The organism is Sutcliffiella horikoshii, assembly GCF_002157855.1.
Taxonomy (GTDB): domain Bacteria; phylum Bacillota; class Bacilli; order Bacillales; family Bacillaceae_I; genus Sutcliffiella_A; species Sutcliffiella_A horikoshii_C.
Genome location: NZ_CP020880.1, coordinates 57,672 through 173,014 on the forward strand (window position 1 = coordinate 57,672; position 115,343 = coordinate 173,014).

119 protein-coding genes, 10 tRNA genes, 6 rRNA genes and 2 other annotated features (2 of these 137 cut by a window edge) are annotated in these 115,343 nt (G+C 43.3%); of the genes, 130 read left to right on the plus strand and 5 right to left on the minus strand.

What is annotated here, in order from left to right; all coding sequences use genetic code 11:
* The 14 genes from glmU to B4U37_RS00355 form a co-directional block, all read left to right on the plus strand.
* Nucleotides 1–841: the 3' portion of a bifunctional UDP-N-acetylglucosamine diphosphorylase/glucosamine-1-phosphate N-acetyltransferase GlmU gene (gene glmU, locus B4U37_RS00290; RefSeq protein ID WP_088016638.1), read on the plus strand. It extends 530 nt beyond the left edge of the window; 841 of the gene's 1,371 nt are visible here — the last part of the coding sequence; the start codon falls outside the window, past its left edge; it ends in the stop codon at nt 839–841.
* Between the two features lie 213 nt (nt 842–1,054).
* Nucleotides 1,055–2,005 (plus strand): ribose-phosphate diphosphokinase, encoded by a 951-nt coding sequence (locus tag B4U37_RS00295; RefSeq protein WP_010191388.1) that lies wholly within the window; start codon nt 1,055–1,057, stop codon nt 2,003–2,005.
* An 84-nt stretch (nt 2,006–2,089) separates the two neighbouring features.
* Complete coding sequence (locus B4U37_RS00300) at nt 2,090–2,728, plus strand: 50S ribosomal protein L25/general stress protein Ctc (RefSeq protein WP_088016639.1); 639 nt, start codon at nt 2,090–2,092, stop codon at nt 2,726–2,728.
* 553 nt (nt 2,729–3,281) lie between these two features.
* On the plus strand, nt 3,282–3,842 hold the full coding sequence (pth, locus tag B4U37_RS00305) for an aminoacyl-tRNA hydrolase (protein ID WP_088020068.1): 561 nt from the start codon (nt 3,282–3,284) through the stop codon (nt 3,840–3,842).
* A 131-nt stretch (nt 3,843–3,973) separates the two neighbouring features.
* Complete coding sequence (fin, locus tag B4U37_RS00310; protein WP_010191394.1) at nt 3,974–4,204, plus strand: anti-sigma-F factor Fin; 231 nt, start codon at nt 3,974–3,976, stop codon at nt 4,202–4,204.
* A gap of 111 nt (nt 4,205–4,315) precedes the next feature.
* A complete protein-coding gene (gene mfd, locus B4U37_RS00315; RefSeq protein WP_088016640.1) occupies nt 4,316–7,852 on the plus strand; it encodes a transcription-repair coupling factor in 3,537 nt (1,178 codons plus the stop codon).
* 204 nt (nt 7,853–8,056) lie between these two features.
* A complete protein-coding gene (spoVT, locus tag B4U37_RS00320) occupies nt 8,057–8,593 on the plus strand; it encodes a stage V sporulation protein T (RefSeq protein ID WP_010191397.1) in 537 nt (178 codons plus the stop codon).
* Nucleotides 8,594–8,709: 116 nt separating this feature from the next.
* Complete coding sequence (locus B4U37_RS00325) at nt 8,710–10,293, plus strand: putative polysaccharide biosynthesis protein (RefSeq protein WP_088016641.1); 1,584 nt, start codon at nt 8,710–8,712, stop codon at nt 10,291–10,293.
* A gap of 21 nt (nt 10,294–10,314) precedes the next feature.
* A complete protein-coding gene (gene yabN, locus B4U37_RS00330; protein WP_088016642.1) occupies nt 10,315–11,778 on the plus strand; it encodes a bifunctional methyltransferase/pyrophosphohydrolase YabN in 1,464 nt (487 codons plus the stop codon).
* 203 nt (nt 11,779–11,981) lie between these two features.
* Nucleotides 11,982–12,251 carry an RNA-binding S4 domain-containing protein gene (locus B4U37_RS00335; RefSeq protein ID WP_010191401.1) on the plus strand — a complete coding sequence of 90 codons (270 nt, stop codon included), beginning with the start codon at nt 11,982–11,984 and terminating at the stop codon, nt 12,249–12,251.
* A 78-nt stretch (nt 12,252–12,329) separates the two neighbouring features.
* A complete protein-coding gene (gene yabP, locus B4U37_RS00340) occupies nt 12,330–12,635 on the plus strand; it encodes a sporulation protein YabP (RefSeq protein WP_010191403.1) in 306 nt (101 codons plus the stop codon).
* Complete coding sequence (yabQ, locus tag B4U37_RS00345) at nt 12,632–13,270, plus strand: spore cortex biosynthesis protein YabQ (protein WP_088016643.1); 639 nt, start codon at nt 12,632–12,634, stop codon at nt 13,268–13,270. Before yabP ends, yabQ begins: the two co-directional genes overlap by 4 nt.
* Nucleotides 13,271–13,285: 15 nt before the next feature.
* Nucleotides 13,286–13,669, plus strand: a complete 384-nt coding sequence (locus B4U37_RS00350; protein ID WP_088016644.1) for an FtsB family cell division protein — start codon at nt 13,286–13,288, stop codon at nt 13,667–13,669.
* Between the two features lie 88 nt (nt 13,670–13,757).
* Nucleotides 13,758–14,219: a S1 domain-containing RNA-binding protein gene (locus B4U37_RS00355; RefSeq protein ID WP_088016645.1), complete on the plus strand. Its 462-nt coding sequence runs from the start codon at nt 13,758–13,760 to the stop codon at nt 14,217–14,219.
* Between the two features lie 546 nt (nt 14,220–14,765).
* Here B4U37_RS00355 and B4U37_RS00360 read toward each other — a convergent pair.
* A tRNA-Glu gene (locus B4U37_RS00360) sits at nt 14,766–14,837 on the minus strand.
* A 9-nt stretch (nt 14,838–14,846) separates the two neighbouring features.
* Nucleotides 14,847–14,923, minus strand: a tRNA-Met gene (locus tag B4U37_RS00365).
* Nucleotides 14,924–15,377: 454 nt separating this feature from the next.
* On the opposite strand from B4U37_RS00365, the gene spoIIE reads away from it, so the two are divergent.
* The 97 genes from spoIIE to B4U37_RS00860 all read left to right on the plus strand — a co-directional run bounded on the left by spoIIE (nt 15,378) and on the right by B4U37_RS00860 (nt 100,755).
* On the plus strand, nt 15,378–17,864 hold the full coding sequence (spoIIE, locus tag B4U37_RS00370; protein WP_088016646.1) for a stage II sporulation protein E: 2,487 nt from the start codon (nt 15,378–15,380) through the stop codon (nt 17,862–17,864).
* Nucleotides 17,865–18,329, plus strand: coding sequence for a hypothetical protein (locus B4U37_RS00375; RefSeq protein WP_088016647.1), 465 nt, complete (start codon nt 17,865–17,867; stop codon nt 18,327–18,329). It begins immediately after the preceding gene.
* Nucleotides 18,330–18,417: 88 nt separating this feature from the next.
* Nucleotides 18,418–19,155: a vWA domain-containing protein gene (locus B4U37_RS00380; protein ID WP_010191415.1), complete on the plus strand. Its 738-nt coding sequence runs from the start codon at nt 18,418–18,420 to the stop codon at nt 19,153–19,155.
* Nucleotides 19,121–20,158, plus strand: a complete 1,038-nt coding sequence (locus B4U37_RS00385) for a protein kinase domain-containing protein (RefSeq protein WP_088016648.1) — start codon at nt 19,121–19,123, stop codon at nt 20,156–20,158. Before B4U37_RS00380 ends, B4U37_RS00385 begins: the two co-directional genes overlap by 35 nt.
* Nucleotides 20,159–20,300: 142 nt before the next feature.
* Nucleotides 20,301–21,722 (plus strand): tRNA lysidine(34) synthetase TilS, encoded by a 1,422-nt coding sequence (tilS, locus tag B4U37_RS00390; protein ID WP_088016649.1) that lies wholly within the window; start codon nt 20,301–20,303, stop codon nt 21,720–21,722.
* Nucleotides 21,719–22,267 (plus strand): hypoxanthine phosphoribosyltransferase, encoded by a 549-nt coding sequence (gene hpt, locus B4U37_RS00395; protein ID WP_010191424.1) that lies wholly within the window; start codon nt 21,719–21,721, stop codon nt 22,265–22,267. The genes tilS and hpt overlap by 4 nt, the downstream gene beginning before the upstream one ends.
* A gap of 85 nt (nt 22,268–22,352) precedes the next feature.
* A complete protein-coding gene (ftsH, locus tag B4U37_RS00400) occupies nt 22,353–24,287 on the plus strand; it encodes an ATP-dependent zinc metalloprotease FtsH (protein WP_088016650.1) in 1,935 nt (644 codons plus the stop codon).
* Nucleotides 24,288–24,603: 316 nt separating this feature from the next.
* Nucleotides 24,604–25,377: a type III pantothenate kinase gene (locus B4U37_RS00405; protein WP_088016651.1), complete on the plus strand. Its 774-nt coding sequence runs from the start codon at nt 24,604–24,606 to the stop codon at nt 25,375–25,377.
* A gap of 22 nt (nt 25,378–25,399) precedes the next feature.
* Complete coding sequence (hslO, locus tag B4U37_RS00410; protein ID WP_088016652.1) at nt 25,400–26,281, plus strand: Hsp33 family molecular chaperone HslO; 882 nt, start codon at nt 25,400–25,402, stop codon at nt 26,279–26,281.
* A gap of 9 nt (nt 26,282–26,290) precedes the next feature.
* On the plus strand, nt 26,291–27,220 hold the full coding sequence (locus B4U37_RS00415; RefSeq protein WP_088016653.1) for a peptidyl-prolyl cis-trans isomerase: 930 nt from the start codon (nt 26,291–26,293) through the stop codon (nt 27,218–27,220).
* A gap of 94 nt (nt 27,221–27,314) precedes the next feature.
* Nucleotides 27,315–28,241 (plus strand): cysteine synthase A, encoded by a 927-nt coding sequence (gene cysK / locus B4U37_RS00420; protein WP_088016654.1) that lies wholly within the window; start codon nt 27,315–27,317, stop codon nt 28,239–28,241.
* A 116-nt stretch (nt 28,242–28,357) separates the two neighbouring features.
* Nucleotides 28,358–29,791 carry an anthranilate synthase component I family protein gene (locus B4U37_RS00425; RefSeq protein ID WP_088016655.1) on the plus strand — a complete coding sequence of 478 codons (1,434 nt, stop codon included), beginning with the start codon at nt 28,358–28,360 and terminating at the stop codon, nt 29,789–29,791.
* Nucleotides 29,788–30,369, plus strand: a complete 582-nt coding sequence (pabA, locus tag B4U37_RS00430) for an aminodeoxychorismate/anthranilate synthase component II (protein WP_088016656.1) — start codon at nt 29,788–29,790, stop codon at nt 30,367–30,369. The genes B4U37_RS00425 and pabA overlap by 4 nt, the downstream gene beginning before the upstream one ends.
* A 1-nt stretch (nt 30,370) precedes the next feature.
* Nucleotides 30,371–31,294 carry an aminodeoxychorismate lyase gene (gene pabC, locus B4U37_RS00435; RefSeq protein ID WP_088016657.1) on the plus strand — a complete coding sequence of 308 codons (924 nt, stop codon included), beginning with the start codon at nt 30,371–30,373 and terminating at the stop codon, nt 31,292–31,294.
* Nucleotides 31,245–32,099, plus strand: a complete 855-nt coding sequence (folP, locus tag B4U37_RS00440; protein WP_088016658.1) for a dihydropteroate synthase — start codon at nt 31,245–31,247, stop codon at nt 32,097–32,099. The genes pabC and folP overlap by 50 nt, the downstream gene beginning before the upstream one ends.
* Entirely contained in the window at nt 32,092–32,454 is a 363-nt protein-coding gene (gene folB / locus B4U37_RS00445; protein WP_088020070.1) for a dihydroneopterin aldolase, read from the plus strand. Before folP ends, folB begins: the two co-directional genes overlap by 8 nt.
* Nucleotides 32,451–32,972, plus strand: coding sequence for a 2-amino-4-hydroxy-6-hydroxymethyldihydropteridine diphosphokinase (gene folK / locus B4U37_RS00450; protein WP_088016659.1), 522 nt, complete (start codon nt 32,451–32,453; stop codon nt 32,970–32,972). The genes folB and folK overlap by 4 nt, the downstream gene beginning before the upstream one ends.
* Complete coding sequence (locus tag B4U37_RS00455) at nt 32,924–33,154, plus strand: helix-turn-helix domain-containing protein (protein ID WP_010191441.1); 231 nt, start codon at nt 32,924–32,926, stop codon at nt 33,152–33,154. The genes folK and B4U37_RS00455 overlap by 49 nt, the downstream gene beginning before the upstream one ends.
* Complete coding sequence (gene dusB / locus B4U37_RS00460; protein WP_088016660.1) at nt 33,154–34,155, plus strand: tRNA dihydrouridine synthase DusB; 1,002 nt, start codon at nt 33,154–33,156, stop codon at nt 34,153–34,155. The genes B4U37_RS00455 and dusB overlap by 1 nt, the downstream gene beginning before the upstream one ends.
* A 157-nt stretch (nt 34,156–34,312) precedes the next feature.
* Nucleotides 34,313–35,803: a lysine--tRNA ligase gene (lysS, locus tag B4U37_RS00465; RefSeq protein ID WP_010191443.1), complete on the plus strand. Its 1,491-nt coding sequence runs from the start codon at nt 34,313–34,315 to the stop codon at nt 35,801–35,803.
* 417 nt (nt 35,804–36,220) lie between these two features.
* A 16S ribosomal RNA gene (locus tag B4U37_RS00470) occupies nt 36,221–37,772 on the plus strand.
* A 225-nt stretch (nt 37,773–37,997) separates the two neighbouring features.
* A 23S ribosomal RNA gene (locus B4U37_RS00475) occupies nt 37,998–40,929 on the plus strand.
* An 87-nt stretch (nt 40,930–41,016) separates the two neighbouring features.
* Nucleotides 41,017–41,133: ribosomal RNA gene (gene rrf, locus B4U37_RS00480) — 5S ribosomal RNA — on the plus strand.
* The 16S, 23S and 5S rRNA genes sit together here, the layout of an rRNA operon.
* A 523-nt stretch (nt 41,134–41,656) precedes the next feature.
* Nucleotides 41,657–42,118: a CtsR family transcriptional regulator gene (locus tag B4U37_RS00495; RefSeq protein WP_010191446.1), complete on the plus strand. Its 462-nt coding sequence runs from the start codon at nt 41,657–41,659 to the stop codon at nt 42,116–42,118.
* A gap of 11 nt (nt 42,119–42,129) precedes the next feature.
* A complete protein-coding gene (mcsA, locus tag B4U37_RS00500; RefSeq protein ID WP_088016662.1) occupies nt 42,130–42,678 on the plus strand; it encodes a protein-arginine kinase activator protein McsA in 549 nt (182 codons plus the stop codon).
* Nucleotides 42,679–43,743: a protein-arginine kinase McsB gene (mcsB, locus tag B4U37_RS00505; RefSeq protein ID WP_088016663.1), complete on the plus strand. Its 1,065-nt coding sequence runs from the start codon at nt 42,679–42,681 to the stop codon at nt 43,741–43,743.
* 22 nt (nt 43,744–43,765) lie between these two features.
* Entirely contained in the window at nt 43,766–46,204 is a 2,439-nt protein-coding gene (clpC, locus tag B4U37_RS00510; RefSeq protein ID WP_088016664.1) for an ATP-dependent protease ATP-binding subunit ClpC, read from the plus strand.
* Nucleotides 46,205–46,402: 198 nt separating this feature from the next.
* Entirely contained in the window at nt 46,403–47,779 is a 1,377-nt protein-coding gene (radA, locus tag B4U37_RS00515) for a DNA repair protein RadA (protein WP_088016665.1), read from the plus strand.
* A gap of 2 nt (nt 47,780–47,781) precedes the next feature.
* Nucleotides 47,782–48,855, plus strand: a complete 1,074-nt coding sequence (disA, locus tag B4U37_RS00520) for a DNA integrity scanning diadenylate cyclase DisA (RefSeq protein WP_088016666.1) — start codon at nt 47,782–47,784, stop codon at nt 48,853–48,855.
* Between the two features lie 107 nt (nt 48,856–48,962).
* Nucleotides 48,963–50,054, plus strand: a complete 1,092-nt coding sequence (locus tag B4U37_RS00525; protein ID WP_088016667.1) for a PIN/TRAM domain-containing protein — start codon at nt 48,963–48,965, stop codon at nt 50,052–50,054.
* 91 nt (nt 50,055–50,145) lie between these two features.
* The gene (gene ispD / locus B4U37_RS00530) at nt 50,146–50,823 is read left to right on the plus strand and encodes a 2-C-methyl-D-erythritol 4-phosphate cytidylyltransferase (RefSeq protein WP_088016668.1); all 678 of its coding nucleotides are present in this window, start codon (nt 50,146–50,148) and stop codon (nt 50,821–50,823) included.
* Nucleotides 50,824–50,848: 25 nt separating this feature from the next.
* A complete protein-coding gene (gene ispF, locus B4U37_RS00535) occupies nt 50,849–51,325 on the plus strand; it encodes a 2-C-methyl-D-erythritol 2,4-cyclodiphosphate synthase (protein ID WP_088016669.1) in 477 nt (158 codons plus the stop codon).
* Nucleotides 51,326–51,655: 330 nt separating this feature from the next.
* The gene (gene gltX, locus B4U37_RS00540) at nt 51,656–53,107 is read left to right on the plus strand and encodes a glutamate--tRNA ligase (protein ID WP_213084096.1); all 1,452 of its coding nucleotides are present in this window, start codon (nt 51,656–51,658) and stop codon (nt 53,105–53,107) included.
* Between the two features lie 57 nt (nt 53,108–53,164).
* Nucleotides 53,165–53,405: a binding site (T-box leader), on the plus strand.
* A gap of 242 nt (nt 53,406–53,647) precedes the next feature.
* Complete coding sequence (gene cysE, locus B4U37_RS00545; RefSeq protein ID WP_088016671.1) at nt 53,648–54,313, plus strand: serine O-acetyltransferase; 666 nt, start codon at nt 53,648–53,650, stop codon at nt 54,311–54,313.
* Nucleotides 54,294–55,694, plus strand: coding sequence for a cysteine--tRNA ligase (gene cysS, locus B4U37_RS00550; protein WP_088016672.1), 1,401 nt, complete (start codon nt 54,294–54,296; stop codon nt 55,692–55,694). Before cysE ends, cysS begins: the two co-directional genes overlap by 20 nt.
* 8 nt (nt 55,695–55,702) lie before the next feature.
* Nucleotides 55,703–56,113: a Mini-ribonuclease 3 gene (locus B4U37_RS00555; protein WP_010191460.1), complete on the plus strand. Its 411-nt coding sequence runs from the start codon at nt 55,703–55,705 to the stop codon at nt 56,111–56,113.
* A gap of 2 nt (nt 56,114–56,115) precedes the next feature.
* On the plus strand, nt 56,116–56,865 hold the full coding sequence (gene rlmB, locus B4U37_RS00560; protein WP_088016673.1) for a 23S rRNA (guanosine(2251)-2'-O)-methyltransferase RlmB: 750 nt from the start codon (nt 56,116–56,118) through the stop codon (nt 56,863–56,865).
* 6 nt (nt 56,866–56,871) lie between these two features.
* The gene (locus tag B4U37_RS00565) at nt 56,872–57,381 is read left to right on the plus strand and encodes an NYN domain-containing protein (RefSeq protein WP_010191462.1); all 510 of its coding nucleotides are present in this window, start codon (nt 56,872–56,874) and stop codon (nt 57,379–57,381) included.
* A 113-nt stretch (nt 57,382–57,494) separates the two neighbouring features.
* Nucleotides 57,495–58,100 (plus strand): RNA polymerase sporulation sigma factor SigH, encoded by a 606-nt coding sequence (sigH, locus tag B4U37_RS00570; protein WP_087942026.1) that lies wholly within the window; start codon nt 57,495–57,497, stop codon nt 58,098–58,100.
* A gap of 112 nt (nt 58,101–58,212) precedes the next feature.
* Nucleotides 58,213–58,362, plus strand: a complete 150-nt coding sequence (rpmG, locus tag B4U37_RS00575) for a 50S ribosomal protein L33 (protein WP_088016674.1) — start codon at nt 58,213–58,215, stop codon at nt 58,360–58,362.
* Between the two features lie 29 nt (nt 58,363–58,391).
* Nucleotides 58,392–58,574, plus strand: coding sequence for a preprotein translocase subunit SecE (gene secE / locus B4U37_RS00580; protein WP_010191465.1), 183 nt, complete (start codon nt 58,392–58,394; stop codon nt 58,572–58,574).
* Nucleotides 58,575–58,983: 409 nt separating this feature from the next.
* Nucleotides 58,984–59,517: a transcription termination/antitermination protein NusG gene (gene nusG, locus B4U37_RS00585; RefSeq protein ID WP_010191466.1), complete on the plus strand. Its 534-nt coding sequence runs from the start codon at nt 58,984–58,986 to the stop codon at nt 59,515–59,517.
* 172 nt (nt 59,518–59,689) lie between these two features.
* The gene (rplK, locus tag B4U37_RS00590; RefSeq protein WP_148967032.1) at nt 59,690–60,115 is read left to right on the plus strand and encodes a 50S ribosomal protein L11; all 426 of its coding nucleotides are present in this window, start codon (nt 59,690–59,692) and stop codon (nt 60,113–60,115) included.
* A gap of 117 nt (nt 60,116–60,232) precedes the next feature.
* Nucleotides 60,233–60,937, plus strand: a complete 705-nt coding sequence (gene rplA / locus B4U37_RS00595; RefSeq protein ID WP_010191468.1) for a 50S ribosomal protein L1 — start codon at nt 60,233–60,235, stop codon at nt 60,935–60,937.
* A gap of 48 nt (nt 60,938–60,985) precedes the next feature.
* Nucleotides 60,986–61,131, plus strand: a sequence feature (ribosomal protein L10 leader region).
* Nucleotides 61,132–61,171: 40 nt separating this feature from the next.
* Nucleotides 61,172–61,672, plus strand: coding sequence for a 50S ribosomal protein L10 (rplJ, locus tag B4U37_RS00600; RefSeq protein ID WP_010191469.1), 501 nt, complete (start codon nt 61,172–61,174; stop codon nt 61,670–61,672).
* 64 nt (nt 61,673–61,736) lie between these two features.
* Nucleotides 61,737–62,096: a 50S ribosomal protein L7/L12 gene (rplL, locus tag B4U37_RS00605; RefSeq protein WP_088016676.1), complete on the plus strand. Its 360-nt coding sequence runs from the start codon at nt 61,737–61,739 to the stop codon at nt 62,094–62,096.
* Between the two features lie 167 nt (nt 62,097–62,263).
* Nucleotides 62,264–62,866, plus strand: coding sequence for a class I SAM-dependent methyltransferase (locus B4U37_RS00610; protein WP_088016677.1), 603 nt, complete (start codon nt 62,264–62,266; stop codon nt 62,864–62,866).
* Between the two features lie 289 nt (nt 62,867–63,155).
* Nucleotides 63,156–66,713 carry a DNA-directed RNA polymerase subunit beta gene (gene rpoB, locus B4U37_RS00615; protein ID WP_088016678.1) on the plus strand — a complete coding sequence of 1,186 codons (3,558 nt, stop codon included), beginning with the start codon at nt 63,156–63,158 and terminating at the stop codon, nt 66,711–66,713.
* Between the two features lie 66 nt (nt 66,714–66,779).
* A complete protein-coding gene (gene rpoC / locus B4U37_RS00620; protein ID WP_088016679.1) occupies nt 66,780–70,376 on the plus strand; it encodes a DNA-directed RNA polymerase subunit beta' in 3,597 nt (1,198 codons plus the stop codon).
* 127 nt (nt 70,377–70,503) lie between these two features.
* Nucleotides 70,504–70,752 (plus strand): 50S ribosomal protein L7ae-like protein, encoded by a 249-nt coding sequence (locus B4U37_RS00625; protein ID WP_010191478.1) that lies wholly within the window; start codon nt 70,504–70,506, stop codon nt 70,750–70,752.
* Nucleotides 70,753–70,854: 102 nt separating this feature from the next.
* Nucleotides 70,855–71,277: a 30S ribosomal protein S12 gene (gene rpsL / locus B4U37_RS00630; RefSeq protein ID WP_010191479.1), complete on the plus strand. Its 423-nt coding sequence runs from the start codon at nt 70,855–70,857 to the stop codon at nt 71,275–71,277.
* 49 nt (nt 71,278–71,326) lie between these two features.
* Entirely contained in the window at nt 71,327–71,797 is a 471-nt protein-coding gene (gene rpsG / locus B4U37_RS00635; protein ID WP_010191480.1) for a 30S ribosomal protein S7, read from the plus strand.
* 89 nt (nt 71,798–71,886) lie between these two features.
* Complete coding sequence (gene fusA / locus B4U37_RS00640; RefSeq protein WP_088016680.1) at nt 71,887–73,965, plus strand: elongation factor G; 2,079 nt, start codon at nt 71,887–71,889, stop codon at nt 73,963–73,965.
* Nucleotides 73,966–74,076: 111 nt separating this feature from the next.
* Nucleotides 74,077–75,267: an elongation factor Tu gene (gene tuf / locus B4U37_RS00645; protein ID WP_010191482.1), complete on the plus strand. Its 1,191-nt coding sequence runs from the start codon at nt 74,077–74,079 to the stop codon at nt 75,265–75,267.
* A gap of 827 nt (nt 75,268–76,094) precedes the next feature.
* Complete coding sequence (rpsJ, locus tag B4U37_RS00650; RefSeq protein WP_010191483.1) at nt 76,095–76,403, plus strand: 30S ribosomal protein S10; 309 nt, start codon at nt 76,095–76,097, stop codon at nt 76,401–76,403.
* Between the two features lie 37 nt (nt 76,404–76,440).
* Nucleotides 76,441–77,061, plus strand: a complete 621-nt coding sequence (rplC, locus tag B4U37_RS00655) for a 50S ribosomal protein L3 (protein WP_010191485.1) — start codon at nt 76,441–76,443, stop codon at nt 77,059–77,061.
* Between the two features lie 25 nt (nt 77,062–77,086).
* Nucleotides 77,087–77,710 (plus strand): 50S ribosomal protein L4, encoded by a 624-nt coding sequence (rplD, locus tag B4U37_RS00660; protein ID WP_088016681.1) that lies wholly within the window; start codon nt 77,087–77,089, stop codon nt 77,708–77,710.
* Nucleotides 77,710–77,997 (plus strand): 50S ribosomal protein L23, encoded by a 288-nt coding sequence (gene rplW / locus B4U37_RS00665; protein WP_010191491.1) that lies wholly within the window; start codon nt 77,710–77,712, stop codon nt 77,995–77,997. The genes rplD and rplW overlap by 1 nt, the downstream gene beginning before the upstream one ends.
* Nucleotides 77,998–78,036: 39 nt before the next feature.
* Nucleotides 78,037–78,867 (plus strand): 50S ribosomal protein L2, encoded by an 831-nt coding sequence (gene rplB / locus B4U37_RS00670; RefSeq protein ID WP_010191493.1) that lies wholly within the window; start codon nt 78,037–78,039, stop codon nt 78,865–78,867.
* Nucleotides 78,868–78,924: 57 nt separating this feature from the next.
* The gene (gene rpsS / locus B4U37_RS00675; RefSeq protein ID WP_088016682.1) at nt 78,925–79,203 is read left to right on the plus strand and encodes a 30S ribosomal protein S19; all 279 of its coding nucleotides are present in this window, start codon (nt 78,925–78,927) and stop codon (nt 79,201–79,203) included.
* Nucleotides 79,204–79,222: 19 nt separating this feature from the next.
* Nucleotides 79,223–79,564: a 50S ribosomal protein L22 gene (gene rplV / locus B4U37_RS00680; RefSeq protein ID WP_010191496.1), complete on the plus strand. Its 342-nt coding sequence runs from the start codon at nt 79,223–79,225 to the stop codon at nt 79,562–79,564.
* A gap of 3 nt (nt 79,565–79,567) precedes the next feature.
* The gene (rpsC, locus tag B4U37_RS00685) at nt 79,568–80,224 is read left to right on the plus strand and encodes a 30S ribosomal protein S3 (protein WP_088016683.1); all 657 of its coding nucleotides are present in this window, start codon (nt 79,568–79,570) and stop codon (nt 80,222–80,224) included.
* A gap of 2 nt (nt 80,225–80,226) precedes the next feature.
* Nucleotides 80,227–80,661 carry a 50S ribosomal protein L16 gene (rplP, locus tag B4U37_RS00690; RefSeq protein ID WP_010191498.1) on the plus strand — a complete coding sequence of 145 codons (435 nt, stop codon included), beginning with the start codon at nt 80,227–80,229 and terminating at the stop codon, nt 80,659–80,661.
* Entirely contained in the window at nt 80,651–80,851 is a 201-nt protein-coding gene (gene rpmC / locus B4U37_RS00695; RefSeq protein WP_010191499.1) for a 50S ribosomal protein L29, read from the plus strand. The genes rplP and rpmC overlap by 11 nt, the downstream gene beginning before the upstream one ends.
* 20 nt (nt 80,852–80,871) lie before the next feature.
* Nucleotides 80,872–81,135: a 30S ribosomal protein S17 gene (gene rpsQ, locus B4U37_RS00700; protein WP_010191500.1), complete on the plus strand. Its 264-nt coding sequence runs from the start codon at nt 80,872–80,874 to the stop codon at nt 81,133–81,135.
* A gap of 42 nt (nt 81,136–81,177) precedes the next feature.
* On the plus strand, nt 81,178–81,546 hold the full coding sequence (rplN, locus tag B4U37_RS00705) for a 50S ribosomal protein L14 (protein ID WP_010191501.1): 369 nt from the start codon (nt 81,178–81,180) through the stop codon (nt 81,544–81,546).
* 37 nt (nt 81,547–81,583) lie between these two features.
* Nucleotides 81,584–81,895 (plus strand): 50S ribosomal protein L24, encoded by a 312-nt coding sequence (rplX, locus tag B4U37_RS00710; protein ID WP_010191502.1) that lies wholly within the window; start codon nt 81,584–81,586, stop codon nt 81,893–81,895.
* A gap of 26 nt (nt 81,896–81,921) precedes the next feature.
* Complete coding sequence (gene rplE, locus B4U37_RS00715) at nt 81,922–82,461, plus strand: 50S ribosomal protein L5 (RefSeq protein ID WP_088016684.1); 540 nt, start codon at nt 81,922–81,924, stop codon at nt 82,459–82,461.
* A 30-nt stretch (nt 82,462–82,491) separates the two neighbouring features.
* A complete protein-coding gene (locus B4U37_RS00720; RefSeq protein WP_010191505.1) occupies nt 82,492–82,677 on the plus strand; it encodes a type Z 30S ribosomal protein S14 in 186 nt (61 codons plus the stop codon).
* Nucleotides 82,678–82,707: 30 nt separating this feature from the next.
* Nucleotides 82,708–83,106 (plus strand): 30S ribosomal protein S8, encoded by a 399-nt coding sequence (gene rpsH, locus B4U37_RS00725; protein ID WP_010191507.1) that lies wholly within the window; start codon nt 82,708–82,710, stop codon nt 83,104–83,106.
* A gap of 31 nt (nt 83,107–83,137) precedes the next feature.
* Nucleotides 83,138–83,674, plus strand: coding sequence for a 50S ribosomal protein L6 (rplF, locus tag B4U37_RS00730; RefSeq protein ID WP_010191508.1), 537 nt, complete (start codon nt 83,138–83,140; stop codon nt 83,672–83,674).
* Nucleotides 83,675–83,709: 35 nt separating this feature from the next.
* Nucleotides 83,710–84,069 carry a 50S ribosomal protein L18 gene (rplR, locus tag B4U37_RS00735; RefSeq protein WP_010191509.1) on the plus strand — a complete coding sequence of 120 codons (360 nt, stop codon included), beginning with the start codon at nt 83,710–83,712 and terminating at the stop codon, nt 84,067–84,069.
* A 20-nt stretch (nt 84,070–84,089) separates the two neighbouring features.
* Entirely contained in the window at nt 84,090–84,593 is a 504-nt protein-coding gene (gene rpsE, locus B4U37_RS00740; protein WP_010191510.1) for a 30S ribosomal protein S5, read from the plus strand.
* Between the two features lie 13 nt (nt 84,594–84,606).
* A complete protein-coding gene (gene rpmD / locus B4U37_RS00745) occupies nt 84,607–84,789 on the plus strand; it encodes a 50S ribosomal protein L30 (protein ID WP_010191511.1) in 183 nt (60 codons plus the stop codon).
* A gap of 34 nt (nt 84,790–84,823) precedes the next feature.
* Nucleotides 84,824–85,264: a 50S ribosomal protein L15 gene (rplO, locus tag B4U37_RS00750; protein ID WP_010191512.1), complete on the plus strand. Its 441-nt coding sequence runs from the start codon at nt 84,824–84,826 to the stop codon at nt 85,262–85,264.
* Nucleotides 85,264–86,559: a preprotein translocase subunit SecY gene (secY, locus tag B4U37_RS00755; protein ID WP_088016685.1), complete on the plus strand. Its 1,296-nt coding sequence runs from the start codon at nt 85,264–85,266 to the stop codon at nt 86,557–86,559. The genes rplO and secY overlap by 1 nt, the downstream gene beginning before the upstream one ends.
* 60 nt (nt 86,560–86,619) lie before the next feature.
* Nucleotides 86,620–87,270 carry an adenylate kinase gene (locus B4U37_RS00760; protein WP_010191514.1) on the plus strand — a complete coding sequence of 217 codons (651 nt, stop codon included), beginning with the start codon at nt 86,620–86,622 and terminating at the stop codon, nt 87,268–87,270.
* Complete coding sequence (gene map / locus B4U37_RS00765) at nt 87,270–88,016, plus strand: type I methionyl aminopeptidase (protein ID WP_010191515.1); 747 nt, start codon at nt 87,270–87,272, stop codon at nt 88,014–88,016. The genes B4U37_RS00760 and map overlap by 1 nt, the downstream gene beginning before the upstream one ends.
* Before the next feature lie 13 nt (nt 88,017–88,029).
* Nucleotides 88,030–88,344: a KOW domain-containing RNA-binding protein gene (locus tag B4U37_RS00770; RefSeq protein ID WP_010191516.1), complete on the plus strand. Its 315-nt coding sequence runs from the start codon at nt 88,030–88,032 to the stop codon at nt 88,342–88,344.
* Nucleotides 88,344–88,562 (plus strand): translation initiation factor IF-1, encoded by a 219-nt coding sequence (infA, locus tag B4U37_RS00775; RefSeq protein ID WP_010191517.1) that lies wholly within the window; start codon nt 88,344–88,346, stop codon nt 88,560–88,562. Before B4U37_RS00770 ends, infA begins: the two co-directional genes overlap by 1 nt.
* A gap of 41 nt (nt 88,563–88,603) precedes the next feature.
* A complete protein-coding gene (gene rpmJ, locus B4U37_RS00780; RefSeq protein ID WP_003156543.1) occupies nt 88,604–88,717 on the plus strand; it encodes a 50S ribosomal protein L36 in 114 nt (37 codons plus the stop codon).
* Between the two features lie 20 nt (nt 88,718–88,737).
* Nucleotides 88,738–89,103 (plus strand): 30S ribosomal protein S13, encoded by a 366-nt coding sequence (rpsM, locus tag B4U37_RS00785; protein WP_010191536.1) that lies wholly within the window; start codon nt 88,738–88,740, stop codon nt 89,101–89,103.
* 29 nt (nt 89,104–89,132) lie between these two features.
* Nucleotides 89,133–89,522: a 30S ribosomal protein S11 gene (gene rpsK, locus B4U37_RS00790; protein ID WP_010191537.1), complete on the plus strand. Its 390-nt coding sequence runs from the start codon at nt 89,133–89,135 to the stop codon at nt 89,520–89,522.
* A gap of 172 nt (nt 89,523–89,694) precedes the next feature.
* Entirely contained in the window at nt 89,695–90,639 is a 945-nt protein-coding gene (locus B4U37_RS00795) for a DNA-directed RNA polymerase subunit alpha (RefSeq protein ID WP_010191539.1), read from the plus strand.
* 75 nt (nt 90,640–90,714) lie between these two features.
* Nucleotides 90,715–91,077, plus strand: a complete 363-nt coding sequence (gene rplQ / locus B4U37_RS00800; RefSeq protein ID WP_010191541.1) for a 50S ribosomal protein L17 — start codon at nt 90,715–90,717, stop codon at nt 91,075–91,077.
* A 611-nt stretch (nt 91,078–91,688) separates the two neighbouring features.
* The gene (locus tag B4U37_RS00805; RefSeq protein ID WP_088016686.1) at nt 91,689–92,522 is read left to right on the plus strand and encodes an energy-coupling factor ABC transporter ATP-binding protein; all 834 of its coding nucleotides are present in this window, start codon (nt 91,689–91,691) and stop codon (nt 92,520–92,522) included.
* A complete protein-coding gene (locus tag B4U37_RS00810) occupies nt 92,498–93,373 on the plus strand; it encodes an energy-coupling factor ABC transporter ATP-binding protein (protein WP_088016687.1) in 876 nt (291 codons plus the stop codon). The genes B4U37_RS00805 and B4U37_RS00810 overlap by 25 nt, the downstream gene beginning before the upstream one ends.
* Nucleotides 93,357–94,160: an energy-coupling factor transporter transmembrane component T family protein gene (locus tag B4U37_RS00815; RefSeq protein ID WP_187443918.1), complete on the plus strand. Its 804-nt coding sequence runs from the start codon at nt 93,357–93,359 to the stop codon at nt 94,158–94,160. The genes B4U37_RS00810 and B4U37_RS00815 overlap by 17 nt, the downstream gene beginning before the upstream one ends.
* Before the next feature lie 14 nt (nt 94,161–94,174).
* The gene (gene truA / locus B4U37_RS00820; RefSeq protein WP_342746503.1) at nt 94,175–94,921 is read left to right on the plus strand and encodes a tRNA pseudouridine(38-40) synthase TruA; all 747 of its coding nucleotides are present in this window, start codon (nt 94,175–94,177) and stop codon (nt 94,919–94,921) included.
* A gap of 164 nt (nt 94,922–95,085) precedes the next feature.
* Complete coding sequence (gene rplM, locus B4U37_RS00825) at nt 95,086–95,523, plus strand: 50S ribosomal protein L13 (RefSeq protein WP_010191550.1); 438 nt, start codon at nt 95,086–95,088, stop codon at nt 95,521–95,523.
* Between the two features lie 20 nt (nt 95,524–95,543).
* Nucleotides 95,544–95,936: a 30S ribosomal protein S9 gene (rpsI, locus tag B4U37_RS00830; RefSeq protein WP_010191551.1), complete on the plus strand. Its 393-nt coding sequence runs from the start codon at nt 95,544–95,546 to the stop codon at nt 95,934–95,936.
* A gap of 676 nt (nt 95,937–96,612) precedes the next feature.
* Nucleotides 96,613–97,014, plus strand: coding sequence for a hypothetical protein (locus B4U37_RS00835; protein WP_088016690.1), 402 nt, complete (start codon nt 96,613–96,615; stop codon nt 97,012–97,014).
* A 14-nt stretch (nt 97,015–97,028) separates the two neighbouring features.
* Nucleotides 97,029–97,799: a hypothetical protein gene (locus B4U37_RS00840; RefSeq protein WP_088016691.1), complete on the plus strand. Its 771-nt coding sequence runs from the start codon at nt 97,029–97,031 to the stop codon at nt 97,797–97,799.
* Nucleotides 97,792–98,235, plus strand: coding sequence for a hypothetical protein (locus B4U37_RS00845; protein WP_088016692.1), 444 nt, complete (start codon nt 97,792–97,794; stop codon nt 98,233–98,235). Before B4U37_RS00840 ends, B4U37_RS00845 begins: the two co-directional genes overlap by 8 nt.
* 126 nt (nt 98,236–98,361) lie before the next feature.
* On the plus strand, nt 98,362–98,802 hold the full coding sequence (locus tag B4U37_RS00850; RefSeq protein WP_088016693.1) for a YbaK family protein: 441 nt from the start codon (nt 98,362–98,364) through the stop codon (nt 98,800–98,802).
* Nucleotides 98,803–98,864: 62 nt separating this feature from the next.
* Nucleotides 98,865–99,587: an N-acetylmuramoyl-L-alanine amidase CwlD gene (gene cwlD, locus B4U37_RS00855; RefSeq protein WP_088016694.1), complete on the plus strand. Its 723-nt coding sequence runs from the start codon at nt 98,865–98,867 to the stop codon at nt 99,585–99,587.
* A gap of 121 nt (nt 99,588–99,708) precedes the next feature.
* The gene (locus B4U37_RS00860; protein ID WP_088016695.1) at nt 99,709–100,755 is read left to right on the plus strand and encodes an Mrp/NBP35 family ATP-binding protein; all 1,047 of its coding nucleotides are present in this window, start codon (nt 99,709–99,711) and stop codon (nt 100,753–100,755) included.
* Nucleotides 100,756–100,799: 44 nt separating this feature from the next.
* Here the strand turns inward: B4U37_RS00860 and gerD are convergent, their stop codons facing one another.
* Nucleotides 100,800–101,429 carry a spore germination lipoprotein GerD gene (gene gerD, locus B4U37_RS00865; RefSeq protein WP_088016696.1) on the minus strand — a complete coding sequence of 210 codons (630 nt, stop codon included), beginning with the start codon at nt 101,427–101,429 and terminating at the stop codon, nt 100,800–100,802.
* Nucleotides 101,430–101,587: 158 nt separating this feature from the next.
* Here gerD and B4U37_RS00870 point away from each other — a divergent pair, with 158 nt between their 5' ends.
* Nucleotides 101,588–102,190 carry a KinB-signaling pathway activation protein gene (locus B4U37_RS00870; RefSeq protein ID WP_088016697.1) on the plus strand — a complete coding sequence of 201 codons (603 nt, stop codon included), beginning with the start codon at nt 101,588–101,590 and terminating at the stop codon, nt 102,188–102,190.
* 49 nt (nt 102,191–102,239) lie between these two features.
* Here B4U37_RS00870 and pdaB read toward each other — a convergent pair whose 3' ends face one another.
* On the minus strand, nt 102,240–103,004 hold the full coding sequence (gene pdaB / locus B4U37_RS00875) for a polysaccharide deacetylase family sporulation protein PdaB (protein WP_088016698.1): 765 nt from the start codon (nt 103,002–103,004) through the stop codon (nt 102,240–102,242).
* A 142-nt stretch (nt 103,005–103,146) separates the two neighbouring features.
* Here pdaB and B4U37_RS00880 point away from each other — a divergent pair, with 142 nt between their 5' ends.
* The 13 genes from B4U37_RS00880 to rocF all read left to right on the plus strand — a co-directional run bounded on the left by B4U37_RS00880 (nt 103,147) and on the right by rocF (nt 111,011).
* Complete coding sequence (locus B4U37_RS00880) at nt 103,147–103,383, plus strand: hypothetical protein (RefSeq protein WP_088020072.1); 237 nt, start codon at nt 103,147–103,149, stop codon at nt 103,381–103,383.
* Nucleotides 103,384–103,758: 375 nt separating this feature from the next.
* Nucleotides 103,759–105,310, plus strand: a 16S ribosomal RNA gene (locus tag B4U37_RS00885).
* A 225-nt stretch (nt 105,311–105,535) separates the two neighbouring features.
* Nucleotides 105,536–108,467: ribosomal RNA gene (locus B4U37_RS00890) — 23S ribosomal RNA — on the plus strand.
* Between the two features lie 123 nt (nt 108,468–108,590).
* A 5S ribosomal RNA gene (gene rrf / locus B4U37_RS00895) occupies nt 108,591–108,707 on the plus strand.
* A 9-nt stretch (nt 108,708–108,716) separates the two neighbouring features.
* Nucleotides 108,717–108,791, plus strand: a tRNA-Asn gene (locus B4U37_RS00900).
* Nucleotide 108,792: 1 nt separating this feature from the next.
* Nucleotides 108,793–108,866, plus strand: a tRNA-Thr gene (locus B4U37_RS00905).
* A gap of 13 nt (nt 108,867–108,879) precedes the next feature.
* A tRNA-Glu gene (locus tag B4U37_RS00910) sits at nt 108,880–108,954 on the plus strand.
* A gap of 130 nt (nt 108,955–109,084) precedes the next feature.
* Nucleotides 109,085–109,160: transfer RNA gene (locus tag B4U37_RS00915), tRNA-Val, on the plus strand.
* A gap of 8 nt (nt 109,161–109,168) precedes the next feature.
* Nucleotides 109,169–109,252, plus strand: a tRNA-Tyr gene (locus B4U37_RS00920).
* Between the two features lie 133 nt (nt 109,253–109,385).
* Nucleotides 109,386–109,460: transfer RNA gene (locus B4U37_RS00925), tRNA-Gln, on the plus strand.
* Nucleotides 109,461–109,462: 2 nt separating this feature from the next.
* Nucleotides 109,463–109,535: transfer RNA gene (locus B4U37_RS00930), tRNA-Lys, on the plus strand.
* 35 nt (nt 109,536–109,570) lie between these two features.
* Nucleotides 109,571–109,643: transfer RNA gene (locus B4U37_RS00935), tRNA-Ala, on the plus strand.
* Between the two features lie 465 nt (nt 109,644–110,108).
* Nucleotides 110,109–111,011 (plus strand): arginase, encoded by a 903-nt coding sequence (gene rocF, locus B4U37_RS00940; RefSeq protein WP_088016699.1) that lies wholly within the window; start codon nt 110,109–110,111, stop codon nt 111,009–111,011.
* Nucleotides 111,012–111,201: 190 nt separating this feature from the next.
* Here rocF and B4U37_RS00945 read toward each other — a convergent pair whose 3' ends face one another.
* Complete coding sequence (locus tag B4U37_RS00945; protein WP_083800917.1) at nt 111,202–111,405, minus strand: aspartyl-phosphate phosphatase Spo0E family protein; 204 nt, start codon at nt 111,403–111,405, stop codon at nt 111,202–111,204.
* Nucleotides 111,406–111,565: 160 nt separating this feature from the next.
* Here B4U37_RS00945 and sigW point away from each other — a divergent pair, with 160 nt between their 5' ends.
* The 5 genes from sigW to glmM all read left to right on the plus strand — a co-directional run.
* Complete coding sequence (gene sigW / locus B4U37_RS00950; RefSeq protein ID WP_060666092.1) at nt 111,566–112,129, plus strand: RNA polymerase sigma factor SigW; 564 nt, start codon at nt 111,566–111,568, stop codon at nt 112,127–112,129.
* Nucleotides 112,130–112,149: 20 nt separating this feature from the next.
* Nucleotides 112,150–112,779, plus strand: coding sequence for an anti-sigma factor family protein (locus B4U37_RS00955; RefSeq protein WP_088016700.1), 630 nt, complete (start codon nt 112,150–112,152; stop codon nt 112,777–112,779).
* Nucleotides 112,780–113,125: 346 nt separating this feature from the next.
* Nucleotides 113,126–113,947 carry a diadenylate cyclase CdaA gene (cdaA, locus tag B4U37_RS00960; RefSeq protein ID WP_088020074.1) on the plus strand — a complete coding sequence of 274 codons (822 nt, stop codon included), beginning with the start codon at nt 113,126–113,128 and terminating at the stop codon, nt 113,945–113,947.
* A complete protein-coding gene (locus B4U37_RS00965; RefSeq protein ID WP_088016701.1) occupies nt 113,940–115,190 on the plus strand; it encodes a CdaR family protein in 1,251 nt (416 codons plus the stop codon). Before cdaA ends, B4U37_RS00965 begins: the two co-directional genes overlap by 8 nt.
* A 20-nt stretch (nt 115,191–115,210) precedes the next feature.
* Nucleotides 115,211–115,343, plus strand: the beginning of a protein-coding gene (gene glmM / locus B4U37_RS00970; RefSeq protein WP_088016702.1) for a phosphoglucosamine mutase. The gene runs 1,214 nt beyond the window's last position; 133 of the gene's 1,347 nt are visible here — the first part of the coding sequence; it begins with the start codon at nt 115,211–115,213; its stop codon lies off the right edge, out of view.

Below are 115,343 nucleotides of genomic sequence, written 5' to 3' on the forward strand. Positions count from 1 at the left end.
CAATGAGGCACTTTTTACAGCGCTAAACAATGTTTCCAATGACAATGTGCAAGGAGAATATTACCTTCCAGATGTTATTGAAATATTGAAAGAACAAGGCGATATCGTTTCTGCCTACCAAACATTGGACTTTGATGAAACACTTGGAGTCAATGACAGAGTGGCACTTTCTCAGGCCGAAAAAACCATGAAGAAAAGAATTAATAAAAAACATATGATCAATGGAGTTAGCATCATTGATCCAGATAATACGTATATCTCAGCAGATGCAGAGATTGGCAGAGATACTGTCATCAACCCTGGCACCGTTATCTTGGGTGAGACGAAAATCGGGGAAGATTGCATCATCGGACCGAACTCCGAGATTAAAGACTGCCAAATCGGGGACCGTACAACCATCCGCCAATCTGTGGCACATGACAGCGAAATTGGAGTCGATGTAAATATCGGACCGTTTGCTCACGTGAGACCTGATTCCAAAATTGGAAATGAAGTAAAGCTCGGTAACTTTGTGGAAGTGAAAAAAGCGACATTTGGAAACGGAAGCAAGGCTTCTCATCTTAGCTATATTGGAGATGCGGAAGTTGGAGCGGATGTAAACCTTGGATGCGGGTCTATCACCGTCAACTATGATGGAAAAAAGAAATACTTAACCAAAATTGAAGATGGTGTGTTTGTAGGTTGCAACTCCAACTTGGTGGCACCTGTAACAATCGGCAAAAACGCCTATGTTGCAGCAGGCTCCACTATCACAGAAGATGTGCCAGGAGAAGCCCTCTCCATCGCACGCGCACGCCAAGTAAACAAAGAAAACTACGTAAACAAGCTTAACAATAAATAAATCGACTATTTTAGAGAGTTTTACAGCTGTTGATTGGAGCATAGGGCGAAGACTTCTGAGGGAGATAGCGGTAGCTTGAGACCCCCGAGCGTTGTGAGGAGGCTCAAGCAGCGCCCCTAGGAAAGCGAAGCTCGGTGCGGAAATCAACAGCGGTGTTTAACAAAGTCATTAAAAGAAGCCATTAAAAAAACCTAGCGGAGGGTTCAAGATATCATGCCAAAGTATGCAGATTCTAATCTAAAGATTTTTACGTTAAATTCCAACACAGCCTTAGCGGAAGAAATTGCTCAACATGTAGGTGTTCCAATCGGAAAATGTTCCGTTGCCCGTTTCAGTGATGGAGAAGTCCAAATAAACATCGAGGAAAGCATCCGTGGTTGTGACGTGTATGTTATCCAATCTACAAGCGCACCTGTAAACGAACATATCATGGAGACGCTTATCATGATTGACGCACTAAAACGTGCTTCTGCAAAAACGATTAACATTGTAATGCCATACTACGGTTATGGAAGACAAGACCGTAAAGCGCGAGCTCGTGAGCCGATCACGGCTAAACTAGTGGCAAACCTATTAGAAACTGCTGGAGCAGACCGCGTCATCACGCTTGATCTGCATGCACCGCAAATTCAAGGATTCTTTGATATCCTGATTGACCACTTAATGGGTGTTCCAATTCTGGCGGAATACTTCGATAGCAAGCAGCTAGAAGACCTTGTAATCGTATCCCCTGACCATGGTGGGGTAACAAGAGCAAGAAAGCTAGCAGATCGCTTGAAAGCGCCGATTGCGATCATCGACAAACGCAGACCTCGTCCAAATGTTGCAGAGGTTATGAACATTGTTGGTCATATCGAAGGAAGAACGGCAATCTTGATCGATGACATGATTGATACTGCGGGAACCATAACATTAGCGGCAAATGCCTTGATTGAAAATGGAGCAAAAGAAGTATATGCATGCTGTACACACCCAGTACTGTCAGGCCCTGCGATTGAACGTATTCAAAACTCTAAAATTAAAGAGTTGGTAATCACAAACACCATCTCTTTACCAGAAGAGAAGAAAATAGAAAAAATCACGCAATTGTCTGTTGCACAACTTATTGCTGAAGCAATTATTCGTGTGCATGAAGAGAAATCCGTTAGTACTTTATTTGATTAATCGTAAGAATCATGTTTAACCTTCCGTAAATTGGGGAAATTGAATGAGAGACAAGTATTTTATTTTCCCAGGAAGGTGATAAGAATGTCAGTATTACATGCAAATGAACGTACAGAATTCAAAGGATCTTCAAAAACCAAAATCCGTGAGGAAGGATTAATTCCAGCGGTTGTTTACGGGAATGATACAGAAAATAAATCTATTACTGTCAATAGTAAGGAATTTATTAAAACGATTCGTGAAACAGGACGAAACGGCATCATTTCGCTTGAAATCGGCTCAGATAAGCGCAAAGTAATGCTTTACGATTATCAGATTAACCCGTTGAAAAGCCTGGAATTCGTCCACTTGGACTTCCATGTGGTTGATTTTAAATCAGAGATTGATGTAGATGTTACGGTTCACGTTACAGGCGATGCAAAAGGTGTGAAAGATGGGGGAGTCTTGCAACAAGTTCTCCATGAAGTCTCCATCAAAGTACTTCCAAACAACGTACCGGATTCCATTGATGTGGATGTAACGGAACTAGACGTGAATGAAAATATCACAATCGGCGATTTAAAATCAGGTAAATACAGCTTCAATCATGAAGATGATGAAGTGGTTGCTTCCATCTTACCTCCACGACAAGAAGAGGAAATCGATCCTGGCGAAGAACAAGAACCAGGCGAGCCTGAACTTGTAGAAGGTAGAGAAAACAAGGAAAGCACAGAGGAGGCGTAACCTTTAAGGTTACGTCTTTTCTCTTGTTGCGGAGAAGATTTTCTAAACACTGTGGCATGAGGAGTTCAATTATGGAGGTTAGTAGCTAAGGAAATTAGATGATTAAAAATGCCCAAAGCCACAAGGAAAAAGAGTAAACGGTCAAATAGAGGGCTTCTATATGCCCGAAGGCACGAGGAAAAGCGGTAAACGGTCAAATAGAGGGCTTCTATACGCCCGAAGGCAAGAGTGAAAAGAGTAAACGGTCAAATAGAATGCTTCTATACGCCCGAAGGCAAGAGTGAAAAGAGTAAACGGTCAAATAGAGGGCTTCTATATGCCCGAAGGCGCGAAGAAAACGCGCAAACAGTCGTATAGCGCTCTTTAACCACCCAGTGGCTTCTAAACTCCAGTAATATAGAGTTGTTTTAATCGACTAGACCCCTTCTCATTTCCTTTTCACCCCATGTTCAAGTAAAATGAAAGATAGCGAATAGGTTTGTGGGAGGTATTCATGAAAAAATTTTTGCAATCCTTATTTGGTAAAGAGCAAGACGTTTCAGGAGGAAAAATAATGAAAATATTTGTGGGGCTTGGAAATCCAGGCCGTCAATATGAAGAAACAAGGCACAATATCGGATTTATGGTAATAGATGAATTAGCAGACAAATGGAACATCCCATTAACACAGTCCAAATTCAAAGGGGTTTTCGGACAAGGTACCATAAACGGCGAAAAAGTACTATTAGTGAAGCCTCTTACATATATGAATTTATCGGGGGAATGTGTTCGCCCGTTATTAGACTTCTATAAGCTAGATGTAGAGGATCTTGTGATAATATATGATGACTTAGACTTGCCTGCGGGAAAGCTGCGTCTTCGCCAAAAGGGTAGTGCCGGGGGGCATAATGGTATTAAGTCCTTGATACAGCACCTACAGACCCAGAATTTCAACCGTATTAGAATGGGAATTGACCGTCCGAAAAACGGACCTTCCATTTCAGATTATGTGCTTGGGAAATTTCACGCTGAAGAGCGTCCGGCAATCGATGACAGTATAAAAAAAGCGGCAGAAGCTTGTGAAGAAAACTTGTCAAAAGAATTCCTTCAAGTAATGAACACTTTTAATCAGTAATAGAATGTTAAGGTAGCTTTTCTGAGCTTCTTCAAACCCAACACACCTTGTATAACAATGTTTCCCACTGTTCATACTATTGGTAAAAGAGGCCATTTTCTAGGCCTTGCAGAAAAGTGGAGGGAAAAGGGATGGCTATCCATTATCATTGCAGACATTGCGGCTATAAAGTCGGCACCATCGATTCCAAATCGGTATTTTCAGAAGAACTGGGTTTTCATCAACTGTCGGATACAGAACGACATGAAATGATAGCATATCAACAAAATGGTGATGTACATGTTAAAACGATTTGTGAGGATTGCCAGGAAGCCCTTGACCGGAACCCTGACTGGCATGAACAAGAACGGTTCATACAATAGAGCAGATAAATTAGCTTTGGTGAGACACCAAAGCCTTTTTGCGTCTGAGAAGCTCAATGATAAAAAAGAAGAATATAAAACATTAATCATAGAGAGGGGAGGGTGTTTGTCATGAAGGGTTTTATTCCATATTTCAGTGAAAATGATGATTTCCAGTCGGTTTTGGTTGGCCTGCAAGAGGGGTTGCAAGAACAGTTGATTTCAGGAATTTCTAATTCGGCAAGATCCATGTTAATTGCGGCGTTGTATGAAGAAAGAAAGGCGCCAATCCTGCTCATCACCCATAATTTATTTCATGCCCAAAAGGTGTATGACGACTTGGCAAGCTTCCTGCCGGAGGATCAACTGTATCTTTACCCTGTAAACGATGTGTTGGCGGCAGAAATCGGAATCGCCAGTCCAGAACTTAAAGCACAGCGCGTAGAGGCCCTTAACCATTGGGCTACTAAAAATAATGGGATTATTATCGCACCCATCGCAGGGTTAAAAAGAATCCTCCCATCTAAAGAAAAATGGCAGCAAACGTTGTTGACCATTGAAGTGGATAAGACGTTGGAACTCGATAACTTAGCAGAACGTCTCGTCAGGTTCGGATATCAGCGCGTAGGAATGGTGGCAACGCCAGGAGATTTCAGTATTAGAGGCGGAATCATCGACATCTACCCTATCACAGAGGAATATGCCGTTCGGATTGAACTTTTTGATGACGAAGTGGAGTCGATCCGTTATTTTACGGTAGAAGATCAACGTTCTCAAAAACATATGGATACGGTAACCATTGGTCCAGCAACGGAGATGCTCCTTACAGATCAAGAGCTTGCGAATGGCCTGGAGGTTTTGGAAAAGGAACTGGCCAAAACGATTAAAAAGGTGAAAAATGATAAAGTAAAACAGTTGTTAACGGAAAATATCTCCTATGAACTAGAACAAATACGCAACGGACAAGTGTTTTCAGAGCTGTACAAATATCTTTCATTCTTTTACAGTTCACCAGCTAGTTTACTAGATTACATTCCTCGGGGCGGCTTAGTGATCATGGATGAAATCAGCAGAATCCATGAAACGGCAGAAAGTCTTGACAAAGAGGAAGCAGAGTGGCTTGTAGAGCTATTGGCAGAAGGAAAAGCGGTGCATGACCTGAAGTTTTCCCATTCTTTTGCCCAGATAGTACATAGCAAAAAGCAACCTTTTCTTTATCTATCCCTTTTCTTACGAGCAGTGCCGCATACTCATCCAGAAAACTTGATTAATATGTCTTCTAAGAGTATGCAGCATTTCCACGGGCAGATGCACCTGCTAAAATCGGAAATTGAGCGTTGGAGAAAAGCAAACTATGCGATTGTGGTCCTTGCTTCCAACCAAGAGCGGATGGAAAAGCTAGAGACAGTGTTTGCTGATTATGAAATGGATATTAGAAAGCTTTCCAAAGGGTCGGCCTTTGCCCATGGCGAGGTCCAACTTGTGGAGGGAGACCTGCAATCAGGTTTTGAATTACCGATGCAAAAGCTTGCGGTCATCACAGAGGAAGAGCTTTTTAAGAAGAAAGCAAAAAAGCCTAAAAACAGACAAAAGCTATCGAACGCAGAACGAATTAAAAATTACACCGAATTGAATGTTGGCGATTATGTGGTCCATATCAACCACGGAATCGGTAAATATTTAGGAATTGAAACACTAGATATTAATGGCCTTCATAAAGATTATATTCATATTAAATATCAAGGTTCTGATAAACTTTATGTCCCTGTTGAGCAAATAGATCAGGTGCAGAAATATGTAGGTTCTGAAGGAAAAGAACCGAAAGTTTATAAGCTTGGTGGCACCGACTGGAAAAAGGTCAAAAATAAAGTGGAGTCGTCTGTCCAAGACATTGCAGATGACCTGATCAAGCTATATGCCGAAAGAGAAGCGAGTGTCGGTCATGCCTTTTCACCAGATGGAGAAATGCAAAGAGAGTTTGAAGCAACCTTCCCTTATCAGGAGACAGAAGATCAGTTGCGATCCATCCATGAAATCAAATTGGATATGGAAAAAACTCGCCCGATGGATCGATTGCTGTGCGGAGATGTGGGCTATGGTAAAACGGAAGTTGCCATCAGGGCTGCTTTTAAGGCGATTACAGACGGCAAACAGGTAGCCATTTTGGTTCCAACCACTATTTTGGCACAACAGCATTATGAAACGATCAGGGAAAGATTCCAAGATTACCCTATTAATATAGGCCTGTTGAGCCGTTTCCGATCAAGAAAACAACAGACGGAAACGATGAAAGGGCTTGGAAATGGAACGGTGGATATTGTTGTTGGGACACACCGATTATTGTCCAAAGATATTAAATACAAAGACCTAGGCTTGTTAATTATTGATGAAGAACAGCGTTTTGGAGTTACCCATAAGGAAAAAATCAAACAGCTTAAAGCTAATATCGATGTGCTTACCCTGACTGCAACGCCAATTCCGCGGACCCTTCATATGTCGATGCTCGGGGTGCGTGACTTGTCTGTCATTGAGACACCGCCGGAAAACCGTTTCCCAGTGCAAACGTATGTGATGGAATATAACGGGAACCTGGTAAAGGAAGCGATTGAAAGAGAGCTGGCACGAGGCGGTCAAATTTATTTCTTATATAACAGGGTGGAAGATATCGAGCGAAAAGCGGATGAGATCTCCATGCTTGTTCCAGAGGCGCGTGTCACCTATGCACATGGAAAAATGACCGAAAACGAACTAGAGTCGGTGATGATTCAGTTTCTTGAAGGAGAAGCGGAAGTGCTTGTCAGTACGACCATCATTGAAACAGGTGTGGACATTCCAAATGTTAATACATTGATCGTCTTTGATGCAGATAGAATGGGATTGTCCCAGCTTTATCAGCTCAGAGGACGCGTAGGAAGGTCCAATCGTGTGGCATATGCCTATTTCACGTATCGAAAAGATAAAGTGCTCACAGAAGTGGCTGAGAAACGCCTGCAATCCATCAAGGAATTCACAGAGCTTGGTTCAGGATTCAAAATTGCCATGCGTGACCTTTCCATTCGCGGAGCTGGAAATCTGTTAGGTGCCCAGCAACACGGATTTATTGATTCAGTCGGATTTGATATGTATTCCCAGATGCTAAAAGAAGCAATCGAGCAGCGCCAAGGTCCGAAAGATGCCAAAAAGGCGCATGAAATCTCCATTGATGTGGAGCTTGATGCGTACATTCCTGAGTCCTATATCCCGGACAGTAAGCAAAAGATCGATATGTATAAGCGTTTCCGCGGATTAGAGTCTAAAGAGGATCTTTTGGAGCTTCAAGATGAAATGAAGGACCGTTTCGGTAACTACCCAAAAGAAGTCGATTATTTATTCCAAGTATCAGAGATGAGAGTCTATGGTCTAAAGGAAAAAGTGGATACCATCAAACAAACAAAACAAGAGTTGGTCATTCTTCTTTCAGAGGAAGCAAGCGCCATTATTGATGGCCAAAAGCTATTCTTATTAGGAAATGAGTTTGGTAGGATGGTGAGCCTCGGTATGGAAGGAAAGCACCTGAAGATTGTCATCCAGACGAAACGATCTGCGACAGAAGAGTGGATACAGGTGGCCATTTCCATGATAAAAGGACTAGAAAAAGTAAAAAAAGAAAGCGTGAATGCTTCCTCATAGGTTTGAGTTTGTGAAGAAACGTCTATATAAATACTGGGGGAATTTACTATCAGAAAAAAACTTTTCCAACATGTATATAACTCCCTGAGTGTAGGATACTAACTTCAACGAATGGTGAATTCTTCAAAAGCAGGACATATTGATCAATTCCACCAATTTAACTCATCTCTTTTTATCATCGGATGAAGGAGGCAACTTAAGACAATGAAAGCAACTGGTATTGTACGTCGTATTGATGACCTCGGTCGCGTTGTAATTCCTAAAGAAATAAGAAGAACCCTGCGTATTCGCGAGGGTGACCCGCTTGAGATTTTCGTCGATCGGGATGGAGAGGTAATCTTAAAGAAATACTCTCCAATTAGTGAACTTAGCGATTTCGCTAAGGAATATGCGGAAGCTCTCTATGATAGCCTGGGCCACCCGGTGTTAATCTGTGATCGCGATACGTTTATTGCTGTCGCTGGGAGCTCTAAAAAGGAATACTTGAACAAAAGCATCAGCGAAGTCGTGGAGAAATCCATGGAAGATCGCAATTCCGTGTTAAAAACGGATGAACAGCAGTTGGCAATTGTCGACGGGCACGTAGAACCACTTTCATCTTATACCATTGGACCTATCGTGGCGAACGGAGATCCGATTGGGGCAGTGGTGATCATGTCCAAAGATAAGTCGCTTGGAGAAGTGGAACAGAAAGCAGTGGAAACAGCTGCAGGCTTCCTTGCAAGACAGATGGAGCAATAATAATTAAGTGGAAGCAACGGGCATGCGTGTCTGTTGCTTCTTTTCTTATGTCTCTAAACCTTGCTAATATGCTATAATTATACAATTGTACGAATACCTTTAAGGCGGGCTTTTTTATGAATGATTTATCACCACACTCCTATCAAAAGGTCTTTAAAGGCGCTATGATACTGACGATTGCAGGGATTATTATTAAAATCCTCAGTGCAGCATATCGCGTTCCTTTTCAAAACATCGTAGGAGATATCGGCTTTTATATTTATCAGCAGGTATATCCCTTTTATGGGGTGGCTATCATTTTATCTACATATGGCTTTCCGGTTGTCATTTCTAAAATCATCGCAGAACACCCGGAGAGCACAAGGGAGCAAGCGGCACGGAAAATACGCTGGGTGTCCTTTGGTTTCTTGACACTTGTGGGTTTGAGCTTTTTCCTGTTGCTTTACTTTGGTGCGACCCACTTGGCAGCTTTTATGGGAGATTTGGAACTCTCCATATTAATTAAAATTGTTGCGTTCTCTTTTTTGGTGTTGCCTTTGGTCTCTGTCTGGAGAGGAAGCTTTCAGGGACTTGGGGAAATGACACCGACAGCCGTTTCGCAAGTCAGTGAACAGGTAATTAGAGTAGGGACGATCTTGGTGCTATCCTATCTGCTTATGAACGGAGGATTTTCCCTCTATGAAGTAGGTGCAGGTGCCATATTCGGTTCAGTCATTGGGGGATTTGCAGCCGTACTTGCTCTGTTGTTCTTTTATCAAAAGAGGAAAAGGAAGCAAAAGCATACGGATGTACCTTCAAATATGCTTCCGTCTTCGAAGTCTATTGTAAAGGTTTTGATGCTTCAAGGCTTTACCATTTGCATCAGTTCGTTGTTGCTGGTCCTTTTTCAGATGGTGGACGCGTTCACTATTTACGCGGGGTTATTGGAAGCAGGAATCAACGAACAACAAGCTAAAGAGCTTAAAGGGGTCTATGACAGGGGACAACCGCTTATTCAACTTGGAACGGTGGTGGCAACGGCATTCTCGCTATCTCTTGTCCCATACATAATTCTCTCTAAGGGGAAGGACGTGAAAGAAAAGATAAGTCTCTCCATCCGTGTAAGTATTGTGGTGGGAGCAGGAGCAGCTGTGGGTCTGGCCTGGCTGATCAAACCGGTGAATATGATGCTTTTTTCCAATGAAAACGGCTACCACGTTCTAATGGTCCTTGGTTTGTCGATTCTCTTTTGCAGCATTTCCCTGACAGCAGCTGCTATTTTGCAGGGGCTTGGCAACCCTTATCTTCCGGCTCTTTTCGTAGGTATCGGGATCGGCTTTAAATATTTGCTGAATGTCTTATTGATTCCCGACCATTCGACATTGGGAGCGGCGATCGCTACATTGTTGGCGTTCAGTTCAGTCGCCATCATGATGATCCTGGCGTTAAAAAAGAAGACAGGCACTTCTATTTTTGAGAGAATGCCAACCGTCCCCTTGCTTGTAAGCATCGCGATGATGTCTGCCGTTTTGACAGTCTATCTGCTTCTGACAGATTCACTCATAGGCGATAGCCGTACGATGGCCACCTTCCAAAGCATAGTGGGAGTGATAATCGGAGGACTCACCTACCTATTAATTTTAATAAAAAATCACTTTTTTACAAAAGAAGAACTTATGCTTCTCCCACTAGGAAAGAAATTGGTGAAGCTTTTAAAATAATAATAAAGTTGGTGTCCATTTATGAATATGATAAAGGTTCTGGGGCTTGGTGCAGGGGATCTTGAACAGCTTCCCATGGGAGTGTACAAGCAATTAATGAAGGCGGAACATCTTTACCTTCGAACGAAAGAGCATCCTGTTATTGAGGAGCTTGAACGGGAAGGGCTCACCTACGAGTCGTTTGATGCCATCTATGAACAGGAAGGTACATTCGGCACAGTATATGAAAGAATTGCAGAAGAACTGATCAATCTTAGTGCAGATAAGGAAATTGTGTATGCTGTTCCTGGACATCCGCTTGTTGCGGAAAAAACCGTGCAAATCTTGCTTGAAAAAGAAAAAGAAGGCAGTATTACTCTCGACATCAAAGGCGGACAAAGCTTCCTTGACCCGATGTTTACAGCAGTAGGGCTTGATCCGATTGACGGCTTTCAATTTCATGATGCAACCGCGCTTGTAAAAGAAGCGATTGAACCGACCCAGGCGATGATTTTCTGCCAGGTATATGATGCTTTCATTGCTTCAGAAGTGAAACTCACCTTGATGGAGGTCTTGCCTGATGACTATCCCGTGACGATTGTAACGGCAGCGGGATCTTCCTTAGAACAGATTACAGAGGTACCGTTATATGAACTTGATAGGGTGGCAGAAATCAATAACCTGACAAGCGTCTATGTCCCGGCAGTGAAAGAGGAGGAGGTACTCTATAAACAATTCTCTTCTTTTAGAAAAACCATTGCGACTTTAAGAGGTCCTGATGGCTGCCCGTGGGATCAGAAGCAAACGCATGAATCTTTGAAAAAATATTTAATTGAAGAAGCATATGAATTGCTCGATGCCATTGATGAGGAAGACACAGATGGGATCATTGAGGAACTTGGGGACGTTCTTTTACAAGTACTGCTACATGCCCAAATTGGCGAGGATGAAGGGTATTTTAGCATAGAAGATGTAATAGAAGGAGTCAATGAGAAGATGATCCGCAGACATCCTCATGTATTTGCCCACACTTCTGTTGAGGATGCAGACGATGTTATCACCAATTGGGAAGCAATCAAAGCAGAGGAAAAGGGAGAAAGGGCCGAGCAGTCCATTCTAGATTCCGTTGCAAAAGGGCTTCCTAATCTTACGAAAGCATTCCAATATCAGAAAAAAGCCGGAAAAGTTGGGTTCGATTGGGATGATGTTGCACCACTGTGGGATAAAGTAAACGAGGAAATCGCTGAGTTGCAGGAAGAATTGGCAAAGGATTCAAGTTCTGACCTTGTGGCCGCAGAATTCGGAGACGTACTTTTTGCCCTCGTCAACATTGCAAGATACTATAAAATAGATCCAGAAGAAGCGGTGGCCCAAACCAACCGGAAATTTTATCGCAGGTTTACTTTTATTGAAAAGAAGGTAAAGGAATTAGGGCACTCCTTCGAGAATCTATCATTAGAACAATTAGATGCTATCTGGGAAGAAGCAAAAAAGAACGGGTTATAAATTGATGAAGATTCTCGGTTCCTATGCAGATATCCTAGCTGGTGATTGAAGCACATGGCGAAGACTCCTGCGGGAGGTAGCACTTCGCGGAGACCCCGCAGGCTTGCCGAGGAGGCTCCGCAAGTGCCCCGTGGAAAGCGAAGCCTAGTGCGGAAATCACCAGCGGTGTTTAACAGACATTTAATAATAGGGGGAGTTAGAAAATGCGTTTAGATAAATTTTTGAAAGTATCAAGAATCATTAAGCGTCGTACACTTGCTAAAGAAGTGGCAGAACAAGGACGTATCTATATCAACAACGTACAAGCGAAAGCCAGCAGCAATGTAAAAGCGGGAGATGAATTGAAGATTCACTTTGGCCAAAAAATCGTTACTGCTTCCATCGACAACATTCAGGAGAATGCGAAAAAAGAAGACGCAGCCATGATGTACACGATTGTAAAAGAAGAAAGAGTGGAACAAACCGAAGAGTAACGGACAGGCTTGTTCTAAAAATATATCCCTCTCATATACATGTACTATCTTCAAGTACTAGATGGGTGAGGGATGAATATGAACCAATACTATGATCCGAATCAAGGAAACAAGCAGACTGTCCAAGAGCAAGACATCGTGATGAGAAGCCGCAGAATGTTGGATATCACAGGTGTAAAGCAAGTGGAAAGTTTTGATAACGAAGAGTTTCTGCTCGAAACCGTCATGGGATTTCTCTCTGTCAGGGGTCAAAACCTTCAGATGAAAAACCTAGATGTAGAAAGTGGCGTCGTTTCCATCAAAGGTAAGATCATGGAAATCATTTATTTAGATGATCAACAGGCGGAGAAAGCTAAAGGGTTCTTTAGTAAGTTGTTCAAATGACACTTACCACCCAACTTTATACAATGCTTGCCATGATTGGGATGGGGGCATGGCTTGGAGCGGCCATCGATACGTATGGACGTTTTCTGAAACGGGAAAAAAGAGCCAAATGGGTCGTGTTCATTCACGACATCCTGTTTTGGCTCTTGCAAGCCCTTATAGGTTTTTATGTTTTACTAAGGGTCAATGAAGGGGAAATCCGTTTTTATATTCTCATTGCACTCGTATGCGGCTTTGCAGCTTATCAAAGCTTATTCCGGTATTTTTATTTAAGCCTGCTAGAATCCATCATACAACTTGTCATCAATTTGTATCGTTTCTTGGAAAAGATGGTAAGAATGCTGATAGTGAAGCCCATTCAACTATTAGTACAAGCACTTATCGTATTATTATTAGGTATTTGGAAGTTCCTTTACTCAACAGTCCGTTTTCTGCTTTTGGTCATTTGGCGGATTGTTAAAATTTGTTCATTACCATTCAGGTGGATCCTTATGCTAGTATGGAAGTTGGTCCCGAACGTTGTCAAAAAATATTTACACATTGTTTTCAAAAAACTTGAAGGATTTTTCACACTAGTAAAGAATAGGAAACATAGTATAATAAATAGAGTAAAGAACTTTTGGAAAAAGCGCTAGGAGAGGAATGATAAGATGAGCGCGGCAAAAGATGAAAAGGTAGCAAAAATCCATTCCGATTATTCCAAACAAAAACAGGACCAGCAATTGAAACAACAAAAAAGACGCCGTGGACTTTATCGCCGTTTATCATTATTCTTTTGTTTAGCATTAGTCTTTGGAATACTAATGGGAAAAACACTCTTCGACCAACGAGCTATTCTTCAAGAAAAAGAAGATAGAAAAGAAGTAGTCGCACAAGAGCTGGCAAAACTGAAAAAAGAACAACAGCGTTTAGAAGAGGAAATTGTAAAACTGAACGATGATGATTATATTGCGAAGATCGCACGTAGAGATTATTTCATGTCAGAAGAGGATGAAATCATCTTCAATATGCCTGACGATTCGTCGTCAGATTAGTCGTCATATTGACACCTCAATTTTGCTCTAGGTATAATGGTAGGTAAAGTGATTTATTTTTATGATTTTAAGGAGGAGCATTTTTTTTATGTCAATCGAAGTAGGCAGCAAGTTACAGGGTAAGGTAACAGGTATAACTAATTTTGGCGCGTTCGTTGAGTTGCCAGGAGGAACTACTGGTCTTGTTCACATCAGTGAAGTTGCAGACAACTATGTGAAGGATATTAACGACCATCTTAAAGTTGGTGACGAAGTACAGGTGAAAGTAATCAACGTGGAGAAGGATGGCAAAATTGGTCTATCCATTAAAAAGGCAAGCGACACGTATCGTGAGCCACAACCACGCTCTGCTGCACCATCACAACGTCCGAACAACAATCAACAACGCTCAAATCAACGTCCACCACGAGGAAGAAGAGAAGAATTCAAACCAAAGGAAAACTTCGAACAGAAGATGGCTAGATTCTTGAAAGATAGCGAAGATCGTTTATCTACCCTGAAGCGTAGCACGGAATCAAAACGTGGAGGTCGTGGAGCAAGTAGAAAGTAACTTGCTGCTGAAAATCTCATATATAAAACGTAATGTTTGAGCACGCCCTGGATTATTGAGGGGCGTGTTTTTTTGGGTTTGGTAGGGGGGAGTTCTAGGACGGGTTGATTTCCGGTCCAGGCGCTTCGCTTTCCTGCGGGCGGTCCGGGAGCCTCCTCGGCTTCGCCTGTGGGGTATTCCCTGTCCCTTCCTCCCGCGGGAGTCTTCGCGCCTTCCACTACAATCAACTAAGGTTATTCATTCAGCAAGGGGGAAATTTACCTTAGGGTACTATAATGGATAAATCTCTTTTATGATGGATATATCGGCTTTACAATGGATATATCATTTTTGCAATGGATATATTGGCTTTACAATGGATATATTCCATTTACGATAGATAAACGAATATTCTCGCTAAATATGAATAGTTGGAACAGTTAATATGGATGGATCGACCCCGAAATAAAAAGAAAGTTACCCAAAACCACTTTTAGAAAGTGCCCAAACACAAAAAAGCTGCCACAGTATCAGGTATTCCCTGAAGCTGTGGCAGCTTTTATTTTATGACCCATACGGGATTCGAACCCGTGTTACCGCCGTGAAAGGGCGGTGTCTTAACCGCTTGACCAATGGGCCTTATAAAGTTGGTAGCGGCGGAGGGAGTCGAACCCACGACCTCACGGGTATGAACCGTACGCTCTAGCCAGCTGAGCTACACCGCCAAATTTATAAGTGTTTCATTAGATTCACTGGCGACCAGTGTTAATGGTCTGTGTCCCTTCCTCTGCAAGTAAAGCCAGGAAGTGAATCCGTCGGGACAACTCGAAGCAAATTCGGTGAAGTGTCGCTCGTCGCTACACCGCCAAATTTATAAATAATGCAGGAGAAATTAGTAATCTCTCACAAGACACAAGAATTATCATACTAACTTATCATTCATATGTCAATACGTTTTAAAAATGTAAGAATAATTAGAACATTATCCTAGCAATTACCTAGAGAAGTTACAAAAACTGATGAGAGTGAATAGCAAATGCGATGATTTCATGACAGCTTTTCCCTCTTTTCCTTGTAATACGTCGAACACTTCTTAGGTTCTGGACGGTTCTTTTGACAAATCTTTTCCTTTTGAGCTTGTATAATGACCCCAATAGATAAAATATGGGAGTGGATATCATGCAGGGACTAGAAAGAGATTTGGGGGAACCGGTTTCCAATCTTCAGTTTGGGAAAATCAGAAAAACATTTATGAAGTCGATCCATACGACGAAAACGAAACTTACGTCCATTCTATTTCACCAAGGATTTCTTTTAGTCTTTATCGGGTTCTTACTCGGACGAGCTTTAATCCTTAATGAAATCACACCGTTTGCATTACCATTTTTTGCAGCTGTGTATTTTTTGAAAAAGAAACGGGCGGGACTCACATTAATTGCCTTAATGGTCGGATCGGCCACTATCTCGGCACTGACCGCCGCCTATGTGCTTGGTGGGATGATATTATTTGTTCTCCTTTTCAAATGGGCACAGGCATTAAAGATAGAGCCTCTTAAGGCAATGCCGTTTCTAGTCTTCCTCTCAGCCTTTCTATCCAAGACAACGATGATTTATTTTACAACAGGAATTGTGACGTATGATTGGCTGATGATTGGAGTAGAGGCGGGGCTTGGATTTATCCTCACACTCATCTTTTTCCAAAGCCTGCCGCTCATCACCATGAGGAAAAAGAGACAGGCATTTAAAACAGAGGAAATTATTTGTCTCATTATTTTGTTCGCTTCGGTTTTGACAGGGACTATCGGCTGGACAGCCTATGATCTATCTGTTGAACATATATTATCTCGATATCTTGTACTAATCTTTGCTTTTGTCGCTGGAGCCACCATTGGTTCGACGGTTGGCGTGGTGACAGGTCTCATTCTAAGCTTAGCAACTGTATCCAACCTATATCAGATGAGTTTGCTGGCTTTTGCCGGTCTGTTAGGAGGGCTGTTACGGGAAGGAAACAAGCTTGGTGTATCGGTGGGACTGCTTCTAGGCACATTACTAATCGGCATTTATGGGGAGGGGATGACGCTGCTTGTTCCTACCATCATGGAGTCGATGGTAGCTGTTGCGCTCTTTCTGCTAACCCCGCAACGGGCTATTGCGAACCTGGCTAAATCCATTCCCGGAACAGCCGAACATACAGCAGAGCAACAGCAATACATGCGGAAGATCCGTGATGTGACTGCGAATAGGGTGGAACAATTTTCACACGTTTTCCAAGCGCTATCCAACAGTTTTTCAAAATTTCAATTTGAACATCCAAATTCGGAAAAAGAAGTGGATCTCTTTTTGAGTAATGTTACAGAGAAGACGTGTCAAAATTGCTTTAAAAAGGAGCAGTGCTGGACACAGAATTTCCAGAAAACCTATGATTATATGACTCACTTAATGGAGGATACAGAGGAAGGAACCATCAGTCTCAATGTCAAACTGCAAAAGGAGTGGGATCGTCATTGCGTCAAAGCAGAGAAAGTAAAAACCGTAATCAAAAACGAGCTGGCCCAGTTCCACGCGAGTGAGAAGCTGAAAAAACAATTAATGGAGAGTAGGAGGTTGGTAGCTGATCAATTAATGGGAGTTTCACAAGTGATGGAGGATTTCGCAAGGGAGATTCAGCGGGAGAGGGAGAATCACTATGTACAGGAAGATCAAATACTAGATGCCCTCCAAGCGTTCGGAATTGAAATTGAACAAGTCGAAATTTACAGCGTCGAGCAGGGGAATGTGGATATTGAAATGACCGTTCCATACTGCGAAGGGCGGGGTGAGTGTGAAAAACTCATCGCTCCGATGCTTTCAGATATATTGCGAGAGAATATTATCGTTAAAAAAGAAGAGTGTAATGCGGATAACAATGGTTACTGTCATGTATCATTCGGCTCTGCAAAAGCGTTTGTAGTCGACACAGGCGTTGCGCATGCCGCAAAAGGAGGAGGACTGATATCGGGGGATAGCTATTCCACAATAGAATTAGGGCATGGAAAATACGCCATTGCCATTAGTGACGGGATGGGAAATGGTGAGCGTGCGCACTATGAAAGTAAAGAGACATTAAAGTTGCTTCAAGAGATTCTACAGTCTGGAATCAAAGAAAAAGTAGCAATCAAATCGGTAAACTCGGTCCTATCATTAAGGACGACTGATGAGATTTTTACGACGCTCGATCTAGCAATGATTGATCTTCAAGATGCTTCTGCTAAGTTTTTGAAAGTTGGTTCGACTCCAAGTTTTGTGAAGAGGGGAGATAAGGTAATTAAAATTGAAGCAAGTAATCTACCAATGGGTATTATTCAAGAATTCGATGTGGACGTCGTGAGTTCCCAGTTGAAAGCTGGTGATCTACTGATTATGATGAGCGACGGAATTTTTGAAGGACCAAAGCATGTAGAGAACTATGATTTGTGGATGAAGAGAAAAGTATCCGAAATCAGAACGGACGACCCGCAAGAAATGGCAGATATCATTATGGAGGAGGTCATTCGAACAAGATCTGGTCAGATCCAGGACGATATGACGGTTGTGGTAGCAAAAATAGAGAGGAATATTCCGAAATGGGCAGCCATTCCTGCCTATCACTATTTATCCAAAAACCAAGGAATGAAGGAGGCGCTTTAAATGTTGAAAATTTTATCTAGAATGGTAACGGGTCTTGTGAAAGAAATGGGCAGCCGTCGTGAGATTGTGGAGGTAATGGAAAGTAAAAATGTTGGTGTGGTGTCCGTTGGTCCTAAGAAAATGCTGGGGAGACAAGCTCTGAAGCTTGCAAGCACGGCAGAGATCATGCTGGGAAGAGGGGCCAACCAATTAGGTAATGCCGGAAGCGTGATGAGGAGAAAGATGAATTCACTGGCAGTGATTGCCCGAAATGTGATGGACAAAGAGATTAGTCTTTTATCCAGAATGAAAGCAACGAACGAGAATGGAAAAGAAAAGATTCTGTCAGCAATGCCAAATGAACCAGTGTCAGGGAAGGAACGAATAGGCCAACTCTCTAAACTGCCAATCTATCTACAAGCAGAGTTCAAGTTTGCCCTAGCATTAATGAGTAAAAAGGAAGTGGTTGGGGTGAATACCTCTTAGAAGGTAAATTGCGTACAAAAGGTATAAATTAATTCTGTTTCGTCCATGATGGCTAATGTAAATTATACGCATTAGGAGGGGACGAAACGTGTATAAAGGAACGTTAAAACAAATTTTATTAATTACAGATGGATGCTCAAACTCAGGGGACGACCCAATTGCCATGGCAGCCCTTGCGAAGGAGCAGGGTATTACAGTGAATGTTATAGGGGTGATGGATGAGGATACGATAGATGAAAGAGGAATGCAAGAGATAGAGGGAATCGCAATGTCTGGTGGCGGCGTCAGTCAAATTGTGTATGCCAAAAACTTATCTCAGACAGTCCAGATGGTGACCAGAAAAGCGATGACCCAAACTTTACAGGGGGTTATTAATAAGGAGCTTCAACAAATATTGGGTTCCGAAACTTCCATGGAGGATCTTCCGCCGGAGAAACGCGGGGAAGTGATGGAAGTGGTGGATGAACTGGGTGAAACGGTTTCCCTGCAGGTGCTGATTCTTGTTGATACTAGTGCCAGCATGAAGTCCAAGCTTCCAACCGTCAAGGAAGCACTTTTGGATTTGGCGCTGAGTTTGAATGCAAGAATTGGTGATAACCAGTTTTCAGCCTTTGTTTTCCCGGGAAAACGCCAAGAAGTGGAGAAGATCTTAGATTGGACACCGAGATTAGAATCGCTGTCCAGTATTTTTCCAAAACTATCGACAGGTGGGATCACACCAACAGGTCCTGCCATTCAAGAAGCCATTCCTTATTTTAAAGAAACACGTAACCTGAGGAGCATGATTTCCGATGATGAACAATACTATGAAGAATCCGGTAGGTAATCTGCCTCAAGGGACGACCATTATCGGAAAATGGCATAAAGAAAGATACACCATTGTCAGAACACTCGGGTACGGTGCGACGGGGTATGTATATCTAACCAGGAGTTCAAAGGGATTAGCTGCATTAAAAATAAGTGAAAACAGCATGTCCATCACTTCTGAGGTTAATGTCCTGCGTCATTTTTCGAAGGTCCGAGGGTTCTCCCTGGGGCCTTCTTTGTTAGATGTCGATGATTGGGAGCAGTTGAGGGGAAAACAATCTTTCTCCTTCTATGTCATGGAATACCTGGAAGGGGAGCCTCTTCTCTCTTTTGTTCAGAAGAGAGGGATGGAGTGGGCAGGTATTTTGATTCTTCAATTACTTACAGATCTCGAAACGCTCCATAAAGAGGGTTGGGTATTTGGAGATCTGAAACCAGATAATCTCATTGTGACGTCAACCCCTCCTAAGGTACGTCTTGTAGATGTCGGGGGAACAACCCAGCATGGCCGGGCGATTAAAGAATTCACGGAGTTTTTTGATCGGGGGTATTGGGGACTGGGATCTAGAAAGGCAGAAGCTACGTATGATCTTTTTGCTGTAGCGATGATCATGATACATATCTGTTACCCGAAACAGTTCCAAAAGAACGGGGAAAGCGGACTCAAGCAGTTGGAAGAGCAGATTGACAAAGAAGTTTGGTTGAAAAGGTATAAAGTTGTCCTGATGAGAGCGTTAGCTGGTGAATATTCCTCTGCACAGGAAATGAAAAGCGGAATGCTTTCTGTTATGAGCCAACGAAACTCAAGCGCCTCTCAAAAGGGGGCGGCACAGCGAACGGTAAACAACAAAGCTAAACAAGGACCTGCCTCAAGTACGAGTCGAGCCTCTAGAAGCGGTGACAGTACACAAAGGCAGCCAGTTCCAACAAAAACATCAAGTAAAGGATGGATGGAAACTGCCGTGCTGTTATCGGTCATACTGTTTGCATATTTCTTCTATTTATACGGCCAGATAATGTAGGAATAAGCGTTTTGAGGATGTGTTTGAGGGTATAAAGCAGTATGGATGTTTTTGGATAAGCATCTATTTTTGCAGGAGAAGAAGTCAAATGGTAGGATAAAATAGAAATTATACGCGTAGATTAAAGGAATGGGTACACTTTATGTGGGAAACTGTCTCGACATTCATAGATAAATATGACTTGCTGCCATCCCACTCAACTGTGGTGGTTGGTGTCAGTGGCGGAGCAGATTCCATGGGTTTGCTTCATTATTTGGATTCCATTAAAGAAGCTAAACGCTTAAAGCTGGTGGTAGCCCACGTCGATCACATGTTCCGAGGGGCGGAATCCGAAGAGGATATGGATTTTGTGAAGGAGCAATGTGAAAAGAGGGAAATTCTATTTGAAGCAGAACAAATAGATGTGTCTGCCTATCAAAATGAGAAGAAGCTCTCCGTTCAAGTTGCAGCAAGAGAATGTCGCTATGCTTTTTATGAAAAAGTGATGAGGAAATACCGAGCTGACGTTCTCGCGCTCGGTCATCATGCAGACGATCAAGTGGAAACCATTCTGATGAGACTTGGAAGAGGATCATCGATGAGTGGATATGCCGGCATTCTTCCGAAACGGAATTTTGGAGCTGGCGTAATCGTAAGGCCGTTCTTGACAGTCACAAAGTCTGAAATCATGGAATATCTAAAAGCACATGAAGTTCCATTCAGGCAGGATCCAAGCAATGACAAGGACGCGTACAGAAGAAACAGGCTGCGGCATCACATTCTGCCAATTCTGAAGGAGGAATTTCCCGGGCTTCATCAGAGGTTCCAAGCTTTCAGCGAGCAGATACAAGAAAGTGAACAATACATAGGGGCATTAATGGAAAAGGAATGGATTGACGTTATTAAGAGTAAAGAGAACGATAGGGTGGTATTGGACAGAAAACCTTTGCTTTTCATGGCTAAACCTTTACAAAGGCGAGGGATTCAACTAATATTAAACTATCTCTATAATAATGAAATCCCTCCATCTCTTTCCTCTATACATATTGATAATTTATTATCCTTATTGGAAAGTGAACACCCTTCTGGAAGGCTGCATTTCCCAAATGGCTTACAGGTTATCAAATCCTATAATGAATGCATATTGACATTTGATAAGGATAAATGTGATAAAGCCTACAAGCATCTGCTTGAAGTCCCTGGTTATGTGAAGCTGCCAACCGATTTTATGATCACCAGCGAGATTTGGACACAAGATAAACCTCAAGATGTCAAAGAAAATCAAGCAGTGATCGATTTATCGAAAGTCACCCTTCCACTATATGCAAGAACCCGTCTTGACGGGGATCGAATTAAGCTGAAGGGGACAAACGGCTCCAAAAAAATCAAAAGCATCTTTATTGAAGGTAAAATACCTCTGGAACAACGAGATACATGGCCTTTAATCGTCGATGCCAACCAAGAGATTTTATGGATGCCCATGCTTAAACGTTCTACTTTTGAAGCAACAGAGGAAATGGTGGGTCCTGTTTTAGTATTAACATGTAAGACGAGTCAAAAAGTTTGGGAGGCAACAAAGAAATGAACAAAGATATCGAAAAAGTACTCTTTAGTGAAGAAGAGCTTCAAGTAAAGGTTAGAGAATTAGGTGCACAATTAACAGAGGACTACAGTGACCGTTTTCCTTTGGCAATCGGCGTATTAAAAGGCGCAATGCCTTTCATGGGCGACCTTATCAAACGTATGGATACATATTTAGAAATGGATTTCATGGACGTTTCAAGCTACGGAAACTCCACTGTTTCCTCTGGTGAAGTGAAAATCCTAAAAGACCTGGATACTTCAGTAGAAGGAAGAGACATCCTTATTATTGAGGACATCATCGACAGTGGCTTGACGTTAAGCTACCTAGTGGAACTATTCCGCTACCGTAAAGCGAAATCCATCAAGATTGTTACTCTGCTTGATAAACCAAGTGGAAGAAAAGCCGATATCACAGCTGACTATGTTGGGTTCATCGTACCAGATGAGTTCGTTGTAGGATATGGCCTTGATTATGCTGAAAAATATCGTAACCTTCCGTATATCGGAGTATTGAAACCTGAAATTTATTCTAACGTAGAAGAATAAGCTATCCCAATACAGATTCCTTGAATTGGATTAATTTACTATGTTACTATTGGTTTAGTTTGGCTATCGTGGGAGGAGGTAAGGGATGAACAGAATATTTCGTAATACCATCTTTTATTTATTAATATTTTTAGTGGTCATTGGTGTTGTGAGCTTTTTCAATAGCCCTGACACGAGCGAAAAACCGATCACCTATAATACATTCATCCAGAATCTTGAAGAAAATAAGGTGGAGGAATTCACCATCCAACCAACGCGTTCGGTGTATGAAGCACGCGGTAAGTTGGAAGGCGCTAAAGAAGGAGAGACATTTGTAACGGTCTTCCCGAATAGTGCCAGTGCTCTAGAGCGCGTGGAAAATATTGCAGAAGAACAAAACATTCAAATGACAGTTGACCCGGCGGAAGAAACAAGCGGTTGGGTAACCTTCTTTACTTCCATCATTCCTTTTGTCATTATCTTTATCTTATTCTTCTTCTTACTTAATCAAGCACAGGGCGGCGGAAGTCGTGTCATGAACTTTGGTAAAAGTAAGGCAAAGCTGTATAGCGAAGAGAAGAAAAAAGTTAAGTTTAAGGACGTTGCAGGTGCAGATGAAGAAAAGCAAGAGCTTGTCGAGGTTGTGGAATTCTTAAAGGATCCACGTAAATTCTCTGAGCTTGGTGCCCGTATCCCTAAAGGGGTTCTGCTTGTCGGACCTCCTGGTACAGGTAAAACGTTACTTGCAAGAGCAGTTGCTGGAGAAGCTGGCGTGCCATTCTTCTCTATCAGTGGTTCTGACTTTGTGGAAATGTTCGTTGGGGTCGGTGCATCCCGTGTACGTGACCTTTTCGAAAATGCAAAAAAGAACGCTCCATGTATCATTTTCATCGATGAGATCGATGCAGTAGGTCGTCAACGTGGCGCAGGCCTAGGTGGAGGTCATGATGAGCGTGAACAAACATTAAACCAATTGCTTGTTGAAATGGATGGTTTCGGAGCGAACGAAGGTATCATCATCGTTGCCGCAACGAACAGACCGGACATTCTTGACCCGGCATTATTAAGACCTGGTCGTTTTGACCGTCAAATCACTGTCGATCGCCCTGACTTGAAAGGCCGTGAAGCAGTACTAAAAGTACATGCGAGAAATAAGCCTTTTGATGATAGTATCAATATGAAGACGATTGCGATGCGTACCCCTGGATTCTCCGGGGCGGACCTTGAAAACTTGTTGAATGAAGCTGCACTTGTGGCTGCTAGACGCGACAAGAAGCATATTGATATGTTGGATATTGATGAAGCTATTGATAGAGTTATTGCTGGACCTGCTAAAAAGAGCAGAGTTATCTCCAAAAAAGAGCGCAATATTGTTGCCTATCATGAAGCAGGTCATACCATTATCGGTGTCGTGTTGGATGAAGCGGATACGGTGCATAAAGTTACAATCGTACCACGTGGGCAGGCTGGCGGTTATGCGGTCATGCTTCCAAAAGAAGATCGTTACTTTATGACAAAACCCGAGCTATTAGATAAGATCACAGGTCTATTAGGTGGTCGTGTTGCAGAGGAAATCACATTTGGCGAAGCAAGTACTGGTGCCCATAATGACTTCCAACGTGCTACAGGAATAGCTCGTAAAATGGTTACAGAATACGGAATGAGTGAAAAACTTGGTCCATTGCAATTTGGTCAAGCTTCAGGAGGGCAAGTCTTCCTTGGTCGTGATATTCAAAATGAGCAAAACTACAGTGATGCCATTGCACACCAAATTGACATGGAGATTCAACGTTTCATCAAAGAGTGTTATGAAAGAGCCAAGCAGATTCTTACGGAAAACCGTGATAAGCTGGAGCTTGTAGCACAAACGCTATTAGAAGTTGAAACACTTGATGCAGAACAAATTAGACACCTATATGACAAAGGGAAGCTTCCAGAACTTCCTGTAAAAGCAGACGGTGGCGATGATGTAAAAGTGAACATCAACTCTAAAAAAGATGACATCAAAACTGAATCGACTGACGAAAACAAACCTGAATAAACAAAAAGGTGCCTGGAGTAAAATTCAGGCACCTTTTTTATGTAATCCTAAGGTGAATAGAATACCCCTGTTGACTGAAGTGCAGGGGTGAGACTCCTGCGGGGGAGAAGCGGCATTGTTGAGACCCCGCAACGAAGTGAGGAGGCTCAAGGTCGCCCCGCGGAAAGCGAACCCCGGAACGAAAGGAAACAGGAGTAAATCCTAAAACCAGAATCTTGTCGAATCATGATTTCCCGAGGAATAATTATTTCTATTGAGTCAGTTAGGTTACCATATAGTATAATGAAACTAATTTTAAAGCATGGTGGGGATATAAATGTTATTTGTGTTAGATGTCGGAAATACCAACACCGTAATTGGTGTATATGACGGAGAAGAACTTAAACATCATTGGCGTGTCGAAACAAGCCGCAACAAAACAGAAGACGAATTCGGGATGATCTTCAAATCCCTGCTCGAACATGTAGGCTTAACCTTTAAAGACTTCGAAGGAATCATCATTTCTTCCGTTGTGCCACCAATCATGTTCTCCCTTGAAAGAATGTGCCAAAAATACTTTCATCTAAAACCACTCATCGTAGGACCAGGAATCAAAACAGGTTTAAATATAAAGTATGAAAACCCAAGAGAAGTAGGAGCCGACAGAATCGTCAATGCCGTGGCGGGGATTCATCTTTATGGAAGCCCCTTAGTGATTGTGGATTTTGGAACCGCAACTACCTATTGCTACATAAACGAGGACAAGCAATATATGGGCGGGGCAATCGCACCGGGAATCAGCATTTCCACAGAAGCGCTATACTCCCGTGCATCCAAGCTTCCAAGAATAGAAATTGCCAGACCAGATGGAGTAATAGGCAAAAACACCGTAAGCGCGATGCAAGCGGGCATTCTTTTTGGCTATGTTGGCCAGGTTGAGGGAATCGTAAATCGAATGAAGAAACAAAGTGATGTAACACCTAAAGTTATTGCAACCGGTGGTCTTGCTGCCCTTATCGGCAATGAGTCAGATGTTATTGATGTTGTGGATCCTTTCTTGACGTTAAAGGGATTGCATTTAATTTATATGAAGAATACTAAAGAGGATTGAAACACGAAAGGAGCTAACTAACATGTCAGACTATCTCGTAAAAGCTTTGGCTTTTGATGGCCAAGTACGTGCATATGGAATTAGAACAACAGAAACTGTGGGAGAGGCTCAACAACGCCATCAAACATGGCCAACAGCTTCCGCTGCATTAGGCCGTGCCATGACTGCATCCGTTATGATGGGAGCAATGCTAAAAGGTGAAAATAAACTTACCGTGAAAATAGATGGCGGTGGGCCTATTGGGGTAATTTTAGTCGACAGCAACGCAAAAGGCCAAGTTCGCGGCTATGTTACCAACCCTCAAACGCATTTTGACTTGAATCAGCACGGCAAGCTTGATGTGGCGCGTGCGGTCGGAACCAACGGAACACTTTCTGTTGTTAAAGACCTTGGACTAAGAGAGCATTTTTCCGGTCAAACAGAATTGATTTCAGGAGAGCTTGGAGAGGACTTTACTTATTATCTTGTTTCTTCCGAGCAGGTACCATCTGCAGTCGGAGTTGGGGTACTTGTTAACCCCGATAATACGATTCTTGCAGCTGGAGGTTTCATCATTCAACTTTTACCGGGAACGTCAGAAGAGACGATCACCGTAATTGAAGAGAAAATAAACAATATGACCCCTGTTTCCAAGTTGATTGAAAGAGGCTTAACGCCGGAAGAACTTTTGACAGAAATCCTTGGAGAAGGAAATGTTAAGGTTCTAGAAACCATGCCGATAGAGTTCAAATGTACATGTTCAAAAGAACGCTTCGAACAAGCGATCATTTCTCTAGGAGAAAAAGATATCACAGAAATTATTGAGGAAGACGGTCAAGCAGAAACACACTGTCACTTCTGTAATGCCAAGTATCTTTTCAGCAAAGAAGAATTAGAAGCGATGAGGGAACAAGTAAAAGGCTAGGGGGCACATATGAACGAAAAGCGGAGATTAAAACAAAAGTGGGTATGGAATATTATCTTTGGTCTCGTGATTATTAATTGCCTCACGCTAGCAGTAGTGGTAAAGCAGACTTTCTCCTTGAGAGAGGCATCTGATGCAAGTGCATTCGTTAATGGTCAGGCGAATATCGTTGCAACAGTGGGTGATACGGTCATTACAAGAAAAGATATGTTAGAGGAACTTGAAGGTATGTATGGGCAGGAAATGCTCACGAAAATGGTTAATAATGAAGTGGTCAAACAAATTGCGAAGAAATATAAAGTGACGGTTTCGGAACAGTCGGTCGACAGAGAATGGAAAATGATCAAAACAATGTACAGTCGTTCTCCTTTGCATACAAATACTTCTGAAGAGCTGGTGAAGGAGCAGATTCGTTCCAGTTTATTGCTTGAAGAACTGCTTGTGAAGGATGTCAACATACCAGAAGCTGAGCTTGAAAGTTACTATGAAGAGAACAAGCAGCTTTATACGATAGAGGACGCTTTTCATCTCTCGCATATTATCGTAGAGACGAAGGATGAGGCAGAAGCTGTTGTAAAAGAATTAGAGGATGGATCCAATTTTACTTCCCTTGCAATGGAAGTCTCAACAGATGAGTTGACGGCAAACCAAGGAGGCGATCTTGGGTTTTTGACGCATGAATCGCAAGTGTATCCGACAGCCTATATGACAGAAGCTGCAAACTTAAAAGAGAACACGTGGAGCGATCCAATTTCTGTTGATGAGAAGTACGCTATCATTTACCTTCATGAAAAAATGGATGGCGTCACGTATTCCTTTGATGAAGTTAAAGACCAGATTCGCCGACACCTTGCGATGGAACATATGGACGGTTCTGTAGATGCCTCCATCTTCTGGGACGAGGTTGGGGTGGAGTGGAACCTACCGTCTGCACAATAGGTCGAACCAAATAAATTGACAATTCAGATTTAATGGTGTTAAATGGGATTAATCCGACAAAAACACTAAGTTTTAAAGACAGGGGGAAGAATAAATGGTACGAGTAGCAAATTCTATTGATGAGTTAGTCGGGAAGACTCCCGTCGTAAAGCTAAATCGAATTGTAGACGAAGACATGGCTGATGTGTATTTGAAGCTTGAATTTATGAATCCGGGAAGCAGTGTTAAAGATCGTATTGCCTTAGCAATGCTTGATGCTGCGATTGAGGATGGCAAGTTAAAAGAAGGCGACACGATTATTGAGCCTACTAGTGGGAATACCGGAATCGGACTTGCGATGATTGCGGCAGCTAAAGGGCTGAAGGCTATCCTGGTCATGCCTGAGACGATGAGCTTGGAGAGACGAAATCTCCTTCGTGCGTATGGAGCAGAACTGGTACTTACACCAGGTCCGGAAGGCATGGGCGGCGCGATTCGAAAAGCGGAAGAATTGGCTAAAGAAAAAGGATTATTCATGCCGCAGCAATTCAATAATCCGGCAAACCCTGAGATACACCGTAACACGACAGGGAAAGAGATTGTCGAGCAATTCAGCGACGGTCTCGATGCCTTTGTCTCTGGTATTGGAACAGGCGGTACTATCACAGGTGCCGGGGGAGTCTTAAAGGAGGCATTCCCGGGTATTAAAATTGTGGCGGTGGAGCCGGCAGATTCCCCGGTACTCTCCGGCGGTAAACCCGGGCCCCACAAAATTCAGGGAATTGGTGCAGGATTTGTTCCTTCTATCTTGGATACAAACATCTACGATCAAGTGATTACCGTGAAAAATGAAGAAGCGTTTGAATATGCTCGCCTTGCTGCTAAACGTGAAGGGTTGCTTGGAGGTATTTCTTCCGGAGCTGCTATATCTGCGGCCTTGCAAGTGGCCAAAGAGCTTGGAAAAGGCAAAAAGGTGCTGGCAATAATCCCAAGTAACGGGGAACGCTATTTGAGCACACCATTATATCAGTTTGAAGAATAGGTTATCTTAAGGGGAACAGTCAGTTGAGCTGTTTCCCTTTTCTTTTTATCGTGCATCAGAGTGTAATTTTCATGTAATATAAGGGTAGTATGCAATTTAGGAGCGTGACAGCAAGAATGCAAAAGGTGCCTGTTGGGATCAAGTTAACGATAAACGAAAATCAATGGTTTGCTAAATATAAAGCACTCGCAAAGGACAAGCCATATCATGTTCTTTTAGAGAGTGGGCGTGGGGGAAGATACCATATCATCGGGCTTGACCCAATTGCCACCATTCAAGGAAAAGGACAAGAGCTGCACATAGATTATCTGGATGGAAAAAAAGAAAAGAGGACTGGAAATCCATTATCCTTGTTACAAGAGGTCATTTCAGAGCGATCTATTCAAAAACTACAAGGCTTTCCAGATTTTACAGGAGGAGCGATTGGTTATTTGACCTATGATTGCGTCAGGTATATTGAACGTTTACCAGAAATCGCTGAAGATGACCTGGCTTTGCCGGACCTTTATTTCCTGTTGTTTGATGATGTTTTTGTGTATGACAAAAAAGAAAGTGTGCTCTATTTGATTAGCCATGCTCCAGAAGGACAAGAAAAAGCAGCTATCACACGACTAGAGTTATATAAAAAACAATGGGAACAGCCGGTGGAAGAAGAAGCGTTCTATCCGTATACGCCCCAGAGACAACCGGTCGAAAACAGAGAGGTTTCTTTTACAGAAGAGGACTTCATAAAAGCTGTGAAAAAGATTCAAGCATATATTGCACAAGGTGATGTTTTTCAAGTGAATCTTTCTGTCAGACAAGGAGAACCGCTTTTGACTCATCCTATGGAAGTCTACTCGTCTTTGAGAAAAATCAACCCTTCTCCATATATGGGGTATATGCAATTCCCTGATTTCCAGCTTGTCAGCGGTTCGCCGGAACTTTTAGTCAAGAAAAAAGATGATGTGGTAAGTACGCGGCCGATAGCAGGTACAAGATCCCGCGGGATGACGGATGAAGAGGACAGCAGGCTTGCACAAGAGTTGATTGATAATGAAAAAGAGCGTGCCGAACATGTCATGCTAGTAGATCTTGAGCGCAACGACCTGGGCCGGGTCTGCGAATACGGTACGGTAGAAGTGAATGAATTCATGGCGATCGAAAAGTATTCGCATGTCATGCACATTGTCTCGAATGTCCAAGGGGTATTGAGAGAAGGAAAAAACATTTCTGATATCATCGAGGCGACCTTCCCTGGCGGTACGATAACTGGTGCACCTAAGGTAAGGACGATGGAGATCATAGAAGAGCTTGAGCCGGTAAGGCGTTCTGTATATACTGGTTCCATAGGGTGGATTGGTTATGATGGAGAGATGGAACTAAACATCTCCATCCGGACGATGATTGCCAAAGAAGGCATGGCCTATGTTCAGGCCGGTGCTGGAGTGGTCATTGATTCTGTGCCGAGGCGGGAATATAAAGAATCCTTAAAGAAAGCCGCAGCCCTATGGAAAGCGAAAGAGCTGAGTGAAGAAGAGGTAAAAAAACGAGCAGAGGTGAGAGTATGATTTTAATGATCGATAACTATGATTCATTTACGTATAATTTGGTGCAATATTTAGGAGAGCTTGGCGAGAAACTGGTGGTAAAGCGTAATGACGAAATTACCATTGAGGAAATCGAAGCACTCAACCCTGAATTTTTAATGATTTCTCCTGGACCTTGTTCACCGAATGAGGCAGGAATCAGTTTAGAAGTAATTAAGCATTTTGCCGGCAAGAAGCCTATATTTGGCGTATGCCTTGGACATCAATCTATTGCACAGGTTTTTGGCGGAGATGTGATCCAAGCGGAAAGATTGATGCATGGAAAGACGTCTGAAATGCATCATGATGGAAAAACGATTTTTCAAACATTGGCGAATCCCTTTGTTGCGACAAGATACCACTCTTTGATCGTAAAAAAGGAAACCCTACCGGAATGCTTTGAGATAACAGCATGGACAGATCAAGATGAAATAATGGCCATCCGTCATAAAGAGTTGCCGATTGAAGGAGTGCAATTCCACCCCGAATCCATCATGACCTCAGTAGGGAAAGAGTTGTTGCGCAACTTTATTGCCACCTACTCTACCAAAAAGGTATAACATGATTGTTTATAAAGATGGAAGCTGGCAGCCGATAGAAGAGACAAATGTATCTGTAATGGATCACGGTTTTTTATACGGAGTGGGTCTTTTTGAAACGTTCCGTACGTATAACGGTATCCCGTTCTTGTTCCACGATCACCTGAAACGTTTAAGGGACGGATTAGGGTCCGTCTATATAGAGTGGGACCATTCAAATGAGCAGCTATACGATTTGGTAACAGAGGCATTGGAGAAAAACGGTATAACGGATGGTGTAATCCGGCTGAATGTCACGGCTGGCATCAGCAACTGGGGGCTTCCTACTGAAACATACAAGGCCCCGTCCTTGCTGTTGTTCACAAGGCCTGTACCTGAACACAATCCAGGGAGTAAGAATGCGGTAGTTTTGAACCGGAGACGCAATACCCCTGAAGGTGATACAAGGTTAAAGTCTCACCACTACTTAAATAATCTATTAGGTAAAAGGGAATTAGGCACAAGCCAGGATGTAGAAGGAATCTTTCTTACAGAGGAGGATTATGTGGCAGAAGGGTTAGTCTCTAATATCTTTTGGATAAAAGGGGATACCATCTATACCCCGAGCATTTCGACAGGAATCTTAAATGGAGTGACCAGAAAGTTCATCCTGCACTTATGCTCCCTTCTCAACCTGGATGTGAAGGAAGGGAAGTTTCCGAAAGAGGAACTTTTAGAAGCGGATGAAGTATTTATTACCAACTCCACCCAGGAAATAATTCGGATTGCTAAACTTGATGACACAGTATTTCCTGCGGTGAGTTCATCGTGGCTCACTTGTCTGAAGGATTTGTATAAACAGAGTACAGAACAACAATTGATGTCTTATCAACAGGTAAAGAAGGTAGATTGGAAAAATGGGAAATACGAACTTATATCAAACGAAGCTGACATGTGGACCATATAACTTGCCGTTAGGTGAAAAAACCTTAATCATGGGGATCTTGAATGCCACTCCGGACTCTTTTTCTGATGGAGGCAAATACAATGAAGTGGAACGTGCGGTCTTGCGTGCAAAGGAACTTGTGGAGCAAGGGGCGGATATCCTTGATATTGGCGGGGAATCGACCAGGCCCGGTGCGGAGAAGGTGAGCCTTGAGCAGGAACTGGAGCGGGTCATTCCGGTTATACAGGCTATATCTAAGGAAGTGCAAGTACCCATTTCCATCGACACCTATAAGGCGGAAGTTGCAAGGCAGGCAATACAGGCAGGAGCCCACATCATCAATGATGTATGGGGGGCAAAGGGAGACCCCGACATGCCTGCTGTTGCAGCTGAGCTCCAAGTACCGATCATCCTTATGCAAAACCGGAAAGAACGGGACTACCACCAGTTGATTCCGGATATGATCAGTGATTTGTTTGAGAGCATTACATTGGTCAAGCGTGCCGGGGTGAAGGATGAAAACATCATTTTGGACCCGGGGATAGGGTTTGCCAAGACATATGAAGACAATATTAAAGTGATGCAAAAGCTCGACCATTTCCATACACTTGGTTACCCGTTGCTGCTTGGTACATCTAGAAAAAGGTTTATCGGTCATGTGTTAAATCTCCCTGCTGAGGAAAGAATGGAAGGGACTGGGGCCACGGTGTGCCTTGGTATACAGAAGGGTTGCCACATCGTCCGAGTACATGATGTGAAAGAAATTGCGCGTATGGCGAAAATGATGGATGCCATGCTTTCTGAAGGAGAGGTTACCTATCGATAAAATATATGTAAATCAGATGAAATTCTACGGCTACCATGGCGTATTTCCGGAAGAAACGAAACTTGGCCAACGGTTTATCATTGATCTGACAGTAGAACTTGATCTATCCAAAGCAGGCAAAACGGATGATCTTACCCAGTCGGTGAACTATGCAGATCTATATAATACATGTAAAAAAGTAGTCGAGGGTGAAACGCACAAACTAGTAGAAACCGTTGCGGAGCGAATTTCAGAGGATATTTTATCATCCTTTGAATTAATTAAAAGTTGTACCATTAAAGCAATCAAGCCGGATCCTCCGATCCCGGGACACTATGAATCTGTCGCAGTAGAAATAACGAGGGGCCGTTCGTGATGAATACAGCTTATATTGCGCTGGGGTCCAATCAAGGAAACCGTGCCCGGTACCTTCACAATGCAGTGGAACAAATCCATCAGCATGAAAAGATAACTTTAGATAAGGAATCTTCCATTTATGAAACAGATCCTGTCGGGTATACAGAACAGGACAAATTTTTAAATATGGTAATTAAAGTAAACACTCAGTTGGCACCTGTTGATCTATTAAAGGTATTGCAAGAGTTTGAGCATTTTTTTGGGAGGAAAAGAGAGGTGCGCTGGGGCCCTCGTACTTTAGACCTTGACATTTTATTGTATAACCAAGAAAATATTGAAACAGAAGAGCTTATTATCCCTCATCCAAGAATGTGGGAAAGAGCTTTTGTTTTTGTTCCTTTAATGGAGATCGTGGAAAGTAAAGATCTGCCCATAGAGATAGATAGAAAAGAACTTCTTGCACAACAAGATAGAGAAGGGGTACATGTATGGAAGCCGAAAAGTGGGGAAGACGTATCCGGGCTTACCGAAAGCTAAAAGGATATACCCAAGAATCATTTGCAAAAAATCTTCATATTTCAGTCTCTGTACTAGGAGAGGTTGAACGGGGAAACCGCGTTCCTTCAGAGGAGCTTGTTCAGTCGATTGCCAAGGAACTGAATATCACGGTAAAGGAACTCGAACCACCAGAACTAAACAGGGAGGAGGTCAATAACTGATGTTGAAAATCGGCGATATCACCATGAAAAACCAAGTGGTCTTAGCGCCAATGGCAGGAGTGTGTAATGCCGCGTTCCGCCTGACGGTTAAAGAATTCGGAGCGGGCCTTGTCTGTGCCGAGATGGTCAGTGACAAAGCGATCCTCTATAAAAATGCCAGAACGATGGGCATGCTTTATATTGATGAGCGCGAGAAACCACTAAGTCTGCAAATCTTCGGTGGCGAGAAAGATACGCTTGTGGAAGCGGCGAAATTCGTAGACAAAAACACCACAGCAGACATTATTGATATAAATATGGGATGCCCGGTACCAAAAATCGTCAAGTGTGACGCAGGTGCCAAATGGCTGCTTGATCCGAACAAAATTTATGAGATGGTTGCAGCTGTTGTAGATGCAGTAGACAAGCCGGTCACAGTTAAAATGCGCACAGGTTGGGACGAAGAGCATATCTTTGCCATTGAAAATGCCCGTGCCGTTGAACGCGCAGGCGGGCAAGCGGTAGCGGTCCATGGCCGTACTAGAGTACAAATGTATGAGGGACATGCAGACTGGGACATCATCAAGCAGGTGAAAGAAGCGGTCAACATCCCTGTCATCGGCAATGGTGACGTTCAAACTCCTCAGGATGCAAAAAGAATGCTCGAGGAAACGGGAGTAGATGGTGTCATGATCGGTCGCGCGGCCCTCGGAAACCCCTGGATGATTTACAGTACGGTACAGTACTTGGAAACTGGAAAGCTCGTCGGGGAACCATCTGTTCGTGAAAAAATGGATGTGTGTAAGCTGCACCTTGATCGTCTTATCGACCTAAAGGGAGAAAATACAGCAGTACGCGAAATGCGCAAACATGCGGCATGGTACTTAAAAGGCATCCGCGGGAACGCATTAGTTCGTAACTCTATTAATGAATGCAACACAAGAATGGACCTTGTAAATTTACTTGATCACCTTGTAGAAGAGGCTGAGGCAAAAGAAGCAATGACTTCCCAAGTAGTCTAAACGGCGCTCGGCGACTGTACCCAAAAACACGATGGAACTGCCAGTAAGTTGCTACTGGCAGTTTTAGCTTTATTTATAGTTGGAAAGTCTATATGATAGATAAAAGAAAAGCTGCTACATAAATGAGTAGATAAATTACTAGTTGGAGTTGAATAAAATGAGTCAAGAAGAATTAAACTTGAATGACCAGTTGATGGTTAGGAGAGAAAAATTACAAAAACACCGCGATAAAGGATTAGATCCGTTCGGAGCTAGATTTGAACGTACAAATGATTCTAAAGAACTGATTAACCAGTACGGAGAAATCGAAAAAGAACAATTGGACGAAAAGGAAATTGCTGTAACACTTGCTGGTCGCATCATGACAAAGCGCGGCAAAGGAAAAGCAGGCTTTGCGCACATCCAAGACCTTACCGGCCAAATTCAGTTATACATCCGTAAAGATGCTGTAGGCGATGAAGCATACGAAATCTTCAACTCTGCAGATATCGGGGACATTGTCGGAGTAACAGGTTTTGTTTTCAAAACAAAAGTAGGCGAACTTTCTATTAAAGCAACATCTTTTGAATTGCTGACAAAAGCATTGCGTCCACTGCCTGAGAAGTACCACGGACTTAAAGACGTAGAACAACGTTACCGTCAACGCTATCTTGACTTAATCACAAACCCAGAGAGCAGAGAAACGTTCATCGCCCGCTCTAAGATTATCCAAGCGATGCGCCGTTACCTGGACGACCATGGCTACCTAGAAGTTGAAACACCGATGATGCACTCTATCGCCGGTGGAGCATCAGCACGTCCGTTCATTACTCATCACAACACATTGGATATGACGTTATACATGCGTATTGCCATTGAGCTTCATCTAAAACGCCTGATTGTCGGCGGCTTGGAGAAAGTCTATGAAATCGGCCGTGTATTCCGTAACGAAGGTGTATCCACTCGACACAACCCTGAATTCACCATGATTGAACTATATGAAGCGTACGCTGACTATAAGGATATCATGAGCCTGACAGAGAACCTTGTTGCTCACATTGCCAAGGAAGTGTTAGGCAGCACGAAGGTTCAGTATGCCGACAGCGAAATCGATCTGACTCCTGAGTGGAAACGACTGCACATGGTTGACGCAGTTAAAGAAGCAACAGGCGTAGACTTCTGGCAGCAGATGACTGATGAGGAAGCTCGTGCTCTAGCAAAAGAACATGGCATTCAAATCACAGAACATATGCAGTTCGGTCATATCTTGAACGAATTCTTCGAGCAAAAAGTAGAAGAGACGCTTATTCAACCTACATTCATCTACGGACACCCAGTGGAAATTTCTCCACTAGCTAAGAAGAATGCAGAAGACCCGCGCTTCACAGATCGTTTTGAATTGTTCATTGTTGGCCGTGAGCATGCAAATGCCTTCACAGAGCTTAACGATCCAATCGATCAAAAAGAGCGTTTCGAAGCGCAGCTAAAAGAAAAAGAACAAGGTAATGACGAAGCTCATGAAATGGATCACGACTTCATCGAGGCATTAGAATACGGTATGCCGCCAACAGGTGGACTCGGAATCGGTATCGACCGCCTTGTTATGCTGTTAACAAACTCTCCTTCTATTAGAGATGTATTGTTATTCCCGCAAATGAGACACCGTTAATTTTATAAAGTAACGCCGCGCTGCTTATTTGCAGCGCGGCGTTTTTGATAGGGTTGACGATTGATGGTGACCGTTCAGTTTAGGGGGAAACCACGCACTGAATAATGAGACTATTACAACATTATCATTTAACGAAAATAATCGAAAAAACCTATTGCCTTTGTATTCTAGCGATGGTATATTAATATTCGTTGTCACAAACGACATCGTTTCTACCGAAAAAAAGAAATGAAAAAAGTTGTTGACATAAACTGATTGATTTGGTAAGATAATAAAGTCGCCTTGAGAGAGACGACAGAGTAAATGATCTTTGAAAACTAAACAAAACAACAGCGTCATAACGTCGGTTCTACGGAACACGACAAAATGATTTTAAGTAACACAAGCTAGCAAATTTTGAGCAAAAGCTCAGACTCTTTATTGGAGAGTTTGATCCTGGCTCAGGACGAACGCTGGCGGCGTGCCTAATACATGCAAGTCGAGCGGACCTTTTAAAAGCTTGCTTTTGAAAGGTCAGCGGCGGACGGGTGAGTAACACGTGGGCAACCTGCCTGTAAGACTGGGATAACTTCGGGAAACCGGAGCTAATACCGGATAATATAAGGAACCTCCTGGTTCTTTATTGAAAGATGGTTTCGGCTATCACTTACAGATGGGCCCGCGGCGCATTAGCTAGTTGGTGAGGTAACGGCTCACCAAGGCGACGATGCGTAGCCGACCTGAGAGGGTGATCGGCCACACTGGGACTGAGACACGGCCCAGACTCCTACGGGAGGCAGCAGTAGGGAATCTTCCACAATGGACGAAAGTCTGATGGAGCAACGCCGCGTGAGCGATGAAGGCCTTCGGGTCGTAAAGCTCTGTTGTTAGGGAAGAACAAGTGCGAGAGTAACTGCTCGCACCTTGACGGTACCTAACCAGAAAGCCACGGCTAACTACGTGCCAGCAGCCGCGGTAATACGTAGGTGGCAAGCGTTGTCCGGAATTATTGGGCGTAAAGCGCGCGCAGGTGGTCCTTTAAGTCTGATGTGAAAGCCCACGGCTCAACCGTGGAGGGTCATTGGAAACTGGGGGACTTGAGTGCAGAAGAGGAAAGTGGAATTCCAAGTGTAGCGGTGAAATGCGTAGAGATTTGGAGGAACACCAGTGGCGAAGGCGACTTTCTGGTCTGTAACTGACACTGAGGCGCGAAAGCGTGGGGAGCAAACAGGATTAGATACCCTGGTAGTCCACGCCGTAAACGATGAGTGCTAAGTGTTAGAGGGTTTCCGCCCTTTAGTGCTGCAGCTAACGCATTAAGCACTCCGCCTGGGGAGTACGGTCGCAAGACTGAAACTCAAAGGAATTGACGGGGGCCCGCACAAGCGGTGGAGCATGTGGTTTAATTCGAAGCAACGCGAAGAACCTTACCAGGTCTTGACATCCTCTGACACTCCTAGAGATAGGACGTTCCCCTTCGGGGGACAGAGTGACAGGTGGTGCATGGTTGTCGTCAGCTCGTGTCGTGAGATGTTGGGTTAAGTCCCGCAACGAGCGCAACCCTTGATCTTAGTTGCCAGCATTCAGTTGGGCACTCTAAGGTGACTGCCGGTGACAAACCGGAGGAAGGTGGGGATGACGTCAAATCATCATGCCCCTTATGACCTGGGCTACACACGTGCTACAATGGACGGTACAAAGGGCAGCAAAACCGCGAGGTCGAGCCAATCCCATAAAACCGTTCTCAGTTCGGATTGCAGGCTGCAACTCGCCTGCATGAAGCCGGAATCGCTAGTAATCGCGGATCAGCATGCCGCGGTGAATACGTTCCCGGGCCTTGTACACACCGCCCGTCACACCACGAGAGTTTGTAACACCCGAAGTCGGTGGGGTAACCTTTTGGAGCCAGCCGCCTAAGGTGGGACAGATGATTGGGGTGAAGTCGTAACAAGGTAGCCGTATCGGAAGGTGCGGCTGGATCACCTCCTTTCTAAGGAATGTACGCTTGTTGTTTTGTTTAGTTTTGAGAGAGCATTCTCTCATATTAGATAAATCTTCGGATTTATCCTTAGACAATTCTTACGAATTGTCCCAGTTGTTCCTTGAAAACTAGATAATGTAACTAATATCAAGATATTCACAGAATATCGTTCATCTTAGTAATTTTCTTTATAGATATCATCGCTGATATCGACACATGACCATATTGGTCAACGGTTAAGTTATTAAGGGCGCACGGTGGATGCCTTGGCACTAGGAGCCGATGAAGGACGGGACTAACACCGATATGCTTCGGGGAGCTGTAAGTAAGCTTTGATCCGGAGATTTCCGAATGGGGAAACCCACTGCTCGTAATGGAGCAGTATCCTTATCTGAATACATAGGGTATGGAAGGCAGACCCGGGGAACTGAAACATCTTAGTACCCGGAGGAAGAGAAAGCAAACGCGATTTCCTGAGTAGCGGCGAGCGAAACGGAATTAGCCCAAACCAAGAGGCTTGCCTCTTGGGGTTGTAGGACACTCAACATGGAGTTACAAAGGAACGGGGTAAATGAAGCGATCTGGAAAGGTCCGTCATAGAAGGTAAAAACCCTGTAGTTGAAACTTCGTTCCCTCCTGAGTGGATCCTGAGTACGGCGGGACACGAGAAATCCCGTCGGAAGCAGGGAGGACCATCTCCCAAGGCTAAATACTCCCTAGTGACCGATAGTGAACCAGTACCGTGAGGGAAAGGTGAAAAGCACCCCGGAAGGGGAGTGAAATAGATCCTGAAACCGTGTGCCTACAAGTAGTTAGAGCCCGTTAATGGGTGATAGCGTGCCTTTTGTAGAATGAACCGGCGAGTTACGATTACGTGCAAGGTTAAGTCGATGAGACGGAGCCGTAGCGAAAGCGAGTCTGAATAGGGCGCATGAGTACGTGGTCGTAGACCCGAAACCAGGTGATCTACCCATGTCCAGGGTGAAGTTCAGGTAACACTGAATGGAGGCCCGAACCGACTCACGTTGAAAAGTGAGCGGATGAGGTGTGGGTAGGGGTGAAATGCCAATCGAACCTGGAGATAGCTGGTTCTCTCCGAAATAGCTTTAGGGCTAGCCTCATGTGTTAGAGTCTTGGAGGTAGAGCACTGATTGGACTAGGGGTCCTCATCGGATTACCGAATTCAGTCAAACTCCGAATGCCAAAGACTTATCCATGGGAGTCAGACTGCGAGTGATAAGATCCGTAGTCAAGAGGGAAACAGCCCAGACCGCCAGCTAAGGTCCCCAAGTATACGTTAAGTGGAAAAGGATGTGGAGTTGCTTAGACAACCAGGATGTTGGCTTAGAAGCAGCCACCATTTAAAGAGTGCGTAATAGCTCACTGGTCGAGTGACTCTGCGCCGAAAATGTACCGGGGCTAAACGTATCACCGAAGCTGCGGACTGTTCTTACGAACAGTGGTAGGAGAGCGTTCTAAGGGCGTTGAAGCTAGACCGTAAGGACTGGTGGAGCGCTTAGAAGTGAGAATGCCGGTATGAGTAGCGAAAGAAGGGTGAGAATCCCTTCCACCGAATGCCTAAGGTTTCCTGAGGAAGGCTCGTCCGCTCAGGGTTAGTCGGGACCTAAGCCGAGGCCGAAAGGCGTAGGCGATGGATAACAGGTTGATATTCCTGTACCACCTCCACTCCGTTTGAGCAATGGGGGGACGCAGAAGGATAGGGTAAGCGCGCTGTTGGATATGCGCGTCTAAGCAGTAAGGCTGAGAAGTAGGCAAATCCGCTTCTCATTAAGGCTGAGCTGTGATAGCGAGGGAAATATAGTACCGAAGTTCCTGATTTCACACTGCCAAGAAAAGCCTCTAGCGAGGAGTATGGTGCCCGTACCGCAAACCGACACAGGTAGGCGAGGAGAGAATCCTAAGGTGAGCGAGAGAACTCTGGTTAAGGAACTCGGCAAAATGACCCCGTAACTTCGGGAGAAGGGGTGCTCTGTTAGGGTGTTAAAGCCCGAGAGAGCCGCAGTGAATAGGCCCAGGCGACTGTTTAGCAAAAACACAGGTCTCTGCGAAGCCGTAAGGCGAAGTATAGGGGCTGACGCCTGCCCGGTGCTGGAAGGTTAAGGGGAGAGGTTAGCGCAAGCGAAGCTTTGAACCGAAGCCCCAGTAAACGGCGGCCGTAACTATAACGGTCCTAAGGTAGCGAAATTCCTTGTCGGGTAAGTTCCGACCCGCACGAAAGGCGTAACGATCTGGGCACTGTCTCAACCAGAGACTCGGTGAAATTATAGTACCTGTGAAGATGCAGGTTACCCGCGACAGGACGGAAAGACCCCGTGGAGCTTTACTGTAGCCTGATATTGAATTTTGGTACAGCTTGTACAGGATAGGTAGGAGCCTGAGAAGCCGGAGCGCTAGCTTCGGTGGAGGCGTCGGTGGGATACTACCCTGGCTGTATTGAAATTCTAACCCGCAGCCCTTATCGGGCTGGGAGACAGTGTCAGGTGGGCAGTTTGACTGGGGCGGTCGCCTCCTAAAGAGTAACGGAGGCGCCCAAAGGTTCCCTCAGAATGGTTGGAAATCATTCGCAGAGTGTAAAGGCACAAGGGAGCTTGACTGCGAGACCTACAAGTCGAGCAGGGACGAAAGTCGGGCTTAGTGATCCGGTGGTTCCGCATGGAAGGGCCATCGCTCAACGGATAAAAGCTACCCCGGGGATAACAGGCTTATCTCCCCCAAGAGTCCACATCGACGGGGAGGTTTGGCACCTCGATGTCGGCTCATCGCATCCTGGGGCTGTAGTCGGTCCCAAGGGTTGGGCTGTTCGCCCATTAAAGCGGTACGCGAGCTGGGTTCAGAACGTCGTGAGACAGTTCGGTCCCTATCCGTCGTGGGCGCAGGAAATTTGAGAGGAGCTGTCCTTAGTACGAGAGGACCGGGATGGACGCACCGCTGGTGTACCAGTTGTCTTGCCAAAGGCATAGCTGGGTAGCTACGTGCGGACGGGATAAGTGCTGAAAGCATCTAAGCATGAAGCCCCCCTCAAGATGAGATTTCCTTTTGCTTCGGCAAGTAAGATCCCTGAAAGATGATCAGGTAGATAGGTTCGAGGTGGAAGCGTGGCGACACGTGCAGCTGACGAATACTAATCGATCGAGGACTTAACCCAAATAAGTATCGAAATAAGTGAACGATATGAATATCTTGATATGAACACATTATCTAGTTTTGAAGGATCAACCTTCAACTGAATATGTCTGGTAATGATGGCGAAGAGGTCACACCCGTTCCCATACCGAACACGGAAGTTAAGCTCTTCAGCGCCGATGGTAGTTGGGGGATCTCCCCCTGTGAGAGTAGGACGTTGCCAGGCAAATTTATGGATGACCAGTGCTTATTGCGCTGGTTTTTTTGTGCTTTCTTTGTTGGAGGTGAGGTGCCATTTTTGTATATTTGTGTCGAATGACGGTTAAATCGTCTAACTTAGCGGATAAATGGAAAAGTTCGTGGATAAACCAAAAAGATAGCGGATAAATCGAAAAGTTCGTGGATAAACCAAACAGATAGCGGATAAAACAAAAAGTTCGCGGATAAACCAAAACTTGAACTATAATTTTAAAACGCCCCCCTTCAACCACCCGTCCCCCCTCTAAAACTTCTTTTGAACAATTTTGACCAATTGACGTTTAAACACCTCCCAAAAGTGGAATTCTGTTTGAGAGAGGCTTCTCTGCAAGAAACTCTGCCCTCAACTTTCACCCTACATAAAGGACGCACTAAAACCAAACCACACAGAATGACAGTTTTTAGCGAAAGGTTATCTATTGAATTTTTTCGGAAGGTCTTATATATTTTACATATAGTCAAAGATAGTCAAGGTCAGATAGGAGGATAGCATGAGAAACATATCTGATGTCATTGAGCAATATTTGAAACAGGTGTTGGAGGGGAGCAGAGAGAATTCTGCTGAGATCAAACGCAGTGAGATTGCAGATAAGTTTGAATGTGTGCCCTCTCAAATTAATTATGTGATCAATACTAGATTTACAATTGAACGAGGATATTTGGTGGAGAGCAAGCGTGGGGGCGGTGGCTATATTAGGATTATTAAGATTAAGCCGCATGATCATTTGCATTTGATCGACCAGCTTATAGAACTAATAGATGTGAGAGTTTCCCAGGCCAGTGCGGAGGATGTTATCTTCCGGTTGGTGGAGGAGAAGGTGATTTCCGCTAGGGAAGCGAAGATAATGGTTAGTGTCATGGACCGCTCTGTCTTATATTTGGGCTTGCCTGAAAGAGATGAGCTGCGGGCAAGGATGTTAACGGCCATGCTGACTACACTGAAGTATCGGTAGGGGGGATAAAAATGGTATGTCAAGAATGTAATGAGCGTCCAGCTGCTTTGCATTTTACAAAGATTATTAATGGTGAAAAATCCGAGATTCATATATGTGAGCAATGTGCTCAAGAAAAAGGCAGTATGTCGATGTTTACTGGTGGATCTGGTTTTTCCATCAATAACCTGATTGCCGGGTTGTTGAATACGGAACAGGCGATTCCAAATCCACAACAGGAAGAACTTGATCCGCCAAAAATTTTGCAATGCGAGCGTTGTAAGATGACGTTTCAGCAGTTTACGAAAATTGGCCGGTTTGGTTGTTCGGAATGTTATCATACTTTCTCCGACAAAATGCAGCCCATTTTAAAAAGATTGCATAGCGGAAACACGGTGCATGCCGGGAAGATTCCGAAACGAATTGGCGGGAGCATGCATGTGAGGAAAGAAATTGATGCGCTTAGAGAAGAGTTGCAAGAACTTATTTTACAGGAAGAATTCGAGAGTGCGGCGAATACTAGAGATAGAATTAGAGAATTGGAAAGGCAACTGAGTGAAAAAAGAGAGGGGGAGCAGTAGATGTCTCTTGAACACTTTTTGAACAATGCGGTCAGTTCCTGGATGAAGCAGGAGGGTCCGGATTCAGATATCGTCCTTAGCAGCAGAGTAAGGCTTGCCAGGAACCTTGAAGAGATGCAGTTTCCGACCGTGTCGAGCAACGAGGAAGCACAGCAGATTGTTGCTATTATGAAACAGCATTTTGGGGAAAAGAAGTTTCAGGATCTCGGGGAGTTGGAGTTTCTCCTTATGGAGGAATTGAATGCTTTAGAGAAGCGAGTGTTGGTAGAAAAGCACTTAATCAGTCCACAACTGGCGGAGGATTCGGCATTTGGAGCATGTTTGTTATCACCGAATGAAGAAGTGAGCATTATGATAAATGAGGAGGATCATATCAGGATTCAATGCTTGTTTCCCGGCCTGCAGTTAAATGAAGCGTTGCAGGTAGCCAATTCATTGGATGATTGGATAGAAGAAAAGATTGATTATGCGTTTGATGAAAAACGAGGATACTTAACGAGTTGCCCGACAAATGTGGGGACGGGGCTAAGAGCTTCCGTCATGATGCACTTGCCCGCACTGGTGTTGACGCAGCAGATGAACAGAATTGTTCCGGCAATTAATCAATTGGGATTAGTTGTTAGAGGAATTTATGGGGAAGGTAGCGAAGCTTTAGGGAACATCTTTCAGATTTCCAACCAAATGACACTCGGCAAGTCAGAAGAGGATATTGTTCAGGACCTTATGGGTGTGGTACAACAACTTATTTCTCAAGAGCGCTCTGCCAGAGAAGCATTAGTCAAAACTTCGAACATACAATTAGAAGATAGAGTATTTCGCTCATACGGATTGTTGGCACACAGTCGTATAATAGAAACGAAAGAGGCGGCAAAATGTTTGTCGAATGTGAGGCTTGGTATAGACTTAGGCTATATCACCGACATATCTAGATCCATTTTGAATGAATTAATGATATTAACTCAACCGGGCTTCTTGCAGCAATATGCAGGAGGGCCATTAAAGCCTAATGAAAGAGATGTTCGCAGGGCCAGCTTGATTCGGGAAAGAATGCGATTAAATAGATAAAATATTCGGGAGGCGAATGGATATGATGTTTGGTCGATTTACAGAAAGAGCGCAAAAAGTATTGGCATTGGCACAGGAAGAGGCATTGCGCCTAGGCCATAATAATATTGGAACAGAGCATATCTTACTTGGACTGGTAAGAGAAGGGGAAGGGATTGCTGCAAAAGCATTAATTGCCCTTGGCTTGGGACCGGAAAAAATTCAAAAAGAAGTAGAAAATCTTATTGGAAGAGGGCAGGACAGTGGCCAATCGATTCCTCACTATACACCAAGAGCGAAGAAGGTCATTGAGCTTTCCATGGATGAAGCCCGTAAACTTGGTCATTCTTATGTAGGAACAGAGCACGTGCTGCTTGGTTTGATCCGTGAGGGAGAAGGGGTTGCGGCACGAGTATTGAACAACTTGGGAGTGAGCTTAAACAAGGCTCGCCAGCAAGTGTTGCAGCTGCTTGGAAGCAATGAGTCTTCCGGAGGACATTCAGGTGGAGCTTCTGCCAATGTGAATACGCCTACACTTGATAGCCTGGCAAGGGACCTGACAGCAGTCGCACGTGAAGGCAGCTTGGATCCTGTTATCGGACGAAGCAAAGAAATTCAGCGTGTAATTGAGGTACTTAGCCGCAGAACAAAAAATAACCCGGTGTTGATCGGGGAGCCTGGTGTAGGTAAAACGGCCATTGCAGAAGGACTTGCACAGCAAATTGTGAGCAATGAAGTACCGGAAATCCTTCGAGATAAGCGTGTAATGACACTTGACATGGGTACGGTTGTAGCTGGTACGAAATATCGTGGGGAGTTTGAGGACCGCTTGAAAAAGGTGATGGATGAGATCCGTCAAGCAGGTAACATCATTCTTTTCATTGACGAACTTCATACATTAATCGGTGCCGGTGGAGCAGAGGGTGCCATTGACGCATCCAATATCTTAAAACCATCCTTAGCTCGTGGAGAGTTGCAATGTATCGGTGCCACAACGCTTGATGAGTACCGTAAATATATCGAAAAAGATGCAGCACTTGAGCGTCGTTTCCAGCCGATCACAGTGGATGAGCCGACAACAGCGGAGTCCATTCAGATTCTGACAGGACTGCGTGACCGTTATGAAGCGCACCATCGTGTATCCATCACGGATGAGGCGATTGAGCAGGCGGTTAAGCTTTCCGACCGTTACATTTCTGACCGCTTCCTGCCGGATAAAGCGATTGATCTAATTGATGAGGCGGGATCAAAAGTTCGCCTTCGTTCTTTCACCACTCCTCCTAACTTGAAGGAGTTAGAAGTGAAGCTTGAGTCAGTGAGGAACGAGAAGGATGCTGCAGTGCAGAGCCAGGAGTTTGAAAAAGCTGCGTCTTTAAGAGATACCGAACAACGTCTTCGTGAACAATTAGAAGAAACGAAGAAAACGTGGAAAGAAAAGCAAGGACAAGAGAATTCCGAGGTGACAGTAGAAGATATTGCGATGGTGGTCTCTAGCTGGACGGGAATTCCGGTTTCAAAACTTGCACAAACAGAAACAGATAAACTGTTAAACATGGAATCTTTATTGCACTCCCGTGTTATCGGACAGGATGAAGCGGTTAAAGCAGTATCAAAAGCCGTTCGTCGAGCACGTGCCGGCTTGAAGGATCCGAAACGTCCAATTGGTTCCTTCATATTCCTTGGGCCGACTGGGGTAGGTAAAACAGAGCTTGCAAGAGCACTGGCGGAATCTATCTTTGGTGATGAGGATGCCATGATCCGTATTGATATGTCTGAGTATATGGAGAAGCATTCGACTTCCCGTCTTGTCGGTTCCCCTCCAGGGTATGTCGGATATGATGAAGGCGGCCAGCTGACGGAGAAGGTTCGACGTAAACCGTATTCTGTTATTCTTTTAGATGAAATTGAAAAGGCACATCCTGATGTGTTCAATATTTTATTACAAGTGTTAGAGGATGGCCGCCTGACGGATTCAAAGGGTCGTACAGTGGACTTCCGAAACACGCTTGTCATTATGACGTCAAATGTTGGGGCAGACGCATTAAAGCGCAACAAATACGTCGGCTTTAATGTACAGGATGAAAACCAAAACTATAAAGACATGAAAGGGAAAGTGATGGAGGAGCTGAAAAAGGCGTTCCGTCCGGAGTTCCTGAACCGTGTTGATGAAATGATAGTGTTCCACTCTTTAGAGAAGACACACTTGAAAGAAATCGTTACCCTGCTTTCTGAGCAGTTAACGAAACGCCTGAAAGAGCAGGATATCGATTTGGAGCTGACAGAAGCTGCAAAAGAAAAGATTTCAGAAGAAGGATACGATCCGGAATACGGTGCAAGACCGTTGCGCCGTGCGATCCAAAAACATGTGGAAGATAAACTTTCAGAAGAACTGTTAAAAGGTAATATTGAGAAAGGCAAGAAAATCTCCTTGGATGTTGTAGATGGGGAATTTGTTGTCCGTGATGTGGAGATAGTAAAATAAGGTTGCTGGTCGTTTGCATGGCTGTATAGAAGTGGAGGTAAGCTCTTGATATAAGGGCTTTCCTCCTTTCTTGTATTTTCCAATGGTTAAGATTAGCGTAATTTATGTGAAATAAGGTATCATAAAAGAAGGAAAACAATGGTATTTTTATAACACTCTTTTCATAAAGATTATTGTTCAAATAGAGAGGGTTTTTGGATGGCAAAGCGTAAGACAAAGTTTATGTGTAAGGAATGCGGGTATGAGTCACCTAAGTGGATGGGGAAATGTCCTGGGTGCAACGCGTGGAATACGATGGTGGAGGAGCTAGAAGAGTCCAGGACGCCGAGGCGCGGAGGTTTTACAACGTCTTCCTCTACACTGGCAAGAAAAGCAGAATCCATCACCAAAGTGGAAAATATAAAGCAATCCAGGATATATACAGATATGGATGAGTGCAATAGAGTGCTTGGTGGCGGGTTGGTCCAAGGATCCCTTGTACTGATTGGAGGAGACCCCGGTATTGGAAAGTCGACTTTATTGCTGCAGGTGTGCAGTCAACTAGCATTAAAAAAACATCGTGTCCTATACATATCGGGGGAAGAATCTGTTCAGCAAACAAAGCTGCGGGCAGACCGTTTAGGTGTACAGGCAGAAGAGTTGTTTGTTTTATCAGAAACGGACTTTGAACTTGTTGCAAAAGCGGTGGACGATGTACAACCGACCTTGCTTGTTGTCGATTCCATCCAAACCGTTTACCATCCTGCTGTTACCTCCGCTCCTGGGAGTGTGTCACAGGTTAGAGAATGTACGGCTGAGTTGATGCGGATCGCTAAGACAAAGAATATTGCTGTCTTCATCGTAGGTCATGTCACGAAAGAAGGTTCTATTGCAGGGCCCCGTCTTTTAGAACATATGGTGGATACGGTGTTATATTTTGAAGGAGAAAGGCACCATACGTATCGTATTTTGCGTTCGGTTAAAAATAGATTCGGTTCGACAAATGAGATTGGTATTTTTGAAATGAAGGAAGAAGGTTTGACGGAAGTGAAGAACCCGTCTGAAATCTTTTTAGAAGAACGGTCAAAAGGAGCTGCAGGTTCCACCGTAGTAGCGTCTATGGAAGGTACAAGGCCCGTATTGGTAGAAATCCAGGCATTGATCTCTCCAACGGGGTACGGAAATCCAAGAAGAATGGCGACAGGAATCGATCACAACAGGGTATCGCTTATAATGGCAGTGCTTGAAAAAAGAGTCGGGCTGTTGCTGCAAAATCAGGATGCCTACTTGAAAGTGGCAGGAGGGGTTAAACTCGATGAGCCGGCCATTGACCTTGCTGTTGCGGTCAGCATTGCCTCCAGTTTCCGTAACCAAACGTCTGAACCAACAGATGTGGTGATAGGGGAAGTGGGACTGACAGGTGAGATTAGAAGGGTGTCCCGCATTGAGCAACGTGTTCAAGAAGCGGCAAAGCTTGGGTTCAAACGAGTAATCATACCGGCGAAAAACCTGGGAGGCTGGACCATTCCGAAAGAGGTTAATGTGATAGGAGTCAACACCATCGAACAGGCTCTTCAATATACTCTAGGGGGATAGAGATGGAAGAACAACGGCAGAAAGAAAAAATAATGGCAGATACCTTACAGTTTATCGCACCCGGAACACCTATTCGGGAAGGGATTAACAATATTCTTCGTTCTCAAACCGGCGGACTTGTGGTCGTGGGTTTCAATGATAAAGTGAAAGAGATGGTAGACGGCGGCTTTTCGATCAATTGTCCATTCAGCCCGGCTTATGTATATGAGTTGGCCAAAATGGATGGTGCCATCATCTTGAATGAAAAAGGGACGAAGATACTCTATGCTAACGCGCAACTAACACCTAATTCCACTATCATTTCCACAGAAACTGGAATGAGGCATCGAACGGCAGAACGTGTGGCTAAGCAGACTGGCTGTCTTGTTGTCGCCATCTCCCAGCGCCGTAATGTCATTACCTTGTATAAAGGCGACTTCCGTTATGCACTGCGGGATATCGGGGTTATTTTTACAAAGGCGAACCAAGCAATACAAACATTGGAAAAATATAAAACCGTACTAGATCAAGGGATTACCAATCTTGGTGCTTTAGAATTTGAAGAACAAGTATCATTATCGGAACTTTTACAGGTGATACATCGTATAGAAATGGTACTAAGGATTAAAAATGAAATTTTAAGCTATATCAATGAGCTTGGAACGGAAGGCAGACTGATCCGGCTGCAAATGACAGAACTTCTTGCCCATATTGAAGAAGAAGCCATTCTCCTCATAAAAGATTATTGCGTTGATAAAGAGATGGATGCATTCATGATTTTAAGGCGTTTGCAGGAGTTGGCAAATACGGATTTATTAGATGATGCTGTTATCTTGAAGATGCTTGGGTATTCAGGATTTATGAATCCAGATGAAATCGTCCTCCCAAGAGGATATCGAGTTTTGCATAAGATTCCAAGACTTCCACCGCTTGTCATCGAAAACCTTGTCTGCAAGTTCTGGAATTTGAAGCAGATTCTGAACGCTACAGTGGAGGAATTAGATGATGTGGATGGGATTGGTGAGGTACGGGCCCGGAAAATTAAAGAGGGATTGAAACGGATACAGGATCAGTTATTAATTGATCGACAAATGTAAGCCGTAAAACCAGGAATGTGACAAAATCCTTACAAAAGTAAATTAAAAGTTTTTTCGACGTTTTATTTAAAGGAAACTGTTTATAATGAATAAAGGGAGGTGAGGCAATGTTAAGGCGTACGGTTCAACTGTTCTTTTTAATTCTTGGCGGAACATTGGGGATCTTTTTCATTCCCGAGCTGTTTTCACTCTTGAATCTAGGGGATATCCCTTTTCTTACGAAGCCTTATACTGTTGCTATTTTAGGAGCAATTATATTTTTTATCCTTACTTTTTGGTTAGTGGATTATGTTGTAGGATTCATTAAATGGATTGAGGAATCTTTAGTGAAAGCGCCTGTTACCGATGTGTTATTTGGTAGTTTAGGGCTGATTTTCGGACTGATTGTCGCTTATCTGGCAGTTATTCCATTAGAGAGAATCCCATTTGTCAGCGCCATATTCCCTATTTTCATTACCATTCTATTAGGATATCTTGGTTTTCAAGTAGGTTTCAAAAAACGAGATGAACTGGTAAATCTATTTTCTATTTCCTCAAAATTCGGGAAGAAAAAATCAGTAGAAGATGACGAGTTGGATTTATCCTCAAAGAAGCTGAAAATCTTGGATACAAGCGTTATTATTGATGGCCGGGTTGCGGATATTTGCCAAACCGGTTTTCTAGAAGGGACCATCGTCATTCCGCGATTTGTTCTAGAAGAGCTTCAGCATATCGCTGACTCATCAGACGTATTAAAACGTAATCGTGGTCGCCGTGGTTTAGATATTCTAAACAGGATCCAAAAGGAATTAGCGATAAAAGTAGAGATATATGAAGGTAATTTTGAAGACATTCAGGAAGTGGACTCCAAGCTTGTGAAGCTAGCAAAATTAACGTCCGGTGTTGTCGTTACCAATGACTTTAATTTAAACAAAGTATGTGAGCTCCAAGGTGTGGAAGTATTAAATATCAACGACCTAGCAAATGCGGTAAAGCCTGTCGTGCTTCCTGGCGAAGAGCTGACTGTACAAGTCATTAAAGACGGAAAAGAACATAATCAAGGTGTCGCGTACCTTGATGACGGAACTATGATTGTAGTAGAAGAAGGCCGTGATTATATCGGCAAGCACATCCAAGTTCTAGTCACAAGCGTCCTCCAGACATCTGCCGGACGAATGATCTTTGCCAAGCCCAAACAACTGGAACGGGCAGCCTTATAAGTAAATAGTAGTAACCTTTACCCTCTTAAGCTTTGCTTAGAGGGTAAAAGTTATTTTGTGCTAAAATTCAACACCCACGGGAGAGTATATAATGAACTATCAAGTAATCGTACTAGCAGCAGGACAGGGCAAGCGGATGAAGGCTGGAAAAAACAAGCAGTTCATCGAGCTTGAGGGGAAACCTGTCATCATACATACCTTATCCGTCTTTGAAGCGGATCCTTGGTGCATGGAAATCAAACTAGTCATCAATGAAAAAGAAAAAGATATATTCAAAGAACTTCAACACCAATATCCCGTACAAAAAATAAAAGAAATGGTCATTGGTGGAGAAGAGCGGCAGGATAGCGTGTATAATGGGCTTACATCGCTTCAATCAGCAGAAATTGTACTTGTTCATGATGGAGCAAGGCCTTTTATTTCTCAAGAAGTCATTCACCATCTAGTGAAAAAAGCGGCCAAAGAAGGGGCAGCTATAGTAGGGGTGCCTGTTAAAGATACGATCAAACGTGTTAGCAAGGCGGGAGTGGTGGAACAAACAGTGGAGCGGTCTAGTTTATGGTCCATTCAAACACCTCAAGCTTTTCGATATGCTATCCTAAAAGAGGCGCATGATAAGGCAAAAGCAGAGAACTACTTAGGGACCGACGAAGCAAGTCTCGTAGAACGCATCCATGTGCCGGTACACATAGTAGAAGGTGAATACGAAAACTTCAAGCTGACCACACCCGAAGACATAATCCTTGCAAAAGCTTTTCTACAAAAATAATATTCTATAATAGATGAGGTGCACTATGTTTCGAATTGGACAAGGTTTTGACGTACATCAGTTTGCAGAAGGCAGACCACTAATAATCGGAGGCATCACTATCCCTTACGAAAAAGGGCTACTCGGACACTCTGATGCCGACGTACTTTTACATACAATCTCTGATGCATGCCTAGGCGCAATCGGAGAAGGAGATATCGGAAAACACTTCCCTGACACTGATCCGGCATTTAAAAATGCAGACTCCGCTGTTTTAATGGAACAGGTATGGGCAATAGTAAAAGAAAAAGGCTATACACTTGGAAATGTGGACTGTACCATCATTGCACAAAAACCAAAAATGGCCCCACATATCGAACCGATGCGCAAACGAATAGCGGAATTACTAGAAGCGGACGTGGAACAGGTCAACGTGAAAGCGACCACCACCGAAAAACTCGGCTTCACCGGCAGAGAAGAAGGAATCGCCGCCCAAGCAGCTGTCCTTTTGATAAAGAGATAGTTTTTGTAAGACGTGATATCTAGCTGTTGATTGGAGCAAAAGGCGAAGACTCCTCGAAAATGCTACGCATTTTCTTCGTGCGATGTTTCGCTGCCGAAGCCTTCCTTATCCTGAGGGAGATAGCGCTAGGTGGAGACCCCGCAGGCGTAAGCCGAAGGAGGCTCACGTCAGCCCCTAGGAAAGCGAAGCCATTTGCGGAAATCAACAGCGGCGTTATAACAAAGCCATAGAAAGAAATAGCTACGTGCTTCAGCATTTTTATGTTAAAATAATGCTTAGTTTTAAAAACCGTCAGGGCCCGAAAGCCGACGGAAAATGGAGGTAACAAACATGACAGTTCGTGTACGATATGCCCCAAGTCCAACAGGGCACTTACATATAGGAAACGCCAGAACCGCACTATTCAACTACCTGTTTGCACGCAGCCAAGACGGGAAATTCATTATCCGCATTGAAGATACAGACAAAAAGCGTAATATCGCAGGTGGAGAAGAAAGCCAGCTGAAATATTTAAAGTGGCTTGGAATGGACTGGGATGAAAGCGTCGATGTAGGTGGCGAGTATGGACCATACCGCCAATCAGAACGTAATGACATCTACACCAAATTTTATAACGAGCTTTTAGAAAAAAATCTTGCCTATAAATGCTATTGTACGGAAGAGGAGCTTGAGGCGGAGCGCGAAGAACAGATTGCCCGCGGAGAGAACCCTAATTACTCGGGCAAGCACAGCAACTTAACTGCAGAAGAGCAACAAGCATTTGAAGCAGAAGGAAGAGAACCAAGCATTCGCTTCCGCGTTCCAAAGGGAAAAGAAATTAAGTTCAATGACATGGTTAAAGGAGACGTATCTTTTGAATCCGACGGCATTGGTGACTTTGTTATCGTGAAAAAGGACGGAACACCTACTTACAATTTTGCCGTGGCGGTTGATGACCATTTGATGCAGATTTCCCACGTTCTTCGTGGAGATGATCATATCTCGAACACGCCAAAACAAATCATGATTTTTGAAGCTCTAGGCTGGGATGTTCCTGTGTTCGGTCATATGACATTGATTGTGAACGAAAGCCGCAAGAAATTAAGTAAACGTGATGAGTCCATCATCCAGTTTATTGAGCAATATGAGGAGCTTGGCTATTTGCCTGAAGCTTTGTTCAACTTTATTGCCTTGCTTGGTTGGTCTCCGGTCGGCGAAGAGGAAGTCTTCTCCAAGGATCAATTCATTGAGATCTTTGATACGGCTCGTTTATCCAAATCACCAGCTGTATTTGATACAAACAAATTAACATGGATGAACAACCAATACATCAAAACAATGGACCTGGATCGACTTGTTGACATGTCCTTGCCGCACCTAATAAAAGCAGGTCGTCTGGAAGAGACAATGACAGAGGATCAGAAGGTTTGGGCAAAAGAACTTATCGGACTTTACCAAGAGCAGATGAGTTTTGGAGCAGAAATTGTGGAACTGACGGAAATGTTCTTCCAAACGCACATCGAATACGATGAAGAGGCAAAAGCTGTCTTAGCTGAAGAACAAGTACCGGAAGTAATGGCTGCCTTCCATAATGAATTGGAAACGATGGAGGACTTTTCTGTAGACAACATCAAAGCTGCAACGAAGGCCGTTCAAAAAGCAACCGGACATAAAGGGAAAAAGCTTTTCATGCCAATCCGGGTGGCAACGACTGGCCAAACACATGGTCGTGACCTGCCGCAAACGATCCATCTATTAGGGAAAGAAACAGTTTTAGCGAGATTGTCGAAGCTAATTGGTTAACATTTTCCGTAAAACATAATATGATAGAACTACCATCTTTAAAAACGAGATAACCATTAATGAATGTTGAAGAGGAGAGTAGGAAAAGTACATCCTTTCCAGAGAGAATCGCCATGGCTGTAAGCGATTCATGTGATGACTTTTTTGAAATGCACCTCAGAGTCTGTTACTAAAAGGCCTTATAGCCGAGTAAGTGACAGCGGCAACCTCCCGTTACGAGGCTTAAGTGGGGATGTGGGTCCTTTTATTAGCAACCCATATCCAAACAGAGTGGAACCGCGCTATAAGCGTCTCTGTGTCAATGACACGGAGGCGTTTTTATTTTGAGAAAATGGTGATCCAAATAGTATCACCTAATCCCCTGTTGACTGAAGAGCAGGGAGTGAGACTCCGGCGGTAGGTAGCGGTAGGTTGAGACTCCGCAACGAAGTGAGGAGGCTCAAGCACCGCCCCGCGGAAAGCGAACTCCCGGAGCGAAAGGAAACAGGAAGTTAACCAATTCAAAATTAATAATTGGAAAAAAGAAAGGAGGTTCACTCCATGTTTCGCAAACTAAAGGAAGACATTGAAGTGGTATTTGAACAAGATCCCGCTGCAAGAAATTACTTCGAAGTAATTTTAACTTACTCGGGTCTACATGCTGTATGGGCCCACCGGATCGCGCACGCTTTTTTTAAACGGAAAATGTTTTTCATCGCAAGAGTCATCTCCCAAGTGAGCCGGTTTTTCACCGGAATTGAAATTCATCCAGGTGCCAAAATCGGCCGCAGATTTTTTATTGACCACGGAATGGGAGTTGTCATAGGAGAAACCTGTGAAATTGGGAATAATGTTACTGTCTTCCAAGGAGTAACCCTCGGCGGTACCGGGAAAGAAAAAGGAAAACGACACCCAACCATTCAGGACAACGCACTGATTGCAACAGGTGCCAAAGTATTGGGATCCATTACGATTGGTGAAAACTCTAAGGTTGGAGCGGGTTCGGTTGTATTAAAAGATGTACCTGCCAACTCCACTGTTGTCGGCATTCCAGGCAAAATCGTCATTCAAGACGGAGTAAAGGTGAAAAGGGATTTAAATCATCACGAAATGCCAGATCCGACAGGTGATCGGTTTGTGGAATTGGAAAATCAGATTGCCCGCCTGCAAAATGAACTGCTACTTTTAAAAGAGAGGAAGAAAATAGATGACCATTCATCTTTATAATACATTAACGCGTCAAAAGGAAAAGTTTGTCCCGCTTGAAGAGGGCAAGGTAAAGATGTATGTGTGCGGACCGACCGTATATAACTACATTCATATCGGAAATGCAAGGCCCCCAATCGTGTTTGATACGGTTAGAAGATACTTAGAATACCGCGGCTTTGAAGTGAACTATGTATCTAATTTTACAGATGTGGATGATAAGCTGATCAAGGCTGCCAAGGAATTAGGAGAAGATGTGCCGACCATTGCAGAAAGGTTTATCGCGGCGTACCATGAAGATGTCTCTGCCCTGGGTTGCAAACAAGCAACTGTGCACCCAAGAGTAACGGAAAGCATGGACATTATCATTGAGTTTATTGAGGCATTGATTGAAAAAGGATATGCCTATGAGTCCGGTGGAGATGTTTATTACAAAACTCGCGAATTTAAGGAGTATGGAAAGCTTTCACATCAACCGATAGAGGACCTTCAGCTTGGAACTCGTATCGAAGTGGGAGATAAGAAACAAGATGCACTTGATTTTGTCCTTTGGAAAGCGGCAAAAGAGGGAGAAATCCATTGGGAAAGTCCATGGGGGAAAGGCAGACCAGGTTGGCATATCGAGTGCTCGGCAATGGCTCGCAAATACCTTGGAGACACCATTGATATCCATGCAGGCGGACAGGACTTGTCCTTCCCGCATCATGAAAATGAAATCGCCCAATCCGAGGCGTTGACAGGCAAGACATTTGCTAAGTATTGGCTGCATAATGGGTATATTAATATTGATAACGAAAAAATGTCCAAATCGCTCGGTAACTTCGTGCTGGTTCATGACATTATCAAAAAGCATGACCCGCAATTATTGCGTTTCTTTATGCTTTCGGTTCACTATCGTCATCCCATCAACTATAACGAAGAGTTGCTTCAAAGCACCAATAACGGCCTTGAGCGTATCCGAACAGCTTATGCTAACTTAAAGCATCGTTTGGACAATACAGTAGACCTTGCAACAGATGATACGGAGTGGTTACAAAAGGTAGAAGAGTTTAAAAATGAATTCATCAAAGTAATGGATGATGATTTTAATACAGCCAATGCGATTTCCGTTCTATTTGATATGGCGAAGCAAGCCAACCTTTACTTAAACGGGAAGAATACTTCTGAAAAAGTGTTAAAGGCTTTCATTGCACAGTTTGAAGAATTATTTTCCGTCATCGGTGTATCCCTTACTGCAGAGGAAGAACTATTGGATGAGGAAATCGAAAGCTTAATCCAGCAGCGCATTGATGCAAGGAAAAACCGTGACTTTGCAAGAGCGGATGAAATTCGTGACGAATTAAAAGCGAAAAATATCATCCTCGAAGATACTGCACAAGGCACACGATGGAAAAGAGGATAATAGTAACAATGAGCAATACACAAGTAGATGCAAAGCAATTAAATAGTCTCGCGCTTGCCTATATGGGGGATGCGGTGTATGAAGGATACATCCGCCACCATCTTTTGAAATCCGGGAAGATCCGTCCAAATCAGCTACATCGGGCTGCAACAAACTATGTGTCTGCGAAATCGCAGGCACATCTGCTTCACCAGCTGATGGATCGTGAATTTTTCACGGAAGAAGAACAAGGTGTGATCAGACGGGGACGCAATGCGAAGTCCGGTTCGGTACCAAAAAATACGGACGTGCAGACTTACCGCTACTCCACCGCATTTGAAGCACTGATTGGCTATCATTATTTAAGCGAAGACATAGACCGCATGGAAGAAATCGTGTTTACCTGCATAGAACTGGTAGACAGCAAGAGAGGTGAATAGAGATGACAAAAGAAAAAGAATTTATTATGGGGCGTAACCCGGTGCTAGAGGCACTAAAATCAAATCGTGAAATCAACAAGCTATGGATAGCAGAAGGTGGTCAAAAAGGCTCTATCCAACAGGTAATCGCTATGGCGAAGGAAGCGAATGTCCTCGTACAATTCGTTCCCCGCAAAAAGATTGACCAGATGGTAGAGGGAAATCATCAAGGAGTTGTCGCTTCTGTCGCTGCCTATGATTATGCCGAGCTTGACGATCTGTATAAGGTTGCAGAACAGCGAAACGAAGATCCTTTCTTTCTCATACTAGATGAAATAGAAGATCCGCATAACTTAGGTTCCATCATGCGTACAGCAGATGCAGTAGGGGCACACGGCATCATCATTCCTAAGAGGAGAGCGGTAGGGTTGACCGCCACGGTAGCCAAATCCTCCACAGGAGCCATCGAGCACATCCCGGTAGTGCGAGTAACCAACCTTGCCAGGACAGTGGACGAGCTAAAAGAGCGAGGACTTTGGATCTTCGGAACAGACGCTAAAGGAACCGTTGATTATACGAAAATGGACGGCTCCTTGCCGCTTGGGCTTATTATCGGCAGTGAAGGAAAAGGAATGGCAAGACTTTTAAAAGAAAAATGCGATTTCCTTGTCTCTTTACCGATGGTGGGGAAAGTTACGTCACTAAATGCTTCTGTCGCAGCAAGTCTATTAATGTATGAGGTTTTCCGCAAAAGATTGTCGGCAGGAGAGTAAGGAAGAATGGATATTCTACTGGTAGATGGATATAACATTATCGGTGCGTGGCCGGAGCTGAGGGTCCTGAAAGATCAGGACCTGGCAATGGCCCGTGATATCCTTATTTCTAGAATGGCAGAGTACCAGGCATATACAGGATATAAGGTGATTATTGTCTTTGACGCGCATATGTCACAGGGGATAGAGACGAAATACAAAAATCATCGAGTGGAAGTCATTTATACTCGTGAAAACGAAACAGCCGATGAAAGAATCGAAAAACTTGCCATCAGTTTAAGTGACATTCGAACACAAATCCATGTGGCCACTTCTGACTTTACAGAACAATGGGCCATCTTCGGACAGGGTGCATTGCGAAAATCGGCTCGTGAACTGCTGAATGAGTCAGACGCTATCGAAGCAAGAATAAAAAAACGTGTAACAAAATTTACCAACGAAAAGCCGTCAAAACGCATAGAATTGGACAATGAAATTTCAGCAATTTTCGAAAAATGGCGTCGAGGACAGCGATGAGTGGTTGACGGTCAATTTATGCCTACTGTATAATATTTCTATCTACTGATTCAGTCGGAGGGATAGGTGTGATAGTGAGCGATCCAAGAAATGCTAACAGGATATTAGAGCTTATGGAAGACGAACAGATGGTAGAACTTGTGCATTTAGGTGATAGTGAAGCGCTGGATTATTTAATCAACAAGTATAAGAACTTCGTTCGCGCGAAGGCTAGATCCTATTTTCTTATTGGTGCAGATCGCGAGGATATCGTGCAAGAAGGGATGATAGGTCTATACAAGGCAATCCGGGACTTTAAAGAGGACAAGTTGACTTCTTTCAAGGCGTTTGCCGAACTTTGTATCACAAGACAAATCATTACTGCGATTAAGACTGCTACAAGACAGAAGCACATTCCGTTGAATTCGTACGTTTCCTTGGACAAGCCTATCTATGATGAGGAATCAGACCGTACATTAATGGATGTCATTTCAGGGGCTAAAGTAATGGACCCTGAAGAATTGATTATAAATCAAGAGGAATTTGATGATATAGAAGTTAAGATGGGAGAGTTGCTGAGCGACCTTGAGAGAAAGGTTCTCGCCCTGTACCTGGACGGACGTTCCTATCAAGAAATTTCAGAAGATTTAAACCGGCATGTGAAATCCATCGATAACGCATTGCAAAGGGTAAAACGAAAGTTAGAAAGATACTTGGAACTGAGAGAGATTACTTTATAAGTAGTAAATTCTCTTGTGTTTATGTAAGATGGTTGCGCCTTCAAATCACATTGACTAATTATTACGCCTATGTTACATTTTTAGGGACATCTATGTTTTGGTGGTGTAACACATGCAAAGTAAGGTAGCACTTGCTTGCGCGGCGTGTTCTTCCCGTAACTACTCAACAGTTAAAGGAAAGTCACAAAGTGCAGAGCGATTAGAGATAAAGAAATTTTGTAAGGTTTGTAATGCTCACACCGTTCATCGGGAGACAAAATAGATCAGTATCTGGGGTTGGAGGTTACATGGATGGGACGTTTGACTAATTTTTTTCGTGATGTAGCTCGCGAAATGAAAAAAGTAAGCTGGCCAAAACGCCAGGAACTTACTCGCTACACAATTACAGTAGTAACAACAGTATTGTTTGTAGCAGTGTTTTTCTGGGTTATTGACTTAGGTATTTCCGAGTTAATCCGTGCTTTGATTAACTAATCACTTAAGAGCGAACAATAATTTTTTCCTTATTCTTTTTGCTCTTGAATAAGTAATGTTATATCATGGTATAATGTAAATAATACTTTCTGACAAAAAGCCCGTTCAACGGGTTTTTTCATTTGGAAAAAAACACCCCGGTGTTTTAATAGTTTTACTGATTTTATATAGGTGGTATTCCTTTCGATTAGCCAAACTTCCCCTGTGGATTGTAGTGAAGGGTGTGAGACTCCTGAGGGAGATAGTGGTAGCTTGAGACCCCCGAGCGTTGTGAGGAGGCTCAAGCACCGCCCAAAGGATAAGCGAACACCCAAAACGAAAATCAACAGGGAGTCCAACGGAATACTAATATTTATAGTCTCAAAAATAAAATGCTAGAAAAGGGAGGGACGGACACAAGTCCTAAACAATGGAGAAAAACTGGTACGTTGTTCATACTTATTCCGGATACGAGAATAAAGTAAAAGCAAACTTAGAAAAACGAGTAGAATCAATGGGGATGCAAGACAAGATCTTCCGTGTCGTAGTTCCTGAAGAAGAAGAAACAGACATCAAAAACGGCAAAAAGAAAGTAACCAAGAAAAAAGTATTCCCAGGTTACGTTCTAGTAGAAATCGTCATGACAGACGACTCTTGGTATGTCGTACGTAACACACCTGGCGTAACAGGTTTCGTAGGATCAAGCGGATCGGGTTCCAAACCAACACCTCTATTGGATGATGAAATTGCATTTATCCTGAAGAGAATGGGCATGATGGAGAAGCAAGTAGAAGTAGACTTCGATCTCAAAGAATCCGTAAAAGTAACAGAAGGACCTTTTGCAAACTTCACTGGACACATCGTAGAGATGGACAAAGACAAGCATAAAGTGAAAGTTCTTGTAAATATGTTCGGCCGTGAAACCCCTGTGGAGCTTGACTTTACACAGATCGAAAAATTATAATGTAAAAAAACTTGAAATAGTTTCGTAAAAATGATATTATTTCAAAGGTCAGTATGTCTCTGAAATAGAGACTATTAATAAAAAAATATTCTTTATTAAATATATAAAGAATGAGTTGAGTGGGAGGGAGAAATCCCAGATACCACATCACGGACTTAAGGAGGTGTGTCTCGTGGCTAAAAAAGTAATTAAAATGGTAAAGCTACAAATTCCAGCAGCGAAAGCTAACCCAGCACCACCAGTTGGACCAGCACTAGGTCAAGCAGGTGTTAACATCATGGGTTTCTGTAAAGAGTTTAACGCTCGTACAGCAGATCAAGCTGGATTGATTATCCCTGTTGAAATCACGGTTTTTGAAGACCGTTCATTTACATTTATTACGAAAACTCCACCTGCTGCAGTTTTACTTAAAAAAGCAGCTGGTATTGAGTCTGGTTCTGGTGAACCAAACCGTAATAAAGTTGCAACAGTTAAGCGTGATAAAGTACGCGAAATTGCGGAGACGAAAATGCCAGATCTAAACGCTGCAAGCGTAGAAGCTGCAATGCGCATGGTTGAAGGTACTGCTCGTAGCATGGGTATCACTATCGAAGACTAATCCCATTGCTTTTGATTTAACTGCTGTTCAGGGTTGCGGATTTTGGTTTACGGCCAATTCGCAACCTTTATTCGTGGGAGGTTATTCCGCTAAAACCACATAAGGAGGACGTTTAAAATGGCTAAAAGAGGTAAAAAGTACATCGAAGCTGCGAAACTTGTAGACCGTCAAACGGCTTACTCTGTTAACGAAGCTATCGAATTAGTAAAGAAAACAAACACTGCGAAGTTCGACGCTACTGTGGAAGTTGCATTCCGTCTTGGAGTTGACCCTCGTAAAAATGACCAACAGATCCGTGGAGCAGTAGTGCTTCCTCATGGAACTGGTAAAACTCAAAAAGTCCTAGTTTTCGCTAAAGGCGAAAAAGCGAAAGAAGCAGAAGCTGCTGGAGCTGACTATGTTGGGGATGCTGACATGATCGCGAAAATCAACCAAGGTTGGTTCGATTTCGACGTAATCGTTGCTACACCGGACATGATGGGTGAAGTTGGTAAACTAGGACGCGTATTAGGACCTAAAGGCCTAATGCCAAACCCTAAAACTGGTACAGTTACATTTGATGTAACTAAAGCTGTTAACGAGATCAAAGCTGGTAAAGTTGAATACCGCCTTGATAAATCCGGTAACATCCACGTGCCAGTAGGTAAAATCTCTTTCGAAGATGCGAAGCTTGTTGAAAACTTCACAACTATCTACGAGACTTTACTAAAAGCTAAACCGGCTGCTGCAAAAGGTACATTCATGAAGAACGTTGCCGTTACTTCTACAATGGGACCTGGAGTAAAAGTTGACACTTCTACTTTCGTAGCTACCAAAAACTAACATATTGACACAAGATAACTAGACGGTTATAATAATCGTTGTGTTTATAAAATGATATTGTTTGTACCGTAGACAGTAGGTGCCAAATGGCTTAATTTCCTACCGAGGTGTGAATTTTTACGATTTAAAGCCTTGTGCTTTTAACGATAAAACTTCTGCCTCCACCTGCGTGGAGGCATTCTTTATGTACACCGGTCGGTATAAGTGGTAACCAACTTTTTAGGAGGTGTAACGATGAGCAAAGCAGTTGAAGTAAAAAAACAAGCTGTTGGAGAAATCGCTGACAAGTTTAAAGGTTCTGTATCTACTATCGTAGTTGACTACCGTGGACTTAACGTTGCGGAAGTAACTGAACTTCGTAAACAACTTCGTGAAGCAGGTGTTGAGTTCAAGGTTTACAAAAACTCTTTAACTCGCCGTGCGGCTGAAGCAGCAGATATCAACGGACTTAACGACGCATTAACAGGACCTAACGCTATCGCATTCTCTACTGAAGATGTAGTAGCTCCTGCTAAGATCCTTAATGACTTCGCGAAAAAACACGAAGCATTAGAAATCAAAGCTGGTGTAATCGAAGGAAATGTTGCAACGGTTGAAGAAGTGAAAGCTCTTGCTGAACTTCCATCCCGCGAAGGTCTTCTTTCCATGTTGCTTAGCGTCCTTCAAGCTCCAATCCGCAACTTGGCTCTTGTTACGAAAGCAGTTGCAGATCAAAAAGAAGAGCAAGGCGCTTAATTTCAATCTAGCAAGTTAAGTAAGAAAAACAAAAAACTTATAATATCTAAGGAGGAAATTAACAATGACACACGAACAAATCATTGAAGCGGTTAAAAATATGACTGTTTTAGAATTAAACGACCTAGTAAAAGCAATCGAAGAAGAATTTGGTGTAACTGCTGCTGCTCCTGTAGCTGCTGCTGGTGTAGCTACTGAAGCTGCTGCTGAGCAAACTGAATTCGACGTAATCCTAGCTAGCGCTGGCGGACAAAAAATCAAGGTTATCAAAGTAGTACGTGAAATCACTGGCCTTGGTCTTAAAGAAGCTAAAGAAGTTGTAGACAACGCTCCTAAAGCTCTTAAAGAAGGTATTGCTAAAGAAGAAGCTGAAGAAATCAAAGCTAAACTTGAAGAAGTTGGAGCTTCTGTAGAAGTTAAGTAATTACAGGCTCTTAAAAAGGAAAGCTCGCTACGTGTTAGCGGGCTTTTTTTAAACGGTGCCACACTTGATGTAAGGATCGTTTGGTTACTGTCTTTTTCAAGGGTACTAATATATGAAGTTGATTTGTTGAAAAGCAAAAGGTAGCTTTTCAGATAAGGAGACTAAATATGACGAATCATTATTATACAAACAAGCCATCTGTGGAAAGCGACCGTCAACAATGGAAATTTGATTTAAAAGGTAACAACTTTTCTTTCATAACGGATAGCGGTGTTTTTTCAAAAAAAGAAGTGGACTTTGGATCAAGAGTGCTGATAGAGGCTTTTGAAGAACCGGAAGTGGAAGGTCGCATTCTAGATGTTGGCTGTGGTTATGGTCCGATTGGATTGTCTCTTGCTAAATTCTATCCACATCGTCACGTGGATATGATTGATGTCAATGAAAGAGCTGTTGAGCTTGCCAAGGAAAACGGTTCTATTAACAAAGTGGAGAATATCACTGTTTTTACTAGTGATATCTATGAAAATGTCACTTCCACCGATTATGCGGCAATACTTTCTAATCCACCGATACGCGCTGGCAAAAAAGTTGTTCATGAAATTTTAGAAAAAGCATGGACGCACTTGGCGCCAAAAGGTGAGCTGTGGATTGTGATCCAAAAGAAACAGGGAGCTCCTTCTGCAATGGAGAAATTGGAATCATTGTTTGAGGAAGTGGAAGTTGTGACAAAGAAAAAAGGCTACTCCATCATCAAATCAAAAAAGGGTTGACTTGGTTTTTTTGTTATGGTAGCATTGTTTAATGCCAATATGTATTTTTCTGAGCACTAATATTTTTATGTATTTTGCATGTATAAAATTAGTATGCTTGGAAAAGATAGTAAAATCAATAGAGCGATTGTAAAAACGTGGTTTTCTGTATTGAAACCATTTTTTATTTTTAACATGGATTCTTTTAGCAGTATTGTTTTCATGTTGAATGTTTTTTTATGTTTGGCTTTGAGTGGTTTATATTTTTTGAACTACTATTTAATAACGCTTGATACGAGGGGTGAATCAGTTGACAGGTCAACTAGTTCAATACGGACGACACCGCCAACGCAGAAGTTATGCTCGCATTAGTGAAGTATTAGATTTACCAAATCTAATAGAGATTCAAACATCTTCTTATCAATGGTTCCTTGATGAAGGATTAAGAGAAATGTTTCATGACATTTCCCCAATTGAAGACTTCACAGGAAATCTATCTTTAGAATTCATCGATTATAGCTTAGGGGAACCTAAATATTCTGTTGAAGAATCAAAGGAAAGAGATGTTACATACTCAGCTCCTTTACGTGTGAAGGTTCGTCTCATTAACAAAGAAACTGGTGAAGTAAAAGACCAGGATGTATTTATGGGTGATTTCCCGTTGATGACGGATACTGGTACGTTCGTTATTAATGGTGCAGAACGTGTTATTGTATCTCAGTTAGTGCGTTCTCCAAGTGTGTATTACAGCGGAAAAGTAGATAAAAATGGTAAAAAAGGCTTTTCGGCTACTGTTATTCCAAACCGTGGTGCATGGTTAGAATACGAGACTGACGCTAAAGATGTTGTATATGTTCGTATAGATCGTACTCGTAAACTACCAGTAACGGTTCTTTTGCGTGCTCTTGGATTCGGTTCCGACCAGGAAATCATTGATCTTCTGGGCGAAAACGAGTACCTTCGCAATACTTTAGATAAGGATAACACAGAAAGCACTGAAAAGGCATTACTAGAAATATATGAGCGTCTACGCCCTGGTGAACCACCAACGGTTGAAAACGCGAAAAGTTTATTAGAGTCTAGATTTTTCGATCCTAAACGCTATGATTTAGCAAGTGTTGGAAGATACAAGATTAATAAAAAGCTTCATATCAAGAACAGACTTTTTAATCAACGTATCGCTGAAACACTTGTAGACCCTGAAACTGGGGAAATCATTGTAGAAAAAGGTACACTGTTAGATCGTAGAACTTTAGACCGCATTCTACCTAACATTGAAGACGGCATCGGCCTGACTTCTTTCCATCCGCATGGTGGAGTAGTGGAAGATGAAGTGCCTATGCAATCTATTAAGATATATGCACCGAATGATGCAGAAGGTGAAAAAGAAATCGTCGTTTTAGGCAACGGTTTTATAGAAGAAAAAGTAAAGCATATCGCTCCGGCGGACATCATTGCTTCTATTAGTTACTTCTTTGACCTTTTACACGGTGTAGGCGATACAGATGATATCGATCACCTTGGTAACCGTCGTTTACGTTCTGTTGGAGAACTTCTTCAAAATCAGTTCCGTATCGGTCTATCCAGAATGGAGCGTGTGGTTCGTGAAAGAATGTCCATTCAGGACACTAACACCATCACTCCGCAACAATTAATCAATATCAGACCTGTTATTGCATCTATTAAAGAGTTCTTCGGAAGCTCTCAGTTATCTCAGTTCATGGATCAAACGAATCCATTAGCTGAATTAACACATAAACGTAGATTGTCTGCGCTTGGACCTGGTGGTTTGACGCGTGAGCGTGCCGGCTTTGAAGTACGTGACGTTCACTACTCTCACTATGGCCGTATGTGTCCGATCGAGACTCCTGAGGGACCAAACATTGGACTAATCAACTCCCTTTCTTCTTTTGCGAAAGTGAATAAATTTGGTTTTATCGAAACTCCTTACAGAAGAGTTGACCCTGAAACGGGCCGTGTGACGGACCAAATTGATTACTTGACTGCAGATGAAGAAGATAATTATGTAGTAGCCCAAGCGAACGCACGCCTTGGTGAAGATGGAACTTTCCTTGATGAGAATGTAGTTTCCCGTTTCCGCGGGGAGAACACGGTTGTTGTAAGTGAGAGAATCGACTATATGGACGTTTCTCCTAAGCAGGTTGTATCTGCTGCGACAGCTTGTATTCCTTTCTTGGAAAACGATGACTCCAACCGTGCCCTAATGGGAGCGAACATGCAACGTCAAGCTGTACCTTTATTACAACCGGAATCCCCGATTGTTGGTACTGGGATGGAGCACGTTTCCGCTAAAGACTCCGGAGCTGCCGTTATTTGTAAACACCCTGGTGTTGTAGAACGTGTAGAAGCCCGCGAAGTTTGGGTGCGTCGTATGGAAGAAGTCGATGGACAACAGGTAAAAGGCAACCTTGATAAGTACAGAATGCTTAAGTTCATTCGTTCTAACCAAGGAACTTGCTATAACCAACGTCCAATCGTTTCTGTCGGTGACGTTGTAACAAAAGGAGAAATCCTTGCAGACGGACCATCCATGGAAAAAGGTGAATTGGCACTTGGCCGTAACGTAATGGTCGGTTTCATGACATGGGACGGATATAACTATGAGGATGCTATCATCATGAGTGAGCGTCTGGTAAAAGATGATGTGTACACTTCCATTCATATTGAAGAATATGAGTCAGAAGCACGTGACACTAAACTTGGACCAGAAGAAATCACACGTGATATCCCGAATGTCGGGGAAGAGGCACTTAAAAACCTTGACGACCGCGGAATTATCCGAGTGGGTGCGGAAGTAAAAGACGGAGACCTATTAGTAGGAAAAGTAACACCTAAAGGGGTTACGGAACTTACTGCAGAAGAACGTCTATTACACGCAATCTTCGGTGAGAAAGCAAGAGAAGTACGTGATACATCACTAAGAGTTCCACATGGTGGTGGCGGTATCGTACTTGATGTAAAAGTATTCAACCGTGAAGATGGTGACGAATTGCCACCAGGTGTTAACCAATTAGTTCGTGCATACATCGTTCAGAAACGTAAAATCTCTGAAGGTGACAAAATGGCCGGACGACATGGTAACAAAGGGGTAATCTCTCGTATCTTACCGGAAGAAGATATGCCTTACTTGCCAGATGGAACACCAATTGACATCATGTTAAACCCACTAGGGGTACCTTCTCGTATGAACATCGGGCAGGTATTGGAGCTTCACCTAGGAATGGCAGCAAGAACATTGGGCATCCACGTTGCTTCCGCCGTATTTGATGGCGCGCGTGAAGAAGACGTTTGGAGCACACTTGAAGAGGCTGGCATGGCAAGAGATGCAAAAACAGTATTGTATGACGGAAGAACAGGTGAGCCGTTCGACAGCCGTGTATCTGTAGGGATCATGTATATGATTAAACTTGCACACATGGTTGATGATAAGCTTCACGCACGTTCCACTGGACCATACTCACTTGTTACGCAACAACCACTTGGCGGTAAAGCGCAATTTGGTGGACAACGTTTCGGTGAGATGGAGGTTTGGGCACTTGAGGCTTACGGTGCCGCTTATACACTACAAGAAATCCTTACAGTTAAATCTGATGACGTAGTAGGACGTGTGAAAACGTACGAGGCGATCGTTAAAGGTGAAAATGTACCTGAACCAGGTGTACCTGAATCCTTCAAAGTATTGATCAAAGAACTTCAAAGTTTAGGTATGGATGTAAAAATCCTATCAGGCGATGAAGAAGAGATCGAAATGAGAGATCTTGAGGAAGATGAAGAACAAGCTTCCGAAGGTATTTCCCTTGATTCAGATAAAGTAGAAGAAGTAAAAGAAACTGTCGCTAAAGACTGATGGCCAACAGTACTTTAAAGATAAGCATTTGGGTAGAACCTGTAGATTATAAGGGAGGTAGGCCCCTTGCTAGATGTTAATAATTTTGAATATATGAAAATAGGCCTTGCTTCACCCGACAAGATCAGATCCTGGTCTTTCGGGGAAGTCAAGAAGCCTGAGACAATTAACTATCGTACATTAAAGCCAGAAAAAGATGGGTTATTCTGCGAAAGAATTTTCGGTCCTACAAAGGACTGGGAATGTCACTGTGGTAAATACAAGCGCGTCCGTTATAAGGGCGTTGTCTGTGACCGCTGTGGTGTAGAAGTAACAAGAGCGAAAGTACGTCGTGAGCGCATGGGTCATATCGAACTTGCTGCTCCTGTATCCCACATCTGGTACTTCAAAGGAATCCCTAGCCGCATGGGTCTTGTTCTTGACATGTCCCCACGTGCGCTTGAGGAAGTAATTTATTTTGCATCTTACGTTGTAACAGAAACAGGCGATACTCCTTTGGAGAAGAAGCAACTGCTTTCTGAAAAGGAATTCCGTGCATACCGTGAAAAGTATGGTCAAACATTCCAAGCAGCCATGGGTGCAGAAGCAATCAAGAAACTTCTTTTTGACATCGACCTAGAAAAAGAAGTAGATACGCTAAAAGAAGAGCTAAAAACTGCTCAAGGTCAACGCCGTACAAGAGCAATTAAGCGTCTGGAAGTATTGGAATCCTTCAGAGGATCCGGCAATGAACCATCTTGGATGATCCTTGATGTGCTACCGGTTATCCCTCCTGAATTACGTCCAATGGTTCAATTGGACGGTGGTCGTTTTGCGACTTCCGACTTAAATGACTTGTATCGCCGTGTAATCAACCGTAACAACCGTTTAAAACGCCTTCTTGACCTTGGTGCTCCAAGCATCATCGTACAGAACGAAAAACGTATGTTACAAGAAGCTGTTGACGCACTTATCGACAATGGTCGCCGTGGCCGTCCGGTAACAGGACCTGGTAACCGTCCATTGAAATCTCTTTCTCATATGCTGAAAGGGAAGCAAGGTCGTTTCCGTCAGAACTTACTAGGAAAACGTGTTGACTACTCTGGTCGTTCCGTTATCGTAGTAGGACCTAACCTGAAAATGTATCAATGTGGATTACCGAAAGAAATGGCCCTTGAGCTATTCAAGCCTTTCGTCATGAAAGAACTTGTAGAACGCGGGCTTGCACATAACATTAAGAGTGCGAAGCGTAAGATCGAACGCGTACAACCAGAGGTTTGGGACGTATTGGAATCCGTTATCAGGGAACATCCGGTATTACTAAACCGCGCACCAACTCTACACAGACTAGGTATTCAAGCATTTGAACCTACACTTGTAGAAGGCCGTGCTATCCGCCTTCACCCACTTGTATGTACTGCATACAACGCGGACTTTGACGGAGACCAAATGGCTGTTCACGTACCTCTTTCTGCTGAAGCACAGGCTGAAGCACGCATCTTGATGCTTGCTGCACAAAACATCCTTAACCCTAAGGATGGAAAACCTGTAGTAACACCTTCCCAGGATATGGTACTTGGTAACTACTACTTAACACTAGAGCGAGAAAATGCTGTAGGTGAAGGAATGGTGTTTAAGGATACGAATGAAGCGCTTATCGCTTATTCAAACGGCTATGTACATCTGCACACTCGTGTAGCGGTATATGCAGGATCCTTAAATAACGAAACATTCACTGAAGAGCAAAAACAAAAGCTTCTCATTACGACAGTAGGAAAGTTGATTTTCAACGAAATCCTGCCGCCGTCATTCCCTTACATTAACGAACCGACAAAGTTCAACTTAGAAGTAAACACTCCTGAAAAGTACTTTGTGGAAAAAGGTGCGAATGTAAAAGAAGCGATACAAGCACAAGAATTAATTGATCCATTTAAGAAGAAAATCCTTGGTAACATCATTGCTGAAGTGTTCAAACGCTTCAAGATCACGCAAACATCCGAAATGCTTGACCGCATGAAAAACCTTGGATTCCGTTACTCTACTAAAGCTGGTATCACAGTTGGTGTAGCAGATATCGTAGTTCTTAAAGAGAAAGATGAAATCTTGGTTGAAGCACAAACAAAAGTTGATACAGTTCTTAAGCAGTTCCGCCGTGGTTTGATCACAGAGGAAGAACGTTATGACCGCGTTATCTCCATCTGGAGTGCTGCGAAAGACAAGATCCAAGGGTTGCTAATGGAGTCCTTGCCACGCCTGAACCACATCTTCATGATGAGTGATTCCGGTGCCCGTGGTAACGCATCTAACTTTACACAGTTAGCGGGTATGCGTGGACTAATGGCCAATCCATCTGGACGTATCATTGAATTACCGATCAAATCCAGTTTCCGTGAAGGTCTTACGGTATTGGAATACTTTATCTCTACTCATGGTGCGCGTAAAGGTCTTGCCGATACAGCACTGAAAACTGCCGATTCCGGTTACTTGACTCGTCGACTTGTAGACGTGGCACAAGATGTTATCGTTCGTGAGATAGATTGTGGAACAGACCGTGGTCTACACATCACTGCTCTGAAAGATGGCACAGAAGTAGTAGAGAAATTAGAAGAACGTTTAATCGGCCGTTATGCAAGAAAAGCTGTGAAGCACCCTGAAACTGGGGAAGTTCTTGTTGCGGGTAACGATTTAATTACTGAAGACCTTGCTACAACCATTGTAGAAGCAGGCGTGGAAGATGTTTGGATCCGCTCTGTATTTACATGTGACACTCGTCATGGTGTATGTAAAAAATGTTACGGCCGCAACCTTGCGACTGGCTTAGAAGTAGAAGTGGGAGAAGCAGTTGGTATTATTGCTGCCCAATCTATCGGTGAGCCGGGAACTCAGTTGACGATGCGTACATTCCATACAGGTGGGGTTGCAGGAGACGATATTACACAAGGTTTACCGCGTATCCAAGAGATCTTCGAAGCGCGTAATCCTAAAGGTCAAGCGGTCATCTCTGAAATTGATGGTGTTGTTACTTCCATCAACGAAGGTCGCGATCGTCAGCAAGAAATCACTGTCCAAGGTGAAGTGGAAACGAGAAACTACACAGTACCATACACTGGCCGCCTTAAAGTAGGCGTAAATTCAGAAGTATTACGTGGTCAGGAACTAACAGAAGGTTCCATCGATCCGAAAGAACTACTGAAAGTCAAAGATATGGTATCTGTACAGGAGTATCTATTGCTTGAAGTTCAAAAAGTATACCGTATGCAAGGGGTAGAAATCGGTGACAAGCACGTAGAGGTTATGGTTCGCCAGATGCTACGTAAGGTACGTGTTATTGATGCTGGTGATACAGATGTACTACCAGGAACACTGCTTGATGTTCACCAATTCACTGATGCAAACGAGCGTGTCCTTCTTGAAGGCAGAACACCTGCAACTGGACGTCCGGTATTACTAGGTATCACAAAAGCTTCTCTTGAAACGGATTCCTTCTTATCTGCAGCTTCCTTCCAGGAAACGACTAGAGTCCTTACAGACGCTGCGATTAAAGGAAAACGCGACGAGTTACTAGGTCTGAAAGAGAATGTTATCATCGGTAAACTAGTTCCAGCTGGTACAGGTATGAACCGCTACCGCAAATTCGATCTAACGAAAGAAGTCGGTAAAGAAGAACCTGTAACGGTAGAATAAAAGAAAGATTGTCGGGTATCCCCCGACAATCTTTTCAATGTTATTCGATAAAGTGTTGACATTCAAAAATAGAGATGGTAATATAGCAAAGGTGCTTATATAACCTGTTGCTTTGGAGGATATGTTAATGTCTTATGAAAAAGTGATGCAGGCAAACACCTTCATTGTTGGTACAAAACAAACGGTGAAGGCGCTGAAATCCGGAACAGTAAAAGAGGTTGTCATTGCAGAGGACGCGGATGTGATTGTCACACAGAAAGTTGTCCAAACTGCCAATGAGCACAACATACCAGTCTTAAAAGTAGATTCGATGAAAAAACTCGGAAAAGCTTGCGGGATTGAAGTGGGTGCCTCCGCTGTTGCGATCATTCATTAAAAACTGTTTTTGTGAGTGCAGATTCGCAAAGACTTTGTTTTTTACCTAAAAATGAACCACCTGGATATGTGGTCTTAAAACATTAGGAAGGAGGAAATATTAATGCCTACTATTAACCAGTTAGTCCGCAAAGGACGTACAAGTAAAGTTGTAAAGTCAAAATCTCCAGCTTTGAACAAAGGTTATAACAGTTTCAAGAAGGCTCAAACTGATGTGTCTTCACCTCAAAAACGTGGTGTGTGTACTCGTGTTGGTACAATGACTCCAAAGAAACCGAACTCCGCATTACGTAAATATGCTCGTGTTCGTTTAACTAACCAAATTGAGGTAACTGCTTATATCCCAGGTATCGGTCACAACCTACAAGAGCACAGCGTAGTATTAATTCGCGGCGGTCGTGTAAAAGATTTACCAGGGGTACGTTACCACATCGTTCGTGGAGCACTTGATACGGCGGGAGTTAACAACCGTATGCAAGGTCGTTCTAAATATGGTACTAAGAGACCAAAAGCACCTAAGAAGTAATAAACTTCAAACTGCTTAACATTAAGTTACCCGAAAGGAGGAAAATATTATGCCACGTAAAGGCCCTGTTGCAAAAAGAGACGTATTACCAGATCCGTTATACAACTCTAAATTAGTAACTCGTCTTGTAAATAAATTAATGATCGATGGTAAGAGAGGAAAATCTCAAGCTATCATCTATAACGCATTCAAACTAGTTGGTGAGCGTTCCGGACAAGAACCTATGGAAGTGTTCGAACAAGCTATGAAAAACATCATGCCTGTTCTTGAAGTTAGAGCACGCCGTGTAGGTGGAGCAAACTACCAAGTACCTGTAGAGGTGCGCCCAGATCGTCGTACAACTCTTGGACTTCGTTATTTAGTTAACTACTCTCGTCTTCGTGGAGAGAAAACGATGGAAGAGCGTTTAGCTAACGAAATCCTTGATGCTGCTAACAACACTGGAGCTTCTGTTAAGAAGCGTGAAGATATGCACAAAATGGCAGAAGCAAACAAAGCGTTTGCTCACTACCGCTGGTAAGATCACATACTATCTGGAGCTGTTAAGACAAGTACTTAACAGCTTTAGGTATAAATTAAATCTAGTTACTTAGGAAGGAGAAATACACTATGGCAAGAGAGTTCTCCTTAGATAAAACACGTAATATCGGTATCATGGCTCACATCGATGCTGGTAAAACAACGACAACTGAGCGTGTTTTGTTCTACACAGGACGTATTCACAAAATTGGTGAAACTCACGAAGGTGCTTCTCAAATGGACTGGATGGAGCAGGAGCAAGAGCGTGGAATCACGATCACATCTGCTGCGACAACAGCTCAATGGAAAGGCCATCGCGTAAACATTATCGATACACCTGGTCACGTAGACTTCACTGTTGAAGTAGAACGTTCCCTACGTGTACTTGATGGTGCGGTAGCTGTTCTTGATGCACAATCTGGAGTTGAGCCTCAAACTGAAACAGTTTGGCGCCAAGCTACAACTTATGGTGTTCCACGTATCGTGTTCGTTAACAAAATGGACAAGATCGGTGCAGATTTCTTATACTCTGTAGGAACTATCCATGACCGCCTTCAAGCTAATGCTCATCCAATTCAACTTCCTATCGGAGCTGAAGATGAGTTTGAAGGTATCATCGACCTAGTAGAAATGCAAGCTTACTTCTACGAGGACGACCTAGGTACTCGTTCTGAAGCGAAAGAAATTCCAGCTGAGTACAAAGACAAAGCTGACGAATATCGTCAACGCTTAGTGGAAGCAGTAGCAGAATTAGATGAAGAATTAATGATGAAATACCTAGAAGGAGAAGAGCTTACTACTGAAGAGTTGAAAGCTACTATCCGTAAAGGTACTTGTGACGTTAACTTCTACCCTGTAATCTGTGGTTCTGCTTTCAAAAACAAAGGTGTTCAGTTAATGCTTGACGCTGTTATCGATTATCTTCCAGCGCCAACAGACGTACCTGCAATTAAAGGTACTATTCCTGACACTGAAGAGGAAGTAACTCGTGAACCTGGCGACGAAAACCCATTCGCTGCTCTAGCGTTCAAAGTTATGACTGACCCTTATGTAGGAAAATTAACGTTCTTCCGTGTGTACTCTGGTACATTAAACTCCGGTTCTTACGTTATCAACTCTACAAAAGGTAAGCGTGAGCGTGTAGGACGTATTCTGCAAATGCACGCAAACAGCCGTGAAGAGATTCCTGTTGTATATTCTGGAGATATCGCTGCTGCAGTTGGTCTTAAAGACACAACTACTGGTGACACTCTATGTGACGACAAAAACCAAGTTATCTTGGAGTCCATGGAATTCCCAGAGCCGGTTATCCAATTATCTGTTGAGCCTAAATCTAAGGCTGACCAAGATAAAATGACAACTGCTCTTCAAAAGCTACAAGAAGAAGATCCTACTTTCCGTGCACATACAGATCAGGAAACTGGTCAAACAATCATCGCAGGTATGGGTGAGCTTCACCTTGACATCCTAGTTGATCGTATGAAGCGTGAATTCAAAGTAGAAGCAAACGTTGGTGCACCTCAGGTTGCTTACCGTGAAACGTTCCGCGGATCTGCTAAGGTTGAAGGTAAATTTGCTCGTCAATCTGGTGGACGTGGTCAATTCGGACACGTTTGGATCGAATTCGAACCAAACGAAGAAGGAGCAGGCTTTGAATTTGAAAACAAAATCGTAGGTGGGGTAGTACCTCGTGAATACGTACCTGCTGTTCAAGCTGGTTTGGAAGATTCCATGAAAAACGGTGTACTTGCTGGTTACCCTCTAATCGATGTTAAAGCTGCATTGGTTGACGGTTCTTACCATGACGTTGACTCCTCTGAGATGGCGTTTAAAGTAGCTGCATCTTTAGCTCTTAAAAATGCAGTATCCAAATGTAACCCTGTAATCCTTGAGCCTGTCATGAAAGTTGAAGTAGTGACACCTGAAGAGTACATGGGAGACATCATGGGTGGTATCACTTCCCGTCGTGGTCGTGTAGAAGGTATGGAAGCTCGCGGTAACGCTCAAGTTGTTCGCGCTATGGTTCCACTATCTGAAATGTTTGGTTATGCAACATCCCTACGTTCTAACACACAAGGACGCGGAGTGTTCACAATGCATTTCGATCACTATGAAGAAGTACCAAAGTCAATTTCTGAAGAAATCATCAAAAAAAATAAAGGTGAATAATTGATTTTCACCTAATCTTGTTTTATAAATAGTATGTAGGTTAATAAGTGGAAATCACTTATTAATAACATATAAAATAAAAACTAATGAAATTCCAAGGAGGATATAACAATGGGTAAAGAGAAATTCGATAGATCCAAGACTCATGCTAATATCGGTACAATCGGTCACGTTGACCACGGTAAAACAACTTTAACAGCTGCAATCACAACTGTTCTTGCTAAGAAGAGCGGTAAAGGTGCTGCAATGGCATACGACATGATCGATGCTGCTCCAGAAGAAAGAGAGCGTGGAATCACAATTTCTACAGCTCACGTTGAGTACGAAACTGACAACCGTCACTATGCACACGTTGACTGCCCAGGACATGCTGACTATGTTAAAAACATGATCACTGGAGCTGCTCAAATGGACGGCGGAATCCTAGTAGTATCTGCTGCTGACGGCCCAATGCCACAAACTCGTGAGCACATCCTTCTTTCTCGTCAAGTAGGTGTACCTTACCTAGTAGTATTCTTAAACAAATGCGACATGGTAGACGACGAAGAATTATTAGAATTAGTTGAAATGGAAGTTCGTGACCTTCTTTCTGAGTACGATTTCCCTGGAGACGATGTTCCTGTAATCAAAGGTTCTGCTCTTAAAGCTCTTGAAGGAGACGCTGAGTGGGAAGAAAGAATCGTTGAGCTTATGGCTGCAGTTGATGACTACATCCCAACACCAGCTCGTGACACTGAAAAGCCATTCATGATGCCAGTTGAGGACGTATTCTCTATCACTGGTCGTGGAACAGTTGCTACTGGACGTGTTGAGCGTGGACAAGTTAAAGTTGGTGACACTATTGAAATCATCGGTTTAACTGAAGAGCCTAAATCTACTACTGTAACTGGAGTAGAAATGTTCCGTAAGCTTCTTGACTATGCTGAAGCTGGAGACAACATCGGTGCACTTCTTCGTGGGGTTGCTCGTGACGACATCCAACGTGGACAAGTATTAGCTAAGCCTGGTACAATCACTCCACACACAAAGTTCAAAGCTGAAGTTTATGTACTATCTAAAGAAGAGGGTGGACGTCACACTCCATTCTTCACAAACTACCGTCCTCAGTTCTACTTCCGTACAACTGACGTAACTGGTATTTGTAACCTACCTGAAGGCATCGAAATGGTTATGCCTGGCGACAACGTTGAGATGACTGTTGAACTTATCTCTCCAATCGCTATCGAAGAAGGAACTAAGTTCTCTATTCGTGAAGGTGGACGTACTGTAGGCGCTGGCGTAGTAGCGACTATCCAAGAGTAATCTTTGGATCTATCTTAGATCTTTTAATAGACCGGCATCCCGATTGAGGGGTGCCGGTTTTTTGATTTTTGATTTTGGAATTTTGATTTTGGGTTTTGGGTCAGCGCTGGAGGGTGAGGAGTTGCTTGGAATCCTGATTTCACTTTCACTCTATTCTCTGAAGTGTATTGTGACGAATGGAAAATCCGCAGAAGTAGACAATAGAATTATTAAACGCCAGAAATAGCTAGTTTTATATAGAAATGCTTCAATATATGTGTTTGAAAAATAGTTCGGTCACTTTCAGCTTGCCTTCGGACAAAAACAACTAATCTAAACGGGAGGTTCGGACACTCTGTAAGTCTCTTCAGAAAACCATTTTACCCGTTCGGTCATTTTATTTTTTGGTTCGGTCAAATTCTGTTATGAGCAGCCCGCAATACCCAACAAAAAAGTACAAATCACATACCACTCCTACCAGTAATCCATCAGTTCAATCACTGATCACAATCCTAATAAATCAATAATACCAATCAACAAAATAACCTCTTTCTTCTATATAAATAACACCCAATTTCCACTGGAAAAAACTGAAACAAATAAATCTCCTGCCCACCGGTTGCAATAACCCTAACTTCTCGTTATAATATGAAAAGTGCTCAGAGATATTTTTGAAATATAGTTGCATTGTCTATTAACACCATGTATAATAGGTAATGTTGGTCTTTGACTGCGATGATGTGAAAGGTTGCTGGCACACCCGGCCGCTTTGCCATGGCGAGTGTGACAGGTTAATTTTCACGGAGAATGTCTATCAATAATATAGGCGAAAAAAGGAGGGAAAAATAATGGCAAAAGAAAAGATTCGCATTCGTTTAAAAGCTTATGATCACAGAATTCTAGATCAATCTTCTGAGAAGATCGTTGAAACTGCAAAACGTTCAGGTGCAACTGTTTCTGGTCCTATTCCGTTACCAACGGAAAGATCTGTATACACAATCTTACGTGCGGTACACAAATATAAAGATTCTCGTGAGCAATTCGAAATGCGCACTCATAAGCGCTTAATCGACATCATTAATCCAACACCACAAACGGTTGACAGCTTAATGCGTTTAGACCTACCATCTGGTGTAGATATCGAAATCAAGCTTTAATCAATAAATTACTTAATTAATCTAGGAGGTGTGACTGATGACCAAAGGAATCTTAGGAAGAAAAGTTGGTATGACTCAAGTTTTTGCTGAAAACGGCGATCTTATCCCTGTAACAGTAATTGAAGCTACACCAAACGTTGTACTTCAAGTTAAAACTGTTGAAACAGACGGATACGAAGCGATTCAGATTGGTTTTGCTGACAAACGCGATAAATTAGCGAACAAGCCTTTAAAAGGACACGTTGCTAAAGCGAACACAGCACCTAAGCGCTTCATTCGTGAAATCAGTGGAGCTAACTTAGAAGTTGGTCAAGAAGTCAAAGTTGATATTTTCGCAGAAGGCGATGTAGTAGATGTAACAGGAATTTCAAAGGGTAAAGGTTTCCAAGGCTCAATTAAGCGCCACAACCAATCTCGCGGCCCAATGACTCACGGTTCCCGTTATCACCGTCGTCCTGGTTCTATGGGACCTGTTGCTCCAAACCGTGTATTCAAAGGTAAACTATTACCTGGACGTATGGGTGGAGAGCGCATTACTATCCAGAACCTTGAGATCGTGAAAGTAGACGCAGAACGTAACCTATTACTTGTTAAAGGTAACGTACCTGGTCCAAAAAAATCTTTAATCACAATTAAAAGTGCTATAAAAGCAAACTAATTGTTTAGGAAAGGAGGAACTACAAATGCCTAAAGTAGCATTATACAACCAAGCTGGCGCTAACGTTGGTGAAGTTGAATTAGCAGATGCTGTATTCGGTATTGAGCCAAATAACAGCGTATTGTTCGATGCGATCGTTATGCAAAGAGCATCTCAACGTCAAGGTACTGCAAAAGTAAAAGGACGTTCTGAAGTAGCAGGTGGTGGACGCAAACCATGGCGTCAAAAGGGTACTGGTCGTGCTCGTCAAGGGTCTATCCGCTCTCCACAATGGCGTGGTGGTGGTATCGTATTCGGTCCTACACCAAGAAGCTACAGCTACAAACTTCCTAAGAAAGTTCGTCGCTTAGCTATCAAATCTGCATTATCATCTAAGGTATTAGAAAACGAACTATTAGTATTAGAAGGATTAGCTTTTGATGCACCAAAAACAAAAGAAATGACTTCTGTATTAAAAGGTTTAGAAATCAATCGTAAAGCGTTGATCGTAACAGCTGACGCTGACGAAAACGTTGCTTTATCTGCTCGTAACATCCCTGGAGTAACAGTTGTTACAGTAACTGGTGTGAACGTATTAGACGTTGTAAACCACGATAAAGTAATCTTTACGAAAGACGCTGTTCAAAAATTAGAGGAGGTGCTTGCATAATGAGAGATCATCGTGATGTTCTTAAGCGCCCCGTGATTACTGAGCGTTCTACAGATTTAATGACTGAAAAGAAATACACTTTTGAAGTAGATGTTAGAGCTAATAAAACTGAAGTTAAAGATGCTGTTGAAGCGATCTTTGGCGTAGACGTTGAAAAAGTAAACATCATGAACTACAAAGGTAAATTCCGTCGTGTAGGTCGTCATAGCGGATTAACTAACCGTCGTAGAAAAGCTATCGTAACTTTAAAAGCTGATAGCAAAGAAATCGAATTCTTCGAGGTTTAATACAAAAAATAAAAACATCATCGAAAAGGAGGGAACATGATGGCGATTAAAAAATACAAACCAACCTCTAATGGACGTCGTGGCATGACAGTTTCTGATTTTGCTGAGATCACTACAGACAAACCAGAAAAAAGCTTGCTTGCACCGTTACACAGAAAAGGTGGTCGTAATAACCAAGGTAAATTGACTGTACGTCACCAAGGTGGTGGACACAAACGTCAATACCGCGTCATCGACTTTAAACGTGATAAAGATGGTATACCAGGACGCGTTGCTACAATCGAGTACGATCCTAACCGTTCCGCTAATATCGCGTTAATCAACTATGCAGATGGGGAAAAGCGTTACATCCTTGCTCCTAAGAACTTAGAAGTAGGAATGACTATAATGGCTGGTCCTGAAGCAGACATCAAAGTAGGAAATGCATTACCACTAATCAACATCCCAGTTGGTACTGTAATCCACAACATCGAGTTAAAACCAGGTAAAGGTGGACAATTAGTTCGCTCTGCAGGAACTTCTGCTCAAGTACTTGGTAAAGAAGGTAAATACGTACTTGTACGTTTAACTTCTGGTGAAACTCGTATGATTCTTTCCACTTGCCGCGCTACTGTAGGTCAAGTTGGTAACGAACAACACGAACTTATCAACATTGGTAAAGCAGGACGTTCTCGTTGGATGGGTATTCGCCCAACTGTACGTGGTTCTGTAATGAACCCTAACGATCACCCACACGGTGGTGGTGAAGGACGTTCTCCAATCGGACGTAAGTCACCTATGACTCCTTGGGGCAAACCGACTCTTGGATTCAAAACTCGTAAGAAAAAGAACAAGTCTGACAAATTTATCGTTCGTCGTCGTAAAAAATAACGGGGTTGTACTACGGTTCAACGGAGCCGTAGAGCAATCACGAAGGGAGGTTTCCACATGGGTCGCAGCTTGAAAAAAGGGCCTTTTGTAGATGATCATTTAATGAACAAGATTGAAAAGTTAAATGAAACTGATGGTAAGCAAGTTGTTAAAACTTGGTCTCGTCGTTCTACTATTTTCCCACAATTTATCGGACATACAATCGCTGTATATGATGGCCGTAAACACGTACCTGTATATGTGACAGAAGACATGGTAGGTCACAAGCTTGGAGAATTCGCTCCATCTCGTGCTTACAAAGGTCACGGAAATGATGATAAGAAAACAAAACGCTAATTAGAGAGGAGGCTTTTACATGCAAGCTAAAGCTGTTGCAAGAACAGTTCGTATTGCTCCTCGTAAAGCTCGTCTAGTTATGGATTTAATTCGAGGCAAGCAAGTAGGCGAAGCGGTAGCTATTTTGGCATTAACTCCAAAGGCAGCTTCACCAGTAATCGAAAAGGTTCTAAAGTCCGCTATTGCAAATGCAGAGCACAATTTTGAAATGGACGCAAACTCACTTGTTGTAACTGAGGCATACGTTAACGAAGGTCCAACTTTGAAACGTTTCCGCCCTCGTGCAATGGGTCGTGCGAGTCAAATTAACAAACGTACTAGCCACATTACAATCGTGGTATCAGAAAAGAAGGAGGGATAACCAGTGGGTCAAAAGGTAAATCCGATCGGTCTTCGTGTAGGAGTCATTCGTGACTGGGAGTCCAAATGGTACGCAGGCAAAGATTATGCTAACCTGCTACATGAAGACATCAAAGTTCGCGAATACATCGCAAAACGTCTAAATGACGCATCTGTTTCTAAAGTAGAAATCGAACGTGCAGCAAACCGTTTGAACGTTACTGTTCACACTGCTAAACCAGGTATGGTTATTGGTAAAGGTGGTACGGAAGTTGAAGCGTTACGTAAAGCACTTAACCAATTAACTGGTAAACGTGTACACATCAACATCCTAGAAATTAAGAGAGCAGATTTGGATGCTAAATTAGTAGCTGAAAACATCGCTCGTCAATTAGAAAACCGTGTATCTTTCCGTCGTGCTCAAAAGCAATCACTTCAACGTGCAATGCGCGCTGGTGCGAAAGGTATTAAAACGATGGTTTCTGGTCGCTTAGGCGGAGCAGATATCGCTCGTTCTGAACATTATAGTGAGGGTACAGTTCCACTTCATACTCTTCGCGCTGATATTGACTATGGTACAGCAGAAGCTGATACAACTTACGGTAAATTAGGTGTGAAAGTATGGATCTACCGTGGAGAGGTCCTTCCTACGAAGAAGAAAACTGAGGAAGGAGGAAAATAATTATGTTATTACCAAAACGCGTAAAATATCGCCGCGAACATCGTGGAAAAATGCGTGGTAAAGCGAAAGGCGGTACAGAAGTACATTTCGGAGAGTTCGGATTACAATCTCTTGAAGCTTCTTGGATCACAAACCGTCAAATCGAAGCTGCGCGTCGTGCGATGACTCGTTACATGAAACGTGGCGGTAAAGTTTGGATTAAAATTTTCCCTTCAAAACCATACACTGCAAAACCTCTAGAGGTCCGAATGGGTTCCGGTAAAGGTGCTCCAGAAGGATGGGTAGCAGTTGTTAAACCTGGAAAGGTTATGTTTGAAATTTCAGGTGTATCTGAAGAAGTAGCTCGTGAAGCATTACGTTTAGCTATGCACAAGTTGCCAGTTAAATGTAAGTTCGTAAAACGTGAAGAAATTGGTGGTGAATCTAATGAAAGCTAATGAACTACGCGACTTAACCACTGCCGAGATTGAACAAAAAGTGAAATCTTTAAAAGAAGAGTTATTTAACCTACGCTTTCAATTAGCGACTGGTCAATTAGAAAACACTGCTCGTATTCGCGAAGTACGTAAGTCAATCGCTCGTATGAAAACAGTAGTTCGCGAGAGAGAGATCGCTTCTAACAAATAATCAAGAGGAGGTTCGCGAAAATGAGTGAACGTAACCAACGTAAAGTTTACACTGGTCGTGTTGTGTCTGATAAAATGGACAAAACAATCACAGTCCTTGTAGAAACTTATAAAACTCACGCACTCTACGGCAAACGTGTTAAGTACTCTAAAAAGTACAAAGCGCATGATGAGAATAGCATGGCTAAAACTGGCGACATCGTAAAAATCATGGAGACTCGTCCATTATCTTCTACGAAGCGTTTCCGTTTGCTAGAGGTTGTAGAGAAAGCTGTAATTATCTAATATATAAGTTCGGATATCTAATTCCGAAGGGAGGTACCATGCATGATTCAACAAGAATCTCGTTTGAAAGTTGCTGATAACTCAGGTGCTCGTGAAGTGCTTGCTATTAAAGTACTAGGTGGATCTGGTCGTCGCTACGCTAACATTGGTGATGTAATCGTTTGTACAGTGAAACAAGCAACACCAGGAGGCGTTGTTAAAAAAGGTGACGTAGTGAAGGCTGTTGTTGTACGTACAAAGCGCGGAGTTCGTCGTAATGACGGTTCATACATCCGTTTCGATGAGAACGCATGCGTAATCATCAAGGATGATAAGAGCCCTCGTGGAACTCGTATCTTCGGACCAGTTGCACGTGAACTACGTGATAACAACTACATGAAGATTGTATCTTTAGCTCCAGAAGTTCTGTAATAAATCGAAAAGATGTTTGTCAAGGAGGTGCGAAAGGATGCATGTCAAAAAAGGTGATAAAGTTGTAGTTATCTCTGGTAAGGATAAAGGTAAACAAGGAGTAATTCTTGAATCTTATCCTAAGAAAGACCGTGTTCTTGTAGAAGGAATCAACGTGATCAAAAAGCACGCTAAACCATCACAAGAAAATCCTCAAGGTGGAATCATCAACCGTGAGGCACCTATTCATGTATCAAACGTTATGCCTTTAGATCCTAAGTCCGGTGAACCGACTCGTGTAGGATACAAGGTAGTAGACGGTAAAAAAGTACGTGTTGCAACAAAATCAGGTGAACAATTAGATAAATAGAACGTTGAAGAAAGGAGGTACTTTTGATGAACCGCCTAAAAGAAAAGTATCAAAGCGAAATTATTCCTGCTCTAATGGGCAAGTTTAACTATAAATCCGTGATGCAAGCTCCAAAGCTTGAGAAAATCGTTATCAACATGGGTGTTGGTGATGCAGTATCAAACTCTAAGGCATTAGACACAGCTGTTGAAGAATTAGCTTCAATTACTGGTCAAAAACCTATGGTTACAAAAGCAAAGAAATCTATCGCTGGTTTCCGTCTTCGTGAAGGAATGCCTATCGGTGCGAAAGTTACATTACGCGGCGAGCGTATGTACGAATTCCTAGATAAGTTAGTATCTGTTTCCCTACCACGTGTACGTGACTTCCGTGGAATCTCCAAGAAGTCTTTCGATGGTCGTGGAAACTACACTCTTGGAGTGAAAGAGCAACTTATCTTCCCTGAAATTGATTACGATAAAGTTAGCAAGGTTCGTGGTATGGATATCGTTATCGTTACTACTGCTAACACTGATGAAGAAGCTCGTGAGCTTTTAACATCATTCGGAATGCCATTCCAAAAATAATACCAGCGTGTGGTAGAGGGAGGCGAAAATGTGGCTAAAAAATCAATGATTGCGAAACAAAAACGCACACCTAAACATAATGTGCAAGCTTATACTCGTTGCGAACGTTGTGGACGTCCCCACTCTGTAATCCGTAAATTTAAGCTTTGCCGTATTTGTTTCCGTGAATTAGCTTATAAAGGCCAAATTCCTGGCGTTAAAAAAGCAAGTTGGTAAAACCCGATAATTGGGAAGGAGGTAAATTAAATGGTTATGACAGATCCTATTGCAGATATGCTTACTCGCATCCGCAATGCGAACATGGTACGTCACGAGAAGCTAGAACTTCCTGCTTCTAAAATCAAAAAAGAAGTTGCTGAAATCTTAAAGCGTGAAGGTTTCGTACGTGACGTAGAATTTATCGAAGACAACAAACAAGGTATCATTCGTATTTTCCTAAAATACGGTGCTAACAACGAGCGTGTAATTACTGGTCTTAAGCGTATCAGTAAGCCTGGTCTTCGTGTTTATGCAAAAGCAAATGAAGTACCTCGTGTATTAAACGGTTTAGGTATTGCGATCATCTCTACTTCTCAAGGTGTTATCACTGATAAAGAAGCTCGTCAAAAACAAGCTGGTGGAGAAGTATTAGCGTACGTTTGGTAATATATTTCTTTAAATGAACGGAGGTGTAACTATGTCACGTGTAGGTAAAAAACCTATTGAAATCCCAACTGGGGTTACAATCACAAACGACAACAACACAGTTACCGTAAAAGGTCCTAAAGGTGAATTAACTCGTACATTCAGCCAAGAAATGGCTATTACAGTGGAAGAGAACGTATTAACAGTAGTACGTCCTTCTGATAGCAAAGAACACCGTACAATCCACGGAACAACTCGTGCACTTTTAAACAACATGGTTCAAGGTGTAACAGCTGGTTTCGAAAGAGGATTGGAACTAATCGGGGTAGGTTACCGTGCATCTAAGCAAGGTAACAAACTAGTTCTTAACGTTGGTTACTCTCATCCAGTTGAAATCACTCCTGAACAGGGGATTGAAGTGGAAGTACCGGCAAACACAAAGATCGTTATTAAAGGTATTGATAAAGAGCGCGTAGGTGCTTTAGCAGCTAACATTCGTGACGTTCGCCCACCAGAGCCTTACAAAGGTAAAGGTATTCGTTATGAAGGTGAACAAGTACGTCGTAAAGAAGGTAAAACTGCTAAGTAATACGGCATAAGCAGATAGAAAGGAGTGACTGCACGATGATTACAAAACCTGATAAGAATTCTACTCGTAAAAAAAGACACACTCGTGTTCGTGCTAAGTTATCAGGAACTGCAACTCGTCCACGTTTAAATGTGTTCCGTTCAAACCAACACATCTACGCTCAAGTGATTGACGATGCTAACGCTGTAACAATCGCAAGTGCTTCTACACTTGATAAAGATGTAACAGCAAACGGTAGCAACGTTGAGTCCGCGAAAGCAGTTGGAGAACTTGTTGCAAAGCGCGCAATTGAAAAAGGAATCAAATCAGTAGTATTCGACCGCGGTGGATACTTATATCACGGCCGTGTGAAAGCATTAGCAGATGCTGCACGTGAGGCTGGTCTAGAATTTTAATCGGAAAAGGAGGGACACTGATGCGTCGTAGTATTGACCCAAACAAATTAGAACTTGAAGAACGCGTTGTTACGGTTAACCGTGTTGCGAAAGTAGTAAAAGGTGGACGTCGTTTCCGCTTTGCTGCTCTTGTAGTAGTTGGAGACAAAAACGGTAATGTTGGTTTTGGTACTGGTAAAGCTCAAGAGGTACCTGAAGCAATCCGTAAAGCAATTGAAGATGCGAAAAAGAACTTAGTTGCTGTACCTATCGTTGGTACAACAATTCCTCACCAAGTACTTGGAGAATTCGGTTCTGGAGAAATCCTATTGAAACCTGCTTCTGAAGGTACTGGGGTTATCGCTGGAGGACCAGTTCGTGCGGTACTTGAGTTAGCGGGTGTTCAAGACATCCTTTCTAAATCTTTAGGATCTAACACACCAATCAACATGATCCGTGCAACACTAAACGGATTGAAGCAATTGAAACGTGCAGAGGACGTTGCTAAATTGCGTGGTAAAACGGTAGAAGAACTGTTAGGATAAGGAGGGAAACAAAATGGCGAACAAATTGGAAATCACCCTCACTCGCAGTGTAATCGGTCGTCCACAAGATCAACGTGCGACTGTTCAAACTCTTGGTTTGAAAAAGATGCACCAAACAGTTGTCCATGAGGATAACGCAGCTATCCGTGGAATGATTAACAAGGTATCTCACCTTGTTACTGTGAAAGAGCAATAAATAGATAAGGTTTTTTAAATAAGGAGGTGCCACAATGAAACTTCATGAGTTAAAACCTAACGAAGGATCTCGTAAAGAGCGCAACCGTGTAGGTCGCGGAACTGGTTCTGGTAACGGAAAAACTTCTGGTAAAGGTCATAAAGGTCAAAATGCACGCTCAGGCGGTGGCGTTCGTCCTGGATTCGAAGGTGGTCAAACACCTCTATTCCAACGCTTACCAAAGCGCGGATTCACGAACATCAATCGCAAAGAGTATGCAATCATCAACCTTGATACTTTAAACCGCTTTGACGAAGGAACTGAAGTTACTCCTGAATTACTTCTTGAAACAGGTTTAGTTAGCAAATTAAACGCTGGTCTTAAAGTATTGGGTAACGGTTCTATCGAGAAAAAGCTTACAGTTCGTGCTCATAAATTTTCCTCAGCAGCTAAGGAAGCTATCGAAGCAGCTGGCGGTTCAGTTGAGGTGATCTAATGTTCCAGACATTCTCCAATTTTATGCGCGTGGGTGATATAAGAAAGAAAATTGTCTTCACCCTTTTAATGTTAGTAATATTCCGTATCGGTACGTTTATCCCAGTACCAGGGGTAAACTCTGACATTTTGAAATTCCAGGATGAACTTAGTGTCTTTGGTATCCTGAATACTTTTGGTGGTGGAGCTCTTCAGAACTTCTCTATTCTAGCCATGGGTGTAATGCCATACATCACAGCGTCCATCATCGTGCAATTATTGCAAATGGATGTTGTTCCGAAGTTTACGGAGTGGTCTAAACAAGGAGAAGCTGGACGTCGCAAACTAGCTCAATTCACTAGGTATTTTACTATTGTACTTGGTTTCATCCAGGCAATTGGTATGTCAATCGGGTTCAACACAATGGCCAATGGTCAATTGATTATGAATCCGACTTTCACTACTTATCTGCTAATATCATTAGTGTTAACAGCAGGAACTGCATTCTTGATGTGGCTTGGTGAGCAAATCACGGCACATGGCGTAGGAAACGGAATCTCCATTCTTATCTTCGCTGGTATCGTATCTGCAATCCCAACCGGCGCAAATCAGATTTACGCATCTTTGATCCAGGATGCTGGTGATCAGTTGTTCTTGAATCTTGTTATTGTTGCACTCATCGTACTTGCAATCTTAGCTGTTATTGTAGGTGTAATCTTCATTCAGCAAGCGTTACGTAAAATTCCTATTCAGTATGCGAAGAAGATGGCAGGTCGCGCTCCTACTGGTGGAGGACACACTACACACTTACCTTTGAAGGTTAATGCAGCAGGGGTAATTCCGGTTATCTTTGCAGTATCCTTTATCATTACACCACCGACAATTGCTTCATTCTTTAACGAGAATGCTGTGACAAGATGGATTATTAGTTCTTTTGACTACACGAATCCAATCGGTATGGTTGTATATGTAGCTCTTATAATTGCCTTCACTTACTTCTACACATTTGTTCAGTCTAATCCTGAACAGATGGCAGAAAACTTAAAGAAACAAGGCGGATATATTCCAGGAATTCGTCCTGGTATGAATACACAGGAATATTTGACAAAGATTATCTACCGACTAACATTTGTTGGTGCTTTATTCTTAGCAGCTATTTCTATCCTACCTATTATCTTTATGAGCTTTGCCGGTCTTCCTGCAGCAGTGCAGATTGGCGGTACTAGTCTACTGATCGTCGTAGGTGTTGCACTTGAGACGATGAAGCAGCTAGAAAGCCAGTTAGTGAAGCGTCATTATAAAGGTTTTATCAAGTAATGAAGTAATTGGGATAACTTTATCCCAATATGCTTCACAAGATACTGAGGGGGCAAAAAGATGAATTTAGTTCTAATGGGACTTCCGGGTGCCGGTAAAGGTACTCAAGCAGAACGAATTGTCGAAAAGTACAATATCCCTCATATCTCTACTGGAGATATGTTTCGTGCTGCTATGAAGGAAGAAACTGAACTAGGCATGAAAGCTAAGTCTTTCATGGATCAAGGTCAGCTTGTTCCGGATGAAGTGACGATCGGTATCGTTCGTGAAAGATTAGAAAAAGAAGATTGCAAAGACGGCTTTCTATTAGATGGTTTCCCAAGAACGGTTCCTCAAGCAGATGCTCTTGAGCAAATCCTAGAAGAACTAGGTCGTAAAATTGACTATGTCATCAATGTCAATGTAGACCAAAGCATTCTTATGGAGCGTTTAACTGGGCGTCGTATTTGTAAAGATTGTGGTTCTACTTACCACTTGGTATTCAACCCGCCTGCAAAGGATGGCGTTTGTGACAAGTGTGGAGGAGAACTTTATCAACGTGCTGATGACAACGAAGAGACAGTGGGTAACCGTCTTGAAGTGAACGTTAAACAATCTAAGCCATTGTTAGACTTCTACGAGTCCAAAGGCTATCTTCGCAATATCAATGGCCAACAAGCGATCGATAAAGTATTCGCTGATATAGAAGAACTTCTTGGAGGTCAGGCGTAATGATTATCTGTAAAACTCCTCGTGAACTTGAGATCATGAGAGAAGCAGGTAGAATTGTCGCTCTAACACACCAAGAATTAAAAAAGCACATTGTACCTGGTGTAACAACGAAGCAATTGGATGATATTGCTGAGAAATTCATCCGCAAACATGATGCAATTCCTTCGTTTAAGGGGTATAATGGTTTTCGCGGAAGCATCTGCGCTTCTGTCAATGAAGAACTTGTTCATGGTATTCCCGGCGATCGTGTACTGAAAGACGGAGATATCATTAGCATAGATATTGGTGCTAAGTATAATGGCTACCACGGTGACTCCGCTTGGACGTATGCTGTTGGTAACATATCCGATGAAACAAAGCGATTACTTGAAGTCACGGAACAATCATTGTATGAAGGCATCAAGGAAGTAAAACCGGGCGCTCGTCTCTCTGATGTTTCCCATGCGATTCAAACGTATGCGGAAGCTCACGATTTTTCAATTGTGAGAGAGTATGTAGGGCATGGAATTGGTCAAGACTTACATGAAGACCCACAAATTCCTCATTACGGACCTCCTAACAAAGGTCCACGGTTAAAACCTGGTATGGTTCTTGCAATTGAACCAATGGTCAATGCAGGCACCCGCTACGTAAAAACGCTAGCAGATGACTGGACTGTTGTTACTGTTGACGGTAAAATGTGTGCTCATTTTGAACATACGGTCGCTATTACAGAAACAGGCTACGAGATCTTAACAAAAGCCTAAGAGGTGATATTGCATGATCGAATCTGATTCGACTTTGCAAGTAGGCCAAATTGTTTCGATTACTCAAGGCAGAGATGCCGGACAGTATGCCGTAATTATTAAAATTCTTGATGAGCGTTTTGTCGTCCTAGCGGATGGAGACAAGCGGAAGTTTGACCGCCCAAAGAAAAAGAACATTCATCATCTTGAATTTTTTGATTACGTGTCTCCAGAAGTTCAGAACAGTATGAAGGAAACAGGCCGTGTGACAAATGGAAAGCTGCGCTTTGCAGTGACCAAGTTTGTCAATGAGCTTGTTACTGATTTGAAGAAGGGAGAACTTAATTAATGGCGAAAGACGATGTAATTGAAGTAGAAGGTACGGTCATTGAGACTTTACCAAATGCTATGTTTAAAGTAGAATTGGAAAATGGTCATACTGTGTTGGCCCATGTATCTGGGAAAATACGTATGCACTTTATTCGAATCCTACCAGGAGATAAAGTAACGGTGGAGCTTTCTCCATACGATTTAACACGCGGTAGAATTACGTATCGTTTTAAATAAACCTATTTTAGCACTCCGTACTATCAGGGAGGTAATATAAGATGAAAGTGAGACCATCTGTTAAGCCAATCTGCGAAAAATGTAAAGTTATTCGTAGAAAAGGCAAAGTCATGGTTATTTGTGAAAACCCGAAACACAAACAAAAACAAGGATAACTTGAGGGAGGTGCGCATATATGGCACGTATTGCTGGTGTTGATGTTCCTCGCGACAAGCGCGTTGTAATTTCATTAACATATGTTTTCGGTATCGGTCGTTCTACAGCTGAGAAAGTTTTAGCTGAAGCAGGTGTTTCTGAAGACACTCGCGTTCGCGACTTAACGGAAGAAGAATTAGGAAAAATTCGTGATGTTGTAGATAAAATTAAAGTTGAGGGTGACCTTCGTCGTGAAGTATCTCTTAACATTAAACGTCTAATCGAGATCGGTTGCTACCGTGGTCTTCGTCACCGTCGTGGTTTACCGGTTCGCGGTCAAAACACTAAAAACAATGCTCGTACACGTAAAGGACCTCGTCGTACTGTAGCGAACAAAAAGAAATAATTTTAAGTAAGTAAGGAGGTAAGTTAAATATGGCACGCAAAACTAATACACGTAAACGCCGTGTGAAAAAGAATATTGAGCAAGGTATCGCGCATATCCGTTCAACATTCAATAACACAATCGTAACGATTACTGACTCTCACGGAAATGCAATTGGGTGGTCTAGTGCAGGTGCTCTTGGCTTCAGAGGTTCTCGTAAATCTACTCCATTCGCAGCGCAAATGGCAGCTGAAACAGCAGCTAAAGCTTGCATGGAGCACGGTTTAAAAACTCTTGAAGTTACAGTTAAAGGCCCTGGAGCTGGTCGTGAAGCAGCAATCCGTGCTTTACAAGCAGCTGGTCTTGAAGTAACTGCTATCAGAGACGTAACCCCAGTACCTCATAACGGTTGCCGTCCACCAAAACGTCGCCGTGTTTAATTTGTCTGTATAGATTTTGTATACATGTCAATAATGGCTGATGATACAGTTTAAAAATATACAGAGATAATTAAATGTTGTTGTTGTGCACAATCGGGACATACCTATGGGGAATTTCGGTAAGACATTCTATGTCTTTCCGGGGTTTCGACGTTTTGAAGGAGGGTTATGAATGTTAGAAATCGAAAAACCAAAAATCGAAACGGTTGAAATCAGCGATGACGCCAACTATGGTAAATTCGTCGTCGAGCCACTTGAGCGTGGATATGGAACAACTTTGGGTAACTCCTTACGTCGTATTCTTTTATCCTCACTTCCTGGTGCCGCTGTAACATCTATCCAAATAGATGGTGTACTGCATGAGTTCTCAACAATTGAAGGCGTCGTTGAAGATGTTACAACAGTTATTTTGAACGTTAAGAAGCTAGCATTAAAAATCTATTCAGATGATGAGAAGACGTTAGAGATTGATGTTCAAGGAGAAGGAGCTGTAACAGCTGCTGACATTACACATGACAGCGATGTGGAAGTTCTTAACCCTGACCTTCATATCGCAACGTTGGCGAAGGACGCTCACTTGCGTATCCGTTTCACTGCTAAACGCGGTCGCGGGTATGTAACGGCGGACGGAAACAAACGTGAAGATCAACCGATCGGTGTAATTCCGATTGATTCTATTTTCACTCCAGTTTCTCGCGTTTCTTATTATGTTGAAAATACACGTGTAGGCCAAGTCTCTAACTATGACAAGCTTACATTAGATGTATGGACAGATGGTAGTAACGGTCCACAAGAAGCAGTAGCACTTGGGGCAAAGATTTTAACTGAACACTTAAATATATTTGTAGGTCTGACAGATGAAGCGCAAAACGCGGAAATCATGGTAGAAAAAGAAGAAGATCAGAAAGAGAAAGTTCTAGAGATGACTATCGAAGAATTGGATCTATCCGTTCGTTCTTACAACTGCCTGAAGCGTGCTGGCATCAACACTGTTCAAGAACTTGCAAATAAGACAGAAGAAGATATGATGAAAGTTCGCAACTTAGGCCGTAAGTCCTTAGAGGAAGTCAAGCACAAATTAGAAGAGCTTGGTCTTGGCCTGCGTAAAGATGACTAGTTTTTATTCGTAAAACTAGGCATCTTTATGTATTTGAACGTTTCATTACTTTCTACAGAAGGAGGGAACATCAACATGGGTTACAGAAAATTAGGTCGTACTAGCGCACAGCGTAAAGCAATGTTACGTGACTTAACTACTGACTTGATCATCAGTGAGCGCATTGAAACTACAGAAGCACGTGCGAAAGAATTACGTTCTTTAGTAGAAAAAATGATCACTCTTGGTAAGCGTGGTGACTTGCATGCTCGTCGTCAAGCAGCTTCTTACGTTCGTCATGAAGTAGCGAACGCAGAAACTGGTCAAGACGCAGTTCAAAAGTTATTCGCTGATATCGCTCCACGTTATGAAGAGCGTCAAGGTGGATACACTCGTATCATGAAACTTGGACCTCGTCGTGGAGACGGAGCTCCAATGGTTATCATTGAACTTGTATAATATATATTAGATGATAGTGGGTTGAAGAGGAGGCAACGAATCTTTTAACTTGCTATAGTCAGTCATAAATAAGGGCGGACAGTTGTAATGACTGATCTATGCCCTTTATTTTTTTGTCCATTTTATTAGAAGACTGTTTGATACATCGCTGGTGATCTCCGCAAAAGGCTGCGCTTTCCGCGGGGCGACCTTGAGCCTCCTCGGGCTGCGCCCTGCGGGGTCTCAACATTGTCGCTACTCCCCTGCAGGAGTCTACGCCTTTTGCTCCAATCACCAGCTACAAATTTCATTGAATATAGATTTGGAGATCAAGAAGGGGTTAAAGTCTCGACTATCTATGAATTGTAACCAGTAACCCCCGGTTGCTTGGAGTGCAAGGTGTGAGACTCCAGCGGGGGAGAAAAGGTTGGTTGAGACCCCGCAACGATGTGAGGAGGCTCAAGCACCTTCCCGCGGAAAGCGAACACCTGGAACGCAAAGCAACAGGGAGTATATCCTAAACCCTTTGCTTTTACATTTTTGGAGCAGAACAGTACTTATTTTCTTTTTTAGAAGGTTATGTCTATAGTAGAGAGAGTTAGTTAAGCGGAGAAGAGAGGAGTGTATGTTCGATGGCCATCTTAGAAGTGAAGGGTTTGTCCTTCCGCTATGCAAACCAAGAAGAGGATACGTTAAAGAATATTAATCTGAAAGTGGAGCAAGGAGAATGGACAGCGATTGTTGGCCATAACGGCTCCGGCAAGTCCACGTTGGCTAGAATCCTGAACGGCTTACAGCTTCCGACAGAAGGGTCTGTAACAGTTCAAGGAACAGAGTTAACGGAGGAAACCATTTGGGATATTAGAAGACAGGTTGGAATGGTCTTTCAAAATCCTGATAATCAATTCGTAGGTTCGACGGTAGAGGACGATGTTGCGTTTGGTTTAGAAAATATTGGCGTCCCCCGCGAAGAAATGCTTACGCGTGTGGCAGAGGGAATTGAAAAAGTAGGGATGGAATCTTTTTTAACCCAAGAACCACATCAGCTCTCTGGAGGCCAGAAGCAGCGTGTGGCCATTGCTGGCTTAATTGCTTTAAGGCCGTCCATCATTATTTTAGATGAAGCTACAAGTATGCTCGATCCTATCGGACGGAAGGAAGTAATTGACACAATAGAAGAGCTTAGGCAGCAGGTTGGGGTAACGGTAATATCTATTACTCATGACCTGGAAGAGGCAGCGAGGGCAGATCGAATTATAGTGTTAAACGGCGGAGAAGTATACGGCGAGGGAACCCCGGAGGAAGTTTTCCGTATGGGAGACAAGCTTGTGGAGATAGGTCTTGATTTGCCTTTTCCTATCATCTTAGCGAATAAACTGCAAGAGTTGGGCGTGGAGTTTGAAACAGATCCAACTAATAGGGAAAGGCTGATGGATGAGTTATGCAAATTACAATCAAAGATTTAGAACATCGCTATCAGCTGAATACTCCTTTTGAAAGGGTCGCCCTTTTTGATGTGGACATGTTGATTCCTGAGAACTCCTATACCGCCATTATTGGTCATACAGGTTCCGGGAAGTCTACCTTGTTGCAACACCTTAATGGACTGTTACGACCTACAAACGGCAGTATTCAAGTGGGCGACATCACGTTGCACGCTAATAAGAAGGAAAAGAACATCAAGGCATTGCGCAAAAAGGTAGGGATTGTTTTTCAATTTCCTGAGCATCAGCTGTTTGATGAAACGGTGGAGAAGGATGTTTGTTTTGGTCCGCTTAATTTTGGTGTTCCGGAAGAGGAAGCAAAAAGGCGGGCAAGAGAGGCGCTTAAGCTTGTTGGTCTGCCTGATAGATATCTGGAGTCTTCTCCGTTTGATTTAAGTGGCGGCCAGATGCGCCGTGTGGCCATTGCCGGAGTACTTGCGATGCAGCCGGAGGTCCTAGTACTGGACGAGCCCACAGCAGGGCTGGATCCACGAGGACGTAAAGAAATCATGGACCTTTTTTATAAATTGCACAAAGAGCAGAACCTCACCACCATCCTAGTGACCCACAGCATGGAGGATGCGGCAAAGTACGCAGATTCCGTTGTGGTCATGAACAAAGGGACTGTTGGGTTAAAAGGGACACCAAGGGAGATTTTCAGTCAGGCCGAGGAAATTAAGAAGCTTGGATTGGACGTTCCTGAGACGGTTCTGTTTATGAAAGAGCTGGGCTCACGTTTGAATCTAGAATTCAGCGAAGTGTGTCTGACGGTGGAAGAAGTGGCAGAAGCGATTTCCTCCCGCTTGAAAAAGGGGGATGAGGGATTTGAATAACTTGATCATCGGCCGTTATGTGCCGGGAACCTCTCTTATTCACCGGATGGACCCGAGGGCAAAACTGCTGCTTGTCTTTATTTTCGTCATGGTTGTGTTTCTTGCCAATAATGTGTGGGGGTATGCGATACTTGCTGCCTTTACGTTGACGGTTGTGTTGCTTACCAGAATACCAATCCCCTTTATATTAAAAGGACTCAAACCGATTATTTGGATCATTATTTTTACGATGCTATTTCATGTTTTTTTGACGAAAGAAGGAACGGTGCTCTTTGAAGTAGGCTTTATTCAGGTGTACGAAGAAGGCATCATACAGGCTATATTTATATCCTTACGCTTTTTATTCTTGATCACAATCACTACCATCCTTACCTTGACCACTACACCAATTGAGGTGACAGACGGGATGGAGACGTTATTTGGTCCGTTTAAAAAGGTGGGTGTACCTGTCCATGAGCTTGCCCTGATGATGTCAATTTCCTTGCGATTCATCCCGACATTGATGCAGGAGACCGATAAGATCATGAAAGCGCAGAGTGCAAGGGGAGCAGACTTTACTGTAGGGCCTCTGAAGGAGCGTGTAAAGGCGTTGATCCCTTTGCTTGTCCCTTTGTTCATCAGTGCGTTTAAACGCGCTGAGGAGCTTGCTACGGCGATGGAAGCACGCGGATACAAAGGCGGCGAAGGAAGAACGAAATTCCGTTTGCTGGAATGGCAGTTGAAAGATACTTTATTGATGGTAACCTTAGCTGTCCTTACGTTTATCTTAGTTCTTATCCGAACATAATGGAGTTAGATATGATGAATAGATTAAAATGTATCCTAACCTATGACGGCGCGGGGTTTGAAGGCTATCAGATTCAAAAAGAGAAGCGTACAGTCCAGCTGGAAGTCCAGAGGGCTTTATCCCGAATCCATAAGGGGACAGAGGTTAAGGTTTCCGCTTCTGGTCGCACGGATGCAGGTGTTCATGCGGTCGGACAGGTCCTGCACTTTGACTCGCTTCTGGACATTCCGGAGGCTGCCTGGCAGAAGGCGCTGAATGCCCATCTGCCTAAAGATATTTGGGTGAAGAAAGTGGAGTCTGTCTCAGGGGACTTCCACGCGCGTTTTGATGTGGTAAAAAAGGAATATCGTTACAAGGTGAGCCTGGCAAAGGATTTTAATGTATTTGATCGGGATCAGGTGTATCACTATCCGTACCCGTTGGATTTGGAAGCTGTGAAGGAGGCGTGTGGGCATTTTATTGGCGAACACGACTTCACGAGCTTTTGTTCAGCCAAAACAGAGGTAGAGGACAAGGTGAGGATCATTTACTCACTTGATGTGGAGTTGAAAGGCGAGGATCTTGAATTCCAGATTATCGGCAACGGCTTTTTATACAATATGGTCCGGATCATTGTTGGTACTTTACTTGAAATTGGACAAGGTAAAAAATTACCAAGAGATATTTTTTCGATCTTGGAAGCAAGAGATCGGGGAGCGGCAGGAAGAACGGCACCAGCACACGGTTTATACTTATGGAACGTGGTTTATGATGACAACTAATCCTGGTGTAACATCTTCTTGACAATCTCGCGAAAAAGAGATAAGATATCACATGGTATGTATTTTAACCCCACGATCAAGCCCCGGAAGAGTTTCATCGTGATGAATAAAATATATTAAGAAATGAAAAATAAAAGCTTTATTTTTTTTAGGAGGGAAATTTAATGCGTACAACGTTTATGGCGAAAGCTAGCGAAATTAATCGTAAATGGTACGTGGTTGACGCTGAAGGTCAAACTTTAGGTCGTCTTGCAAGTGAAGTTGCATCCATTTTACGTGGTAAACATAAACCAACTTTTACTCCAAACGTAGACACTGGAGATCATGTAATCATTATCAATGCAGAAAAAATCCACTTAACAGGTAACAAGTTGAACGGTAAGATCTACTACCGTCACACAATGCACCCAGGTGGACTTAAACAAAGAACGGCTTTGGAAATGCGTACTAACTATCCTACAAAGATGTTAGAACTAGCAATCAAAGGCATGCTTCCAAAAGGAAGTCTTGGCCGCCAACAAGCTAAAAAATTGAATGTGTATGCTGGAAGCGAGCATCCACACCAAGCACAACAACCTGAAGTTTACGAACTTCGCGGTTAATTAATAAGGAGGGTATAACTTTGGCACAAGTACAATACTACGGCACAGGTCGTCGTAAAAGCTCCGTTGCACGTGTACGTCTAGTTCCTGGTAACGGACAAATCGTGATCAACGATCGTGATATCGAAAACTACATCCCATTCGAAGCTCTACGTAACGTTGTTAAACAACCATTGGCAGTTACTGAAACAGAAGGTAACTACGATGTATTAGTAAACGTTGACGGTGGAGGATACACTGGTCAAGCTGGTGCGATCCGTCACGGAATCGCTCGTGCATTATTGCAAGCTGATCCTGAGTTCCGTGCTACTTTAAAGCGTGCAGGGTTCCTAACTCGTGACGCGCGTATGAAAGAGCGTAAAAAATACGGACTTAAGGGCGCTCGTCGTGCACCTCAGTTCTCAAAACGTTAATCTTCGGATTCCAATATGGAAAACCCCCGACCCTTTGTGGTTGGGGGTTTTTTGGTGTTAAGGCGGACTTGTGAGGGGTGTATTTTGTGCGAGAGGGGTCCTCATAAGGCTGATGAAGACGTGAGAAGGGTGTATTTTGTGTGAGAGCGGTCCTGATACGGCTGATGAAGACGTGAGAAGGCTGTATTTTGTGTGAGAGGGGTCCTGATACGGCTGATGAAGACGTGAGTGGGTTGAATTTTGTGCGAGAGGGGTCCTCATACGGCTGATGAAGACGTGAGTGGGCCGAGATTTGTGCGAGAGAGGTCTTCATACGCCTGATGAAGACATGAGTTGGTTGAATTTTGTGCGAGAGGGGTCCTCATACGGTCGATGAAGACAAGAGTTGGCTATTTTTTGTGCGAGAGGGGTTCTTATACAGCTGATGAAGACGTGTCCGCATTGAGTTCCTTTGAAATTAACGACTAAACACCAAGCCCCCCCTCCATTCTACCTAAGCAGTATTTCACATACAAACCTGGAAACTAAGTAAAAATTAGGAAAAAACAACCAAATCCGCCTGTTCTATATAGTGAATAAAATAGGCACTATGCAACTTAATAAAATTTAGAACTTGCTTTATCATTAGTTCTTAATAAAGAAGAAAAGGAGGTAAGTAGTCATAAAAACAAAGTTATTGGTCACATTTTTGGTCCTGACATGCTTTTTCTTTGCTGGCACTCAAGTTCAAGCTACTAGCTGGCACGGACTTAAAGATTGGATGACAGATAATATCAAAGGCTATCTTGACCATGAAAGCTTCAACAACATCTTTTCAGAACCACTACAAGAAATAGACAACTCCCAACACTCCTTAGAAATAAAAGAGTTCTTCAAGTCCACCACCACCTCAACAAAGAGCAATATACAAAACCACCAAGCAGATTACATACAACAGCTCACACAAGCGAAAACACAATTAAAACAGAATACACTGGACAGCTATTACGATGAACGCCAATCGAAGCTGGACGAAGAATTGACCCAGGAACTTGAGCAATATCTCGCAGAATTATTAGATGAAAATAATAAACCTTAAAGGAGAGATATAGGATGACGTGGAAAAAGAAATTAGTAGCAGGTACAGTAGCGGTAGGTTTAGTGTCTGGAGTGGGTATGACGTTTGCAAGTGCAAGTGAAGGATCGCCATTGAGACAATGGTATGACGGATTATTCGGCAGTACACAGCAATCGATTTTGGCAGATAATGAAGCGGCAGCTAGTGAGGCATTTGCAGACTGGGCAGCAAGTACCGAACAACTTAAAGTTGGTGCCGGCATGCAAATCAATGACAAAATGGTAGCAGAACTCACAAGGGCCAGCACGGAAATTATGAGTGCGAAAGAGGAGCATATTGCTTCACTGGACGAAGAAAAAGCAGCGTTGCTTGCAAACATGAACTACGAAGTGTATCAACATATTTTCCTTGAAGGTTATTTTGCAATTCAGAACCAAGGAAATGAAGCAATGGGTACTGTCGAGGAAAGCTTCCAGAATTACACGAGTGAAACAGGACAAGCTGCAGTTAATGAAATGACACAAGAGTTGACCTCCGCAAAAGATTCCGCGGTTACCGAATTGGAAGATGCGATTGCACAGGCTAAAGAAGAACTGTCCGTACAGCTTGCGATGGAAGAACAGGTAAGCAGACATAATCTGGAGCGGCAGATCACATACAAGTTGAGCGACCTGCGTGAAGCATTGACAACTATCATCAATGAACTGGTGAGTGAACAGCAAAGTATCATCACAGCGAAGGCTTTAGAATTGGAAGAAGAGGCAAAAGCAAGTCTTGATGAAGTAATGGAAAGCATTAATGACTAATAAGCGCCAGCAGAGACTGTTTATAGTGACGATGATGGTCTTGGCACTTCTTTTTACAGCAGAATGGAAAACGGCCTATGCCAGTTCCAATATTAAAACTTTGCTCACAAGTTGGTTTGAAGGGAAGCAACAGGAATCCATTCAAGCTTTGGAAGAAGAGATCCTGACAGAAAAAGAAGCACAAATGGCGATTCTAAAAGAAGAAATCGCCGTTTCATTAAATCAGGCTAATAAGGAGCTTGCCAATTTTACTTCTATAGAAGCAGAAAAAAGCAAAGAGGAACTCAAAAGCTATACGGAGAACCTTATCCAATCCATCCTAATAGATGAGGAAGGTCAGCAGGAGCAGTTTATGAATGAACTGGGGAAAATTATGGAGGAAGCGTATTTGAAGATAGAACAAGCCCGTGAAGATGCGCTTCACCAAACAGAATAGTCCTTTCGCCTGCGCCTGGTTGTGCAGGTTTTTTTTCAATTCCATACTTGGAAAAACGTACTCATTCTTTACACGCATGAAAGCCCTCGCCCATTAGGAAACTAATCGGGAAAGGGTGTGAAAGAAATGACTGTAGTAACAACCTTTAAGGAAAAGCGCAGGGAAAAGCAAATGAAATACGAGCGCAAGATGCTGCGTGAAATATCACTCGAGGTTTTACGAACAAAGGTGAAGGATTGTTTCTCGCCATACTTAAAAAACAAAAAACAGGTAACTGCCATAGAAGAGGGCTGTCTAGATGTAGCAATCGAAGCTTATCTTTTAGGTGCTTCATATAGCAAGTTTGGGTATTATGGTGAAAATGCAGCGCAGGTGAAAACGCGCTGCCATTTGGAAGAGAAATATTTGATTGATACCTTATACGATTATTTCTTGTACTGGGGTTCCATCGGTGATAATGATATGGTTCATGAATCTTTTTATATGACATGCGACGCCTTTGTTGATTACTGGTGGCGCGAAGGCTTCCATAAAGGTGAAAAAAGGTACCGCATGAGGTTGCACTAATTATCATAAACTTCCCCCTTGTCCCATATAGTGTAAAGAGTGGACATGCGGGAGGGATACATATGCAAAGGTGGAAATTCTGGGCTTTTCTAACGGTAATCTTAACGGTGACCGCTGTTTTTCAATATCAATTATTTTCAAAGGATACATGGGAGCAGTGGAGTCTGCCGTTAAGCGGAAAGATTATCATCCTTGATCCTGGCCACGGTGGACCTGATGGAGGGGCGGTCGGCGGCGATGTTTTAGAAAAAGATGTGGCGCTAGAAGTTTCCCGTTATGTGAAAGATTACCTTCAGGAGCAAGGGGCTTTGGTATTGATGACTAGAGAAGAGGACATTGACCTTGCCGATCCTGCAACAAAAGGCTATAGCCGCAGAAAGGTAGAGGATTTGCGTAAACGGATTGAGTTGATTAATGAATCCGACGGAGACCTTTTTCTCAGCATTCACCTGAACGCCATCCCGTCACCAAGATGGAGAGGGGCACAAACCTTCTACCATGGGACGAAACACAAGGAAAATGAACGATTGGCAAAATTTATCCAAGAAGAGTTCAGGGTCAACTTGGAAAACACAGACCGTTATGCAAAATCAATGAATACTCTTTTCATCTTGAAAAATGCCGAAATACCGGGTGCTTTAGTAGAAGTGGGCTTTCTGTCCAATCCCTCCGAACGGGCTTTATTGAATACTGAAGAATACCAAAAATCCCTAGCAGCTTCCATCTATAACGGAGTGATGCGTCATTATACAAATGAACAAGAGCTTCCAGATCCTCCTGAGTAACAAAAAGGGGGATTTTTTATAGGCACATATCGATAAATTCAAGCGGTCTGTATGTTATACTAAAATTGTAAACGAATTCAATTCTGAAAATAGACTATTATCACATAAGGGTGGGGTCACAGTGTTAACAGAAGCTAAAGTAGTACAGTTATTAAAAGATCTACATGATCCGTTTTTACATAGAACATTTGAAGAAACAAACGCGATACAAGAAATCTCCATCAAAGAAGAAAAGAATCATGTCAGTGTGAAGGTGGCGCTTGCCAAGACTGGTACGGCAGAGCAAATGCAATTGCAAAGTACCATCGTTAATCTTTTAAAAGAAGCGGGGGCGGCAACGGTTGGCCTTCGTTTCATGGAACTTCCGCAAGAAGTAGTCGCGCGTTTTGGCGTGGAGGCTCCTAAAGAGGAAGAAACACTTCTATCAAGCAACAAAACAACCTTCCTGGCTATTGCATCCGGAAAAGGTGGCGTTGGAAAATCAACTGTATCTGTCAACTTGGCGGTTTCATTGGCGCGTTTAGGGAAAAAAGTCGGCTTAATTGATGCAGACATTTATGGCTTTAGCGTGCCTGATATGATGGGCATTACGAAACGTCCGGTCGTGCGCGGGGAAAAGATCATCCCGGTGGAACGTTTTGGGGTACAAGTAATCTCCATGGGCTTTTTCGTAGAGGACAACTCACCGGTTATTTGGAGAGGTCCGATGCTTGGCAAAATGTTGAACAGCTTCTTTAATGAAGTGGAGTGGGGAGACTTAGACTACCTGCTGCTAGACTTGCCTCCAGGAACAGGGGATGTGGCGCTAGATGTGCATTCCATGCTTCCGTCCTGTAAAGAATTAATCGTAACGACTCCTCATCCGACAGCAGCATTCGTTGCAGCTAGAGCTGGGGCAATGGCGATTAAAACGGACCATGAAGTAATTGGGGTCATTGAAAACATGGCCTACTTTGAAAGCAAGAAGACGGGTGAAAAAGAGTATGTATTTGGAAAAGGTGGAGGAGACAAGCTTGCAGAAGAGTTGCAGGCACCGCTTCTTGGACAACTTCCATTACAACAACCGGACTGGAATGACGATGACTTTGCACCGTCCATCTACCAAGAAGAACATGATCTTGGGAAAATCTATTTAAGCATTGCATCAAAAGTGGTGGAATTAACGTAAAGCAAAACAAGCAGACCCTTATAATTTTTGGGTCTGCTTGTTTTTTATCCACCTTCTGAACCGCCGCCGGATTCCTGTCCACCTTCCGAGCCGCCACCTTCTTCACCTTGCCCACCGCCACCTTGTCCTTCCCCGCCTTGCATTTCAGAAGCGGCTTTTAACAATAGGTCTTGTAGTTTGGCTTTAAACAACGGACTCTCGAAAGTTTCAGTGATCACTTGTTGAAGATGTTTCTTATATTCTTGTCCGCTCATGACGGTTATCATTTGCTTTTCCATCTCAGGGTCTTGCAGAATTTGCACCATCATAGCTTGATATTCAGGGTCCTTCATTAAATCTTTAATAAGTTTCTCATGCTCTTTTTGCATGCTCTTTGCAAAAGTCTCGGCAAACTTAGGATCTTCAAACGCCTTTTTCCAAAATTCCGCGCCTTTCTCGCTATCCAATGTTTGCTCGATCGATTTTGTCACCACTTCCTGATCCAAAACAAAGTTAGCCTTCATCTTATCGTCAGCCATGATTTCTTCAATCGCTTTTTTTCCATCGTCTGTCTTTAATATATCAACAACCATTTTTTTGGTTTCGTCATAATCCATTTGACCGCCTTTTTCATTCTCTGCACAACCAGTAAGAAGGAGGGAAAGAAGGAGAAGCGGTAAAAGGTAGCTTTTCATTAAGAAAACTCCTCCCAACATGTTATTTCATACGATTAATATGTGACAAAATTAATCAAATATACAAATTTGCAGGGTAGGGATGATGGATTTTTATTGGTTACATTGGTAAAATGGTAACTAGTGTCTTTAATCTGTGTTAAATGGAGGAAAAGAAAGTGAACAGTCGTAATTGGGTTCGATTATTTCTTTCCACGCTGCTAGTCGGAGCGGTAACTACCGTTATTGTTGCGTTCATAGTCCGCTGGGATCAACATACAGCACAATTTGCAAATGGAGAATACCTTCAATTCCTATCCATTATTGCCTGGTACATAGGAGTAGGTTTGATATTCAGCATCATCAGTCAAATGGGGTTCTTCGCTTATTTAACGATTCATCGATTCGGCTTGGGAATATTCAAATCCCTTTGGAGTGCCGTACAATTAGTGCTTATCATTTTCGTACTATTTGATCTTGTGTATTTCCGTTATATATCATTTGCAAATGAAGGAGATTCCTTACTTCCTTATTTCGCATTTCCGATTTTTCTTTTGGTATACGGGTTGCTCGTAGCCTATGTGAAAAAGGCGCAGACCAATAAACACGCATTTATTCCTGCGTTGTTCTTTATGGTGGTGGTAACAACTATCGAGTGGTTCCCAGCACTTAGGGAAAATGAACCAGGGTGGCTGTTATTCATGCTGTTCCCTTTATTAGCATGTAATTCCTATCAGTTATTATTATTGCACCGGTTGAATAAAACCTCTGCAGCAAAATAAGAAAACGGCGCTTCTCCGATTGGGAGAGGAGCCGTTTTTTTAATGGGAGTTATTGAACTTCCTTGCTTTTGGCTTTAGTGTTGTTGATCAGTTCCGTGACGCTACTTATTTCGTACCCTTTGTCTTTGATATACCGAATAATCTCTGGTAAAGCGTCCTCGGTTTGTTTGGCAGAATCAGACGCATGAAGAAGAACGATATCCCCATTGCTCAAATTCTTTGTCACATTATCCACGATAATTTCCTTCCCAGGATTAATCAGGTCGTGAGAATCGATACTCCAATGCACCACAGTAAACCCGAGTGAATTGGCAATCTCAAGTACACGTTTATCAAAAGCACCTTTAGGCGGGCGAAGCAAATTGACCTTCTTGACCTCTAGCTTCTCGAATACATCCAAGGCCTTTAAGATGTCTCTCTTCACTTTCAAGTCTTCAAGGTCCCGGTAATTCTCATACGCATACCCCATGCTCCCGATTTCATGCCCATCTTCCACAATACGTTTCACGATATCCGGATGCCTCTCCGCCCATGAGGCAGATAAGAAGAATGTCACACCAGTTACGCTATTTTGTTTCAATAAATCCAAGATGGGAAGAGCTTTCTCATCCCCCCAGCTAATATCAAAGGACAAAGCAACCTCCTTGTTATTGCCTTCCCCTTTATAGATTGCCCGGGGTCCATCTTTGGTTGAAAACACCGGCTGATTGGAGAAGTTCTCTATATATAAAATCCCTGCAGTGAAGAATGCCGCCAAAATGATGATGGATAATTGCTTAAGCTTTCTTCCGTTAATAACATAGAAATTAGTCATGCTTAGCCCCCTTGTCCACAGTATCTACTCTCATAAATATTCAATAGGACAAATCTTATGCAAAAAATATTTAGGAAAATGTTTCATAAAAACCGGTTTGGTGGAAAAAATACACTATAAAGTATTTTTTCGAGGTGAAGAAATGTTAGGGATGCTGTTAAACAATAAAGAAGTGAAAGAAATGGAATACTTGTTAAGAAGAGAACTTGAAGAACTCTTACATGATTTTGATGATCATCGCATCGATAGAGTAGTTAAGCATGCCATGGAAGAACGCTATCAAATTCTCTACAAAATGTTCACCCGTATTGCTCCACCAACAGAGTGTATGAAATATATCCGATCCAAAGCCGTCTTTAGAGAAAGGGAATTCTATTAAAGCTACACGTGATCAGCCGCAGAAATTGCGGCTTCTTATTTGCTCATCCAACACTTGTATAGAAGAAGAAAGTACGTCACGAAAACAAATTGAAAAAACTTTTTAAAAGTAGTTGACGGTAAAAGAAAAACCGTGGTATATTATTATTCGTCGCTGCGAGATACATAAACGCTTGCAAGACAAAAACAAAAAACATATTGACATCAACTGAGCCAATGTGTTACATTAGTAAAGTCGCTTCTGAGCGACAAAGTGATTGAAATGATCTTTGAAAACTAAACAAAACAACAGCGTCATAACGTCGGTTCTACGGAACACGACAAATGATTTTTTAGTAACACAAGCTAGCAAATTTTGAGCAAAAGCTCAGACTCTTTATTGGAGAGTTTGATCCTGGCTCAGGACGAACGCTGGCGGCGTGCCTAATACATGCAAGTCGAGCGGACCTTTTAAAAGCTTGCTTTTGAAAGGTCAGCGGCGGACGGGTGAGTAACACGTGGGCAACCTGCCTGTAAGACTGGGATAACTTCGGGAAACCGGAGCTAATACCGGATAATATAAGGAACCTCCTGGTTCTTTATTGAAAGATGGTTTCGGCTATCACTTACAGATGGGCCCGCGGCGCATTAGCTAGTTGGTGAGGTAATGGCTCACCAAGGCGACGATGCGTAGCCGACCTGAGAGGGTGATCGGCCACACTGGGACTGAGACACGGCCCAGACTCCTACGGGAGGCAGCAGTAGGGAATCTTCCACAATGGACGAAAGTCTGATGGAGCAACGCCGCGTGAGCGATGAAGGCCTTCGGGTCGTAAAGCTCTGTTGTTAGGGAAGAACAAGTGCGAGAGTAACTGCTCGCACCTTGACGGTACCTAACCAGAAAGCCACGGCTAACTACGTGCCAGCAGCCGCGGTAATACGTAGGTGGCAAGCGTTGTCCGGAATTATTGGGCGTAAAGCGCGCGCAGGTGGTCCTTTAAGTCTGATGTGAAAGCCCACGGCTCAACCGTGGAGGGTCATTGGAAACTGGGGGACTTGAGTGCAGAAGAGGAAAGTGGAATTCCAAGTGTAGCGGTGAAATGCGTAGAGATTTGGAGGAACACCAGTGGCGAAGGCGACTTTCTGGTCTGTAACTGACACTGAGGCGCGAAAGCGTGGGGAGCAAACAGGATTAGATACCCTGGTAGTCCACGCCGTAAACGATGAGTGCTAAGTGTTAGAGGGTTTCCGCCCTTTAGTGCTGCAGCTAACGCATTAAGCACTCCGCCTGGGGAGTACGGTCGCAAGACTGAAACTCAAAGGAATTGACGGGGGCCCGCACAAGCGGTGGAGCATGTGGTTTAATTCGAAGCAACGCGAAGAACCTTACCAGGTCTTGACATCCTCTGACACTCCTAGAGATAGGACGTTCCCCTTCGGGGGACAGAGTGACAGGTGGTGCATGGTTGTCGTCAGCTCGTGTCGTGAGATGTTGGGTTAAGTCCCGCAACGAGCGCAACCCTTGATCTTAGTTGCCAGCATTCAGTTGGGCACTCTAAGGTGACTGCCGGTGACAAACCGGAGGAAGGTGGGGATGACGTCAAATCATCATGCCCCTTATGACCTGGGCTACACACGTGCTACAATGGACGGTACAAAGGGCAGCAAAACCGCGAGGTCGAGCCAATCCCATAAAACCGTTCTCAGTTCGGATTGCAGGCTGCAACTCGCCTGCATGAAGCCGGAATCGCTAGTAATCGCGGATCAGCATGCCGCGGTGAATACGTTCCCGGGCCTTGTACACACCGCCCGTCACACCACGAGAGTTTGTAACACCCGAAGTCGGTGGGGTAACCTTTTGGAGCCAGCCGCCTAAGGTGGGACAGATGATTGGGGTGAAGTCGTAACAAGGTAGCCGTATCGGAAGATGCGGCTGGATCACCTCCTTTCTAAGGAATGTACGCTTGTTGTTTTGTTTAGTTTTGAGAGAGCATTCTCTCAATGTAGATAAATCTTCGGATTTATCCTTAGACAATTCTTACGAATTGTCCTTGTTGTTCCTTGAAAACTAGATAATGTAACTAATATCAAGATATTCACAGAATATCGTTCATCTTAGTAATTTTCTTTATAGATATCATCGCTGATATCGACACATGACCATATTGGTCAACGGTTAAGTTATTAAGGGCGCACGGTGGATGCCTTGGCACTAGGAGCCGATGAAGGACGGGACTAACACCGATATGCTTCGGGGAGCTGTAAGTAAGCTTTGATCCGGAGATTTCCGAATGGGGAAACCCACTGCTCGTAATGGAGCAGTATCCTTATCTGAATACATAGGGTATGGAAGGCAGACCCGGGGAACTGAAACATCTTAGTACCCGGAGGAAGAGAAAGCAAATGCGATTTCCTGAGTAGCGGCGAGCGAAACGGAATTAGCCCAAACCAAGAGGCTTGCCTCTTGGGGTTGTAGGACACTCAACATGGAGTTACAAAGGAACGGGGTAAATGAAGCGATCTGGAAAGGTCCGTCATAGAAGGTAAAAACCCTGTAGTTGAAACTTCGTTCCCTCCTGAGTGGATCCTGAGTACGGCGGGACACGAGAAATCCCGTCGGAAGCAGGGAGGACCATCTCCCAAGGCTAAATACTCCCTAGTGACCGATAGTGAACCAGTACCGTGAGGGAAAGGTGAAAAGCACCCCGGAAGGGGAGTGAAATAGATCCTGAAACCGTGTGCCTACAAGTAGTTAGAGCCCGTTAATGGGTGATAGCGTGCCTTTTGTAGAATGAACCGGCGAGTTACGATTACGTGCAAGGTTAAGTCGATGAGACGGAGCCGTAGCGAAAGCGAGTCTGAATAGGGCGCATGAGTACGTGGTCGTAGACCCGAAACCAGGTGATCTACCCATGTCCAGGGTGAAGTTCAGGTAACACTGAATGGAGGCCCGAACCGACTCACGTTGAAAAGTGAGCGGATGAGGTGTGGGTAGGGGTGAAATGCCAATCGAACCTGGAGATAGCTGGTTCTCTCCGAAATAGCTTTAGGGCTAGCCTCATGTGTTAGAGTCTTGGAGGTAGAGCACTGATTGGACTAGGGGTCCTCATCGGATTACCGAATTCAGTCAAACTCCGAATGCCAAAGACTTATCCATGGGAGTCAGACTGCGAGTGATAAGATCCGTAGTCAAGAGGGAAACAGCCCAGACCGCCAGCTAAGGTCCCCAAGTATACGTTAAGTGGAAAAGGATGTGGAGTTGCTTAGACAACCAGGATGTTGGCTTAGAAGCAGCCACCATTTAAAGAGTGCGTAATAGCTCACTGGTCGAGTGACTCTGCGCCGAAAATGTACCGGGGCTAAACGTATCACCGAAGCTGCGGACTGTTCTTACGAACAGTGGTAGGAGAGCGTTCTAAGGGCGTTGAAGCTAGACCGTAAGGACTGGTGGAGCGCTTAGAAGTGAGAATGCCGGTATGAGTAGCGAAAGAAGGGTGAGAATCCCTTCCACCGAATGCCTAAGGTTTCCTGAGGAAGGCTCGTCCGCTCAGGGTTAGTCGGGACCTAAGCCGAGGCCGAAAGGCGTAGGCGATGGATAACAGGTTGATATTCCTGTACCACCTCCACTCCGCTTGAGCAATGGGGGGACGCAGAAGGATAGGGTAAGCGCGCTGTTGGATATGCGCGTCTAAGCAGTAAGGCTGAGAAGTAGGCAAATCCGCTTCTCATTAAGGCTGAGCTGTGATAGCGAGGGAAATATAGTACCGAAGTTCCTGATTTCACACTGCCAAGAAAAGCCTCTAGCGAGGAGTATGGTGCCCGTACCGCAAACCGACACAGGTAGGCGAGGAGAGAATCCTAAGGTGAGCGAGAGAACTCTGGTTAAGGAACTCGGCAAAATGACCCCGTAACTTCGGGAGAAGGGGTGCTCTGTTAGGGTGTTAAAGCCCGAGAGAGCCGCAGTGAATAGGCCCAGGCGACTGTTTAGCAAAAACACAGGTCTCTGCGAAGCCGTAAGGCGAAGTATAGGGGCTGACGCCTGCCCGGTGCTGGAAGGTTAAGGGGAGAGGTTAGCGCAAGCGAAGCTTTGAACCGAAGCCCCAGTAAACGGCGGCCGTAACTATAACGGTCCTAAGGTAGCGAAATTCCTTGTCGGGTAAGTTCCGACCCGCACGAAAGGCGTAACGATCTGGGCACTGTCTCAACCAGAGACTCGGTGAAATTATAGTACCTGTGAAGATGCAGGTTACCCGCGACAGGACGGAAAGACCCCGTGGAGCTTTACTGTAGCCTGATATTGAATTTTGGTACAGCTTGTACAGAATAGGTAGGAGCCTGAGAAGCCGGAGCGCTAGCTTCGGTGGAGGCGTCGGTGGGATACTACCCTGGCTGTATTGAAATTCTAACCCGCAGCCCTTATCGGGCTGGGAGACAGTGTCAGGTGGGCAGTTTGACTGGGGCGGTCGCCTCCTAAAGAGTAACGGAGGCGCCCAAAGGTTCCCTCAGAATGGTTGGAAATCATTCGCAGAGTGTAAAGGCACAAGGGAGCTTGACTGCGAGACCTACAAGTCGAGCAGGGACGAAAGTCGGGCTTAGTGATCCGGTGGTTCCGCATGGAAGGGCCATCGCTCAACGGATAAAAGCTACCCCGGGGATAACAGGCTTATCTCCCCCAAGAGTCCACATCGACGGGGAGGTTTGGCACCTCGATGTCGGCTCATCGCATCCTGGGGCTGTAGTCGGTCCCAAGGGTTGGGCTGTTCGCCCATTAAAGCGGTACGCGAGCTGGGTTCAGAACGTCGTGAGACAGTTCGGTCCCTATCCGTCGTGGGCGCAGGAAATTTGAGAGGAGCTGTCCTTAGTACGAGAGGACCGGGATGGACGCACCGCTGGTGTACCAGTTGTCTTGCCAAAGGCATAGCTGGGTAGCTACGTGCGGACGGGATAAGTGCTGAAAGCATCTAAGCATGAAGCCCCCCTCAAGATGAGATTTCCTTTTGCTTCGGCAAGTAAGATCCCTGAAAGATGATCAGGTAGATAGGTTCGAGGTGGAAGCGTGGCGACACGTGCAGCTGACGAATACTAATCGATCGAGGACTTAACCCAATAAGTATTGAAATAAGTGAACGATATGAATATCTTGATAGAACACATTATCTAGTTTTGAAGGAACAAGAAAGATGCAAAAACATCTTGATTTTCTTTCTCAATTTTGTATAATATTATTTGTCTGGTAATGATGGCGAAGAGGTCACACCCGTTCCCATACCGAACACGGAAGTTAAGCTCTTCAGCGCCGATGGTAGTTGGGGGATCTCCCCCTGTGAGAGTAGGACGTTGCCAGGCTAGTATTGTTCCACCATAGCTCAGCGGTAGAGCATTCGGCTGTTAACCGAAGGGTCGTAGGTTCGAATCCTACTGGTGGAGCCATGCTTCCATAGCTCAGTTAGGTAGAGCACTTCCATGGTAAGGAAGAGGTCACCGGTTCGAGCCCGGTTGGAAGCTTATACAAAAAATTGGCCCGTTGGTCAAGCGGTTAAGACACCGCCCTTTCACGGCGGTAACACGGGTTCGAATCCCGTACGGGTCACCAAAGTTTTTTCACGATAGTGAAAATAACTTTCCTTATCATCGCGTTAGCGAAAATAATATTCCATTTCACGACAGTGAAAATAACTATGTTTTTTTGCGATAGCAAAAATAACTTTCCTTAATAATACATTGGAGGATTAGCTCAGCTGGGAGAGCATCTGCCTTACAAGCAGAGGGTCGGCGGTTCGATCCCGTCATCCTCCACCATATCCCTTGGAGGGGTAGCGAAGTGGCTAAACGCGGCGGACTGTAAATCCGCTCCTTTGGGTTCGGCAGTTCGAATCTGCCCCCCTCCACCATTTTAACTTCGAAATGAAAATTCCGGAGTTTTTGTTTGAAGAAATGTATAAACTTCCTGAGTTCAGAGATAATAAGTGAAGTTAGTTATCACTGATGACTGTATATGGTACATAGAGAAACAACTAAAATTAATGGGCTATAGCCAAGCGGTAAGGCATCGCACTTTGACTGCGACATGCGTTGGTTCGAATCCAGCTAGCCCAGCCAACGTGCCATTAGCTCAGTCGGTAGAGCATCTGACTTTTAATCAGAGGGTCGAAGGTTCGAGTCCTTCATGGCACATATTTTTTTGCAAAAGCTTTATTATAACTACATAAGGGGCCTTAGCTCAGCTGGGAGAGCGCCTGCTTTGCACGCAGGAGGTCAGCGGTTCGATCCCGCTAGGCTCCACTTGCTAATAAAGTTTAAGTCATAGACCATTGGGTTTATGGCTTTTTTGTATGCTCTTTTCTATGCTCTTACTTAGAAGGGGATTCGGTAAAAGGAAGTACGAAAAGGTTTCACTCGTACCATAAGGCTAAGAGGGCTCCGTAAATTAATCGGGCGATAATTTTGAATTACGGGCGATTTTTCAGATTTACGGGCGATAATTTGGAAAATCGGGCGAAAATAAAATATTACGGGCGATTTTAAAAAAATACAGGCGGAAAACACCACTTATCGGGCGAAAAGTAAAAATGGCCGATCATTCTTAGAATGGTTGACCTAATCTTTATAGTATCCTCATATTCCCCCTCCTGCCAACAATAATCCGACAATTCTAAACTGCATATATATTCAAAACTATGTCGAGTTGAGTCATTTGATAGTTTCCCTATACAATAGAACTAGATTACATAAAGGGGGACACGATTCATGAAGAAAGATATCAGCATTATTGGAGTACCAATGGACTTGGGGCAGACACGTCGCGGAGTGGATATGGGTCCTAGTGCGATTAGATATGCAGGGGTAGTGGAACGACTAGAAAATTTAACACAGACGATAGAAGATCTTGGTGATATTGAAATTGGCAGTAGAGAGAGAACGACAACTGGTGAGAGCAATCTTAAAAATTTGAAAGCGGTTGCGGAGGCGAGCGAGAACCTGGCTTCCAAAGTGGACGAAGTACTTTCAAATGGCAGGTTTCCTCTTGTTTTCGGTGGAGATCATAGTATCGCTATTGGGACCATTGCGGGCCTTGCGAAGCACTATTCCAACATGGGGGTTATCTGGTATGACGCACATGGAGACTTGAATACAGGCGAAACGTCCCCATCCGGTAATATTCATGGTATGCCGCTTGCAGTGAGCTTAGGAATTGGTGATTCAACATTGACGAAAATCGGTGGAGACCATGCTAAAATCAGGCCAGAGAATATTGTCATTATCGGTGCAAGATCATTGGATGAAGGCGAGAAAGTATTAATTAAAGAAAAAGGAATTAAAGTATTTACGATGCATGAGATTGATCGAATGGGTATGGCTGCGGTGATGGAAGAGGCTATTGCCTACTTGAGGGAACGAGATACAGATGGAGTTCATTTATCGTTGGACCTTGATGGGCTAGATCCTCATGATGCACCGGGTGTGGGGACGCCAGTACTTGGGGGTATCTCTTATCGCGAAAGCCACCTAGCCATGGAAATGCTTGAAGAAGCAAATATCCTGACTTCAGCAGAATTTGTGGAAGTTAACCCAATTTTAGACGAGCGTAACAAAACAGCAACGGTGGCTGTGGCGTTGATGGGATCTTTATTTGGTGAAAAACTTCTTTAAATATTGAATTTGTTAATAACCGCTGGTGTTTTCCGCAAATGGCTACGCTTTTCACGGGATGGTATTTGAGCCTCTTCACAACGCATCAGGGGTCTCAAACTATCGTTAATCTCCCGCAAGAGTCTACGCCTACTGCTCTAATCAACAGCTAATAAATTCCACTTATAAAAAAAACACCAGCAACTAATACTTAAGAAGTTGCTGGTTTTCGTTTGATTTGTAAGTATAGGTATTGATTTATCAATGAATCAAGCGAGGTGCTCGCATCAATTACTTCCTTGGATTGAAGATGGTTGGATGAGGAAAGTCGAATCATTTCTTCTCTTTTTCTCTCAATTGCTTCTTGTAAATGGACGGTAGCATGGACGGCCACTATACAACACCCCTTATTCATTAGGCTTCAAAAAAACTAATTAGTAGTTTTTACCCTCTTTTATCCTTTTTCAAACCAATTTCAGTAAATATTTGTTAGAATATATTTTATAAAGAAAAATGAAACCTTTTACGGCGATGGCACGTATTACTAGTCGACCGCCAGACAACGGGGGAACGGAATGGAAGAACTAATCAGAAAGAGAATAAAACAAATAAAAAAAGGCGATCAAGATGCATTTGCGGAAATTGTGGAATTGTTTAAGGACAAGATTTATCAATTGGTCTATCGAATGATTGGCAATTCGCATGAAGCAGAAGACATTGCACAAGAAGCTTTTATACGTGCATATATTAACATCAATAGCTTCGATGTGAATCGTAAGTTTTCGACTTGGCTATATCGGATTGCAACAAACCTGACAATTGACCGCATACGCAAAAAGAAGCCGGACTATTATTTAGATGCAGAGGTAGCAGGTACAGAAGGGTTAACAATGTATTCCCAAGTTGCCGCAGATATTGCGCTGCCAGAGGAGGAAGTGGAAACGATGGAGCTGCAAGGAGAAATCCAGCGCCAAATTTTAAAGCTTCCGGACAAATACCGTTCGGTTATTGTCTTAAAATACATTGACGAGTTATCATTGATTGAAATCAGTGAAATTCTAGAAATTCCGGTCGGAACAGTAAAGACTAGAATCCATAGAGGGCGAGAAGCGCTGAGACAGCAATTGCGCCATGTTTAATTCTGGAGGTGTTATAAACAATGAATAAATGCCCGGAACATATCGTCCAGTATATGCATGAGTATTTAGATGGTGATCTAGAAAAAGAACGAGAAAAAGAGCTGAAAGCACATCTCCAAAACTGCAAGGAATGTTACCAGCAGTTCCATGAGCTGGAGAAGGCGATTGCGCTTGTGCAAAGCACCTCTCATATATCTGCACCAAATGATTTCACGCAAAGAGTGATGAATAGTTTACCGAAAGAAAAGAAGACCATCAGTTGGAATCGCTGGGTGCGTTCCCATCCGATGCTTGTAGCTGCCGCCATTTTCTTTATTTTAATGAGTGGAAGTTTGTTTGGTGGCTGGCAAGAAGAGAAGTTTGCATTTACCAACCAGCCAAATCTTGTAGTCGAGGATGATACGGTTGTCGTCCCAGAAGGTAAGGTTGTGGAAGGAGATGTTGTCGTGAAAAACGGGAATATCCGCGTTGATGGTGAAGTTAGAGGAAATGTGACGGTCATAAATGGTGAAGTCATCGACGGTGAAAACTACCTCGCTTCCGCAGGCCAAGTAACTGGGGAAATCGAAGAAATCGACCAGGCTTTTGAATGGATCTGGTATACCATGAAAGACGGCTTCAAAAAAGCAGTCAGTGTGTTTAACGACTAGACAAAAACCTAGTTTATCGCAGTGGAAGGCGCGCAGACTCCCGCGGGAGGAAGGGACAGGGAAGACCCCACAGGGCGGATGCCCGAGGAGGTTTCCGGACCGCCCGCAGGAAAGCAAAGCGCCTGTAACGGAGATCGACTCTTAAATGCTATATCAAAATGAGATGCTTGAAACAATTCAAGCATCTTTTTATATTTCAAGGAGATTATAATAATATTGCAAAACATGAATTAAAAGGCCATTTCTACCTGATTATTAAAAATATGCTATAATAACATGGTTACGGTTTTCGTACTTGATAGATAAATCTTGTACTGTTAAAGGAAGTGTGAGGATGCCTTTTGAAATACCTTTTGGAGATATGCCATATTTAAGTTATCTTGCAAATATCATAGATATTTTACTCGTTTGGTTTGTTATCTATAAGCTTATCATGGTCATCCGTGGGACAAAGGCGGTTCAGTTATTAAAAGGAATAACAGTCATTGTAGTGGTAAGGATCATTAGTAACTTCTTAGGATTCAGTACCTTACAATGGTTGATGGACCAAGCTTTGACATGGGGATTCCTGGCGATTATCATTATTTTTCAGCCAGAGCTTCGTCGCGCCTTGGAACAATTGGGTAGAGGGAAATTGTTTTCAAGAAGCGGTATAGATGATGAGGAAGAGCATGCAAAAATGATTGAATCAGTCGTTAAATCCGTTCAATACATGGCAAAACGCCGTATTGGAGCGTTGATTTCGATTGAACGAGAGACCGGAATGGGAGATTACATAGAAACGGGTATTCCGTTACATGCAAAAGTTTCCTCCGAGCTCCTGATTAACATTTTCATCCCGAATACACCACTTCATGATGGAGCGGTGATTTTGCAAAAGAGCCAAGTATCTGCAGCAGCTTGTTACCTGCCGTTGTCTGAGAGTCCTTTTATTTCAAAAGAGCTTGGTACAAGGCATAGGGCAGCACTTGGAATCAGTGAAGTGACAGATAGTATCACTATTATCGTATCAGAGGAGACGGGTAGTATATCTGTTACAAAAAACGGTGAATTGCACCGTGACCTAGAACCTGAATTATTCAGCGAGCTTTTAAAGAAGGAATTGGATACAAGTGTGAAGAACACTACTTCGAATCGCTGGCAGTGGAGGGGGCAGAAGGATGGATAAGTTTATCAATAACCGTTGGGTGATGAAAATTATCGCGTTGTTGTTGGCCTTTATGCTATACATGTCCGTCAGCATCGAGAATAGTGTCACTCAGCAGACAGAATCCAAACCTTCTCCTTTTTCCGGTTCCACGGATGTGCAAACGGTGACAGATGTTCCGGTTGAGTCGTTATATGACCGGGAGAACCTGGTGGTATCGGGTGTACCACAAAGTGTTACGGTTACACTTGAAGGTCCGACGGCATCTGTTAAACCAACAGCTTTGCAGAAGGATTTTGAAATAATTGCAGATCTTTCTAATTTAGGTATCGGGACACACCAAGTAACGTTGGAGTCTCGGAATCTTTCTGAACGATTAAGTGTAGCAATCGAACCATCAGTAGCTTCCGTTACCATCCATGAAAGAATTTCCGAGGATTTCCCAGTGGACGTTGATTTTATTAACAGAGGCCAAATGGAAGAAGGATATCAGGCAGAACAACCTATTGTAAAGCCTAATATAGTAAAAGTAACAGGATCTCGCGAATTGATTGAGAGTATCGCATTGGTGAAAGCGCGTGTGGACCTTAAAGGCGTCAATGAATCCATTGAACAACAGTCCCGTGTGACAGTCTACGACAGAGAAGGAAACACGTTGAATGTGGAAATTGATCCTCCGGTTGTAGATGTGAATGTTCCGATTACGAGTCCTTTTAAATCAGTTCCGTTGAAAATAAATCGAAAAGGGTCATTAAAAGAGGACCTGAGTATTACCAAGATAGAAGCAGAACCGAATGAAGTAACTGTCTATGGACCGAAAAGCGCCATTGACAAGTTGGAGTTCATTGATAATATAGAATTGGATTTAACGGAGATCACAGAGAGCACAACCATCGAAGTTGATGTACCTGTACCGGACGGCGTGAAGCGCGTTGTACCGGAGAAGGTGAAGATTAATGTGGAAGTGGAAAAAGAAGAACAAAAAACGTTTACGAACGTTCCTATTCAACAAATTGGACTATCAGAGGGGCTGGAATTAGAATTCATTGACCCGGAAAATGGTTTAATGGATCTTACCGTACTCGGTGCCCCAAGTACCCTTGAGGGCGTCAATAGCTCTGATATGGAAATGTACATCAATGTAACAGATTTGAACGCAGGGGAGCATGAAGCCCCTCTTGAGATAAACGGTCCGCAAAACGTTTCGTGGGACCTGCCAAAAAGAAATGTAAAGTTTAGATTAATAGAAGAAACTAATGAGTAGTAAAAGGAGAGATTTACGAAATGGGTAAATATTTTGGTACGGATGGAGTGCGCGGAGTAGCGAACTCGGAATTAACACCTGAATTGGCATTTAAAGTAGGACGTTTGGGAGGTTATGTGTTAACAAAGGACCAAACGCGTCCGAAAGTGTTGA

Bases quoted from the DNA above. Each gene is read 5' to 3' on its own strand.
- B4U37_RS00295 (WP_010191388.1), top strand. From the start codon at position 1,055: ATGCCAAAGTATGCAGATTCTAATCTAAAGATTTTTACGTTAAATTCC.
- B4U37_RS00300 (WP_088016639.1), top strand. From the start codon at position 2,090: ATGTCAGTATTACATGCAAATGAACGTACAGAATTCAAAGGATCTTCA.
- pth (WP_088020068.1), top strand. From the start codon at position 3,282: ATGAAAATATTTGTGGGGCTTGGAAATCCAGGCCGTCAATATGAAGAA.
- fin (WP_010191394.1), top strand. From the start codon at position 3,974: ATGGCTATCCATTATCATTGCAGACATTGCGGCTATAAAGTCGGCACC.
- mfd (WP_088016640.1), top strand. From the start codon at position 4,316: ATGAAGGGTTTTATTCCATATTTCAGTGAAAATGATGATTTCCAGTCG.
- spoVT (WP_010191397.1), top strand. From the start codon at position 8,057: ATGAAAGCAACTGGTATTGTACGTCGTATTGATGACCTCGGTCGCGTT.
- B4U37_RS00325 (WP_088016641.1), top strand. From the start codon at position 8,710: ATGAATGATTTATCACCACACTCCTATCAAAAGGTCTTTAAAGGCGCT.
- yabN (WP_088016642.1), top strand. From the start codon at position 10,315: ATGAATATGATAAAGGTTCTGGGGCTTGGTGCAGGGGATCTTGAACAG.
- B4U37_RS00335 (WP_010191401.1), top strand. From the start codon at position 11,982: ATGCGTTTAGATAAATTTTTGAAAGTATCAAGAATCATTAAGCGTCGT.
- yabP (WP_010191403.1), top strand. From the start codon at position 12,330: ATGAACCAATACTATGATCCGAATCAAGGAAACAAGCAGACTGTCCAA.
- yabQ (WP_088016643.1), top strand. From the start codon at position 12,632: ATGACACTTACCACCCAACTTTATACAATGCTTGCCATGATTGGGATG.
- B4U37_RS00350 (WP_088016644.1), top strand. From the start codon at position 13,286: ATGAGCGCGGCAAAAGATGAAAAGGTAGCAAAAATCCATTCCGATTAT.
- B4U37_RS00355 (WP_088016645.1), top strand. From the start codon at position 13,758: ATGTCAATCGAAGTAGGCAGCAAGTTACAGGGTAAGGTAACAGGTATA.
- spoIIE (WP_088016646.1), top strand. From the start codon at position 15,378: ATGCAGGGACTAGAAAGAGATTTGGGGGAACCGGTTTCCAATCTTCAG.
- B4U37_RS00375 (WP_088016647.1), top strand. From the start codon at position 17,865: ATGTTGAAAATTTTATCTAGAATGGTAACGGGTCTTGTGAAAGAAATG.
- B4U37_RS00385 (WP_088016648.1), top strand. From the start codon at position 19,121: ATGATGAACAATACTATGAAGAATCCGGTAGGTAATCTGCCTCAAGGG.
- tilS (WP_088016649.1), top strand. From the start codon at position 20,301: ATGTGGGAAACTGTCTCGACATTCATAGATAAATATGACTTGCTGCCA.
- hpt (WP_010191424.1), top strand. From the start codon at position 21,719: ATGAACAAAGATATCGAAAAAGTACTCTTTAGTGAAGAAGAGCTTCAA.
- ftsH (WP_088016650.1), top strand. From the start codon at position 22,353: ATGAACAGAATATTTCGTAATACCATCTTTTATTTATTAATATTTTTA.
- B4U37_RS00405 (WP_088016651.1), top strand. From the start codon at position 24,604: ATGTTATTTGTGTTAGATGTCGGAAATACCAACACCGTAATTGGTGTA.
- hslO (WP_088016652.1), top strand. From the start codon at position 25,400: ATGTCAGACTATCTCGTAAAAGCTTTGGCTTTTGATGGCCAAGTACGT.
- B4U37_RS00415 (WP_088016653.1), top strand. From the start codon at position 26,291: ATGAACGAAAAGCGGAGATTAAAACAAAAGTGGGTATGGAATATTATC.
- cysK (WP_088016654.1), top strand. From the start codon at position 27,315: ATGGTACGAGTAGCAAATTCTATTGATGAGTTAGTCGGGAAGACTCCC.
- B4U37_RS00425 (WP_088016655.1), top strand. From the start codon at position 28,358: ATGCAAAAGGTGCCTGTTGGGATCAAGTTAACGATAAACGAAAATCAA.
- pabA (WP_088016656.1), top strand. From the start codon at position 29,788: ATGATTTTAATGATCGATAACTATGATTCATTTACGTATAATTTGGTG.
- pabC (WP_088016657.1), top strand. From the start codon at position 30,371: ATGATTGTTTATAAAGATGGAAGCTGGCAGCCGATAGAAGAGACAAAT.
- folP (WP_088016658.1), top strand. From the start codon at position 31,245: ATGGGAAATACGAACTTATATCAAACGAAGCTGACATGTGGACCATAT.
- B4U37_RS00455 (WP_010191441.1), top strand. From the start codon at position 32,924: ATGGAAGCCGAAAAGTGGGGAAGACGTATCCGGGCTTACCGAAAGCTA.
- dusB (WP_088016660.1), top strand. From the start codon at position 33,154: ATGTTGAAAATCGGCGATATCACCATGAAAAACCAAGTGGTCTTAGCG.
- lysS (WP_010191443.1), top strand. From the start codon at position 34,313: ATGAGTCAAGAAGAATTAAACTTGAATGACCAGTTGATGGTTAGGAGA.
- B4U37_RS00495 (WP_010191446.1), top strand. From the start codon at position 41,657: ATGAGAAACATATCTGATGTCATTGAGCAATATTTGAAACAGGTGTTG.
- mcsA (WP_088016662.1), top strand. From the start codon at position 42,130: ATGGTATGTCAAGAATGTAATGAGCGTCCAGCTGCTTTGCATTTTACA.
- mcsB (WP_088016663.1), top strand. From the start codon at position 42,679: ATGTCTCTTGAACACTTTTTGAACAATGCGGTCAGTTCCTGGATGAAG.
- clpC (WP_088016664.1), top strand. From the start codon at position 43,766: ATGATGTTTGGTCGATTTACAGAAAGAGCGCAAAAAGTATTGGCATTG.
- radA (WP_088016665.1), top strand. From the start codon at position 46,403: ATGGCAAAGCGTAAGACAAAGTTTATGTGTAAGGAATGCGGGTATGAG.
- disA (WP_088016666.1), top strand. From the start codon at position 47,782: ATGGAAGAACAACGGCAGAAAGAAAAAATAATGGCAGATACCTTACAG.
- B4U37_RS00525 (WP_088016667.1), top strand. From the start codon at position 48,963: ATGTTAAGGCGTACGGTTCAACTGTTCTTTTTAATTCTTGGCGGAACA.
- ispD (WP_088016668.1), top strand. From the start codon at position 50,146: ATGAACTATCAAGTAATCGTACTAGCAGCAGGACAGGGCAAGCGGATG.
- ispF (WP_088016669.1), top strand. From the start codon at position 50,849: ATGTTTCGAATTGGACAAGGTTTTGACGTACATCAGTTTGCAGAAGGC.
- gltX (WP_213084096.1), top strand. From the start codon at position 51,656: ATGACAGTTCGTGTACGATATGCCCCAAGTCCAACAGGGCACTTACAT.
- cysE (WP_088016671.1), top strand. From the start codon at position 53,648: ATGTTTCGCAAACTAAAGGAAGACATTGAAGTGGTATTTGAACAAGAT.
- cysS (WP_088016672.1), top strand. From the start codon at position 54,294: ATGACCATTCATCTTTATAATACATTAACGCGTCAAAAGGAAAAGTTT.
- B4U37_RS00555 (WP_010191460.1), top strand. From the start codon at position 55,703: ATGAGCAATACACAAGTAGATGCAAAGCAATTAAATAGTCTCGCGCTT.
- rlmB (WP_088016673.1), top strand. From the start codon at position 56,116: ATGACAAAAGAAAAAGAATTTATTATGGGGCGTAACCCGGTGCTAGAG.
- B4U37_RS00565 (WP_010191462.1), top strand. From the start codon at position 56,872: ATGGATATTCTACTGGTAGATGGATATAACATTATCGGTGCGTGGCCG.
- sigH (WP_087942026.1), top strand. From the start codon at position 57,495: ATGGAAGACGAACAGATGGTAGAACTTGTGCATTTAGGTGATAGTGAA.
- rpmG (WP_088016674.1), top strand. From the start codon at position 58,213: ATGCAAAGTAAGGTAGCACTTGCTTGCGCGGCGTGTTCTTCCCGTAAC.
- secE (WP_010191465.1), top strand. From the start codon at position 58,392: ATGGGACGTTTGACTAATTTTTTTCGTGATGTAGCTCGCGAAATGAAA.
- nusG (WP_010191466.1), top strand. From the start codon at position 58,984: ATGGAGAAAAACTGGTACGTTGTTCATACTTATTCCGGATACGAGAAT.
- rplA (WP_010191468.1), top strand. From the start codon at position 60,233: ATGGCTAAAAGAGGTAAAAAGTACATCGAAGCTGCGAAACTTGTAGAC.
- rplJ (WP_010191469.1), top strand. From the start codon at position 61,172: ATGAGCAAAGCAGTTGAAGTAAAAAAACAAGCTGTTGGAGAAATCGCT.
- rplL (WP_088016676.1), top strand. From the start codon at position 61,737: ATGACACACGAACAAATCATTGAAGCGGTTAAAAATATGACTGTTTTA.
- B4U37_RS00610 (WP_088016677.1), top strand. From the start codon at position 62,264: ATGACGAATCATTATTATACAAACAAGCCATCTGTGGAAAGCGACCGT.
- B4U37_RS00625 (WP_010191478.1), top strand. From the start codon at position 70,504: ATGTCTTATGAAAAAGTGATGCAGGCAAACACCTTCATTGTTGGTACA.
- rpsL (WP_010191479.1), top strand. From the start codon at position 70,855: ATGCCTACTATTAACCAGTTAGTCCGCAAAGGACGTACAAGTAAAGTT.
- rpsG (WP_010191480.1), top strand. From the start codon at position 71,327: ATGCCACGTAAAGGCCCTGTTGCAAAAAGAGACGTATTACCAGATCCG.
- fusA (WP_088016680.1), top strand. From the start codon at position 71,887: ATGGCAAGAGAGTTCTCCTTAGATAAAACACGTAATATCGGTATCATG.
- tuf (WP_010191482.1), top strand. From the start codon at position 74,077: ATGGGTAAAGAGAAATTCGATAGATCCAAGACTCATGCTAATATCGGT.
- rpsJ (WP_010191483.1), top strand. From the start codon at position 76,095: ATGGCAAAAGAAAAGATTCGCATTCGTTTAAAAGCTTATGATCACAGA.
- rplC (WP_010191485.1), top strand. From the start codon at position 76,441: ATGACCAAAGGAATCTTAGGAAGAAAAGTTGGTATGACTCAAGTTTTT.
- rplD (WP_088016681.1), top strand. From the start codon at position 77,087: ATGCCTAAAGTAGCATTATACAACCAAGCTGGCGCTAACGTTGGTGAA.
- rplW (WP_010191491.1), top strand. From the start codon at position 77,710: ATGAGAGATCATCGTGATGTTCTTAAGCGCCCCGTGATTACTGAGCGT.
- rplB (WP_010191493.1), top strand. From the start codon at position 78,037: ATGGCGATTAAAAAATACAAACCAACCTCTAATGGACGTCGTGGCATG.
- rpsS (WP_088016682.1), top strand. From the start codon at position 78,925: ATGGGTCGCAGCTTGAAAAAAGGGCCTTTTGTAGATGATCATTTAATG.
- rplV (WP_010191496.1), top strand. From the start codon at position 79,223: ATGCAAGCTAAAGCTGTTGCAAGAACAGTTCGTATTGCTCCTCGTAAA.
- rplP (WP_010191498.1), top strand. From the start codon at position 80,227: ATGTTATTACCAAAACGCGTAAAATATCGCCGCGAACATCGTGGAAAA.
- rpmC (WP_010191499.1), top strand. From the start codon at position 80,651: ATGAAAGCTAATGAACTACGCGACTTAACCACTGCCGAGATTGAACAA.
- rpsQ (WP_010191500.1), top strand. From the start codon at position 80,872: ATGAGTGAACGTAACCAACGTAAAGTTTACACTGGTCGTGTTGTGTCT.
- rplN (WP_010191501.1), top strand. From the start codon at position 81,178: ATGATTCAACAAGAATCTCGTTTGAAAGTTGCTGATAACTCAGGTGCT.
- rplX (WP_010191502.1), top strand. From the start codon at position 81,584: ATGCATGTCAAAAAAGGTGATAAAGTTGTAGTTATCTCTGGTAAGGAT.
- rplE (WP_088016684.1), top strand. From the start codon at position 81,922: ATGAACCGCCTAAAAGAAAAGTATCAAAGCGAAATTATTCCTGCTCTA.
- rpsH (WP_010191507.1), top strand. From the start codon at position 82,708: ATGGTTATGACAGATCCTATTGCAGATATGCTTACTCGCATCCGCAAT.
- rplF (WP_010191508.1), top strand. From the start codon at position 83,138: ATGTCACGTGTAGGTAAAAAACCTATTGAAATCCCAACTGGGGTTACA.
- rplR (WP_010191509.1), top strand. From the start codon at position 83,710: ATGATTACAAAACCTGATAAGAATTCTACTCGTAAAAAAAGACACACT.
- rpsE (WP_010191510.1), top strand. From the start codon at position 84,090: ATGCGTCGTAGTATTGACCCAAACAAATTAGAACTTGAAGAACGCGTT.
- rpmD (WP_010191511.1), top strand. From the start codon at position 84,607: ATGGCGAACAAATTGGAAATCACCCTCACTCGCAGTGTAATCGGTCGT.
- rplO (WP_010191512.1), top strand. From the start codon at position 84,824: ATGAAACTTCATGAGTTAAAACCTAACGAAGGATCTCGTAAAGAGCGC.
- secY (WP_088016685.1), top strand. From the start codon at position 85,264: ATGTTCCAGACATTCTCCAATTTTATGCGCGTGGGTGATATAAGAAAG.
- B4U37_RS00760 (WP_010191514.1), top strand. From the start codon at position 86,620: ATGAATTTAGTTCTAATGGGACTTCCGGGTGCCGGTAAAGGTACTCAA.
- map (WP_010191515.1), top strand. From the start codon at position 87,270: ATGATTATCTGTAAAACTCCTCGTGAACTTGAGATCATGAGAGAAGCA.
- B4U37_RS00770 (WP_010191516.1), top strand. From the start codon at position 88,030: ATGATCGAATCTGATTCGACTTTGCAAGTAGGCCAAATTGTTTCGATT.
- infA (WP_010191517.1), top strand. From the start codon at position 88,344: ATGGCGAAAGACGATGTAATTGAAGTAGAAGGTACGGTCATTGAGACT.
- rpmJ (WP_003156543.1), top strand. From the start codon at position 88,604: ATGAAAGTGAGACCATCTGTTAAGCCAATCTGCGAAAAATGTAAAGTT.
- rpsM (WP_010191536.1), top strand. From the start codon at position 88,738: ATGGCACGTATTGCTGGTGTTGATGTTCCTCGCGACAAGCGCGTTGTA.
- rpsK (WP_010191537.1), top strand. From the start codon at position 89,133: ATGGCACGCAAAACTAATACACGTAAACGCCGTGTGAAAAAGAATATT.
- B4U37_RS00795 (WP_010191539.1), top strand. From the start codon at position 89,695: ATGTTAGAAATCGAAAAACCAAAAATCGAAACGGTTGAAATCAGCGAT.
- rplQ (WP_010191541.1), top strand. From the start codon at position 90,715: ATGGGTTACAGAAAATTAGGTCGTACTAGCGCACAGCGTAAAGCAATG.
- B4U37_RS00805 (WP_088016686.1), top strand. From the start codon at position 91,689: ATGGCCATCTTAGAAGTGAAGGGTTTGTCCTTCCGCTATGCAAACCAA.
- B4U37_RS00810 (WP_088016687.1), top strand. From the start codon at position 92,498: ATGCAAATTACAATCAAAGATTTAGAACATCGCTATCAGCTGAATACT.
- B4U37_RS00815 (WP_187443918.1), top strand. From the start codon at position 93,357: ATGAGGGATTTGAATAACTTGATCATCGGCCGTTATGTGCCGGGAACC.
- truA (WP_342746503.1), top strand. From the start codon at position 94,175: ATGAATAGATTAAAATGTATCCTAACCTATGACGGCGCGGGGTTTGAA.
- rplM (WP_010191550.1), top strand. From the start codon at position 95,086: ATGCGTACAACGTTTATGGCGAAAGCTAGCGAAATTAATCGTAAATGG.
- B4U37_RS00840 (WP_088016691.1), top strand. From the start codon at position 97,029: ATGACGTGGAAAAAGAAATTAGTAGCAGGTACAGTAGCGGTAGGTTTA.
- B4U37_RS00845 (WP_088016692.1), top strand. From the start codon at position 97,792: ATGACTAATAAGCGCCAGCAGAGACTGTTTATAGTGACGATGATGGTC.
- B4U37_RS00850 (WP_088016693.1), top strand. From the start codon at position 98,362: ATGACTGTAGTAACAACCTTTAAGGAAAAGCGCAGGGAAAAGCAAATG.
- cwlD (WP_088016694.1), top strand. From the start codon at position 98,865: ATGCAAAGGTGGAAATTCTGGGCTTTTCTAACGGTAATCTTAACGGTG.
- gerD (WP_088016696.1), bottom strand. From the start codon at position 101,429: ATGAAAAGCTACCTTTTACCGCTTCTCCTTCTTTCCCTCCTTCTTACT.
- pdaB (WP_088016698.1), bottom strand. From the start codon at position 103,004: ATGACTAATTTCTATGTTATTAACGGAAGAAAGCTTAAGCAATTATCC.
- B4U37_RS00880 (WP_088020072.1), top strand. From the start codon at position 103,147: ATGTTAGGGATGCTGTTAAACAATAAAGAAGTGAAAGAAATGGAATAC.
- rocF (WP_088016699.1), top strand. From the start codon at position 110,109: ATGAAGAAAGATATCAGCATTATTGGAGTACCAATGGACTTGGGGCAG.
- B4U37_RS00945 (WP_083800917.1), bottom strand. From the start codon at position 111,405: ATGAATAAGGGGTGTTGTATAGTGGCCGTCCATGCTACCGTCCATTTA.
- sigW (WP_060666092.1), top strand. From the start codon at position 111,566: ATGGAAGAACTAATCAGAAAGAGAATAAAACAAATAAAAAAAGGCGAT.
- B4U37_RS00955 (WP_088016700.1), top strand. From the start codon at position 112,150: ATGAATAAATGCCCGGAACATATCGTCCAGTATATGCATGAGTATTTA.
- B4U37_RS00965 (WP_088016701.1), top strand. From the start codon at position 113,940: ATGGATAAGTTTATCAATAACCGTTGGGTGATGAAAATTATCGCGTTG.